This is a genomic window from Neorhizobium alkalisoli, assembly GCF_002968635.1.
GTDB lineage: Bacteria > Pseudomonadota > Alphaproteobacteria > Rhizobiales > Rhizobiaceae > Neorhizobium > Neorhizobium alkalisoli.
The window spans coordinates 109613-222420 of the sequence record NZ_PVBN01000008.1; the positions used below are offsets into that span (position 1 = coordinate 109613).

Annotated in this window: 105 protein-coding genes and 4 tRNA genes (2 of these 109 running past the window's edge); 69 read left to right on the top strand and 40 right to left on the bottom strand. The window is 60.6% G+C overall.

What is annotated here, in order from left to right; translation table 11 throughout:
- Both C5L13_RS18095 and C5L13_RS18100 read right to left on the bottom strand, forming a co-directional pair.
- On the bottom strand, window positions 1-648 hold the 5' portion of the coding sequence (locus C5L13_RS18095; RefSeq protein WP_105384667.1) for an electron transfer flavoprotein subunit beta/FixA family protein. The gene continues 99 nt to the left of window position 1, outside the view; the window shows 648 of its 747 coding nt (coding positions 1-648); it begins with the start codon at window positions 646-648; its stop codon lies off the left edge, out of view.
- Window positions 649-739: 91 nt separating this feature from the next.
- Window positions 740-2776, bottom strand: coding sequence for an NADH:flavin oxidoreductase (locus C5L13_RS18100; RefSeq protein WP_105384668.1), 2037 nt, complete (start codon window positions 2774-2776; stop codon window positions 740-742).
- Between the two features lie 144 nt (window positions 2777-2920).
- Between C5L13_RS18100 and C5L13_RS18105 the strand changes: the two genes are divergently transcribed.
- The 8 genes from C5L13_RS18105 to C5L13_RS18140 all read left to right on the top strand — a co-directional run bounded on the left by C5L13_RS18105 (window position 2921) and on the right by C5L13_RS18140 (window position 11803).
- Complete coding sequence (locus C5L13_RS18105; RefSeq protein ID WP_105384669.1) at window positions 2921-3550, top strand: TetR/AcrR family transcriptional regulator; 630 nt, start codon at window positions 2921-2923, stop codon at window positions 3548-3550.
- Between the two features lie 11 nt (window positions 3551-3561).
- On the top strand, window positions 3562-4386 hold the full coding sequence (locus tag C5L13_RS18110; RefSeq protein ID WP_105384670.1) for a pyrroline-5-carboxylate reductase family protein: 825 nt from the start codon (window positions 3562-3564) through the stop codon (window positions 4384-4386).
- 74 nt (window positions 4387-4460) lie between these two features.
- Window positions 4461-5348 (top strand): ABC transporter permease, encoded by an 888-nt coding sequence (locus C5L13_RS18115; RefSeq protein WP_105384671.1) that lies wholly within the window; start codon window positions 4461-4463, stop codon window positions 5346-5348.
- Window positions 5341-6378, top strand: a complete 1038-nt coding sequence (locus C5L13_RS18120) for a quaternary amine ABC transporter ATP-binding protein (RefSeq protein WP_105384672.1) — start codon at window positions 5341-5343, stop codon at window positions 6376-6378. Before C5L13_RS18115 ends, C5L13_RS18120 begins: the two co-directional genes overlap by 8 nt.
- A gap of 18 nt (window positions 6379-6396) precedes the next feature.
- Complete coding sequence (locus tag C5L13_RS18125) at window positions 6397-7644, top strand: DUF3422 domain-containing protein (protein ID WP_105384673.1); 1248 nt, start codon at window positions 6397-6399, stop codon at window positions 7642-7644.
- Window positions 7645-7688: 44 nt separating this feature from the next.
- Complete coding sequence (locus C5L13_RS18130; protein ID WP_105384674.1) at window positions 7689-9674, top strand: oxidoreductase; 1986 nt, start codon at window positions 7689-7691, stop codon at window positions 9672-9674.
- Between the two features lie 3 nt (window positions 9675-9677).
- Entirely contained in the window at window positions 9678-10670 is a 993-nt protein-coding gene (locus C5L13_RS18135) for an Ldh family oxidoreductase (protein ID WP_105384675.1), read from the top strand.
- A gap of 29 nt (window positions 10671-10699) precedes the next feature.
- A complete protein-coding gene (locus C5L13_RS18140; RefSeq protein ID WP_105384676.1) occupies window positions 10700-11803 on the top strand; it encodes a mandelate racemase/muconate lactonizing enzyme family protein in 1104 nt (367 codons plus the stop codon).
- 213 nt (window positions 11804-12016) lie between these two features.
- Here the strand turns inward: C5L13_RS18140 and C5L13_RS28775 are convergent, their stop codons facing one another.
- Together C5L13_RS28775 and putA are read right to left on the bottom strand one after the other, a co-directional pair.
- Window positions 12017-12202: a hypothetical protein gene (locus tag C5L13_RS28775; RefSeq protein ID WP_158693474.1), complete on the bottom strand. Its 186-nt coding sequence runs from the start codon at window positions 12200-12202 to the stop codon at window positions 12017-12019.
- A gap of 53 nt (window positions 12203-12255) precedes the next feature.
- Window positions 12256-15954, bottom strand: a complete 3699-nt coding sequence (gene putA, locus C5L13_RS18145) for a trifunctional transcriptional regulator/proline dehydrogenase/L-glutamate gamma-semialdehyde dehydrogenase (protein WP_105384677.1) — start codon at window positions 15952-15954, stop codon at window positions 12256-12258.
- Window positions 15955-16101: 147 nt separating this feature from the next.
- On the opposite strand from putA, the gene C5L13_RS18150 reads away from it, so the two are divergent.
- Window positions 16102-16602, top strand: coding sequence for an Lrp/AsnC family transcriptional regulator (locus C5L13_RS18150; RefSeq protein WP_105384678.1), 501 nt, complete (start codon window positions 16102-16104; stop codon window positions 16600-16602).
- A gap of 215 nt (window positions 16603-16817) precedes the next feature.
- On the opposite strand, the gene C5L13_RS18155 is transcribed toward C5L13_RS18150, so the two are convergent.
- The 6 genes from C5L13_RS18155 to C5L13_RS18180 form a co-directional block, all read right to left on the bottom strand.
- Window positions 16818-20639 carry a vitamin B12-dependent ribonucleotide reductase gene (locus C5L13_RS18155; protein ID WP_105384679.1) on the bottom strand — a complete coding sequence of 1274 codons (3822 nt, stop codon included), beginning with the start codon at window positions 20637-20639 and terminating at the stop codon, window positions 16818-16820.
- A gap of 800 nt (window positions 20640-21439) precedes the next feature.
- The gene (locus tag C5L13_RS18160; protein ID WP_105384680.1) at window positions 21440-22021 is read right to left on the bottom strand and encodes a hypothetical protein; all 582 of its coding nucleotides are present in this window, start codon (window positions 22019-22021) and stop codon (window positions 21440-21442) included.
- A 59-nt stretch (window positions 22022-22080) separates the two neighbouring features.
- The gene (locus tag C5L13_RS18165; protein ID WP_105384681.1) at window positions 22081-23901 is read right to left on the bottom strand and encodes a methyl-accepting chemotaxis protein; all 1821 of its coding nucleotides are present in this window, start codon (window positions 23899-23901) and stop codon (window positions 22081-22083) included.
- Window positions 23902-24228: 327 nt separating this feature from the next.
- A complete protein-coding gene (gene gpt, locus C5L13_RS18170) occupies window positions 24229-24726 on the bottom strand; it encodes a xanthine phosphoribosyltransferase (RefSeq protein WP_105384806.1) in 498 nt (165 codons plus the stop codon).
- Window positions 24727-24797: 71 nt separating this feature from the next.
- A complete protein-coding gene (locus C5L13_RS18175; RefSeq protein ID WP_105384682.1) occupies window positions 24798-25640 on the bottom strand; it encodes a universal stress protein in 843 nt (280 codons plus the stop codon).
- Between the two features lie 111 nt (window positions 25641-25751).
- Window positions 25752-26531, bottom strand: a complete 780-nt coding sequence (locus C5L13_RS18180) for a competence/damage-inducible protein A (protein ID WP_105384683.1) — start codon at window positions 26529-26531, stop codon at window positions 25752-25754.
- A gap of 250 nt (window positions 26532-26781) precedes the next feature.
- Here C5L13_RS18180 and wrbA point away from each other — a divergent pair, with 250 nt between their 5' ends.
- On the top strand, window positions 26782-27381 hold the full coding sequence (wrbA, locus tag C5L13_RS18185; RefSeq protein WP_105384684.1) for an NAD(P)H:quinone oxidoreductase type IV: 600 nt from the start codon (window positions 26782-26784) through the stop codon (window positions 27379-27381).
- A gap of 198 nt (window positions 27382-27579) precedes the next feature.
- Window positions 27580-28338, top strand: coding sequence for a TylF/MycF/NovP-related O-methyltransferase (locus C5L13_RS18190; RefSeq protein ID WP_105384685.1), 759 nt, complete (start codon window positions 27580-27582; stop codon window positions 28336-28338).
- A gap of 165 nt (window positions 28339-28503) precedes the next feature.
- Here the strand turns inward: C5L13_RS18190 and C5L13_RS18195 are convergent, their stop codons facing one another.
- Window positions 28504-28866, bottom strand: coding sequence for a hypothetical protein (locus tag C5L13_RS18195; protein ID WP_245571332.1), 363 nt, complete (start codon window positions 28864-28866; stop codon window positions 28504-28506).
- Between the two features lie 251 nt (window positions 28867-29117).
- Here C5L13_RS18195 and C5L13_RS18200 point away from each other — a divergent pair.
- Window positions 29118-29202, top strand: a tRNA-Leu gene (locus C5L13_RS18200).
- 55 nt (window positions 29203-29257) lie between these two features.
- Complete coding sequence (locus tag C5L13_RS18205) at window positions 29258-29905, top strand: metallophosphoesterase family protein (protein WP_105384686.1); 648 nt, start codon at window positions 29258-29260, stop codon at window positions 29903-29905.
- Here C5L13_RS18205 and C5L13_RS18210 read toward each other — a convergent pair.
- On the bottom strand, window positions 29902-31359 hold the full coding sequence (locus tag C5L13_RS18210; protein WP_105384687.1) for a TrkH family potassium uptake protein: 1458 nt from the start codon (window positions 31357-31359) through the stop codon (window positions 29902-29904). The genes C5L13_RS18205 and C5L13_RS18210 overlap by 4 nt on opposite strands.
- Before the next feature lie 153 nt (window positions 31360-31512).
- Here C5L13_RS18210 and ilvA point away from each other — a divergent pair, with 153 nt between their 5' ends.
- Window positions 31513-32727 (top strand): threonine ammonia-lyase, encoded by a 1215-nt coding sequence (ilvA, locus tag C5L13_RS18215; RefSeq protein ID WP_407070446.1) that lies wholly within the window; start codon window positions 31513-31515, stop codon window positions 32725-32727.
- On the opposite strand, the gene C5L13_RS18220 is transcribed toward ilvA, so the two are convergent.
- Together C5L13_RS18220 and C5L13_RS18225 are read right to left on the bottom strand one after the other, a co-directional pair.
- Window positions 32720-33640 (bottom strand): alpha/beta hydrolase, encoded by a 921-nt coding sequence (locus tag C5L13_RS18220; RefSeq protein ID WP_245571334.1) that lies wholly within the window; start codon window positions 33638-33640, stop codon window positions 32720-32722. The two genes, ilvA and C5L13_RS18220, sit on opposite strands and share 8 nt — an antisense overlap.
- A gap of 134 nt (window positions 33641-33774) precedes the next feature.
- Complete coding sequence (locus C5L13_RS18225) at window positions 33775-34791, bottom strand: glycerophosphodiester phosphodiesterase family protein (RefSeq protein WP_105384690.1); 1017 nt, start codon at window positions 34789-34791, stop codon at window positions 33775-33777.
- A gap of 110 nt (window positions 34792-34901) precedes the next feature.
- On the opposite strand from C5L13_RS18225, the gene C5L13_RS18230 reads away from it, so the two are divergent.
- The 3 genes from C5L13_RS18230 (at window position 34902) to C5L13_RS18240 (ending at window position 39913) form a co-directional block, all read left to right on the top strand.
- Window positions 34902-35225: an HlyU family transcriptional regulator gene (locus C5L13_RS18230; protein ID WP_105384691.1), complete on the top strand. Its 324-nt coding sequence runs from the start codon at window positions 34902-34904 to the stop codon at window positions 35223-35225.
- 127 nt (window positions 35226-35352) lie between these two features.
- Entirely contained in the window at window positions 35353-38598 is a 3246-nt protein-coding gene (amt, locus tag C5L13_RS18235; protein ID WP_245571336.1) for an ammonium transporter, read from the top strand.
- A gap of 28 nt (window positions 38599-38626) precedes the next feature.
- Window positions 38627-39913, top strand: coding sequence for a GGDEF domain-containing protein (locus C5L13_RS18240; RefSeq protein WP_105384692.1), 1287 nt, complete (start codon window positions 38627-38629; stop codon window positions 39911-39913).
- Here the strand turns inward: C5L13_RS18240 and C5L13_RS18245 are convergent.
- The gene (locus C5L13_RS18245) at window positions 39910-40521 is read right to left on the bottom strand and encodes an FMN-dependent NADH-azoreductase (protein ID WP_245571337.1); all 612 of its coding nucleotides are present in this window, start codon (window positions 40519-40521) and stop codon (window positions 39910-39912) included. The two genes, C5L13_RS18240 and C5L13_RS18245, sit on opposite strands and share 4 nt — an antisense overlap.
- Window positions 40522-40654: 133 nt before the next feature.
- Here C5L13_RS18245 and C5L13_RS18250 point away from each other — a divergent pair, with 133 nt between their 5' ends.
- Window positions 40655-41623 carry a LysR family transcriptional regulator gene (locus C5L13_RS18250; protein WP_105384694.1) on the top strand — a complete coding sequence of 323 codons (969 nt, stop codon included), beginning with the start codon at window positions 40655-40657 and terminating at the stop codon, window positions 41621-41623.
- 48 nt (window positions 41624-41671) lie between these two features.
- On the opposite strand, the gene C5L13_RS18255 is transcribed toward C5L13_RS18250, so the two are convergent.
- Window positions 41672-42700, bottom strand: coding sequence for a CorA family divalent cation transporter (locus C5L13_RS18255; RefSeq protein WP_105384695.1), 1029 nt, complete (start codon window positions 42698-42700; stop codon window positions 41672-41674).
- Between the two features lie 275 nt (window positions 42701-42975).
- On the opposite strand from C5L13_RS18255, the gene C5L13_RS18260 reads away from it, so the two are divergent.
- On the top strand, window positions 42976-43533 hold the full coding sequence (locus C5L13_RS18260; protein ID WP_105384696.1) for a DUF2087 domain-containing protein: 558 nt from the start codon (window positions 42976-42978) through the stop codon (window positions 43531-43533).
- A 21-nt stretch (window positions 43534-43554) separates the two neighbouring features.
- On the opposite strand, the gene C5L13_RS18265 is transcribed toward C5L13_RS18260, so the two are convergent.
- From C5L13_RS18265 to C5L13_RS18280, 4 genes are all read right to left on the bottom strand, one after another.
- Window positions 43555-44391 (bottom strand): PhzF family phenazine biosynthesis protein, encoded by an 837-nt coding sequence (locus C5L13_RS18265; RefSeq protein ID WP_105384697.1) that lies wholly within the window; start codon window positions 44389-44391, stop codon window positions 43555-43557.
- Window positions 44392-44489: 98 nt separating this feature from the next.
- Complete coding sequence (locus C5L13_RS18270; RefSeq protein ID WP_105384698.1) at window positions 44490-46478, bottom strand: bifunctional 2',3'-cyclic-nucleotide 2'-phosphodiesterase/3'-nucleotidase; 1989 nt, start codon at window positions 46476-46478, stop codon at window positions 44490-44492.
- 127 nt (window positions 46479-46605) lie between these two features.
- Window positions 46606-46944: a PilZ domain-containing protein gene (locus tag C5L13_RS18275; protein WP_245571338.1), complete on the bottom strand. Its 339-nt coding sequence runs from the start codon at window positions 46942-46944 to the stop codon at window positions 46606-46608.
- Window positions 46945-47036: 92 nt separating this feature from the next.
- Entirely contained in the window at window positions 47037-47498 is a 462-nt protein-coding gene (locus C5L13_RS18280; protein WP_105384699.1) for an Lrp/AsnC family transcriptional regulator, read from the bottom strand.
- 156 nt (window positions 47499-47654) lie between these two features.
- Between C5L13_RS18280 and ald the strand changes: the two genes are divergently transcribed.
- Window positions 47655-48773, top strand: a complete 1119-nt coding sequence (gene ald, locus C5L13_RS18285) for an alanine dehydrogenase (protein WP_105384700.1) — start codon at window positions 47655-47657, stop codon at window positions 48771-48773.
- 200 nt (window positions 48774-48973) lie between these two features.
- Entirely contained in the window at window positions 48974-49639 is a 666-nt protein-coding gene (locus C5L13_RS18290; RefSeq protein ID WP_105384701.1) for a PadR family transcriptional regulator, read from the top strand.
- A 68-nt stretch (window positions 49640-49707) separates the two neighbouring features.
- Here C5L13_RS18290 and C5L13_RS18295 read toward each other — a convergent pair whose 3' ends face one another.
- From C5L13_RS18295 to C5L13_RS18320, 6 genes are all read right to left on the bottom strand, one after another.
- Entirely contained in the window at window positions 49708-50127 is a 420-nt protein-coding gene (locus C5L13_RS18295) for a nuclear transport factor 2 family protein (protein ID WP_105384702.1), read from the bottom strand.
- Window positions 50128-50140: 13 nt separating this feature from the next.
- Window positions 50141-50644: a DUF1203 domain-containing protein gene (locus tag C5L13_RS18300; protein ID WP_105384703.1), complete on the bottom strand. Its 504-nt coding sequence runs from the start codon at window positions 50642-50644 to the stop codon at window positions 50141-50143.
- A 73-nt stretch (window positions 50645-50717) separates the two neighbouring features.
- Entirely contained in the window at window positions 50718-51275 is a 558-nt protein-coding gene (locus C5L13_RS18305) for a GNAT family N-acetyltransferase (RefSeq protein WP_105384704.1), read from the bottom strand.
- A 4-nt stretch (window positions 51276-51279) separates the two neighbouring features.
- The gene (gene sseA, locus C5L13_RS18310) at window positions 51280-52146 is read right to left on the bottom strand and encodes a 3-mercaptopyruvate sulfurtransferase (RefSeq protein ID WP_105384705.1); all 867 of its coding nucleotides are present in this window, start codon (window positions 52144-52146) and stop codon (window positions 51280-51282) included.
- A 22-nt stretch (window positions 52147-52168) separates the two neighbouring features.
- A complete protein-coding gene (locus C5L13_RS18315; RefSeq protein WP_105384706.1) occupies window positions 52169-52906 on the bottom strand; it encodes an alanyl-tRNA editing protein in 738 nt (245 codons plus the stop codon).
- 20 nt (window positions 52907-52926) lie between these two features.
- Window positions 52927-53964, bottom strand: a complete 1038-nt coding sequence (locus C5L13_RS18320; protein ID WP_105384707.1) for a cysteine synthase A — start codon at window positions 53962-53964, stop codon at window positions 52927-52929.
- Between the two features lie 327 nt (window positions 53965-54291).
- Here C5L13_RS18320 and C5L13_RS18325 point away from each other — a divergent pair, with 327 nt between their 5' ends.
- On the top strand, window positions 54292-54936 hold the full coding sequence (locus C5L13_RS18325; RefSeq protein ID WP_105384810.1) for a ChrR family anti-sigma-E factor: 645 nt from the start codon (window positions 54292-54294) through the stop codon (window positions 54934-54936).
- Window positions 54937-54974: 38 nt separating this feature from the next.
- Here the strand turns inward: C5L13_RS18325 and C5L13_RS18330 are convergent, their stop codons facing one another.
- Window positions 54975-55217, bottom strand: coding sequence for a DUF982 domain-containing protein (locus C5L13_RS18330; protein ID WP_105384708.1), 243 nt, complete (start codon window positions 55215-55217; stop codon window positions 54975-54977).
- A gap of 253 nt (window positions 55218-55470) precedes the next feature.
- On the opposite strand from C5L13_RS18330, the gene C5L13_RS18335 reads away from it, so the two are divergent.
- The 4 genes from C5L13_RS18335 to C5L13_RS28780 all read left to right on the top strand — a co-directional run bounded on the left by C5L13_RS18335 (window position 55471) and on the right by C5L13_RS28780 (window position 60380).
- Window positions 55471-56112: an alpha/beta hydrolase family protein gene (locus tag C5L13_RS18335; protein WP_105384709.1), complete on the top strand. Its 642-nt coding sequence runs from the start codon at window positions 55471-55473 to the stop codon at window positions 56110-56112.
- Window positions 56113-56320: 208 nt separating this feature from the next.
- Window positions 56321-58222: a bifunctional sugar phosphate isomerase/epimerase/4-hydroxyphenylpyruvate dioxygenase family protein gene (locus C5L13_RS18340; protein WP_105384710.1), complete on the top strand. Its 1902-nt coding sequence runs from the start codon at window positions 56321-56323 to the stop codon at window positions 58220-58222.
- Window positions 58223-58621: 399 nt separating this feature from the next.
- Window positions 58622-59968 (top strand): hypothetical protein, encoded by a 1347-nt coding sequence (locus C5L13_RS18345; protein WP_105384711.1) that lies wholly within the window; start codon window positions 58622-58624, stop codon window positions 59966-59968.
- A 274-nt stretch (window positions 59969-60242) separates the two neighbouring features.
- Complete coding sequence (locus C5L13_RS28780) at window positions 60243-60380, top strand: hypothetical protein (protein WP_158693475.1); 138 nt, start codon at window positions 60243-60245, stop codon at window positions 60378-60380.
- 353 nt (window positions 60381-60733) lie between these two features.
- Here C5L13_RS28780 and C5L13_RS18350 read toward each other — a convergent pair.
- Window positions 60734-60808 (bottom strand) — tRNA-Asn (locus C5L13_RS18350).
- Between the two features lie 188 nt (window positions 60809-60996).
- Here C5L13_RS18350 and C5L13_RS18355 point away from each other — a divergent pair.
- Window positions 60997-61248: a hypothetical protein gene (locus C5L13_RS18355; protein WP_105384712.1), complete on the top strand. Its 252-nt coding sequence runs from the start codon at window positions 60997-60999 to the stop codon at window positions 61246-61248.
- A 22-nt stretch (window positions 61249-61270) separates the two neighbouring features.
- On the opposite strand, the gene C5L13_RS18360 is transcribed toward C5L13_RS18355, so the two are convergent.
- Complete coding sequence (locus C5L13_RS18360) at window positions 61271-61912, bottom strand: exopolysaccharide biosynthesis protein (RefSeq protein ID WP_245571339.1); 642 nt, start codon at window positions 61910-61912, stop codon at window positions 61271-61273.
- Window positions 61913-62295: 383 nt separating this feature from the next.
- Between C5L13_RS18360 and C5L13_RS18365 the strand changes: the two genes are divergently transcribed.
- Complete coding sequence (locus C5L13_RS18365) at window positions 62296-62580, top strand: hypothetical protein (RefSeq protein ID WP_105384714.1); 285 nt, start codon at window positions 62296-62298, stop codon at window positions 62578-62580.
- A 316-nt stretch (window positions 62581-62896) separates the two neighbouring features.
- Here the strand turns inward: C5L13_RS18365 and C5L13_RS18370 are convergent, their stop codons facing one another.
- Entirely contained in the window at window positions 62897-63154 is a 258-nt protein-coding gene (locus tag C5L13_RS18370; RefSeq protein ID WP_158693476.1) for a DUF982 domain-containing protein, read from the bottom strand.
- A 100-nt stretch (window positions 63155-63254) separates the two neighbouring features.
- Window positions 63255-64178: a lytic transglycosylase domain-containing protein gene (locus C5L13_RS18375; protein WP_105384716.1), complete on the bottom strand. Its 924-nt coding sequence runs from the start codon at window positions 64176-64178 to the stop codon at window positions 63255-63257.
- Window positions 64179-64418: 240 nt separating this feature from the next.
- Between C5L13_RS18375 and C5L13_RS18380 the strand changes: the two genes are divergently transcribed.
- From C5L13_RS18380 to exoR, 7 genes are all read left to right on the top strand, one after another.
- Window positions 64419-64492, top strand: a tRNA-Cys gene (locus C5L13_RS18380).
- 162 nt (window positions 64493-64654) lie between these two features.
- Entirely contained in the window at window positions 64655-64852 is a 198-nt protein-coding gene (locus C5L13_RS18385) for a hypothetical protein (protein WP_105384717.1), read from the top strand.
- A gap of 146 nt (window positions 64853-64998) precedes the next feature.
- Window positions 64999-65652: a protein-L-isoaspartate O-methyltransferase family protein gene (locus C5L13_RS18390; protein WP_105384718.1), complete on the top strand. Its 654-nt coding sequence runs from the start codon at window positions 64999-65001 to the stop codon at window positions 65650-65652.
- Between the two features lie 250 nt (window positions 65653-65902).
- Window positions 65903-66757, top strand: coding sequence for a PopZ family protein (locus tag C5L13_RS18395; protein WP_105384811.1), 855 nt, complete (start codon window positions 65903-65905; stop codon window positions 66755-66757).
- 119 nt (window positions 66758-66876) lie between these two features.
- Window positions 66877-69708 (top strand): valine--tRNA ligase, encoded by a 2832-nt coding sequence (locus C5L13_RS18400; RefSeq protein ID WP_105384719.1) that lies wholly within the window; start codon window positions 66877-66879, stop codon window positions 69706-69708.
- A gap of 354 nt (window positions 69709-70062) precedes the next feature.
- On the top strand, window positions 70063-71292 hold the full coding sequence (locus tag C5L13_RS18405; RefSeq protein ID WP_105384720.1) for an OmpP1/FadL family transporter: 1230 nt from the start codon (window positions 70063-70065) through the stop codon (window positions 71290-71292).
- Between the two features lie 486 nt (window positions 71293-71778).
- Window positions 71779-72573, top strand: a complete 795-nt coding sequence (gene exoR, locus C5L13_RS18410; RefSeq protein ID WP_105374852.1) for an exopolysaccharide production regulator ExoR — start codon at window positions 71779-71781, stop codon at window positions 72571-72573.
- A 12-nt stretch (window positions 72574-72585) separates the two neighbouring features.
- Here exoR and xth read toward each other — a convergent pair whose 3' ends face one another.
- Window positions 72586-73374, bottom strand: coding sequence for an exodeoxyribonuclease III (gene xth / locus C5L13_RS18415; RefSeq protein WP_105384721.1), 789 nt, complete (start codon window positions 73372-73374; stop codon window positions 72586-72588).
- 71 nt (window positions 73375-73445) lie between these two features.
- Window positions 73446-73775 carry an iron-sulfur cluster insertion protein ErpA gene (gene erpA, locus C5L13_RS18420; RefSeq protein WP_105384722.1) on the bottom strand — a complete coding sequence of 110 codons (330 nt, stop codon included), beginning with the start codon at window positions 73773-73775 and terminating at the stop codon, window positions 73446-73448.
- 149 nt (window positions 73776-73924) lie between these two features.
- Between erpA and C5L13_RS18425 the strand changes: the two genes are divergently transcribed.
- The 14 genes from C5L13_RS18425 (at window position 73925) to C5L13_RS18490 (ending at window position 90265) form a co-directional block, all read left to right on the top strand.
- Window positions 73925-75142, top strand: coding sequence for a deoxyguanosinetriphosphate triphosphohydrolase (locus C5L13_RS18425; protein ID WP_105384723.1), 1218 nt, complete (start codon window positions 73925-73927; stop codon window positions 75140-75142).
- Window positions 75143-75204: 62 nt separating this feature from the next.
- On the top strand, window positions 75205-76962 hold the full coding sequence (gene argS / locus C5L13_RS18430; RefSeq protein WP_105384724.1) for an arginine--tRNA ligase: 1758 nt from the start codon (window positions 75205-75207) through the stop codon (window positions 76960-76962).
- 65 nt (window positions 76963-77027) lie between these two features.
- Window positions 77028-80090 (top strand): SPOR domain-containing protein, encoded by a 3063-nt coding sequence (locus C5L13_RS18435; protein ID WP_105384725.1) that lies wholly within the window; start codon window positions 77028-77030, stop codon window positions 80088-80090.
- A 77-nt stretch (window positions 80091-80167) separates the two neighbouring features.
- On the top strand, window positions 80168-81184 hold the full coding sequence (nagZ, locus tag C5L13_RS18440; RefSeq protein WP_105384726.1) for a beta-N-acetylhexosaminidase: 1017 nt from the start codon (window positions 80168-80170) through the stop codon (window positions 81182-81184).
- A 27-nt stretch (window positions 81185-81211) separates the two neighbouring features.
- The gene (locus tag C5L13_RS18445) at window positions 81212-82060 is read left to right on the top strand and encodes a segregation and condensation protein A (protein ID WP_105384727.1); all 849 of its coding nucleotides are present in this window, start codon (window positions 81212-81214) and stop codon (window positions 82058-82060) included.
- A 26-nt stretch (window positions 82061-82086) separates the two neighbouring features.
- Window positions 82087-82773 (top strand): SMC-Scp complex subunit ScpB, encoded by a 687-nt coding sequence (scpB, locus tag C5L13_RS18450; RefSeq protein WP_105384812.1) that lies wholly within the window; start codon window positions 82087-82089, stop codon window positions 82771-82773.
- A gap of 49 nt (window positions 82774-82822) precedes the next feature.
- Window positions 82823-83917 (top strand): ABC transporter ATP-binding protein, encoded by a 1095-nt coding sequence (locus tag C5L13_RS18455; protein ID WP_105384728.1) that lies wholly within the window; start codon window positions 82823-82825, stop codon window positions 83915-83917.
- Window positions 83918-83956: 39 nt separating this feature from the next.
- Window positions 83957-84178, top strand: coding sequence for a twin-arginine translocase TatA/TatE family subunit (locus C5L13_RS18460; protein ID WP_105384729.1), 222 nt, complete (start codon window positions 83957-83959; stop codon window positions 84176-84178).
- A gap of 33 nt (window positions 84179-84211) precedes the next feature.
- Window positions 84212-84922 carry a Sec-independent protein translocase protein TatB gene (gene tatB / locus C5L13_RS18465; protein WP_105384730.1) on the top strand — a complete coding sequence of 237 codons (711 nt, stop codon included), beginning with the start codon at window positions 84212-84214 and terminating at the stop codon, window positions 84920-84922.
- The gene (gene tatC, locus C5L13_RS18470; protein ID WP_105384731.1) at window positions 84919-85743 is read left to right on the top strand and encodes a twin-arginine translocase subunit TatC; all 825 of its coding nucleotides are present in this window, start codon (window positions 84919-84921) and stop codon (window positions 85741-85743) included. The genes tatB and tatC overlap by 4 nt, the downstream gene beginning before the upstream one ends.
- A 53-nt stretch (window positions 85744-85796) precedes the next feature.
- On the top strand, window positions 85797-87080 hold the full coding sequence (gene serS, locus C5L13_RS18475) for a serine--tRNA ligase (RefSeq protein WP_105384732.1): 1284 nt from the start codon (window positions 85797-85799) through the stop codon (window positions 87078-87080).
- Window positions 87080-87850 carry a 5'/3'-nucleotidase SurE gene (gene surE, locus C5L13_RS18480; protein ID WP_105384733.1) on the top strand — a complete coding sequence of 257 codons (771 nt, stop codon included), beginning with the start codon at window positions 87080-87082 and terminating at the stop codon, window positions 87848-87850. The genes serS and surE overlap by 1 nt, the downstream gene beginning before the upstream one ends.
- An 8-nt stretch (window positions 87851-87858) precedes the next feature.
- On the top strand, window positions 87859-88500 hold the full coding sequence (locus tag C5L13_RS18485; RefSeq protein ID WP_407070443.1) for a protein-L-isoaspartate(D-aspartate) O-methyltransferase: 642 nt from the start codon (window positions 87859-87861) through the stop codon (window positions 88498-88500).
- Window positions 88501-88660: 160 nt separating this feature from the next.
- The gene (locus tag C5L13_RS18490; RefSeq protein WP_105384735.1) at window positions 88661-90265 is read left to right on the top strand and encodes a LysM peptidoglycan-binding domain-containing M23 family metallopeptidase; all 1605 of its coding nucleotides are present in this window, start codon (window positions 88661-88663) and stop codon (window positions 90263-90265) included.
- A 102-nt stretch (window positions 90266-90367) separates the two neighbouring features.
- Here the strand turns inward: C5L13_RS18490 and C5L13_RS18495 are convergent, their stop codons facing one another.
- Window positions 90368-91240 carry an ATP-binding protein gene (locus C5L13_RS18495; protein WP_105384736.1) on the bottom strand — a complete coding sequence of 291 codons (873 nt, stop codon included), beginning with the start codon at window positions 91238-91240 and terminating at the stop codon, window positions 90368-90370.
- Between the two features lie 195 nt (window positions 91241-91435).
- Here C5L13_RS18495 and yajC point away from each other — a divergent pair, with 195 nt between their 5' ends.
- The 4 genes from yajC to C5L13_RS18515 all read left to right on the top strand — a co-directional run bounded on the left by yajC (window position 91436) and on the right by C5L13_RS18515 (window position 93694).
- Window positions 91436-91783 carry a preprotein translocase subunit YajC gene (yajC, locus tag C5L13_RS18500; RefSeq protein ID WP_105384737.1) on the top strand — a complete coding sequence of 116 codons (348 nt, stop codon included), beginning with the start codon at window positions 91436-91438 and terminating at the stop codon, window positions 91781-91783.
- Window positions 91784-91868: 85 nt separating this feature from the next.
- Complete coding sequence (locus C5L13_RS18505) at window positions 91869-92255, top strand: Mth938-like domain-containing protein (RefSeq protein WP_105384738.1); 387 nt, start codon at window positions 91869-91871, stop codon at window positions 92253-92255.
- Between the two features lies 1 nt (window position 92256).
- Complete coding sequence (locus C5L13_RS18510; RefSeq protein WP_105384739.1) at window positions 92257-93111, top strand: phytoene/squalene synthase family protein; 855 nt, start codon at window positions 92257-92259, stop codon at window positions 93109-93111.
- A 76-nt stretch (window positions 93112-93187) separates the two neighbouring features.
- A complete protein-coding gene (locus C5L13_RS18515; protein WP_407070444.1) occupies window positions 93188-93694 on the top strand; it encodes a hypothetical protein in 507 nt (168 codons plus the stop codon).
- Here C5L13_RS18515 and trmFO read toward each other — a convergent pair.
- The 3 genes from trmFO to C5L13_RS18530 all read right to left on the bottom strand — a co-directional run bounded on the left by trmFO (window position 93672) and on the right by C5L13_RS18530 (window position 95784).
- Window positions 93672-95081 (bottom strand): methylenetetrahydrofolate--tRNA-(uracil(54)-C(5))-methyltransferase (FADH(2)-oxidizing) TrmFO, encoded by a 1410-nt coding sequence (trmFO, locus tag C5L13_RS18520; protein WP_105384740.1) that lies wholly within the window; start codon window positions 95079-95081, stop codon window positions 93672-93674. The genes C5L13_RS18515 and trmFO overlap by 23 nt on opposite strands.
- Before the next feature lie 168 nt (window positions 95082-95249).
- Complete coding sequence (locus tag C5L13_RS18525) at window positions 95250-95393, bottom strand: DUF1127 domain-containing protein (RefSeq protein ID WP_105372447.1); 144 nt, start codon at window positions 95391-95393, stop codon at window positions 95250-95252.
- Between the two features lie 244 nt (window positions 95394-95637).
- The gene (locus C5L13_RS18530) at window positions 95638-95784 is read right to left on the bottom strand and encodes a DUF1127 domain-containing protein (RefSeq protein WP_105384741.1); all 147 of its coding nucleotides are present in this window, start codon (window positions 95782-95784) and stop codon (window positions 95638-95640) included.
- A gap of 729 nt (window positions 95785-96513) precedes the next feature.
- Here C5L13_RS18530 and C5L13_RS18535 point away from each other — a divergent pair.
- The 6 genes from C5L13_RS18535 to C5L13_RS18570 all read left to right on the top strand — a co-directional run bounded on the left by C5L13_RS18535 (window position 96514) and on the right by C5L13_RS18570 (window position 102612).
- A tRNA-Leu gene (locus C5L13_RS18535) sits at window positions 96514-96598 on the top strand.
- Window positions 96599-96745: 147 nt separating this feature from the next.
- On the top strand, window positions 96746-98236 hold the full coding sequence (tig, locus tag C5L13_RS18540) for a trigger factor (RefSeq protein WP_105384742.1): 1491 nt from the start codon (window positions 96746-96748) through the stop codon (window positions 98234-98236).
- Between the two features lie 80 nt (window positions 98237-98316).
- Window positions 98317-99939: an ABC-F family ATP-binding cassette domain-containing protein gene (locus tag C5L13_RS18545; RefSeq protein ID WP_105384743.1), complete on the top strand. Its 1623-nt coding sequence runs from the start codon at window positions 98317-98319 to the stop codon at window positions 99937-99939.
- Window positions 99940-100085: 146 nt separating this feature from the next.
- Entirely contained in the window at window positions 100086-101240 is a 1155-nt protein-coding gene (locus C5L13_RS29630; RefSeq protein WP_407070447.1) for a right-handed parallel beta-helix repeat-containing protein, read from the top strand.
- 537 nt (window positions 101241-101777) lie between these two features.
- The gene (locus C5L13_RS18565) at window positions 101778-102185 is read left to right on the top strand and encodes an OsmC family protein (RefSeq protein WP_105384747.1); all 408 of its coding nucleotides are present in this window, start codon (window positions 101778-101780) and stop codon (window positions 102183-102185) included.
- Window positions 102186-102387: 202 nt separating this feature from the next.
- Window positions 102388-102612, top strand: a complete 225-nt coding sequence (locus tag C5L13_RS18570) for a hypothetical protein (RefSeq protein ID WP_105384748.1) — start codon at window positions 102388-102390, stop codon at window positions 102610-102612.
- Between the two features lie 32 nt (window positions 102613-102644).
- Here the strand turns inward: C5L13_RS18570 and C5L13_RS18575 are convergent, their stop codons facing one another.
- The 3 genes from C5L13_RS18575 to C5L13_RS18585 all read right to left on the bottom strand — a co-directional run bounded on the left by C5L13_RS18575 (window position 102645) and on the right by C5L13_RS18585 (window position 105073).
- Window positions 102645-103274, bottom strand: a complete 630-nt coding sequence (locus C5L13_RS18575) for a glutathione S-transferase family protein (protein ID WP_105384749.1) — start codon at window positions 103272-103274, stop codon at window positions 102645-102647.
- 72 nt (window positions 103275-103346) lie between these two features.
- The gene (locus C5L13_RS18580; protein ID WP_105384750.1) at window positions 103347-103793 is read right to left on the bottom strand and encodes a GNAT family N-acetyltransferase; all 447 of its coding nucleotides are present in this window, start codon (window positions 103791-103793) and stop codon (window positions 103347-103349) included.
- A gap of 65 nt (window positions 103794-103858) precedes the next feature.
- The gene (locus tag C5L13_RS18585; protein WP_105384751.1) at window positions 103859-105073 is read right to left on the bottom strand and encodes an NADP-dependent isocitrate dehydrogenase; all 1215 of its coding nucleotides are present in this window, start codon (window positions 105071-105073) and stop codon (window positions 103859-103861) included.
- 226 nt (window positions 105074-105299) lie between these two features.
- On the opposite strand from C5L13_RS18585, the gene C5L13_RS18590 reads away from it, so the two are divergent.
- The 10 genes from C5L13_RS18590 to C5L13_RS18635 all read left to right on the top strand — a co-directional run.
- Entirely contained in the window at window positions 105300-105830 is a 531-nt protein-coding gene (locus tag C5L13_RS18590; RefSeq protein WP_105384752.1) for a hypothetical protein, read from the top strand.
- 85 nt (window positions 105831-105915) lie between these two features.
- Window positions 105916-107910, top strand: a complete 1995-nt coding sequence (locus C5L13_RS18595) for an FUSC family protein (protein ID WP_105384813.1) — start codon at window positions 105916-105918, stop codon at window positions 107908-107910.
- Window positions 107911-107971: 61 nt separating this feature from the next.
- Window positions 107972-108808 (top strand): RNA methyltransferase, encoded by an 837-nt coding sequence (locus C5L13_RS18600; protein ID WP_105384753.1) that lies wholly within the window; start codon window positions 107972-107974, stop codon window positions 108806-108808.
- Window positions 108792-109589, top strand: coding sequence for a glutamate racemase (gene murI, locus C5L13_RS18605; protein WP_105384754.1), 798 nt, complete (start codon window positions 108792-108794; stop codon window positions 109587-109589). Before C5L13_RS18600 ends, murI begins: the two co-directional genes overlap by 17 nt.
- A 384-nt stretch (window positions 109590-109973) precedes the next feature.
- Entirely contained in the window at window positions 109974-110210 is a 237-nt protein-coding gene (locus tag C5L13_RS18610; RefSeq protein WP_105384755.1) for a DUF1127 domain-containing protein, read from the top strand.
- Window positions 110211-110284: 74 nt separating this feature from the next.
- Window positions 110285-110737: a GNAT family N-acetyltransferase gene (locus tag C5L13_RS18615; protein WP_105384756.1), complete on the top strand. Its 453-nt coding sequence runs from the start codon at window positions 110285-110287 to the stop codon at window positions 110735-110737.
- 63 nt (window positions 110738-110800) lie between these two features.
- Window positions 110801-111439, top strand: a complete 639-nt coding sequence (locus C5L13_RS18620) for a LysE family translocator (protein WP_105384757.1) — start codon at window positions 110801-110803, stop codon at window positions 111437-111439.
- A gap of 22 nt (window positions 111440-111461) precedes the next feature.
- Window positions 111462-111833 (top strand): GFA family protein, encoded by a 372-nt coding sequence (locus tag C5L13_RS18625; protein WP_105384758.1) that lies wholly within the window; start codon window positions 111462-111464, stop codon window positions 111831-111833.
- Between the two features lie 9 nt (window positions 111834-111842).
- Window positions 111843-112475 carry a LysE family translocator gene (locus C5L13_RS18630; protein WP_105384759.1) on the top strand — a complete coding sequence of 211 codons (633 nt, stop codon included), beginning with the start codon at window positions 111843-111845 and terminating at the stop codon, window positions 112473-112475.
- Window positions 112476-112496: 21 nt separating this feature from the next.
- Window positions 112497-112808, top strand: the 5' portion of a protein-coding gene (locus C5L13_RS18635) for a VOC family protein (RefSeq protein WP_205836852.1). The gene runs 96 nt beyond the window's last position; 312 of the gene's 408 nt are visible here — the first part of the coding sequence; it begins with the start codon at window positions 112497-112499; its stop codon lies beyond the right edge, outside the window.

Consider the following 112808-nt stretch of genomic DNA (forward strand, 5'->3'; position numbering starts at 1 on the left):
CTTCAGGCGCGGTGCGGTGGAAACACCGAAATCGGCCGGGCCCTTCTTGTCGAGCGGCTTCTTCTTCGCCTTCATGATGTTCGGCAGCGAGGCATAGCGCGGCTCGTTCAAGCGCAGGTCGGTGGTCACCACCGCCGGAAGCTTGATCTCGATCGTCTGCAGCCCGCCGTCGACTTCGCGGGTCACCTTTGCCGAACCGTCCCCGATCTCGATCTTCGAGGCGAAGGTCGCCTGCGCCGAACCGAGCAGCGCCGCCAGCATCTGGCCGGTCTGGTTGCTGTCGTCGTCGATCGCCTGCTTGCCGACGATGATCAGTCCGGGCTGTTCGGCGTCTGCGATACCCTTCAGGATCTTGGCGACGGCGAGCGGTTCCACGATGTCGTCCGTCTCGACCAGGATCGCCCGGTCGGCCCCCATGGCAAGCGCGGTCCGGAGCGTCTCTTCCGCCTTGGCAGGCCCGATCGACACGACCACCACCTCGTCGGCCTTGCCCGCTTCCTTCAGACGCAGCGCTTCTTCGACGGAAATCTCGTCGAACGGGTTCATCGACATCTTCACATTCGCAAGCTCGACACCCGTGCCATCCGCCTTCACACGGATCTTCACGTTGTAATCAACCACTCGCTTAACAGGCACCAGGATCTTCATGGCAGTTTCCTTGTTTGGCTTGTCGCCGACCCCAGTGATGGGGTGTGTCAGGCAGCAAGGCCCAGAAGGCGAAGAGGGGTTTTGACCCCGACTAGATGTCTTTGACGAGACGCAGCGCGTCGTAGATGGCTGCGTGAGTGTTCCTGGCGGATACCGCGTCGCCGATACGATAGAGCTGGAATTTGCCTTCGTTGTTTCGGTTCACCGCCTGCGGATGCCCCTCCAGAAGCTGGTCGTAGGAAACTGCGCCCAGGTTCGAGGACCTGGGTTTGAGCTCGAAGTAGATTTCGTCCAGCGGGATGGTTCCGTGGTTGACGACGATCTGGTCGAACACCTGTTCCTTCGAAACGCCGCCGTAGTCGCTGCCGACCGTTGCGACGAGCTGATTGCCGCGCTTTTCGACTGACTCGAGCCTGTAGGTAACCGTAAACGTCGTATCGAGCTTCTGCAGCGAGCGCATGTAGGGGACCAGGTTCATCGCCATGACCTCCGGCGCGAACGACCGATCCGGGGTCATGATTTCAACCTTTGCGCCGGACTTGGCGATGAACTCGGCCGCCTGGAGGCCGGCATGGTCGCCGGCATCGTCGAAGACGAGGACGTTGGTACCAGGCTTCACGTCGCCCGAAATGATGTCCCAGGACGAGACGACGAGCTCGTTGCCCCTGGACAGAACGTCCGTGTGGGGCAGCCCGCCGGTAGCGATGATGACGACGTCGGCGTTTTCTGCTTCGATCGTCTCGGCCTCGGCCCAGGTATTGAACTCGAACTTTACACCGAGTTTCTCGCACTGCGCCATCCGCCAGTCGATGATGCTGATCATCTCGCGACGGCGTTCGCTCTGAGCCGTCAGACGGACCTGCCCGCCAGGATTGCTTGCTGCCTCGAAGACGGTGACATCGTGCCCGCGTTCGCCCGCCACTCGTGCTGCTTCGAGGCCTGCCGGACCTGCGCCCACGATCACGACCTTCTTGCGAACGTCCGCCTTTGAAATCCGGTGCGGCATCGTCAGCTCACGCCCGGTCGCGGCATTATGGATACAGTAGGCGGCACCACCTTGGTAAATGCGGTCGAGACAGTAATTGGCACCCACGCATGGACGGATGTCGTCTTCGCGCTTTTCCATAATCTTGCGGATGATGTGCGGGTCGGTCATGTGAGCACGCGTCATGCCCACCATGTCGACTTTGCCGGCCGCGATAGCATGGCGTGCCGTGGCGACGTCCGGAATCTTGGCTGCATGGAATGTCGGGAAGTTGGTGGCCGCGCGGATTTCCCCGGCGAAGTCCAGGTGCGGAGAGTTGGCCATACCCTGGATCGGGATGACGTCGGTCAAGCCAGGGTCGGTATCGATGTGGCCGCGAATGACGTTCAGGTAATCGATGAGACCGCTGTCTCTGAGACGCTTCGAAATCTCGACGCCAACCTCCTTGTCGGTGCCGCCAGGAAGCCGCTCGTCGGCCGTATAGCGCACGCCAAGAATGAAGTCGTCGCCGACCCTCTCTCGTATGGCCTTGAAGACATCAAGACAGAAGCGCATGCGGTTTTCGAGCGAGCCGCCATAGGGGCCATCGAGCTCGTTGGTAAGCGGCGAATTGAACTGGTCGATCAGGTGTCCATACGCTTCGAGTTCGACGCCGTCCATGCCGCCCGCCTTCATGCGCTCGGCGGCATCCGCGAAGTCCTTGATGATACGCTCGATGTCCCAGTCTTCAATCTTCTTGGGAAATGCGCGGTGGGATGCTTCGCGATGATGGGAGGGTGCGACGACCGGCAGCCAGTCACCCTTGTCCCAACGGGTTCGTCGTCCGAGGTGGGTCAGCTGGATCATGATGGCCGCGCCTTCCTCGTGCACGGCGTCGGTCATTTGACGAATCCATGGAACGATCTCGTCCTTATAAACCAGGAGATTGTTGAAGACCGGGGGACTGTCCTTGGAGACCGCTGCAGAGCCGGCCGTCATGGTAAGCGCGACGCCACCTTTGGCACGCTCGACGGTGTATGCGCGGTAGCGCTCCTTCGGCATGCCGTCCTCAGGGTAAGCCGGTTCGTGAGACGTAACGATGATCCGATTCCTCAGCGTAAGGTGTTTGAGTTTGTAGGGCTGAAGCAGAGGATCGTTCGACATCGGGAAGGCTCCGGTTTAGAGATCATGACGAGACGGTATTGAGAATGTACATCTGTGTCAATCAAGATTGCGGTTAAGTCTGTTTTTTTGACAGCTATGTACATTTCTCTTGTTTTCACTTTGACGATTTGTTAGGAGATGACCATGGAACAGGTTTTGAACGACAGCGGATGGCGGGGATCGCAGGAGGGTTGGCTCGAAGCAGCCTATGAATCACTGCTGGAATCGGGCGTCGACTCGGTCAAAATCCTCCCACTTGCAAAACGGCTGAACCTTTCACGGACCAGCTTCTACTGGTTCTTCAAAGACAGAGACGAGTTGCTCAATGCGCTGCTGGGCAAGTGGCGGGAGAAGAATACGGACAACCTCATCAAGCAGTCGGGCGCTTATGCGGAGACGGTGGTCGAGGCGATGTTGAACGTTTTCGACTGCTGGCTCGACAAGTCGCTCTTCGATTCGCAGTTCGAGTTCGCGGTCCGCAGCTGGGCGCTTCAGTCGGATGAGATTTTGGCCGAAGTGCAGAATGCGGACCAGGCACGCATCAGCGCGATCACCGAGATGTTCGTGAAGTTCGGCTACGACGCGGTCTCGGCGGACGTCCGCGCGCGTACGATTTATCTCGTCCAGATTGGCTACATCACCATGCAGGCGAAAGAAGATGTCGCCCTGCGGATGAAACGCATTCCGACCTACGTGGAAATCTACACGGGGACAAAGCCCGAGCAGCGCGAGCTGGACCGCTTTTTCGCGCGGCACGGCTACGTGCCAAAATAGGAGATGGACTGATGGGCAGTCTGGCGAGGATCGGGATCATAGGGGCGAGAGGCTGGCTGGGTAAGGCTTTCTCCCAATCCATCGTGGAAGCCGGGATCGCCGACGCCGAAGCCCTCACTCTTTCTTATCGGAGCACCATCCCTGATGTCCTTCCGTCCGCAACCTGGACGAAAGACAACCAACTCCTCGCCGAGCGATCAGACGTTGTCATCGTGTCTGTCCGACCGGAAGATTTCCCGGCGATCCGCGTCAACGCCCAAGGCAAATTCGTGATTTCGGTCATGGCCGGCGTCACCCTGGAATACCTCGCCCGCCATCTCCAAACAGACCGCATAGTGCGTTCGCTACCGAACGGTGCCGCGGAGGTGAGGAGGTCCTATACTCCGTGGGTCGCCTCTGAGGCGGTCGGCGAGGAGGACTGTCGCATCGCGCAGGCGATCTTCGAGTCCTGTGGAACGTCCGACCGACTGGCGACCGAAGCGGATATTGACTATTTCACCGGGCTCACCGGGTCCGGCCCGGCGTTTCCGGCTCTACTTGCCGCCGCGATGATGAATCACGCAATCGCCCGGGGAATAAATCGCGACGTCGCGCGCCGAAGCGTGAACGCGCTTATCGTAGGTGCGGGTCGTCTGGCAGAGCTCCGGGCTGATTGTCCCAACGACCTCGTCGAAACCTTCATGGCTTACCGCGGCACGACGGCGGCGGCAATGGATGCGATGCGCGCGGCAGGCCTCGACGACGCAGTGGGCCGCGGCCTCGACGCAGCCTTTCACAAGTCAATCGCGATGGGGCATGCGGACGGCAAGGCTCCGCATCGGACTGCTTCGGCATAGTTCAGACCGCTCCGGCATGGAGCGTCACCAAACAACAAAAAACAACAACCGCATTCGGCAATAAGGGGAACCAAATGGACTGGTTTAACGAGTTTCCGCATATGAACGATGAGTCATTGAGGCAGTTGAAGCTCTCGATTGACAACGCGTTCCGCACATTCACGCGCAACTACGGAGATTTCATCGAAGGATTGTTCACGCCACTTGCCAAGTTTCTCATCTGGGCAGAACGCCTGATGACCCAGACACAGTGGCCGATCATCCTTATCGCAATCGTGGCGATTGCCTGGTTTGCCAGCAGGAGCCTGAAGGTCGTCGTCGGGACGATGGTCACGCTGCTCCTCATCGGGTACTTCGACATGTGGATGGATGCCATGCGCACCATCTCGATGATCTTCGTTTGCACCGTCATCTCGATCGTCGTGGGACTACCTATCGGTATCGCAATGTCTCGTTCGGACCGCCTGCAGAAGATTGTCAGCCCTGTGCTCGACGTCATGCAGACGATGCCGAGCTTCGTCTACCTTATTCCGGTGGTGATGCTTTTGGGTATCGGGCGTGTTCCTGGCCTGATCGCCGTCGTCATTTATGCACTGCCTCCGATGATCCGTCTTACCGATCTCGGTATCCGCCTTGTCGATAGGGATGTGCTGGAGGCCGCCGATGCGTTCGGATCCTCGCGGTGGCAGAAACTCAAGAACATTCAGCTGCCGCTGGCGCTCCCGACGATCATGGCTGGCATCAACCAGACGATCATGATGGCACTTGCGATGGTGGTCATCGCGTCGATGATCGGGGTCCAGGGATTGGGTCAGCCCGTGCTCAAGGCTATCGCCAATCAGTATTTCACGCTGGGCATTTTCAACGGTCTCGCAATCGTAGGGATCGCAATCATCTTCGACCGCGTCAGCCAGGCCTATGGCGAGCGACTCCAGAAGCACAGGGAGATTGTCCATGGCTGACAACAATTTCGACGGAATAAAAATCCGTAACCTTTACAAAATCTTCGGGCCGGAAGCTCAGGTACATGTTGAGGCTGTTAAAAAGGGCCGCACAAAAACCGAACTGAATGAGCGGTTCGGCCATGTTCTGGGCCTCAAGGACATCAATCTGGATATGCCGTCGGGCAATATCCAGGTGATCATGGGCCTGTCCGGATCAGGCAAATCCACGCTGATCCGTCACATCAACAGGCTGATCGATCCGACGGCCGGCGAGGTCCTCGTCAATGGCGTCGATGTCGTCAAGATGAACGAGAGCGAGCTTCGTGAGTTTCGACGTCATCAGACCGCGATGGTGTTTCAGAAGTTCGCCCTTCTGCCGCACAGATGCGTCCTCGACAATACGCTGTTCGGCCTCGACGTGCAGGGTGTCTCCAGGAGCCACAGCATCGACGTTGCAATGCGGTGGATCGAGCGAGTGGGACTGAAAGGCTTCGAGGAGAAGTATCCGAACCAGCTTTCGGGCGGCATGCAGCAGCGCGTCGGCCTCGCGCGTGCTCTGGCCAACGACGCGCCCGTCCTCCTGATGGACGAAGCATATTCGGCCCTCGACCCGCTGATCCGGACGGATATGCAGACCGTCCTGCTTGATATCCAGAAGGAGATCAAGAAAACCATCGTGTTCATTACGCATGATTTGGACGAAGCTTTAAGACTGGGCGACAAGATCGCCATTCTCCGCGACGGCGAAGTCATCCAGCAGGGAACAAGCCAGGACATCGTCCTGCGCCCGGCGGACGATTACATCGCGAACTTCGTGCGGGAGGTGAATCGCGGGCGCGTCATCCACGTAGACGCAGTCATGCAGCCCGTGAGCGCAGGCCAGCCTGTCAACGGGGCGACGGTCCTTGCCGGCAGCTCGATCGAAGATGCCATCAAGATCATCGCCCGGGAAGATCATAAGGACCTGGTCGTAATCGATCCGGCGGGCGTGCCGCTTGGAACGGTCGACCTCAAAAGGCTCGCCTCGGCCGCCGTCAGCCTCCACTGAGCCGAGGTGGAGCACAAGATGACCCCGACCAAGCTTCCCGCCATCGGATGCGAGCATCCGATGCGACGGGAGTTGCACGGAGAACTTCACGCCCGACCTTCCCTCTATTTCGATGGGGAGGCGGACGTGTGGCACTGCGCGGTCGTTTTCGAGGATGGACGGCCCCGTGTCCCTTCCTCCTTGCTTGCGGAAGCAGGCCTTTCGGAAACCCAAAACGGGCGACACGGGATCACTCGCTTCGGAGACGGTCGCCTCAAATGGGAGCTCCATACGGAGTTTGCTACCTTCACGCTTGTAATGGATGCCCGTGCTGCTCCAACTCCGCCAAGCCGGCTGATAGCGCTGTGCGCCGAGGCGGGCGGCCTGATTGTATCCGCCGCGCGGGTGATCGTTCGAAGCGGCGATCAGAAACTCGTTGGAAAGCCGGGCGAAGACTTCGTGGCCTCGAAGGTGGGAGGCGGAGATGCCGAGGTCCACTCCACCTTCCGGCTGAACGATAGCGGGTTCGTAGAACTCTACCTCTTGAACCGAAATCTCAACGCGTATCGCGTCGGCCGAATGGTACGACGTCTGCTGGAGATTGAGACCTATCGAATGATGGCACTTCTTGCGACACCGATCGCCAGAGAGACCATCGAAAAGATCGCGACGTTCAACGGCAGGCTCGAGCTGATTACCGATCATATGCGCAGCTCGCCCAAGGTGGACAAGTCTCTCCTTGCCGATGTAACGCGGCTATCCTCCGAGGTCCTGAACTTCTCCGCCCGGGCCAGACATCGTTTCGGGGCAACGAGGGCATATTCCGAACTTGTGGTTAGCCGGATCGGTGAACTCCGTGAGGACCGGGTGGAGCAGCGGCAGCGACTTGGCACCTTCATCGACCGCCGTTTCCAGCCAGCGATCCGCTCGTTCAACGCGGCGGACCGAAGGCTGGGGGAACTTGAGGAAAGGGTGAGCCTCGCAGGCGATCTGCTCAGGACCACCGTGCAGGTCCAACTGGAAGATCAGAATGCGTCCCTTCTGACCTCGGTCGAGGAGAGAACCCGCGCTCAGGTGCAGATTCAGCAGGCGGTGGAAGGCTTCTCCGTGATCGCAATCACCTACTACGCGATCGGTTTGGCAAAGGTGTGCATTGAGAGCTTTGCGGCTCTCGGCATCGATGTTCATCTGGCGAAGCCCGCGCTTCTAGTCCTCGTGCCGGCCGTGATGCTGCTGGTCTGGAAGGCGGTTCACAGCATCCGGCGACGCGTGACCCCGCATGCGTGAGCCTTCGATTCCTCTCCGAACAGTTACAGGCGCGAGTTAAGGAAATGTCCAAGAAGTTCCCCCGGCTGTTCACTCCGCTTACGCTGCGATCCCGCATTCTGAGGAACCGTATCGTTTTCGGGGCTCATACGACCAATATGGCGGTCGAGGGCGTCCCGACGGAACGCCACATCGCCTACTATCGCGAACGCGCGATGGGTGGGGCAGCAATGGTCGTCGTAGAGCCGATGCCTGTGCACGGGGCCGCTGTCCTCACCCGGGGGAACTTCCGGCACTCGGACGACTCCGTCATTCCTCACTTCAGAAAGGTCGTGGACGCCATCAAGGAGAACGGCGCTGTCGCGATCCAGCAACTGTATCACGTCGGCGCGCATGGGGATTCCGACAACTCCTTCCATCCCCATTGGTCGCCATCGGGAATGCCGAGCTATCACGACAGCGACGGCTCGCATCCGATGACCGAGGCGGAAATCTGGGAAACCATCGATGGTTTCGTCGAAGCGGCAAGACGATGTCGGGAAGCCGGGTTCGACGGCGTCGAGGTTTGGGCTGCCTATCTCGGCTTGGTTGACCAATTCTGGACCCCATGGACGAACCGCCGCGAAGACCAGTGGGGCGGCTCGCTTGAAAACCGGACCCGGATGTCTCGCGAGATACTGAAACGGATACGAGACGTCTGTGGACCGGACTTCATCATCGGGCTGGCGATAAGCGACGAGCCCGATCACTCGGTCGCTTTGCAAAAGCCGGAACTCGCCGAGATCATCAAGCTCCATGACGACGAAAGCCTTATGGATTACGTGACCTGCGGCTCGGGCGGGTACCTCGATTTCTACAAGCTCATGCCGACATTCATCTATCCCGAAAAGCTCGGGGCGGACTTGGCGGCCACGCTCAAGAACGTGGTCCGGAACGCCGTGGTGATCGCCGAAAGCCACATCAGGACGCCGGAGAACGGAGAGACAGTTCTTGGGGAGGGCGCGGCTGATCTGGTGTCAATCGTCCGTGGCCAGATCGCGGACCCGCATCTCGCCACCAAGGCAGGCGAAGACCGACCGGAGGACATCCGCGGCTGCATCTCCTGCAACCAGATGTGCTGGGGGCGCCGATCGCGCGACTACTGGATCAGCTGTCTCATCAATCCGTCCGCGGGCAGGGAATTCGAGTGGGGAGGCGACAGGTTCACAAAGAGCGACGACCCTAAACGTGTTTTGGTCATCGGTGGCGGACCCGCTGGTCTTGAGGCGGCGAGAAGTTCCGCCGAACGCGGACATAGCGTTGTGCTCGCTGAAGCGTCGAGCCGCTTGGGTGGTAACTTCCTCCTTGCGGGAATGCAGCCGCGCCGGGCGCAAATCCTCGACCTCATCGAGTGGTACGAACGCCAGTTCGCCAAGCTCGGGGTCGAAGTCCGCTACAACACATATCTGGAGGCGGAGGACGTGGATGCCTCGGCCTTCGACGTCCTCGTCGTTGCGACCGGATCGTATTCCCCGGAGACCGTCTTCCAGAAGGCACTGCCTTCCGTCGAGATCCTGCCGGGCGTGGAAAACGGCGGCGTCTTCACCGTCGAGGCGGTGATGGCACGTCAGGTTCGCACCGGAAACCGCGTTCTGCTGCTCGACGAAGCGGGTGGTTGGAGAGCGTGCGGCACCGCCTGGAAGCTGGCGGAGGAGGGGCATCAGGTGACGATTGTCACTCCGGACCCTCTGGTCGGAAAGGAGCTGCAGCGAACCGCGGCCGACGTTCCGATGCGTCAGGCTCTTCGCAAGCTTGGAGTCCGCTGGATCACCGAAAGCAGCATTGCCGAATGGCACGGCAACGGAGCGACGCTCATCGATCACAATGCGGGCGAGCACAGCTTCGTCGAGGCCGACTGTCTGGTCACGGCGACCACCAACGCTCCGGCGGACTGGATCATGGAAGGTCTGTCCGGGCTCGGGGTCCGCACCTATCAGATCGGGGACTGCGCGGCTCCGCGTCAGGCTCCATACGCATTCTACGAAGGCAGAAAAACGGGGTTGGAGATTTAGAAAATGGCAGGTGAGGTAACACTCGAGGTTCGGGAGGCGGAGGATTTGGCGACACGGGCGTGCCGAGGCGCTGGTGCGTCGGAGGCGACTGCGCGTTCTCTCGTAGCCGCGACGATATCTGCGGCACTATTCGGTCCGCCTACGCTCGGGTTTCCGCATCTGGTGGACTACCTCAACAGCTTTCGCGAAGGACGCATCAGTACCAATCCCGAGCCGACGCTGAACCGCCCCTACACCGCTTATTTTGTTTCGGACGCGGATCGAGGGATTGCTCAGCTCGGTTTCGACCGCGCGTTCGATCAGCTGGTGGAAACCGTACGACATTTCGGCATTGCTATCTTTACTCAGACGAACAGCTATTCGGCGGGGGAGCTGGGCTACTTCGTTCGCCGATTGGCGGAGAAGGGGATCGTCGGGCTCGCCGCGACAAACGCCAACGCCATGGTGGTCTCCAAACCGGGTGGCCCGGCGGTCTATAGCACCAATCCCATGGCATTTGGCTTTCCGATGGGCGAGGGCGCGCTTCCTGTTATCATCGACCAGGCTTCCAGCGCCACAGCCTTCGTCAACATCGTGGCCGCCGCAGAAGAGGGACGGAGCATTCCGACGGGTTGGGCCGTCGACAGCGACGGTAACGACACGGAAGACCCCAAGCTTGCGATGAACGGCGCATTGCTGGCGTTCGGTGGCCGAAAGGGGGCGAATGTCGCACTGTTGGTCGAGATGATGTCGGCCGGGATTTCCGGAGGCAACTGGTCCCTGGATACGCCGGACTTTCGCTCGGGAAGTGCTTCCCCTGGAGTAGGGCTGACAGTGATTGCGATCATGCCTGGAGCGGATCAGACAGCACGGATCGCGCGTGCAAAAAAACAGGCCGATCGGCTGGCCAACCTTGGTGTTTTCATACCCGGTGTCACGGGCACCTCACGCCATGAGCGTGTCAGCATTCCCTTTGAAGTCCATCAACGCGTCGCTGAGTTTGCCGCGTCCGCTTAAGTTAAAGCTCAAGATTGGAGGAGAACCAAGTGAAGCTGGTGGGTATCAACGTCTACGAAGTCCCGTTGCCCGTCGTGGGACGCTACAAGATGGCGACGAGCGAGATGAAGCTGCTGAAAAGCACCATTGTCGAGCTTACCGCCGACAATGGCCTCAAGGGATACGGCGAATTCTGCGCCTTGGGCTCGGTTTACCAACCTCAGCACACACTCGGTGCACGCGCCGCGCTGGAGGAAATCGCACCCGCTTTGATCGGTCTCGATCCCAGGAATATCGGGCTCCTTCATTACAAGATGGAGGCGACGCTAGACGGCAGCAGATACGCCAAGGCGGCAGTCGACATAGCCGCGTGGGATATTGCGGGCAAGAGCTACGGCCGACGCGTTTGCGACCTTCTCGGGGGTGCTCATGGACCGACCGTCTCCACCTACTACGCAATCTCGGTGGACACTCCCGAAGAACAGGCAAGAGTGGCGAGGGAAAAGCAGCGGGAAGGCTTTACCAGAATCCAACTGAAGATCGGTGGACGTGACATCGAAGAGGACATCGAAGCGCTTCATCGGGTGAAGGAAGCGCTGCAACCCGGCATGCGTATCGCCGCCGACGCCAATCGAGGGCTTAACGGGCGCGATACCCTTCTCATCTCCCAGAGGTGCCGCGACGTACCGATGGTTCTCGAGCAGCCGTGCCGCACGATGGATGAGATGATTAATATTCACGGCCGCCTGTGCCATCCGGTGTATCTCGACGAAGTCACCGAGGACGTGAACGCCGTCGTCAGGGCGATCGGCGCTGGTGTGGCCGACGGCTTCGGTATGAAGCTGACCCGCGTCGGCGGTATCTCAGCGATACAAACGATCCGTGATATCTGCAACGCCCGTGGTCTGCCTCATACGACTGACGACAACTGGGGCGGCGACATCATCGCCGCTGCGTGTGTCCATGTCGGCGCGACCGTATCGCCGCGGCTCTTCGAGGGTGCCTGGATCGGTGAACCCTATATCGACGGTCACTACGACGAAGAGAACGGCCCTCGTATCGAGAACGGCAAGATCAAGGTTCCGACCGGACCCGGTCTGGGCATCGTCCCGGATCTGTCGAAGTTTGGATCCCCTGTATTGAGCTTCGGCTGACCGACGGCAATGGCGTCTCCGGCGTAACCACTCTGGCCGGAGACCGCTGTTGAGTTCGCCCCGTCAACAGCTGCTCCGATTGCGTTTATGAGTTAAAGAGCGATCTCACTGCTCGCGCGTCCGAAGAGCCGTCCGCTATGTAAGCCATCGTCGGTATTAGTCGGCGAGAACGAGCCCCGGACATCGACCTTTGGTTTGTCCGCCGATCGAGTGTCAATCCAGCTCGATCGGCATGTGAAATCCTTCCGGGAGCCGTCCATAGACCGGCTCCGCCGGCGGGACGACCGGGTCGGATTTCACTTTAATTTCGTGCGCCGCGACCACGGCCTTGAGCCCTAGAGGCTTGTAGTTCTGAAGCAGTTCGTCCTCCGGCTTCTGCGGAATTTTCGATGGTGCCATCTTCTCTCTCCAAAGTGACGCTGCCCGGCGGTTTTCACCGGGCAGCCAACGCGTCATCCGATTGTCATCAGGCTCGCATTACCACCGGCGGCGGCAGTGTTGATCGAGGTCGAGACCTCCTCGAGCAGCCAGTTGAGGCAGTATGCGCCTGTGTCCTTGGACAATTCCTCGGAGGTGGCGGCCTGGACGAGCACCAATGGTCCAGCCAACGCAGCGATCTGCTTGTTCACTTCCTGAACGCGTGCGACGTCACCCTCGACAAGTGCGCCCGCGAAAGGACCGGCCGCATTCCAGTCCGCGCTCCACGAAAGCCTTGCCGCTATCGAGGCGGGAACCGAGTTCAACGCGTTCTCAAGATTGGAAGCCTTGTCGATGACCACTTCGTTCCCCGTCGCCAGGGCGGCCGCGAGTTGGCGGAAGAGACCGCGTTGCGTCTGGGGGACGAGAAGGATACGGCCGCGGGGATGCAGCGCGTAGAGGTTCCGCTCTCCAACGGGCCCGGTGAGCTCCTGGTTGAGGCCCAGGGCGGAGATGTCGGCCAGATCGCGGGCGGCATCCGCATCCGCGTTATGGCCGCGCCGGCCCAGCCATGAGGCGAATTCACGCAGTGCCGGATCGGTATGAACCGAGCCGTGGCGCGGGGGCACGGGAGCCCGCTGTACAAGGCGACCGATATAGAGTGGACCACCAGCCTTGGGACCTGTGCCCGAGAGTCCGCGCCCGCCGAACGGTTGAACGCCGACCACGGCCCCGATGATGTTACGGTTGACGTAGAGATTGCCCGCCTTGATCTTGCTCGTCACGTGTTCAATGGTTTCGTCGAGGCGCGTATGAAGGCCGAAGGTCAAGCCGTAACCGGAGTCGTTAACCTCGTCTATCAGCCGGTCTAGGTCCTCACGACGATAACGAATGACGTGAAGGACAGGCCCGAATACCTCTCGGGTCAGGTCGGACATTTTCTTCAGTTCGATGATCGTCGGAGGGACAAAGGTTCCGAGTTCGGCAGCACGTGGAAGCGGGAGCTGTTCGACCTTGCAGCCGAGAGAGCGCATCCGCTCGATGTGGTTTTCGATCTCCTCCTTGGCACCTGTGTTGATGACAGGGCCGATGTCGATGCTGAGCTTATCGGTCCGGCCGATCGCAAGCTCCTTCAATGCGCCCTTGAGCATCGCCAGCGTGCGGTCGGCGACATCTTCCTGAAGGCAAAGAACGCGCAGCGCCGAGCAACGCTGACCGGCGCTATCGAAGGCAGAGGCGATAACGTCGAACACCACCTGTTCGGCAAGCGCGGACGAGTCCACGATCATGCCGTTCTGACCGCCCGTTTCGGCGATCAAGGGAATCGGTTTCCCGGTGGCAGACAGCCGTTCAGCGAGCTGCGCCTGGATTTGGCGGGCGACCTCAGTCGAACCCGTGAACATGACACCGGCGGTTTCAGGGGCCGCGACCAGCGCCGCACCCAGCCTTCCGCTACCTGTGACGAGCTGCAGCGCCCCGCGCGGCACGCCTGCCTGGTGCAGGATTTTCACGCTCTCGGATGCGATGATCGGCGTCACGCCAGCGGGCTTCGCCATGACCGAGTTGCCGGCCACGAGCGCGGCAGCGACCTGACCAGTGAAGATCGCGAGCGGGAAGTTCCATGGGCTGATGCAGAGAACCGCTCCCAGTGGAGCATGCGACGGACCGAGCGTTTTTCGAGCCTGCACGGCGTAATAGCGGAGGAAATCGATAGCCTCGCGCACTTCGCCGACCGCGTTCGCCGCTGACTTTCCGGCTTCGCGCATGGCGATCGCCATCAGGACTTCCAGCCGTTCCTGCATGAGATCGGCTGCGCGTTCCAGGCAATCGGCGCGTTCTGCGGGCGTCGTCGCTGCCCACTGAGCGGCCCCTTCAGCGGCCATACGCGCGATGCGCGGAGCGTCTTCGACAGCGATCTCCGTTACCGATCCCACGACATCGTTGTGGTCTGCCGGGTTCACGACAGGACGCGTCTTGCCTTCAAGCGAGCCGTCAGCCAGCAACGGGGTGGCGTGCCACTGTTGCGGGACCGTGGCTTGCAGCTTTGAGGCGAGGTCGGCCAGAGTGTCCTCGTTGGAGAGGTCGAGACCCTTCGAATTGGTCCGCTCCTTGCCGTAAAGATCAGCGGGCAAGGCGATCTGGTCGTGGGGCATGCCGACGACAGGCATCGCTTCCACGACGTCGACCGGATCCGTGACAAGTTCGTCGACCGAGACGTTTTCGTCGGAGATGCGGTTCACGAACGAGGAGTTCGCTCCGTTTTCCAGGAGGCGTCGAACAAGGTAGGCCAGCAGCGTCTCGTGAGTGCCGACGGGAGCATAAATGCGGCAGGGACGGTCGAGCTTGGCTTTGCCGACGACCTCGTCATAGAGGGGTTCGCCCATTCCATGCAGGCACTGGAACTCGTACTTGCCGACTTCGAAGTCCGGGCCTGCAAGCTCGTAAATCGTCGCGAGCGATTGTGCGTTGTGGGTGGCGAACTGAGGGAACACAGCGTCGGGAGCCGCGAGAAGCTTGTGGGCGCAGGCGATGTAAGCGACGTCCGTGTGGACCTTGCGCGTGTAAACGGGGAACCCTTCGAGGCCGTCCAGCTGGGCGCGCTTGATCTCGGCGTCCCAGTAGGCACCTTTCACCAGACGGATCATGATGCGGCGACCCGACCGACGGGCGAGGTCGATGACGTAGTCTAGCACGAACGGGCAACGCTTGCCGTAAGCCTGGACTACAAAGCCGAGACCGTCCCAGCCACCGAGGTCCTTGTCGAGGCTGAGCTCCTCCAGCAGGTCGAGCGAAAGCTCGAGCCTGTCAGCTTCTTCGGCGTCGATGTTCAGGCCGATGTCGTATCGCTTCGCCAGGAGAGCAAGCTGCTTCACCTTGGGCAGCAGTTCGTTGACGACGCGCTCCGTCTGCGTGCGGCTGTAGCGAGGGTGCAGCGCGGAGAGCTTGATCGAAATCCCCGGGCCTTCGTAGACGCCGCGGCCGGCCGAGGCCTTGCCAATTGCATGAATGGCGTTCTCGTAGTCACGGAAGTACCGAGTGGCATCGGCTGCGGTCGTCGCGGCTTCGCCGAGCATGTCATAGGAATAGCGGAATCCGCGGGCTTCGAGCAGCTTCGACCGCTTGATCGCCTCCTCGATGGTCTCGCCCGTTACGAACTGCTCGCCCATCATGCGCATGGCCATATCCACGCCACGGCGGATTACAGGTTCGCCGGCGCGGGCAATCAGGCGGGTGAGGGCGGCAGCGAGGCTTCGGTCGTTGACTGTCGAGGTTAGCTTGCCGGTGACGACGAGACCCCAGGTGGCCGCGTTGACAAACATCGATTTGGTGCCCCCCAGGTGCGACTTCCAATCCCCCTCAGCGATCTTGTCGCGGATCAGGGCGTCGCGCGTCTCCGTGTCCGGAATTCGGAGAAGCGCTTCCGCAAGGCACATCAGCGCCACGCCTTCTTGGCTCGACAGCGCGTATTCATGGACCAGACCTTCGACGCCGGTTCCCTTATGCTTGGCGCGCAGTGCCTCGATGAGCTTGCGGGCGGTCCCGGCGACCTTCCCCTTCGTCGCGTTGGTCAGCCGGGCGGCTTCCACAAGCGGAGGGAGGCATTCCGTTTCTGGCCTGCGGTAGGCCGCGGTGATTGCCTGCCGAAGGGGTGACTGCTGGCGGATGGGCGGAGCGAAAGCGGCGAATGGTCGGGCGGAGTCGAGTTCGGAATGGGAGAGGGGCAGCGTAGACATTGGTGACCTTTTCGACGGTTCGGCCGAGGAAGCCTTGCGCTCCCGGCATCATCCCGATGAAATTACCACACCATCTCTAGTCTTTCCGACTTCGTTGTGTCCTAATGGCCGCGAATTCGACTTTTTTTAACGTACTGGAGAGAGATTATGCCCGGAGATGGCGGCCAGAACAGTGAAATCGACCAATTCGATCAAAGGATTCTCGAGGTTCTCTCCGCCGATGGAAGGATTTCTGTCACCGATCTGGCCGTCAAGATCGGGCTTTCGAAGACGCCTTGTCAGATGCGAATGAAACGGTTGATCTCCGAAGGCTACATTCAGGGCTTCACCGCGATCATCAATCCGTCCAAACTTCAACTCGAACACATAGCTTTTGCCGAAGTCAAATTGTCGAACACGCAAGAGGAGGCGCTGCAAAAGTTCAATGCGGCGGTCCGGAAAATCAAGGAAGTCGAAGAGTGCCATATGATCGCAGGAAGGTTCGATTACCTGCTCAAGATCAGAACCAGGGACATACGCAGATACCGTGAAGTGTTGGGGGAACGGATATCAAACCTCCCCTATGTCGCCAACACTTCGACCAATGTGGCAATGCAGACTGTCAAGGAAAACGGAGGCGGCATCGCAGGACGCATTTCCGGGGACTGATCGCCTTCTGTTGCTTCATTGCCCGAGCTTCCAATTGTGCTGATCCCCCGTGACGCCGAATCGGCGCAGACGGCCATCACCTGCCCGAATTTCCGTTCTCAAACACAAAGGCACCCGAAGATCATTCGGGTGCCTTTCTGCCGGATACATTTCTAAGGGTGCCTCAGACGCAAATCTTCAGGCATGCATGCACGGGACATTAGCCCCTGTGTTTATCAAGAGCATCCGCTCGTGGCGCCGCATGTGTCGCACTTCTCGCAGGTGCCGTTGCGGACCATCGTGAAGTTCTGGCACTCGGAGCACATGTTGCCCGTGTAGCCTTGGGCGATCGAGCGCATGCGGCGTTCGTTTTCGACCTTCTTGGCTTCCGTCTTGGCGGCGGCGGCGTCGGCCTCGGCCTTGTCGGAGAAGAGGGCGGTTGCGACCTGCTGGCTTTCGTTGACGACCTCGTCCAACACCTCCTCGGCGATCTCTTCTGCCAGTTCCTTGGCGCGCTCTTCGTAGTCACGCTTGAAGGCGACGATTTCGGAGGTTGAGATCGCCGTCGTCGGCTCCAGCTTGCGGGCGGCAGAGCCTGCAAACGAGGTGACGGTCGCCGATGCCCGGGCAGGGGCGGCGGTTGCTGCACCCTTGGGTTCGCCGGCGGCCCGGTCGGAGCCGTTGTTCGACACCAGCGTCGGCTTGTAGCCGCGGGTCCAGCCGGTGGAGATCAGGTTGGTCTTGCCTTCCTGGATGCCCTTGCCGAGTGCGGTGTTGGAAAAGTCCGACGTATCCACATGGGCGAGGTCGTGGCGGCCGAGATAGGAGACGGCGAGCTCGCGGAACACGTAGTCGAGGATCGAGGTCGCGTTCTTGATCGCGTCGTTTCCGGTGACGATGCCGGCCGGCTCGAACTTGGTGAAGGTGAAGGCCTCCACATATTCTTCCAGCGGCACGCCGTACTGAAGGCCGAGCGAGATGGCGATGGCGAAGTTGTTCATCATCGCACGGAAGGCCGCACCTTCCTTGTGCATGTCGATGAAGATCTCGCCGATGCGGCCGTCGCCGAATTCGCCGGTGCGGAGATACACCTTGTGGCCGCCGACATTGGCCTTCTGGGTATAACCCTGGCGGCGGTTCGGAAGCTTTTCCCGCTCGCGGGTGACGCGTTCGATGACCCGCTCGACGATCTTTTCGGTGATCTGCACGGCCTGGGCCGCAACCGGGCTCTGCATCAGTTCCTCGAGCGCGTCTTCGGCGTCGTCCTCATCGATCAGCGAGGCGTTGAGCGGCTGGCTGAGCTTGGAACCGTCGCGGTAAAGCGCGTTCGCCTTGAGGCCGAGCTTCCAGGAGAGCATGTAGGCCGAACCGCAATCTTCGACGGTCGCGTCGTTCGGCATGTTGATCGTCTTGGAGATCGCACCCGAAATAAACGGTTGGGCGGCCGCCATCATGCGGATATGGCTCTCGACCGAGAGATAACGCTTGCCGATCTTGCCGCAGGGATTGGCGCAATCGAAGACCGGCAGATGCTCGGCCTTGAGGAAGGGCGCGCCTTCGAGCGTCATCGCACCGCAGACATGGATGTTGGCGGCTTCGATGTCCTTCTTCGAGAACCCGAGGTGCTCGAGCAGGTTGAAGCTCATGTCGGCGAGCTGCTCGTCCGAAACCTTCAGCGTGTTCTTCAGGAAGTCGGCGCCGAGCGTCCACTGGTTGAAGACGAACTTGATGTCGAAGGCAGCCTTGGTGGCGCCGTTGATCGCGGCGATCTTCTCGTCGGTAAAGCCCTTGGCGCGCAGCGAGCCGGGGTTGACGCCCGGAGCCTGGTTGATATTGCCGTGACCGACGGCATAGGCCTCGATCTCGGCGATCTGGCTCTCCGTGTAGCCGAGCGTGCGAAGCGCTTCCGGAACCGCGCCGTTGATGATCTTGAAGTAGCCGCCGCCGGCGAGCTTCTTGAACTTGACGAGCGCGAAATCGGGCTCGATGCCGGTCGTGTCGCAATCCATGACGAGGCCGATCGTGCCGGTCGGCGCGATCACGGTCGTCTGGGCGTTGCGGTAGCCGTGCTTCTCGCCGAGTTCCAGCGCCTTGTCCCAGGCGGCTTTGGCGTGCACTGCGAGATCCTGGTCCGGGTTTTCCGAATGGATGAGCGCGACCGGGTTGACGGCCAGCGCCTCATAACCGGAGGTCTCGCCGTAAGCGGCGCGGCGATGGTTGCGCATGACGCGCAGCATGCTCTCGCGGTTCGGCTCGAAGTTCGGGAAGGGACCGAGCTCGGATGCCATTTCGGCTGACGTCGCATAGGCGATGCCGGTCATGATCGCGGTCAGCGAACCGGCAATCGCACGGCCTTCGGCCGAGTCGTAAGGAATGCCGGTCGACATCAGCAGGCCGCCGATATTGGCGTAGCCGAGGCCGAGCGTGCGGTATTCGTAGGAGAGTTCGGCAATCCGCTTCGACGGGAACTGCGCCATCATGACCGAGACTTCGAGCACCACGGTCCAGAGGCGGACGGCATGTTCGTAATCGGCGATATTGATGTTCTTCGTCGCCTTGTCCTTGAACTGCAGGAGGTTGAGCGAAGCGAGGTTGCAGGCGGTGTCGTCGAGGAACATGTATTCCGAGCACGGGTTCGAGCCGCGGATCGGGCCGCCGGCGGGCGACGTGTGCCAGTCGTTCATCGTCGTGTTGAAGTGGATGCCCGGATCGGCGGACGCCCAAGCGGCATAGGAGATCTGCTCCCAGAGGTCGCGGGCCTTCAAGGTCTTCATGACGCGGCCGTCCTTGCGGGCGGTCAGGTTCCAGTCCCCGTCATTTTCCACCGCACGCAGAAAATCGTCCTTCAGCGAGACGGAGTTGTTGGAGTTCTGGCCGGAGACGGTGAGATAGGCTTCCGAATCCCAGTCCGTGTCATAGGTCTTGAACTCAAGATCCTTGTAGCCCTGGCGGGCGAACTGGATGACACGCTGAACGTAGTTTTCCGGAACCTGGTCCTTCTTGGCGGCGCGGATTTCGCGCTTCAGGGCAGGGTTCTTGGCCGGATCGAAGCAGTCTTCGTCACTACCGCCATCGCAGTTGACGCAAGCCTTCATGATCGCCTTGAGGTGGCGATTGACGATCTTCGAGCCGGTGACGAGGGCGGCGACCTTCTGCTCTTCCTTGACCTTCCAGTTGATGTATTCCTCGATATCCGGATGGTCGATGTCGACGACGACCATCTTGGCGGCGCGGCGCGTGGTGCCGCCCGACTTGATCGCGCCGGCGGCCCGGTCGCCGATCTTGAGGAAGCTCATGAGGCCGGAGGACTTGCCGCCGCCGGAAAGCTTTTCGCCTTCGCCGCGCAGCATCGAGAAGTTGGAGCCGGTGCCGGAGCCGTATTTGAAGAGGCGGGCTTCGCGAACCCAGAGGTCCATGATGCCGCCTTCGTTGACGAGATCGTCCTCGACCGACTGGATGAAGCAGGCATGCGGCTGCGGATGCTCATAGGCAGACTTCGACTTGGTCAGCTTGCCGGTGAACGGATCCATGTAGAAGTGGCCCTGGCCGGGGCCGTCGATGCCATAGGCCCAGTGCAGGCCGGTGTTGAACCACTGCGGGCTATTCGGGGCGACGCGCTGGGTGGCGAGCATATAGGCAAGCTCGTCCATGAAGGCGCTCGCGTCTTCTTCCGACGTAAAGTAGCCGCCCTTCCAACCCCAGTAGGTCCAGGTGCCGGCAAGGCGGGAAAAGACCTGGCGCGCATCGGTTTCCGAACCGTACTGCTCGTCCTTCGGCAGGGCCTTCATCGCTTCCGTGTCAGCTACAGAGCGCCACAGGAAGGAGGGGACATCGTTTTCTTCGACCTTTTTCAGGATCTTCGGAACGCCGGCCTTGCGGAAATACTTCTGCGCCAGAACGTCGGTCGCGACCTGGGAGAACTGCGCCGGCACATCGATATCGGCAAGCCGGAAGACGACCGAGCCGTCCGGATTGCGGATTTCGCTGACCGCCTTGCGGAATTCGATCTCCCCATAGGCGCCTGTAGCAGGCTTGGTGAAACGACGTTCGATGCGCATGGTCCCTTACCTCATTTTTTGATGCGCCCGGCCTCGTGCACGAGGCGCAAAAGTTCTCATCCGGCGGCGCGGGTGTTCGCACAGCCAGTCCGATCGTTCCATTCTGACAGGAGTCATCCGGAGATGTTATTTCCTGTATCTTGTGGCGATCGTGGCTGCAAACACTAAATATAGTATTAACAGCTTATTATCACCAGCCCCGGATGTCGCTTTTTTGGGAGGGAAAAATCGCGCAACTAGCCCTCGAGGCAGAGCCTCGTCATGAGGCGCAGTACCCTGATTCTACAGTCGATTTTCGTGAGGAACCGGCCTCGTTATGTCCGGTCCAGTCGCCGCCGCAACATCGGGGCCCATTAAGTTTGAATTGAGCGATTCCGTCAAGGGGTGGTTTTTGACAGATTTTTAACCACAACATCTTGTGTATGCGGGCTGTGGAAAATGGGGAAACATCAACAATGCCTGTAATACAGGGGCTTTGGCGCGAAAAGCGGTGTCGCCGCTGCAAGGGCGGCGGTCGAAATCCGTCAAAAGGGAGCTGATTTCAGGAAGCTCGGCAAAATATAACCTGCTGCCCGTTGCGAAACGCCAGCACGCGTGAATGGCAACTGATTCTCTGCCGTCGGCGTCGCGTTTGCAGCGTGGATCGCCGCTTGAGCGGGAGCGCTGATGCCCCGGCCGGGACCACCGTCTTCCGACGGAGCAAAGAGAAAGATCCGGATATGGAGGCCATTGGCGAACCTCAAGGCCTCCCCCGCTGCGTGGCTTGAAGGCCGCAGCGGGGAAGGATCCTAATGCATGGTTCAAAGAGAATCGATGTTGATGCCGACGGTGACGGCGCCGATCGGGGCGCCGCTCTCATCGGAGATCGTCACGCTCGCCTGGGATTGAAGCGTCTGGGATGATTCGTCCTTCTCCACCTCATCGACGAACAGGGCTTCCTTGCCCGCGCCGAAGGACTTCTTGAACTTGGCTTCGTCACCCTGCCAGTAGTCGGAGGTCACGTCGCTCTGGCCGACGTTGAGGCCCTTGGCATCCATCACGAAGATTTCCGTGATCGTGCCGTCCGACTTTTCCTTCTTTTCCAGCAGGAATTTGGAGAGAGCGTTGTTGAGCACGCCGTCGATCGTCGCATGATCGGAGCCGTCAACCTCTGCCCGCCATTTCTTGTCGAGCGCCAGGATGTCGGCTTCGCCGAGCTTCGCATTGGCGGCATTCTGCGCCTTGATGGCGGAAATCACGACCGGGTCGCTGAGCCAGGGCTTCACCTTGCCGGTGACGTAATCCGTGACCGGAGCGACATGGGCCTCTTCGGCCTGGGCGCTGAAAACGGGCGCGGCTGCGATCGTGCTGCCGAGGACGAGCGCGAGGATGATCTTCTGCATGAGTATTCCCTTCCGTGGATTGTTGACGGTTGCTGGGGATGCTGCTGACGCGGCGCCGTTCAGGACGCTCGTCTGGTTTGGCCGGCGGGGCCGGTATTTCCGCCGGCGAAGGACCGGAAATCGCTTCCGGCCGGTTCGGCGACTGTAAACCTGCTTGCCGAACTCAACAGGAGACGGCCCTGAGCGAGCAGCTCCTGGCAGGCGGCATTCGTTTCTTCCACCATCGCCGCGTTCTGCTGCGTGGTCTGATCCATCTGGTTGATCGCACCGTTGATCTCCTGCAGGCCGGTGGCCTGTTCGCGAGAGGACTGGACGATCGAGACGATGCTGTCGCTGATGCGGTTGATCTGGTCGCCGATCTTCAGAAGCGCGTCGCCCGTGTCGTTGACGAGCCCGACGCCGGCGGCAACCTCTTGATTGGAGGCGTTGACCAGTCCCTTGATTTCCTTGGCCGCGGTTGCCGATCGTTGCGCCAGTTCGCGCACTTCCTGCGCGACGACGGCAAAACCTTTGCCGGCCTCACCGGCGCGCGCCGCCTCGACACCGGCGTTGAGCGCCAGGAGATTGGTCTGGAATGCGATCTCGTCGATGACGCTGATGATGTGGCCGATCTGGCTGGACGACGTCTGGATCCGATCCATGGCGCCGATCGCGTTGCGGACGACTGTCGCGGAAGAATGGGCGCCTTGCTTGGCTTCCTCGACCAGCTGTCCGGCGTTCTCGGCTTTCTGGGAAGAGGCCCTGACGGTTGTGGTCACTTCATCAAGGGCTGCGGCGGTCTCTTCGAGCGCAGCGGCCTGCTGCTCTGTGCGCTTCGCAAGCTGATCGGCGGCGTTGGCAAGCTCGCTGGAACGATCTTCGACAGCGTGCGATGCCTCCTTGATCTCGGTCAGCGCGGCGGCCACCGCTTCGACCATGTTGTTGAAGTCCCTCTGTAACTTTTCAAAATCCGGCCCCAGACCGCTGAGCTTGCTGGAGAAATCGCCGCCCGCGAGCTTTTCCAGCGCCTGGCCGAGCTGAGCCATGACCGTTCGTTGAACGCTGCTGGTTTCTTCCGTTATCCGGGTGTTGCGGGCGCGCTCCTCATCAAGCGACTGGCGCTGCTCGGCAGCAACCCGATCCTTTTCCACCTTGGTGATCGCTTCGTTGCGGAAAACCTCCAAAGCACGCGCGAGAACGCCGATTTCGTCGCCGTTGTGCTGATAATCGACCGGAGATGCCAGATCTCCCGCCTGCAGATCGCTGATGCGCGCGCTCAAGGTTCTGATCGGGCGGCCGACCAGTCGTCTCATTGCGAAAAGGAAGGCAAGGATCGCTACGGTGATGACCAGTAGCTGAATGAGCAATGATTTCAGAACTTCGTTCTGCGCCTCGGCTGTAATTTCAGCGATCGACCAGGCCGTGAAGAGATAGCCGGTGATCTTGCCGGACTTGTCCGGCGGGAGGGGGGCGACGATCGTGATCAAACCGTCCGACGACCGGGCCTCATCGACAATCGCACTCTGCGCCTTCTGGCCGATAACCTGGGCTATCTCGGCGGAGGAGAGGCCGCCCGCCAGGCCGTCCTGCGTCCAGGTGTCGACAGTCGCAAGTTCGGCGTTGAAGGCCGCAAACTGAACGAGGCCCAGTTCCGGCTTTTCGCGCTGCAGGGCATAGGCCTCCCGAACCGCTGCGGCCTTGCCCCATTTCACACCGCCGGAGACCAGCGAGGCGAGCTGCTCGGTGTCGTTCAGCCAGTGGGTGGTGGCGGTTTTGGTCAGCAGGCGCGTCTCGGATATCCAGGTATAGGTCGCCAACACGGAGATGCCACAGATGTTCACGGCAACGATCAGCGCCGCGAGCTTCGCGGTCAGCGGCATCTTCTTCAAAAAGTTACGCATTCCTGGCCTCGACGCAATCCATTGCTGCCGGATGGGCCGGCCCGCTGATATCACTGGGGCATCGTATGCTGATTGTTGGTGGGGCAGGCGTCATACCCGCGTGGCCGTTGCAGGGCCAAGCATACGGGGACAGTGTTCCTTCATTATGTGAAGAAACAATAAAGTAAGCGTGGCCTAATGAAAAATAGGGGCGCAGGCAGATGCGGCCGGTCGCTCGCTGCGATAGCGCGCCTGGATATTGTTGACGAATGCGGTTCGTCTTCGCGCTGGCCTGTCGGCACAGGCGGGCTCCCGCGAGGCTATGCTTCACGGGTGCCGTATCGGAATCTAGGCGCGCGGCCCCTTGGCGATCGGCTCCTGATAGGTGAAGCCCATGTCCCAGGGGAAATAGATCCAGGTGTCCTGGCTGACTTCCGTAACGAAAGTGTCCACCGTCGGAACGCCCTTCGGCTTGGCATAGACACAGGCGAAATGGGCCTTGGGCAGCATGACGCGCACTTCCGATGCCGTCTTGCCGGTGTCGGTCAGGTCGTCGACCACCAGCACGCCCGATCCGCCATCGGTGACGAGCTCGGGAGCAATTCCCTTGAGAAGGTTCATTTCGCCCTGGTTCACGTAGTCGTGGTAGGAGGCGATGCAGACCGTCTCGATGAGCCGGATATTGAGTTCGCGCGAAATGATCGCCGCCGGAACGAGCCCGCCGCGGGTGATGCAGACGATGGCGCGGAAATCCTGATTGAGGCCGGCGAGCCGCCAGGCAAGTGCACGGGCGTCGCGGTGGAACTGATCCCAGGAAACGGGAAATGCTTTTTCGGGAAGGGACATGTTTTCTGCCATTAGCGAGAGCTGCGTTGGCTCTCGCTAATAGCGGCATTCCACCCCGGAAGGCAAGATTGTCAGCGCGACAGCAGCGTCAGCGCCGTCATCGAGTCGAGCATGCTGCGCGTAACGCCGCCGAACAGGAATTCCCACCAGCGGGCGTGCCCGTAGCCGCCCATGACGAGGAGATCGATGCTGTTGTCCGCCAGGCGATTTTCGATTGCGGCTGCTGTGCGCACTCCGCCGCCGGTTTCCTGCGTCGTCAGCGTCACGTTGATCCCGTGGCGTGCGAGCGTCGCCGCGATCTGGCTTCCGGCGAGTTCGTGCGTGTGATGGCCGCGCTCCGGCGGATCGATCACCAGGACCTCGACGCTTTCCGCCGCTTGCAGGAAGGGCAGCGAATCGAAGGTCGCTCGCGCAGCCTCCCGCGAGCCGTTCCAGGCGACCAGCACACGGCGGATCGGCGGGGGTTCGCTTATCGTATAGGGGACGAACAGCATCGGTCGGCCGCTCTCGAAAAGGAAGGTTTCCAGATCGGCGCGATGATCGGCATGAGCCGGGTCGCTTTGGCTGGCGACGATCAGATCGACGGCGCGCGCCGTTTCCAAAACCGATGTGGAGCTGTATCCGGCCGTCGAGATAAAACTGCGGCATTCGGTCGACAGCCCCTCGCGCGCCGTCCGCTCCTTGAAGATCCGCTCGACTTCGGCGGTTTCCTTCTGCGCCACTTCCTGCAACACCTGCACGGCAGCGGGATCGGGAATTTCCATCGGAGCAATCAGCGGAACAGCGGCGAGCGTTTCGGCATGCACGCCGATGATATGAGCCGAGAACTGCTCAGCGAGGGCCATCGCGAAACCCGTTATTTGAGGAGCATTCTGCGGAGTGTCGAGAACGGCGAGAATGGTCTTGTAGGCCATGGCTGTTACCTCCTCATCGGCTGGTTTCCGTGCGTTGGAGCCAGTCTTCAATAATAAGGTGGTGCCCTCATTGACCTTGGTCAAGCATCTGTCGAACGAAGAGAAACCGGATCAGGCGTCCGCCGTCGGGTTGGTCGGAATTTTTGCCCGCCCGATTGCGGCGATCATCGCTGATACGGCCTCGGAGGCGGCATCGAGGGCCTGCGTCTCACGCGCACGCACGACGATCTCCGTCGAAAAGCGCTGCCCGTCATATTTCGGATAGGAGCCGATACTGGTCTCGGGATGTGCCTTCTGAACGGCTGCGAGAAGCGTCCCGATATCGCCCTCGCCATAGGGGCAGGGGATGGCCCGGGACAGCATTTTCGAGCCCGTACGGAGCATCGGCAGTACGTTGTCGACCATGGCCTGGAAGACCTGCGGCACGCCGGCCATCACATAGACGTTGCCGATGATGAAGCCGGGTGCCGTCGACACGGGATTGGGAATGTGCGTTGCCCCTTCCGGCATGCGTGCCATGCGCTGGCGGGCCTCGGTGAACTCCATTTCGCGCCGCTCGTACATGTCGGCGAGTAGTTTCATCGCGTCGGGATCATGGATGCAAGGGACGCCGAACGCCGCCGAGACCGCGTCCGCGGTGATATCGTCATGGGTCGGCCCGATACCGCCCGAGGTGAAGACATAGTCGTACCGGCGGCGCAGAGCATCGAGCGCCTCGACGATCGCATCCTCTTCATCGGCGACGATTCGCACTTCCTTCAGGTCGATGCCCGACAGCGTCAGCAGATCGGCGAGGTGGCCGATATTCTTGTCCTTGGTCCGGCCGGACAGCAGTTCGTCGCCAATGGCGAGCATGGCGGCGGTAACGATCGAGGGCGAATTTTCAGACATGGAATTCCTCCGGAGGTGCCGAAACTCCTAAGCCCAAAACCTCGAAGTCAGAAGCAAATTGTTGGAGACATCGAGGAGAAATGCCGACCGTTACGGATTTATGACCCCCAAGCGAAAAAGCGTCTCCGGATGCTGAACAGTGCGTTCTCCCGCTCGGGGCTGGGCGGAAGTGCGTCGGGACCGCTAGTTGTCCATTCGGTTTGGGCCGAATCCCGCCCTGTTCAGATAAACAAGTCGATTGGAGAAGATCGTGCCGAAGGTTCTTGTTCTTTATTATTCCGCCTATGGTCATATCGAGAAGATGGCTTACGCCGTGGCCGAGGGTGCGAGGTCCGCAGGTGCAGACGTGACGGTCAAACGCGTGCCGGAACTCGTGCCGGAAGAGGTCGCCAAGGCCTCCTACTACAAGGTGGACCAGGACGCGCCGGTCGCGACTGTCGACGAACTTGCAGATTACGACGCGATCATCGTCGGTTCGGGCACCCGTTTCGGGACTGTCACGTCGCAGATGCGCAATTTCTGGGACCAGACCGGCGGTCTGTGGGCCCAGGGCAAGCTTGTCGGCAAACTCGGCTCCGTCTTTACGTCTTCGGCGACCCAGCATGGCGGGCAGGAGTCGACCATCCTCGGCTTCATCCCGACGCTGCTTCACCATGGCATGGCGGTCGCGGGCCTGCCCTATGCGTTCGCCGGACAGACGGGCGTCGATGAAATCAAGGGCGGCTCGCCGTATGGCGCAAGCACGATCACCGGCGGCGACGGCTCCCGCCAACCCTCCGCAATCGAACTCGACGGCGCCAGGTACCAAGGCGCGCATGTCGCGAAGCTGGCGGCCAAGCTCGCCGGCTGATCGCCGCGCGGATAGGATAAAACAAAGCGCGGTGAGCGATCACCGCGCTTTTCCTGTTCCTGGCGAAAGCGAAACGGGCAGCGAAGGGCTGCCGACATTGGGCAGGCACCTCAGCCCATAGAAGGGCAAGCGGGTCGATTGAAATCGAGAAGCTTCGCGATAGGTATCCCCGATATTCAGGTAGGGGTTGTCTATCCCATGCGTGCACGCGAGCTTCGTCGCCGGATGAAATATCTCCTCAACGGAGACAGGGCACTGCCGGGTTACGCCGCGGACGGGTTTCGGACCTACAACAAGAATACCGACTTCAAGGACGAACCGCGCTTTGCGGCGGCATGGTCGTTTGCAGAGCAGGGAAACCGAGAAGCCTGGAAAAAGCGGGGAAGGGTGCCCGACGTCAGATGGCGGGCTCATACCTGTTGTTGGGGGGCGTCTCGAGCATTGAAGCTGGAAGGCGACTTCGTTGAATTCGGGGTCAATGCAGGCCTTCTGTCGATGACGGTCTGCCGATATATCGACTTCGGCACCATCGATCGGAAGTTCTGGCTTTTCGACACCTTCGAAGGAATACCGGCTGGCGAAATGACCTCGGATGAGGAGCATCTCTGCAAGCAGCGAAACAAGGGCATCTATTTCGACGTTTTCGAGATAGCCAAGCGCAACTTCGCTCCATTTCCGAACGCGGTTCTTGTTCGGGGGGCATTACCCGCCAGTCTCGACGGTGTGCCGATCGGCAGGATTGCCTATCTCTCAGTGGATCTGAATGCCGCGAGCTACGAAAAGGCAAGCATCGAGAGGGTCTGGGACCACGTCGTTCCTGGTGCCACGATCGTTCTGGATGATTACGCATTCGAAGGGCATGAAGAGCAGAACCGGATGTGGGACGCATTTGCGGCCCACCACGGCCAGGTCGTTCTCACACTTCCGACCGGGCAAGGCCTGATCGTCAAGCAGTAGGTTGCTGGGACCGCAGCGTCGCCAATTGTGAAGTCGATCGAGCTGTATCGATTTCTCGTCCATGGCGAAACCAGATGTGCTGACCGACAGCCTTAGACAGGTCTTTCAAACTTAGCCCCCTCGGCCTCCGTGGCTGAGGGGGCTTCTTGTCATGATTCTCGCCGCTTATCCGATGCGGGGGCAGCCTGGCCGGTTCGCAAAGATGACCCGGTTCCGCTCGCCTCTGCTGCCGTAGCCTCGGATTTCGATGGAACGGTTCGAGGTCTTTCCCGGTTGCGGATCGTCAAGGTAGCGGCTCGCTCTTCGCATAGCCTCACCAACCGAGCATCCCGAACGTTCGGAGCGCGGCCGGTAGTATCTCCGATCGCGATAGTCATCGTCGTAGCCCCGCCGCGGCCGGTATTCCTCCCGGTAGCGAGGTCCGTCGCGATCGATGTAAAGCTCGAAGTCCTGGGCCGACGCCGGTGCACCGCTCAATAGCGTTACAAGTGCCGCGAAGAGCCCGATAGTTCTCACTGGTGTTTTCATGTTCACTCTCCTCAGTGTTTCCTTCCTGTAATGGAACATAGAACGCCGAGGATGAATGAAAACAGAATGATTTTTAACAGGCGGGAGAAATGACGGTTTGCCGGTCTCAGCGGAACGCCGGCAGGCCTTTCGGAACACCATCCCGCGCACTAGCGGTGAAGGAACGCCTTGCGAACAGTGGTCGCACAACATTTTTTACGTTGTGCGAGCCTTCCAATTCTCCTCCTCCGAAGATATTGAAATCGCTCACCGCGGACGTGGCGAAACTGGTAGACGCAAGGGACTTAAAATCCCTCGACTTCGGTCATACGGGTTCGATCCCCGTCGTCCGCACCAAACGCCTATTTCCGATCGTGATTCGCCCTCTATATCCGGCTCCAGGGAGCGAGCCTTGGGTTACACCTTTGCCATCGGCGATATTCATGGCTGCTTTGCGCAGCTTGAGGAGATGCTCGGCCATATCGAGGCACAAGCATCCTCCGGACATGTGGTTTTCATCGGCGACTATATCGACCGTGGCCCGGACAGCAAAAAGGTGGTCGATCTCGTCATGGCCGGGCCGAGGAGGCCGGGCTGGCGCTGGACCACGCTGAAGGGCAACCACGAGGATATGCTGGTTCGCGCCTATCACCACCGCGGTGACGATGGGGCGCTCTGGATCGACAACGGGGGGCGGGAAACGCTGGAATCGTTCGGCGGCGTCGTTCCGGAGGAGGTGATCCGATGGTGCGCCGAGCTGCCTGTTATCCATATCGATGAACATCGTATCTTCGTCCATGCCGGTGTCGACGAGGCCCTGCCGCTCGAGGGGCAGCACGAGCGTGAGCTGATCTGGAAACGCTATTCCAGCGACTACAGCTCCGATTTCTGGGGACGGCATCTCTGCCATGGGCACACGCCCTTTCCCGGAAATCCGGCGACCATCGGCAACCGCACGAATATCGACAGCGGCTGCGTGTTCGGCGATTCGCTCTCTTGTGCCGTGTTCGACGACGACGAGCCGGGCGGTCCTATCCGCTTCCTGCGCGTTCCCGCTTAGTGGCGCCAGAACACCGGCGTGAGCAGGACGAGCATCGTCAGGATTTCCAGGCGGCCGAGCAGCATCATCAGAGAAAGAAGGTAGAGTGCAGGGTCGCTGATGGTGGAGAAATTGCCGACGGGCCCGATGATCGGGCCGATGCCGGGGCCGACATTCGAGAGCGCCGTGATGACCGAAGAGGTGGCCGTCAGGATGTCGTAACCGAGCAGCGTCATGCCGATGCTGCCGACGACCCAGAGAAAGATATAAAGGCTGACGAACAGGAAGACGCCGCGTTGGGTCTCCGCGTCCACGGTGAGCGAGCCGTAGCGGACCGGATAGATGGCATTCGGATAGATGAGTTTGTTCAAGCCCGCCCGTGCAACGTTGAACATGATGACGAATCGATAGGCCTTGATGCCGCCGGCGGTCGAGCCGGAACAGCCGCCCATGAACGTTGCAAATAAAACGACCACCACGACGAACGGCCCCCAGAGCGTATAGTCGCCGCTCGCAAAGCCGCCCGTTGAAAGAATGGAGGCTATGTTGAAGAAGGCATGGATCAAGGCATAATCCAGTTCGACACCGTTTTTGACGTGGTGATAGACGGCGACCGCAATGGAAATGCCTGCCAGATAGCCCAGAAAAACCGGGATCTGCGGGTCGCGCGCCGCGTTCAGCCTACCTCTTACGGCGAGCAGGATGATGACCGAAAACGGAAGGCTGCAGATGGTCAGAAAGATCGTCCCGATGATGAGCAGTGATTCGCTGTCCTTGTAATAGCCAAAGGACAGGTCATGGGTTGAAAAGCCTGCGGTCGCGATCGTCGACATGGCATGGTTCAGCGCATCGAAATGCGTCATCCCCGCCATGTCGTATCCGATAGCGCAGACGAGGGTCAGGAGCACGTAGACGATCAGAAAGGCGCGCGTGAAACTCGCCAGCCGCGCAAACGGCTTGTCGTTCGTCTCCGAGGACTCCAGTTTGAAGATCGAAGCGCCGCCGACCCTCAGGAAGGGCAGGACGAAAAGGCCGAGGCCGACGATCCCGATGCCGCCGAGCCAGGTGAGTAGCGACCGCCAGAGCAGGATCCCGGGAGGTAGGTCGTCGAGCCCGACGATCGCCGTCGAACCCGTGGTGGTAATGCCGGATATGGATTCGAAGATCGCCTGGGCGAACGAAAGTTCATGCTCCGCCAGGAAAAGCGGGATCGCCCCCACCAGCGAAAACATCACCCACAGGACGTTGACCAGCAGGAAGCCCAGCCGTTTGGTGAAGGCCGGTGGAGGGCCTCGGGTGGCGAGCGCTGCCGCAGCCGCAAGACCGCCGACCATGAAGCCCGACATCGCGAAGACCTGCCAGTCGCTGTGACCGTAATAGAGATCGACCAGCGCAGGCAGGAACATGGCGATCGACAGATAGAGCGCACTAAGCGCGGTGACATAGATGACGGACCGGAAAAGACTGGCGTTCAAGAAAGGGTTGTCCCTGTTTTCGGAGCCACGGAAAGATGCTTTGTCACAGCCGTAAGCCTATGGCATAGCGAGGCCGATCTCGAATTTCAATGGATGGCCGATGTGACCAAGGCAGGTGTGACGAAAGCGGGTGTGGACGAGGCCAAGGCGGCGATGCGGGCGATCTTTCCCGAAACGCCGCTGCAACTGAACGAACATCTGAGCCGGCGCTACGGCGCCGACATCTGGCTGAAGCGCGAGGATCTGTCGCCGGTCCGGTCCTACAAGATCCGCGGCGCCTTCAACTTCCTCCGAAAGGCCATCGCGGCCGGGGCGAGCGACAAGACGTTCGTCTGTGCGTCTGCAGGCAATCATGCGCAGGGATTTGCATTCGTCTGCCGTCATTTCAATGTTCCCGGCGTGGTTTTTATGCCGGTGACGACGCCACAGCAGAAGATCGACAAGACCCGCATGTTCGGCGGCGAGTTCATCACCATCCGCCTGATCGGCGATATCTTCGACCAGTGCTATGCGGCGGCGCGTGCGTATGTGGAAGAAACTGCCGGGGTGATGGTGCCTCCCTTCGACGATGCCGACATCATCGAAGGGCAAGCGACGGTCGCCTCCGAGATTGTCGAGCAACTGCCGGAGGGCGTGACGGCCGATCTTATCGTCCTGCCGGTTGGCGGCGGCGGGCTGTCTTCCGGCGTGACCGGCTATCTTGCCGACCGCACCACGCCGGAAAGTTTCGTCTTCACCGAACCTGCAGGAGCGCCAAGCCTGAAACGGAGCCTCGAGGCAGGCCAGCCCATCACGCTTGCCAAGCTCGACAATTTTGTCGACGGCGCGGCGGTTGCCCGGATCGGTGATCTGAACTTCGAAGCGCTGAAGCATTTTTCACCCGATCAGGTGCTGCTCCTGCCGGAAAATGCGATCTGTGTCACCATCACCGATATGCTGAATGTCGAGGGCGTCGTCCTCGAACCCGCCGGTGCCCTGTCGATCACCGCTCTGGAGGTGCTGGGGTGCGAGACGCTGGCCGGCAAGACGGTGATCTGCGTCGTATCTGGCGGCAATTTCGATTTCGAGCGCTTGCCCGACGTCAAGGAACGGGCCATGCGCCATTCCGGCCGGAAGAAATACTTTGTCCTGAGGCTCGCCCAGCGCCCGGGGGCCCTGCGGGATTTCCTCAACCTTCTCGGTCCGGAGGACGATATTGCCCGCTTTGAATACCTGAAGAAGTCCGCCCGCAATTTCGGCTCCATCCTGATCGGCATCGAAACGACGAGACCGGAGAATTTCAGCCAGCTGGTCGAGCGGTTCGAGGCAGCCGGCATGGGCTATCAGGACATAACCGAGAACGACATTCTGGCGAGCCTCATCATCTGACGTCGAGGCTATGTTTCAGCCAGGCGATGATCCGCTCGGCAATCGGTACGGTCGTTGCCGGTGAGAGAATATCCCCGGCGATCACGTGATTGTCGGGATCGCCGGTGCTGCCGACGTCGACGATCTCATGCGGCCCGCCCCAGCGGCCGGCGATATCGTGCACCTTGTCGGGCCGGATAACCTGATCGAGCGATGAATGGACGAACAGGACGGGCGTCCTGATTTTCTCGATCGGAGCATTGACCGAGAGTTTCACCAGTGCAGCCATCGGCAGCAGTGCGTGCGTCGGATATTTGACCGTCCAATGCGCCGCATGCTTTTCGTTGTGAGGTGTGAAGCTGCGAGTGGGACCGAGCAGCAATCGCGACAGCTGCGGCGCGATCGGGGTCGTGAGCAGAAAGGCGCCCGGGCTGTTGACGCCATAATTCGGCGACAGGAAGATTGCGGCCGCGACTCGGGGGCCGATCTTCGGATCGGCAAGTGCCAGAGTGGCCAGCGAGGCACCTGTGGAAGTGGCGACGACGATGACCCGATCGCCGATTGCCTCGCCGATGGCCAATGCTTCGGAAAAGTCCGAAAGCCAGTGTTCCAGTGCCGCTTCGCCCATGGCCTCGCCGCTTCGCCCGTGCCCTGCAAGCCGGGTAAAGAAGAGGTTGGCGCCCACGGCTGCCGCGACGCGGTCGGGCAAGGGACGGACCTCTTCTGCCGACGCTGAAAAGCCGTGGACATAGACGACGGCAAGAGGCGTCTTCGCTTTCGTTGCCGGATCGACCCATTGGACGTGTTTGGCAGCACCTGGCCGAAGATCACCGAACCGGCTTTCCTCGGTTGCCAGATAGGCATCGATATCGCTGCCGAGGCGGGCGCTATCAAAAACCGGAAAGCCGTCAGCGGGCATGCGCGGTTCGACCATCAGCAGAGCTCCGGATGCAATCGTCAGGATGACTAAGGCACAAGCAAGTATTTGCCATGCCGGAAAACTCCTTCCCATCCGGTGCACCCTCCATGCCGGAGGAATGATAGGCCTGCTTTGTAACGGCGGTAAATCTATTTTCCGCAGATTTTCGGCTTTGCGGGCAGGGCGCAGAAGCCTCGACGGTCTGCCTCGACCCGCGTCTTTTCGATGACATTCGTCCAGACGAGGCCGGGGAAGCCATCCGGCACCATGTCCCAGGCCTCCCGGTCGTCGATGCCGGATGAGCCGGCGTCGCCCGCATCGAGCGGCCCGAGGAGCACGACATCCGAACCGGCGGCACGCATGCGGTTGTAGAAGCGCTCCGGCCAGCCCCAGAGTAGCGGGGCGAAGTTGGCAGGCACCGGCACGAGGCCGCCGCGGCAGGCTTCCGGCACATGGCCGCTCCAGCCGGTGGCGAGATAGGTGACGAGGCAGGATTTGGCCGTTCGGGCGGAATAGCCAGGCAGCGCCACCAGCGCCATGCTCCTTTCGGTCGGTTCGTTGCCGCCATAGACGCCGAAGGTGGCGTGGCGAAAGGCGGGCTGCGATGCGAGCAGGCCCGCCAGTGCCTCGCCTTCCTCGGTGCGGCGGCTCTTGAAATTGACGAGGAAGCGACCCTCTGGAAAAGTCTGGAAGACTTCTGGAAGGGTGGGCATCAGGCCGCCTCCCTTGCCACGGAACGGATATGTCTTGCCGCCATCGGCAGTGTAGCCGTAGCCGATGTCGAGCGTCTTCAGCACGCTCATCGGGGTCTGCTCGGTGATGCCTTTGCCATTGGTTCGGCAGTCGAGCGTCCAGTCGTGAAAGACAGCGAACTGCTTGTCCGGCGTCAGGTGGACGTCGAGCTCCACGACGTCGGCACCGGCATTGAAGGCTGCCTTCATGCTCGGCAGGGTGTTTTCGAGAAACTCATGGGTAGGAGGCAGCATGAGGCTCGCCGTGCAGGTGTCGTTCTGCAGATTGCTCGATTCGAAAAGCTGATGTTGGCCGCGATGGGCGATGATGCGCAGGGGAGCATCTTGCGGAAAGCTCGAAAAGAGCGAGGTGTTGCCGATCCAGAGCGCAGCGGCGATGGCGAGAGGCACGGCAGCGACGATTTTCCATTTCATGAAGCTCACTCCGACTCGATGCGGTGGATGTGAGCCTTGTTCAGATTCGATTGCGACATTTCCGAGATGGGCCGCTTCCGGCGGCCGGAGGAATGTGCTAGGCAGCCGCCATGGCTTCGTTTCTGTCCAATATCCTCTCGCTCTTCTCCGGTAGCGGAAAGTCCGCTGAACCGTCCGCTCCCGCCGCCGAACCGGTGGAGCATAACGGTTGCATGATCTATCCTGCGCCGATCCGCGAAGGCTCGCAGTTCAGGTTGGCAGGACGGATCGAAAAGGACATGGGCGGCGAAGTGCTGGTGCGGACGTTCGTTCGCGCCGATATGTTTACTTCGATGGATGACGCCGTCGAGTACACGATCAAGAAGGCACAGCAGATCATAGACCAGAACGGTCCGTCTCTGTTCGCCGATGGCGAGAAATCCCGCTCGGCCTGATAGCATTCGGCTACACGAATAGCGGATACGTAATCACGTAAAATTAAACGATTGGCGGTAGACAGGACGTCTGTTCAGATTGTCTTTTCTGCGGTCGTTTTTGATGCGGTTTCACCGTTCATATTTGATGCGTATCGGCAGTTGCGGGCTTTTTGCCTGCCTTTCTCCAAGCATCGGCTTTGGCGATGATGGAATATCGCAGGCAACTCCGCTGGACCTTACCTGGCTTCTGGTCGCCGCCGCCCTGGTCATGATGATGCAGGTGGGCTTCCTTCTGCTCGAAGCCGGCATGGTCCGGTCGAAAAATTCGATCAACGTCGCGCAGAAGAACCTCCTTGATTTCGTCTTCGGCGTCGTCGCATTCGCCGCCGTCGGCTTCATGATCGCTTTCGGGCGCTCGGACGGCTTTGTCTTCGGCATGCAGAGCGAGTTCTATTTCCTGCGCGAGGTCGATCCCGGGCAGGCGGCCTTCTTCGTCTTCCAGGTCATGTTCTGCGGCACCGCGGCCACGATCGTCTCGGGCGCGGTTGCGGAACGGATGAAGCTTTCGGCGTATGTCTTCGGCTCGCTTCTGATGTCGGGCCTGATCTATCCGGTCTTCGTCCACTGGGCCTGGGGCGCGGCGCTCTTTCCCAATCCCTCCGCCTTTCTGCGCGAAATGGGTTTCGTCGATTTTGCCGGTTCCACCGTCGTGCACTCGACCGGCGGCTGGGTGGCGCTCGCCGCCTGCATGGTGATCGGCCCGCGGATCGGCAAGTTCAATGCCGATGGCTCCGTGACCCGCATCGCCGGCCACAGCCCGGTCCTGTCCACGACCGGTGCCTTGCTGCTCTTCATCGGTTGGATCGGCTTCAATGGCGGCTCGACCCTTGCGGCTTCGCAAGATGTCGCACCGATCATCATGAACACGATACTGGCAGGCGCAATGGGAGCCTGCGTCGGATATGTCATCGGCTTTTATCAGGACGGGGTCATTTTGCCGGAAAAGTCCAATTCCGGCATGCTCGGCGGGCTGGTGGCGGTGACCGCGGGCTGCCACATTCTCGATCCCGCAGGCGCCCTGATGATCGGCGCGGCGGGCGGCGCGGTCGCAATCCTCGGCAATGCCTTTATCGAGACCAGGCTCAAGATCGATGACGCCGTCGGGGCGATCGGCGTCCATGCCTTTGCCGGTGTCGCCGGGACGCTGCTTCTTGCGCTTCTGGCCCCGGTGGATCAGTTGCCGGCCGGAAGCAGGCTGGCGCAACTCCACGTGCAACTCGTCGGCGTCGGCCTGAACTTCTACTGGTCGTTCGGGATCGGCTACGCCTTCTTCTGGCTTGCTGATCGCTTGATGCGCATCCGTGTCAGCAGAACGAATGAGGAGGACGGCCTCAACATTGCCGAACATGCCACTCGCCTGGGCGTGGGGCATGTGGAGGAGGCGATCACCGACCTTCTCGGGGGAAATGCCGACCTTGCCAAGCGCCTGCCGGTGATGAAAGGCGACGAGGCGGAAAAGCTGACGGGCCTCTTCAACAGGCTTATGGACAACATGGAGGAAGAGGAGCGCAATCGCGGCGAGCTGATCCGGCTCAAGCGGGACCACGAGGAGGCCGAGCGCGTCGCCGCAATCGCCAACGCGACCTTCGAGGCGATCGTGATGCACAGGGACGGTCTCATCGTCGACGGCAACGACCAGCTCGCCAAGCTTGTCGGCTCACCAATCGAGGACCTGATTGGCCGACCGATCTTTGATTTCCTGAACGAGGGCGACAGGCGCCTCATCCAGATGATGATGGAGAAGGATGACGGGCGCTCCTACGAAATCCGGCTGAAGCTCGCAAGCGGCGAGGAGATACCGGTTCAGGCGCGTGGGCGTTACATGCGCTATCGCGGAGAAATGGTACGTGTCGGCTGCCTCGTCGACCTGCGCGAACGGAAAGAAGCCGAGAAGCGCATGCGCCATCTGGCGCTCCATGATCCGCTGACCGGGTTGCCCAATCGCGTGCTTTTCTCGGAACGGCTTGCCGATCTGGTAGGGCAGGCGGGCGAGGGAGCCGGTTGTGCCGTCTTGATGGTCGATATCGACCGTTTCAAGGACATCAACGACATTCATGGGCATCAGGCGGGGGACGCCGTCATTCGCGAAACGGCAGCGCGTCTTTCCAACCAAGCCGGGCCGGAAGCCATCGTCGCTCGCTTGGGCGGCGACGAATTCGCGGTCATCCTAACGGACGTGCCGACCGAAAGCCGGATGGAACGGTTCGGCAATCAGCTGCTTGCCGCGATGGCTGCCCCTGTCGACATCGGCTACGGGGAAGAGGTCAATATCAGCGTCAGCATCGGATGTGCGCTCTGCCCGGAGCACGCACGGGATACGGATGCCCTGATCGGTTGCGCAGACGTCGCGCTCTACCACGCGAAGAATGCCGGCCGGAATGCATGCCACGTCTTCAAGCCCGGCATGAACGAGCTGATCGAAAAGCGGCGCGCGCTGGAGGCGGACCTCGATCTTGCCCTGCAGCAGGGCGAGTTCGAACTCTATCTGCAGCCGCGTGTCCAGGCGGGATCAGGCGAAATCACGGGCTATGAGGCGCTGCTGCGCTGGCATCACCCCGGACGGGGCATGATCAGCCCCGGTGACTTCATCCCGGTCGCCGAGGCTTCGGGCAAGATCATCCGGTTGGGCGAGTGGGTGCTCGCCGAAGCCTGCCGGTTGCTCGACCACGTCGAGGGCCATATCAGCGTGAACGTCAGCCCGTTGCAATTCCGTCATGCCGATTTCGTCACGGATCTTACTGCGCTTCTGCACAGGACCGGAGCCGATCCGCGGCGCATCGAGCTTGAGATCACCGAAAGCGTCCTCATCGAGGACGACAGGCGCGCCGTCCAGATCCTCAACGACCTGAAGCACATTGGCTTCCATATCGCGCTCGACGATTTCGGCACCGGTTATTCGTCTCTCAGCTATCTTAGCCGGTATCCTTTCGATACGATCAAGATCGACCGCAGCTTCGTCAGCAATCTGGCGGTCGTTTCCAATGCCCAGGTCATCGTACGCACCATCATCGATCTGGGCGCGGGACTCGGGATGAAGATCGTCGCGGAAGGCGTAGAGACGATGGAAGAGGCGCTCTTCCTGGCTCACGCCGGCTGCGACGAACTGCAGGGCTATCTTCTCGGCAGGCCCGCAAGTCTGGATGCCATCGCGCGGGAAATCGACCCGGCCGTTGCTGTCCAGCTGCGCAACATGCCGAGGAAGCTACCTGAGATCAAGGATTTCGGGGCTTTTGAGACTGAAACGTTTCAGCCTTTGTTGCTTCATCATGCGCAGCCGCCTGATTCGCACCGGGCAGCGGACACGGGAAAAGCAGCCGTTGCAACGGCTTGAAATCTGCAGAGGTTAATACAGGTCGAATATGCAAGTTTTCAATCTGGCATTATTCCTGGCGGAAGCGGTCATCTACTTCACCTTGATGACCGCCTTCCTTCATTATCGGCGTCCGCTCGGCCTCGGCGTGTTTCTGACGGCGCTCGGCGTCATGCATTTCATGGAGACCTATCTCGCGGCGGTCTTCTATGTCGAGCTTCCCTTCGGCACGGTTTCGCCGGGCTCTTCGGTCTTCTTTGCCGGCAAGCTGATGATGATCCTGCTCCTTTATCTGAAGGAGGATGCGGCGATCGTGCGCCAGCCGATATACGGGCTTTTTCTCGGCAATCTCCTGACGGTCGGCATTGCCCAGTTTGTGCAGCTCCATGACGTCACGACCCTGCCTGCCGGCCGATCGGTCGACGTCGGCTTTTTAAACGAGATGGGCTGGTTGATGGTCTGGGGCACCGGCCTGCTTTATCTCGACGCCATCGGCATCATCCTGCTTTACGAGCGGCTGGGACGGTTCCTCCGCAACTACGTTGTCCTGAGGTTCGCAATCAGCGGTGCAGCCCTGCTGACGTTTGACCAATTCGGATTCTATGCCGCCCTCCACATGCTTTTCGATGCGCCGCTCTCCGTCCTTCTGGGAGGCTGGTATGCCAAGCTCATTGCGGTGGTCGTCTATTCGCTGCTTTTTGCGATCTACCTCAAGATCGACCAGATACCCCGGCCGGCTCGGGCAACCCGGGAGATCTCCGACATCTTCAACGATCTGACCTTCCGCGAACGTTACCAGGCGCTGCTCGCCAAGAGCGGCGTTGACGGATTGACCGGCGTCCTGGACCGCGGCCGCTTGGAGGCGGATGCACCGCGGCTGATCCGCAACTGCCTCGACGCCGGTCGAGCGCTGAGCCTCGTGATTGTCGACGTTGACAGGTTCAAGGACGTGAATGACCGCTTCGGCCATCTGAAGGGCGACGAAATTCTGAAGGAAGTGGCGGGCCGGTTGCAGATCGGCTCGCGGCCGACCGATCATCTGTCGCGCTTCGGAGGCGAAGAATTCGTGCTGATCCTTCCCGATACCGACCACAGCGGCGCCCTGGTGCTTGCCGAACGCCTGCGTATCGAAATCGGCCGGACGGTGAAGCGGCCGGATGGGCAGCCGGTAACTGCATCTTTCGGTGTTGCCACCGCGCCGGAAGACGGCTTCATCCTTGAGGCGCTCCTGTCCTGCGCGGACGAGCGGCTTTATCGGGCAAAAAATGACGGCCGGAACAATGTTCACGGCCGTCTTGGCAGACTTGCGCCGTCAGGGGTAGTGACGGGAGCTTAAGCGGCGAGAGCGAGTTCGGAGGTCTTTGCCGTAGCGTCGGAAATGGCTTTGTCGAAGGCTTCCGGGCCGAAGGCCGTACCTTCCACATAGATCACTTCGACGTCGGTCATGCCGAGGAAGCCCAGGACGGTCTTCAGATAGGGTACGGCATGATTCATGCCGACCGCAGGACCTTCGGAATAGACCCCGGCGGCGGACAGGACGATATAGACCTTCTTGCCGGTTGCGAGCCCGATCGGGCCGCTTTCCGTATAACGGAAGGTCTGGCCGGCGCGGGCAACGTTGTCGATCCAGGATTTCAGCGTCGAGTAGATGTTGAAGTTGATGAGACCGGTGGCGAGCACGACGGTATCAGCGGCAAGCAGTTCCTCGACGAGCTTGTCGGAGTAATCGGCAGCGGCGGCTTCTTCGGGCGTGCGGTCCTGCGGGGCCTTGCGGATCGCTGCGGTCGAGACGATATCAAGGTGCGGAATGGGATCGGTGCCGAGGTCGCGGTGAACGACGGATGCGTCCGGCTTGCGGGCCTGCAGCTTTTCAACGAACTCCGAGGCAATCTTGGTGGAAAGCGACTCGGCGCGCGGGCTTGAGGTGACGAGAAGAATGGTCATGAGGCATTCCTTATGCTCTGGGAGGTCTGTTTCGAGGTGGATCTCGTTTTCGACCCAGAAGATAGGCATGGACGGCTATCGATAAAACGGAGATAATATCGAAGCTATCTATCGAAGATTTGGATGACGACTCATGGATGCCAATCCTACTCTGGACCAGTTGCAGGTGTTTTTGGCGGTTGCCGAAACTGGAAGCTTTTCGGCGGCCTCGCGGGCGCTGAACCGCGCCCAATCGGTGGTGAGCTATACGATCGCCAATCTGGAGGCTCAGCTGGAGATGCCGCTTTTCGAGCGGAGTGGCGCCCGCCAGCCGAAGCTGACGGAAGCCGGGAAAGCCATGCTCACGGATGCACGGCGCATCGTGGCCGATCTTCAGGTCATGCGGGCGCGCGCCAAGAGCATGAAGCAGGGGCTTGAAGCGGAGGTCTCGCTGGCGATCAGCGTCATGGTGCCTTCAAACGCGGTGGTGGACGAGCTGCGCGAGTTCCGTGAGCGGTTTCCGAGCGTCGCCCTCAACCTGAATGTCGGCGAGCTCGGCATGGTGATGGATATGGTGATGAGCGGTCGCGCCGATATCGGGCTGGGTGGGGCGCTTCTCAAGCAGGACGACACGATCGTTGCAGAAAAGATCGGCTATTCCTTCCTGATCCCGGTCGCGTCGTCGGATCATCCGCTGGTAAGGCTGAACCGGCCGCTGACGCTCTCCGATGTGCGCGAAGAAGTGCAGTTGGTCGTCACCGACGCGTCGGAACTGACCAAAGGCCGCGACTTCAATGTGCTTTCCTACAAGATCTGGCGGGTCAGCGATATCGCGACGAAACATCAGCTCATCAGGGGAGGTCTCGGCTGGGGCGGTTTGCCGGCCTCGGTTGCTGCCAAGGATATCATGGACGGCAAACTCGTAGCGCTGAAGCTCGATGCATACGAGCAGGGAGAATATCCGCTCTATGCCATGCGAAAAACCTCCCGTCCGCCTGGTCCCGCAGGTCAGTGGTTGATCGACGCCTTCCACCGTCGGCTTTCCTCCTGCCCCAGTCACGAGGAGTTTGCGGAAAAGCTGGGGCTGGACGCGCCCCATGAGGTCCGCGAAGCGGCGGAATAAGTCGCGAGCCAGGCTGACCGGAGATCGGATCTCAAGTCTTTCGCAGATTCAAAGCCACTCGATGCGCTTGAGTATCCACAGCGTGCCCGCAGAGATGGCTGCAATGAAAACGACGATGATCAGGAATGCCCAGGCTTCGTCAACGCCGGGAATACCTCCGACATTCATGCCGAAGAGGCCCGCAACGACGCTGGGCGGAAGCAGAAGTGCTGCCAGTGCTGCGAGCCGGTTGGAACTGCGCGCGATCCGCTCCCCGATGACGGTCGACAGGTCGTCATGAAGAATGCTGGTGCGGTCACGGATCGCATCGAGATATTCGATGAACCGCATCAGCTTGTCGATCACCTCGCGGAAGCGGAGCTTGTCACGTTCCGTAAGCCAGGGTGCATCGTCGTGTTCTATGCGGTTGAGTGCATCCCGTTGCGGCGCCAGATAGCGGCGTAGCTGCACGGAGCGGCGACGCAACAGCTTCAGCCTTTGACGGACTTCGCTCGCTTCGCCTTGGAAGATCAGATCGTCGAGTTCGTCGACCTCCTCATCCATACCGTCCAGCACGGGTTCCAGGTCGCGAACCAGCTTGTCGCTGACGAGTGCGAGAAGCTCGCCCGCCTGCCGCGGCCCTTTGCCTTTTTCAAGCGCTTGGCGGATGTCGCGCAAGGCTGTGATGTAATGGCCGCTGTCGCGCAATGTCACCAGCCGGTGTTCGTCGACCCAGATATGCAGCGGCACGAGGTCGATCTCCGGAGTGGGCTCGCGGGCTTCTTCCGGAGGAGCGGCACAGACCCCGCGCAGGATGATCAGCAGGCCGTCGTCCACCGGCTCCACGCGCGGGCGGGAATCTTCCGCAAGAAGCGCCTCGGCCACCAGCAGGTCGAAATCGCCTTTGGTATTCACCCATTCCGCCGCCGCAGGATGATCGCGTTCGAAATGCAGCCACACCAGGCCGTCACCCGGTTTCCAGGTACAGGCCTGAGCGATATTCAGCGTCCTGCAGCCGCCGCGCCCATCGAGCATGACTGCAAAACGCAGCCCCGGTTCCTCTCCGTAGCCCACCGCCGTCTTTACCTGTTCCAGCATCAACGGTGCTCCCTCCCATGCGGTTTCCGAAGATTCTATCAGCAAATGTTGCGCCGGCGAAGAGGCGGGTTGGGCCGGCGGGTGTGGCCGAATTGACGGGGTTTCAGGCTCTGCTATAACGGCGTCACGGTCTGCAGTTCACCGAGGCGTTGCCGTTCCGCAAGGAAAGCTAAACCTGCCAACATCAGAGATGATCAGCACTTATCCCGTGCCGAAGTCGACAAGCCGGCGACCAGTGACAGCTTTTCAAGAGACGGCACGTTTAAGGATAAGACATGCCGAGATCCATCTTTCCGATGCAAATCGCCGACCTTTCGGCCTTTGCCAAATCCATCCGCGAGCAGATCGGCGAGCTTGATCGCAAGCCGAGCCATGTGGAGATGCTCAACCTCCTGAGCCGTGCCGCCGGTTTCCGCAACTATCAGCATTTTCGCACGGTTGCGCAGATGGCTGATGTCATTGAACATTGGCGCCCGACATTGGATGACGAGCCTGCAGCCGATGAAGACCGGGTGTTGAAGACCGCGCGGCATTTCGATGACGAAGGCCGGCTGGTCCGCTGGCCGGGAAGGCGAGGGCAGCAGGAGATCTGCCTCTGGTTCCTGTGGTCGAAGATACCGGCCGGTCAGGACTTCACCGAGCGTCAGATCAGCGAACTCCTCAACGGTTTGCATCTCTTCGGCGACGCTGCGCTCCTGCGCCGCGATCTCTTCGATTCCGGCCTGGTGCAGCGGACGCGGGACGGCCGCGAATATCGCCGGATCGAGCGGAAGCCGCCGCCGGAGTTGAAACTGTTGCTGTCCCGGGTCGGGCAAAGGGCCGAGGCGGCCTGAAAAGCAAAGCCGCCGGTTGCGTCAGAGAGTGACCGTGCCCTCGATGCAACTGGCGACTTCCCCGCCGATCCAGATGTCCGCGCCGGCCTGAACCACATGCACGCGTCCCGCGCGTCCAAGCGCGGTGCCTTGGGCTGCGATATACCGTGACGGTGCAATGCCGCTGCCAATCAGCCATTGGGCAAGTCCGGCATTGAGGCTGCCGGTGACGGGATCCTCGAACCCGGCGGCCGTGAAGGCGCGGACCTCGAATTGAGCCTCCGTGCCGTCCTGTGCAGCGTCGAAAGGACCGACGAGACCGACCCGAAGCCCGGCGAGTATCGCAAAGTCAGGCTGCACCGCCAGCACGTCCCGGCGGGAGTTCAGAAGTACGCCCATCCAGCCCGGACCGTTGTCGACCCAGCTCGTCGCCTTGATAGCTGTCTGCGCAATGCCGAGCCCGCGGGCAACCCGTTCGATGATCTCCGGCTCGACCGGCCCGCTGCGCCTCAACGGCGGCGCAACGAAGGAGAGTTGTTTGCCGTCGCGACGGATGCGGATCAGCCCCGCTTCGCATTCCTGCACGACCTCGTCGGTTTCCACCTCGCCGGACTGGGAAAGCCAGACATGGCAGCTGCCGAGCGTCGGGTGGCCGGCAAAGGGCAATTCCTGTTTCGGCGTGAAGATACGGACCCGATAATGCGCTTTCGGATCGCGCGGCGTGAGCAGAAAGGTCGTTTCGCTGAGGTTGGTCCAGTTGGCGAAGGCCTGCATCTGAGCTTCGGTAAGGGTGTCGGCAGCGGCGACCACGGCGAGCGGATTGCCGCGTAGGGGCCGGCTGGAAAAGACATCGACCTGCTGGAAGGAAAACCTGGGCATTCGTTCTTGTCACTCTCCGGAGACATGCTTGCCAAGCAAGACGGCAGCCCTGGGGCTGCCGTCTTGCTTTCGTGAAAGGCGTGCCGTTTCTTCGGCGCTTACAGCACCAGCCGGAACTTGGCGAAGCCGTTCGCACCGTCGCCAGCGTCCTCGATCTTGGCGCCCTTGACCGCTGAGGCAAACTGGCGGGCCTTGGGGCCGGTCTCGAAGATCGCCGATGTGCCCGGCAGCGGCTTGAACGACCAGTTGGCATCGGCAGACGGATTGATCGTCCCCTGCTCGATGATATAGCGGACGATCACGTCGCGGTTGGTGTCCGGGGCCACGAAGATCACCTTGTCGCCGGCGATCTCCGGGAACTTGCCGCCGCCGCCCGCACGATAGTTGTTGGTCGCGACGACGAACTTCTGGGCCGGATCGATCGGCTTGCCGTCGAACTTGAGATCGACGATGCGATTGGCATTCGGGTTCACGAGCTTGCCGTCCTTATCGAAACGGGTCGGCTGCGACAGGTCGATCTGGTAGGTCACGCCGTCGATGACGTCGTAGTTGTAGGACGGGAAGCTGTCGTTGAGCAGCGGCGCGTCCTTGGAGCCGGCCGAAACCTGGTTGAACATGCCGGCCGACATTTCCAGCCAGTTCTTGACCTGCTCGCCCGATATCACCACCGCCTGGACAGTATTGGGATAGAGATAGAGGTCGGCAACGTTCTTGATGGCGATATCGCCTGCCGGCACGTCGGTGAAATATTCCGCGCCGCCGCGGCCGCCGGCCTTGAAAGGCGCTGCTGCCGAAAGAACCGGAAGATCCTTGTACTGGCCGTCCTTCAGCATGTCCTTGATGTACCAGGTCTGGGCGTTGGAGACGATCTGGATGGACGGATCGTCGGCGACCAGCGCGAAATAGGAATAGAGAGGCGCAGAAGTCTTGCCGACCGGGCGGCGGATATAGGCGAGCGTCGCCTCATGCTCTTCCTTGACGGCGGCGGTGACCTCCGGCTTGTCCTTGGCGTCGGCGACGATCTTGCGGTTTTCGTCACGATGGTAGATCGGCCGGGCTTCGGAGGTGGAATCGACGATCTTCCAGTTCTTGCCGTCTTTCTCCAGCAAGAGGTCGATCAAGCCCAGATGCGAGCCCCAGAAGCCGCCCATGACCGCTGGCTTGCCCATCAGCGTGCCCTTTTTGGCATCGGCGCCGGCAATGCCTTCGAAATCCTTCGGACCGGGGAAGACGAGATGCTGGTGGCCGGTGAAGACCGCATCGATGCCCTGAACGCCGGCGAGATAGAGGGACGCGTTTTCCATGCGTTCGCTCTGGCCGGTGCCGTCGATGCCGGAGTGGGAGAGCGCGATGACGATATCGGCGCCTTCTTCCTTCATGACCGGCACCCAGGCCTTGGCGGCATCCACGATATCGCGCGTCTGTGCCTTGCCTTCGAGGTTCTTGGCGTCCCAGACCATGATCTGCGGCGGTACGAAGCCGATGAAGCCGACCTTGATCGGGCTCGTGGCGCCCGACCCGTCACGGATCTGCTTTTCGACGATCACATAGGGTTTCAGGAAAAGCTCGTCCTTCTTCGGGTCGGAGGCGAGCTGGCCTTTGGTCAGGTTGGCGCAGACATAAGGGAAGCCGGCGCCGGCGAGCACCTTGAACATGAAGTCCAGGCCGTAGTTGAATTCGTGATTGCCGAGCGTGCCGGCATCGTAGCCGAGCACGTTCATCGCCTTGACGACCGGATGCTTGTCGCCTTCCTTCATGCCGCGCTCGTAGGCGATGTAGTCGCCCATCGGATTGCCCTGCAGGAAATCGCCGTTGTCGATGAGCATGGAGTTCCCGGCCTCGGCACGGATCGCGTCGATAATGGAAGCGGTGCGGGCAAGGCCCATCGTGTCGTTCGGCTTGTCGCCATAGTAGTCATAAGGGAAGACGTGGACGTGGATGTCGGTCGTTTCCATGATGCGCAAATGCGCCTGGTTGCCCGCCGCGCGGGCGGCGAACGGATGCAGCATCACGAGCGCCGACGACGCGGCGATGCCGCCAAGAAGCGAGCGGCGGGTCACGGGTTGAAAGCCGGCTAAAAACGACATGGACATCTCCCTCTGGTTTTTTGACTGAAACCAGATTAGCGAAATCGCACGCGCTTGCATCAGTAAAATGACAGGGGGAAACGCATCATTGGCGGCAGAGCGGGCTATGCCATTTGCGTGTCGGTTGTCACCGGCTGATGACCGGTTTCACCTCTCTGTGGAAGAAGCGGAAATAGGAAGAGATTTGAGCGACGGCATTCGAGTTCGGCCGGAACTGGATGCCGAGCCGGCCCCGGTGATTCCATTTCACGATGCCTTCGAGGATGCCGAGCTCCTCGCTCTCGATCTTGACCGTGCTGCCATTGGCTGCATGGAACGGCCCGCCGAGATCGAGCGCCATGCCGGTCGCGGAAAGATCGACGACCCGCCCCTTGGCCTCCTGATTGTAATATTTCACGGTGCCGAAGATGCGGGTCTTCTGGCGTGCGGCGCTGCGGGTCTTCATTCCGATGGTCTTGCTGAGCATGACATCCCCAATTGGTTATCCCTTGCAGGCGGAATAGCAGAGAAAAGTTGAGGTCGGTTTAGGCAGAATCGTAAAAGTCGACCGAACGGGGCTCAGAGTCCCACATTGGGGCGGTCGATGATCTCGCGCAGCGCAAAGCTTGAATTGATCTTCACCACATGAGGGAGCGCCGACAGCCAGTCGCGGTGAATGCGCTCGTAGTCTTCGAGGTCTTTTGCCGCGACCCTCAGGATATAATCGTATTCGCCGGACATCAGGTAGCAGACGAGCACATTGGGGCAGAGCCTGACCGCCGATTCGAACTCGGTGAGCGTCTTGGCGAACTGGCCGGATAGCGAGATGTGGACGATCACCATCATCTTGTACTCGAGCGCCTTGTTCGAGAGACGCGCATGGTAGCCGCTGATGGTGCCGCTCTTTTCGAGCATGTCGAGCCGCCGTGAGCACGCCGATGGTGACAGGCCAACCCGCTCCGCAAGTTCCGCATTGGATATGCGGCCGTTCTCCTGAAGAGTCCGCATTATCGCAAGATCAATGGCATCCAATGCACCCATTCGAAGATCCTTCGAAATTTTCCTCTATTTCGCAATAATCTCCGAAAAACTGCTCTTGCGCAATTCGTCTTCGCAAGGACATTCCGCAGATTCTCTGGTTTGCTCTCGAACTGGGAACATTAACAGGCGAAAGCCGCCAACAGAGAGGAACGCTGCATGCGTGTCGGGTGCCCGAAGGAAATCAAAAACCATGAATATCGTGTGGGCCTGACGCCCGGCGCGGTGCGCGAATACGTGGCCCATGGACATGAAGTCTTCATTGAAACCAAGGCGGGCGCTGGCATTGGCGCGGACGATGCCTCCTATATCGCAGCCGGTGCCAAGATCGTCGGCACGGCAAAAGAGATCTTCGAAAAGTCCGACATGGTCGTGAAGGTCAAGGAGCCCCAGCCGACGGAATGGGTGCAGCTCCGCGACGGCCAGATCCTCTATACCTATCTCCATCTCGCTCCCGATCCGGAACAGACCAAAGGTCTGCTCGCCTCCGGTGTGACGGCCGTCGCTTACGAGACGGTGACCGACGAGCGCGGCGGCCTTCCGCTGCTGGCGCCGATGTCGGAAGTCGCAGGACGACTGGCGATCCAGGCGGGCGCGACCGCGCTGCAGAAGGCCCATGGTGGCCGCGGCATCCTTCTTGGCGGCGTACCGGGCGTATTGCCGGCCAAGGTCGCCGTCATCGGCGGCGGCGTCGTCGGCCTGCATGCCGCAAGGATGGCCGCAGGCCTTGGCGCCGATGTCTCGATCATCGATCGCTCGCTGCCGAGGCTTCGCCAGCTCGACGATATCTTCAACGGCCGCGTCCACACCCGCTATTCGACGATCGATGCGGTGGAGGAAGAAGTCTTTTCGGCAGACATGGTTATCGGCGCGGTGCTTATCCCCGGCGCCGCGGCACCAAAACTCGTCAGCCGCGAAATGCTCTCCGGCATGAAGCAGGGTGCGGTCATGGTCGATGTTGCGATCGACCAGGGCGGCTGCTTCGAGACTTCGCATGCGACGACCCATTCGGAGCCGACCTACGAGGTCGATGGCATCGTCCACTATTGCGTTGCGAACATGCCGGGCGCCGTGCCCGTCACCTCGGCGCATGCCTTGAACAACGCGACCCTGCAGCACGGGCTTGCCCTTGCCGACCGCGGACTGCGGGCGATCGCCGAAGACCGGCATCTGCGCAACGGCCTCAACGTTCACAAAGGCAGAGTGACCAACAAACCGGTTGCTGAAGCCCTGGGTTACGAGGCCGTCGCACCGGAGAGTCTGCTCAACGTAGCATGAGTATCGCGTGTCTTAGATATATCTGACTAACTGGCATCCAGGCAGTTGAGATCGCAGGAGAGAAAGCGTCGGATTTCCGGGTCCGGCGTTTTTTTGACCGCATTGGTGAAAAGATATGATTTAGATATATCGGACTCCTTGACGCCGGCGATGGTCTGTCCTAGTTTTAGATATATCGAAGACAGTCTAAGGAAACTAAAATGTTCAAGCACAGGTTTGACGGGCGAAACGGCTGCGGCGAACGCGGGGGCCGCCGGGGTTTCGAGGAGATGTTTGCGGCGCGAGCCTTTGGCGGCGGATTTGGCCGCGGTCCCGGCGGCCGCGGCGGCCCCGGTGGAGGTCGCGGTTTCGGCGACGAGGGTGATGGCCGCATCGGCCGCTTTCTGATGCAGGGCGATCTGCGTCTGGTGGTCCTGGCGCTGATCGAAAAGGAACCGCGCCATGGCTACGAGATTATCAAGCACATCGAGGATCTCACCTATGGCTTCTATGTGCCGAGCCCCGGCGTGATCTATCCGACGCTGACATATCTAGAGGAAGCGGGTTACGTCCTGGCCGAGGCCGACGGCAACAAGAAGCGCTACGTGATCACCGAGGATGGCCGCAAGTATCTGGATGAGAACCGCAGTTTTGCGGCCATGATCCTCGACCGGCTCTCCCAGCTCGCCGAGCGCATCAAGCAGCGCCAGGAACGGCAGGAGCGGGGCAGGGACAACGGTCCGACTTTGCCGCGCAGCGTCGATGCGGCCATGCTGAACCTGCGGGAAGTGATCGCCCGCAAGCTCGAAGGAGACGAGCGGAAGGCCGGCGAAATCGTCAAGCTCCTGCTGCAGATCGCGGAAGATCTGGAGCAGAAGGACGATTGAACGCTTCTTGGCTCATGGCGCGCCGTCGTTCGCCGCGCCATGAGCCGGCATCGTTTCGGATGGCGGCGTCAGCCGGGCGCGATCAGGTCAATCAGCGCCTGCGTATCGTGGTAGAACGGGATGCCCTCGACGAGGCGCCCGTCCCTGAAATCCAGCCGCTCGCAGAACGGCTGGATTGTGGTCTTCCCGCTCACCCGCGAGACCATCGTAAGCTCGCAGGACAGATATACGCGCTCGGGCGATCCAGTGACCTCGAGATCGTCGATCCTCATATCGCTCCAGACATCGCTCATTCTGGTGATGAGCGCTGAGATACCGTCGAGGCCGATCCAGTTGCCTCCATATGGCAGCGAGTGAGGTTCGCGGACGACCACGTCCTCCGCGAAAGCGTCCGCGAGTTGACCCACATCCCTATGCTTCGATCCCATGAAGGCCATTTCAACGGCGAACATGCGCTCTACGAGTGTTCTGGCGATGTTGTCTTTCATATCGCCGATCCGCTCAGATAGTCTGGGCGGTATTCACGAATGCCCCTGCTTCGGTCTTTTCGATCCGGCATTGATAGCAATTGTTGCGGGCCGAACGGACATGCACATAGGCGATATCCTCCCGGGCGAGCAGTTCCGCGGCCCGCGACGCGATCTTTTCCGTCGGCGTGACCGCACCGCTTCCGTAGACGATGCGGTCTTCGTGGCTGTAGCCGCGCACGATATAGTCGGTGCTCGACAGGATGGGCGGAATGATCTCTTCGGCGGCATAACGTTGGCACGGCCGCTTGTGCAGGAAGATCGGTCCGGTTTCCGCATAAGGCTGCAGCGCGGGGAAGGGGCGGTAGGCGAGGACGAAAAGTTCCTCGCCCGCATCGATATTCTTCAGGCAATGGCGGCACGGGTGACCCGGGCCGTCGGAGACCATTGTTTCGGGCTGGCGCCCGTAGGCGTCAATGCCGCCATTCCAAAGCTGGGCGGCATCCTCGGCAGGCATGGCTATGAAGGCGATGGTCATGGCAAACTCCTTTTGGATTTGCCTTGAAATGCGCCTGAATGAACCGGGAAACCACCCGTTTCTTGCGTGAATGTCAGGCGTCCAGCGCCTTCAGCAATTCCGCATCCGTCATCGGCATCACCAGCGCCTCATAGGTGGAAACCGGCGAGAAGCCCATCATCTGGTAGAGTTGCAGGGCGCGCGGGTGGTCGAGCGTGTTGGTGGTGACCGTCACCTTCTGCGGATTGTCCTGCCAGGCGACGTAGAGCGCCTGCAGCAGAAACCACTTTCCGATGCCGAGCCCGATCGCCCGTTCGAACAGGCCGAAATAGGAGAGTTCGACGATCTCGTCGCTTTCCTTGGTGAGTTCGAAGAAACCTGCCGGCGCCCCATGCACGTAGAGCACGGTGACCGAGACGCGCGGATCGTGGATCGCCGCGGCAAGCTCCTCGTCGCTCATCTTCAGCCGATTGTACCAGTGCCAGCGTTTTCCCACCTGCCGGTAGAGATAACGATAGTAGTGCAGTGGAATATCCGAGGCGCGGATGATCGCTGTCTGGAGATTGACAGGTACCGGCAGGCTGGCCTTCGGCGGTGCGGTCATTTCCAGTTGCGTGACATGGGCCTTGAGTGGAGTTGGCTTCCTGGCCATCGCCTTACGCCACTTTGGAGTCAGGCGGTCCGCCGACGACAGGCGCGTCCTCGCGGCTGCCCCATTCCGTCCAGGAGCCGTCATAAAGCGCGTTGTCCTCATGGCCGAGAGATTCCAGCGCAAGTGTGATGATGGCCGCGGTGATGCCCGAACCGCAGCTCGTCACCACCGGTTGGCCGAAATCGATGCCTGCATCCTCGATCGCCTTTCTGAGCTCCGGCAATGAACGCAGCTTGCCGTTCGCCGAGAATGTACCGGCAGGAAGGCTGCGGGCGCCGGGCATATGACCGGAGCGCAACCCCGCCCGGGGTTCGGGCTCGGTTCCGGCGAAGCGGCCGGACGAACGGGCGTCGGCGATCTGCCGCGAGCCGTCGCTGACGATCGACAGCATCGTCTGGAAATCGATCACCTTGTCCACCCGGAAATTGGTATTGAACGTCACCGCTTCGGGCTGGGGAACGGCCGTGTCGAGAGGTCGGCCTTCAGCCTTCCAGCCGTCCAGGCCGCCATCGAGGATAAAGACGTTCTGGGCGCCCATGGTGCGGAAGAGCCACCAGCCGCGGGGCGCCGAAAAGATGCCGGGGCCGTCGTAAATCACGATCCGGTCCGTCTCGCGGATTCCCATCTTGCCGACGGTCTCGGCAAAGAGGTCGGGCGAGGGCACCATATGGGGAAGTCCGGTCGAGTGATCGGCCACCTTGTCGTGGTCGAACCGCACGGCGCCTGGAATGTGGCCGCTAGCATATTCTGCATCAGCGTTGCGGTTTTGCGCGGCAAGATAAAAGGAGGTGTCGACGATCTTCAGGTCGGGGCTGCCAAGCTGGCTCTGAAGCCATTCGGACGAAACGACGAAACGGCTGGTTCCGCTCATGTAACTCTCCCTTGGGGCTGGGTCAGCCCTCTGTGCCGGGCTCGCCGAACCGGATGCGGAAACGGCGGTTCTCCTTGCCCTTCTTTTCGATCTTGGCGATGTGAATCGCGCCGACCTCCTGCGTTTCGGAGACATGTGTGCCGCCGCAAGGCTGGCTGTCAATGCTGGAGTTTTCGCCGATGCAGACCAGGCTGACGCGGCCCATCCCCATCGGCGGCCGGACATTCTTGGATTTCACGATGCCGGGATTGGCAGCGAGCTCCTCGTCGGTGATCCATTGAACATAGACCGGATGGTTCTGCCTGACGAGGTCCATCAGTCGCGCCGTCACCTCGTCCTTGTCGATCGTCTCGCTCATGTCAAAATCGACGCGCGATTCCTCCTCGCCGACCGCGGCACCGGTAATCGGATATTGGCAGACGACGGACAGCAGATGGCAGGCGGTGTGCATGCGCATCAGCCTGTAGCGGCGCGGCCAGTCGACATGAAGCGTCAGCTTCTCGCCGACGAGCGGCTGCGGCTCGCCTGCGAGCGGCACATGGATCACAGTCTCCTTGGTGGCGCCGTGCTTCGTCTGGCCGAGCTGGATTTTCGCCCCGTCGGCCCGTTCTAAAAAGCCGGTATCGCCGGGCTGGCCTCCCGACGTGGCATAGAAACAGGTCCGGTCGAGTTCTATGCCGCCATCCTCGTGAATGGCCGTCACTACCGCTTCGGTCGTCGAAAGGTAGAAGTCGTCGCGGTAGAGGATTTCAACGGGCATAGATCACTCGATTATCTGTATCAGGCGGTCTGGAAGGGGACGGGAACGTGCCGCTTCTGGGTAAGCCAAGCCGGGACCGGCAAGCCCTTCGATTTGAGGAACTCGGGATTGAAGAGCTTCGATTGATAGCGGTTGCCGTAATCGCAGAGGATCGTCACGATCGTGTGGCCGGGGCCGAGGTCCCTGGCGAGCCGGATGGCGCCGGCAATGTTGATGCCAGTCGATCCGCCGAGGCAGAGGCCTTCCTTCTCGACGAGGTCGAAGATCAGCGGCAGGGCTTCGGCATCGGGAATGCGGTAGGAAAAATCGGGCGTGAAGCCTTCGAGATTGGCGGTGATGCGGCCCTGGCCGATACCTTCGGTGATGGACGAGCCTTCCGCTTTCAGCTCGCCGTGGGCGTAGTATTCATAGAGAGCTGCCCCCTCGGGGTCGGCAATGCCGATCTTGACGTTCGGATTCCTTGCCTTGAGACCTGCGGCCACGCCGGCAAGCGTGCCCCCGGAGCCAACGGAGCAGATGAAGCCGTCGACCTTGCCACCGGTCTGATCCCAGATTTCCGGTGCCGTCGTCTGAATGTGAGCCTCGCGGTTTGCCACATTGTCGAACTGATTGGCCCAGATGGCGCCAGCAGGCTCGCTTTTGGCAAGTTCTTCCGCGAGGCGCCCGGAAATCTTCACGTAGTTGTTGGGGTTCTTGTAGGGGACGGCAGGCACTTCCACGAGTTCGGCGCCGAAAAGCTTCAGCGCGTCCTTCTTTTCCTGGCTCTGGGTTTCCGGAATGACGATGACGGTGCGGTAACCGAGCGCCTTGGCGACCAGCGTCAGGCCGATCCCCGTATTGCCAGCGGTACCCTCGACGATCACGCCGCCGGGCCGCAGCAGTCCCTTCTTCTCCGCTTCGCGGATGATGTAGAGCGCCGCGCGATCCTTGACCGACTGTCCGGGATTAAGGAATTCGGCCTTTCCGAAAATCTCACAGCCGGTCGCTTCGGAAGCACCTTTGAGTCGGAGAAGGGGCGTGTTGCCGATCACGTCGAGGACAGAGGAGTGGGAGGTCATCGGGCTACCTTGTTGTTCCATGCTGATTTAAGACCGGTCTTTTCGGCGGGCAAGCGCCGGAGAGCAAGAAATTATGTTTCCGGAAAGAGTGGGCGCCGGTAAAATCCATCTTCGATCGGCGATTGGCCGAGCGGAGGCGGTTATGGGGGCTATCGCAAGGTCAGCTCCCGTGTCTGCGGTCCGATGAAATTTCGGATTTTAATATCGCGGAAACAGTAATCCAAAACCGTTGCCGTACGTATATCAATTCAATTGAAGCTCATACTAAACCGTGTCATTCATGATTTTCGCGCAGCGTGAATTTCACTTACGAACTGGCCTTTGGACATGCTGCTGAACCTGGAAAGGTTAGACCTTCTTCTCGCCCACTACGTGGCCGGCGCTCTTCCCAGACCGGCCGATGTGCTTGTCGGCTCTTATCTGGAAATGCAACCTGCGGCAGCGCGCCTTGCAGATGTGCTGGAGGAGTTTGCGGGGAGGGCTTTGGCCGACAGCGAACCATTGGCAATGTCGCATCGGGATCAAAGCCTCAAAGAGATCTTTACTTCACGCCTGCCGGTGGTCGAACGCGAAAAGCCTGGACATCCCCAATCCGGTCTTCCCATTCTCCTGCGATCCTATTTGGGGGGCGATCTTGCTGAGATCCCATGGAAAACAAGGCTGCCCGGCTTCAGGCAGCATGTCATCGAAAAGTCCAAGGACGTGGAAGCCAGCCTTCTCTGGCTGCGCCCGGGCAGAGCGCTTCCCCACCATGGTCACAAGGGATTGGAGCTGACGCTGGTGATCGAGGGCGAATTCAACGACCATCGCGGCCGTTTTGCAGCGGGAGATGTCTCGGTTGCCGATGAAACGCTGGACCATCGGCCGGTCGCGGCAAGCCACGCGCCGTGTATCTGCTTTTCCATCCTGTTCGCGCCGATTTCTCTTTCCGGCCCGATACCGAGATTAGTGGGTGACATCCTCGGCATATGAGCGGCAAAAGAAAAGCCGGTGGATCACCGGCTTGGCGTCTAGTTCAGGTGAAGCTGCGCTTCACTGACTGCCTGCTCGAATTGCTGGCGCGCTTCTTCCGGTGATCTGCGACCGTCGAGCGCGGCCCGGCAGACGCTGCGTGCCTTGACGAAATGCGGCCCGCGCATATCCGGCCACCGATCGGTCAATAAAACCAGCGCCTCGAAAGGTCCGTTGATGACCTCTGTGCCGAGATGGCCGAATGCAACGCGAACCGGTTTTTGCCAGCTTGTCTGCGGCATGTGTGTCTCCTCCCTGGATACCAACCGTAATAAACGCGCAATGCGTCAAACGGTTCCCCGCCTACGCATGAAAATTTGCACCCGCTGATCGCGATTGTCTATCCGAAAATGGCAGCAAGCCAGTGGAACGGGACGAAGATGTGGTTGGAGATTGCGCGCGTCTTCGGGCGGCGCCGTCAGGCTTGATGATTCCCTTGCCGCCGGCGAATCATGATTGCTATGGGTTCCGGAAATCAGTTGCGGAAGAGGCGCCATGCAGGAACGATTTCTCATTCAGGGACCGAGCGATTCCGTTGTCACGATCCTTTTGGCGCACGGCGCGGGCGCGCCGATGGATTCAGTCTCCATGACTGCGGCGGCAGGCGCTCTCGCATCCAAAGGTTTTCGCGTCGTCCGCTTCGAGTTCGGCTACATGGGAGCCCGCCGGACGTCCGGCGACCGAAAGCCGCCGCCGAAAGCCGAAATCCTCAATCCGGAATACCGGGCCGTGATCGATGAGATCGGCAACACGGAGGTGCTGATTATCGGCGGAAAGTCCATGGGCGGCCGGGTCGCGAGCATGGTTGCCGACGATCTTCATGCCCAGGGCAAGGTGGCCGGTCTCCTATGCCTCGGTTATCCCTTTCACCCGCCCGGCAAGCCGGATCAGCTTCGCACGCAGCATCTCAAGGCTCTGAAGACGCCTGCGCTGATATGCCAGGGGACACGCGACGAATTCGGCACAAGGGAAGAGGTGTCCGATTATCAACTGTCGGACAGCATCGAAATCCTCTGGCTGGAGGATGGGGATCACGACCTCAAGCCGCGCAAGACGATCTCCGGTTTCTCGACCGCCGATCATCTCGCCAAAATGGCGGAAACGGTTCGGGCATGGGCCGACCGTCTGACGTTTTAGCTTCAGGCAATCAGCGGCGGTCAGGCCGCGATCCGAACCTTGGCTGCAGTCGGTCACCAGGCGGTGATGCGGCCCTCAGCGGACTTCGTTTTCTTCTCGTTTGATGTTACGTACTATTTAGTACAAAATGCGTTTGATGTGGATGCGGGCCTGAATGCTTGGGCTGTGCTGGGTCTACGGCTTGTGGATTTGGAGGAGTGGGAGAGCGATGAAGACCTCGATAGCGACGGTTTCGATCAGCGGGGAATTGCCGGAGAAGCTGGAGGCGATTGCCAAGGCCGGGTTCGACGGGGTGGAGATCTTCGAGAACGATTTTCTGGCCTTTGACGGCAGTCCGGCGGATGTCGGCAGGATGGTGCGCGATTTCGGGCTCGAGATCACGCTGTTCCAGCCGTTCCGCGATTTCGAGGGCATGCCTGAGCCGCTTCGCTCCCGCACGTTCGACCGCGCCGAACGCAAGTTCGACGTCATGCAGGAGCTCGGCACCGATCTGGTGCTGGTTTGCTCCAACGTCTCGCCCGTTTCGCTTGGCGGCATCGACCGGGCGGCGGCCGATTTCCACGAGCTCGGCGAGCGGGCGGCCAGACGCGGGCTGAGGGTCGGCTACGAGGCGCTCGCCTGGGGCCGGCATATCAACGACCACCGCGATGCCTGGGAGATCGTCCGGCGTGCCGACCACGACAATATCGGCCTGATCCTCGACAGCTTTCACACGCTGTCGAGGAGGATCGACATCAATTCGATCCGCTCCATCCCCAAGGACAAGATCTTCATCGTCCAGCTCGCCGATGCGCCGCTGATCGACATGGACCTGCTCTACTGGTCCCGGCATTTCCGCAATATGCCGGGCGAGGGTGATCTGCCGGTGACGGCGTTTACCACCGCCATCGCCGAAACCGGTTATGACGGTTATTTCTCGCTGGAAATCTTCAACGACCAGTTCCGCGGCGGGCAGCCCCGGGCGATCGCCGCCGATGGCTACCGCTCGCTGATCCATCTCGGCGACCGGGTACGCCGCAGCCCGAATGCGGCCAGCCTGACGGTGCCGGCCATGCCGGACCGGGCCGCGGTCAAGGGCGTCGGCTTCGTGGAATTTTCCGCCGACGAGAAGGACGCGGCCGATCTTGCCGCCATCTTGAAGACACTCGGCTTTCGCAGGACCGGCGTCCACAAGACGAAGAAGGTCAGCCTGTTCAGCCAAGGCGACATCCGGCTGCTCGTCAATACCGAGGACAGAGGTTTTGCCAACGCCTCCTTTGCGGTGCATGGCACCTCGGCCTATGCGACGGCGCTCGTCGTCGACGATGCGCAAGCCGCACTCGCGCGTGCGGTGGTGCTCGGCGCCGAACGGTTCGAGCAGCCGGTCGGCCCGGGCGAAGTCGAGATCCCGGCGATCCGCGGCGTCGGCGGCGGGTTGATCTACCTGCTCGACGACAAAAGCGAGCTCGGCCGCTTTTCCGAGATCGATTTTACCCCCGTCAGCGACGAGGCAGCGACAGGAACCGAGGTGGTGCCGGCGCATCTGTCGCATGTCGATCATATCGCCCAGACGGTCGCCTACGAGGAAATGCTGACCTGGCTGTTGTTCTACACCTCGATCTTCGACACCCAGAAGACCCCGATGGTCGACATCATCGACCCGGCCGGGGTGGTGCGCAGCCAGGTGGTGGAAAATGCCTCCGGAACGCTCAGGATCACCCTGAACGGGGCGGAGAACCGCCGCACGCTCGCCGGTCACTTCATCGCCGAAAAGTTCGGCTCTGGCATTCAGCACCTGGCCTTTTCCACCGACGACATCTTTGCAACTGCCGAGGCGCTCAAACAGAACGGCTTCCGGCCGCTGGTCATCTCCCCCAACTACTACGGTGACGCAGAAGCCCGCTTCGGGCTCGATCCGGCGCTCACCGAGAAGCTGAAGGCCGACAACATCCTCTACGACCGCGACGAGCAGGGCGAATATTTCCAGCTCTACAGCATGACCTATGGCGAGGGCTTCTTCTTCGAGATCGTCGAACGGCGCGGCTACAAAGGCTACGGTGCCCCAAACGCCATCTTCCGCATCGCCGCACTCAAAAAGGCGCTGAGACCCGAAGGTATGCCGAAAACCTGAGGAAACCGCCGATAAGGCGGAAAGCGGCTAAAACGACAAAAGCGCGCCGTCGGGCGCGCTTTTGTTCAGAAACTGGCTCCTGGAGAGGGATCCATCCTCACCTCCGCTTCGGCGGAGAACACGCGCCCTGCCACATCCTCGGCGGCTCAACCCGGCGGCCGTTCATCTGCGGATAACAAAGCCTTCTGCTGTGCCGTGGGCTCAGGCCGTAATCGATAACGTCGGACAGTGAAGGCAATTGAAGGCGGCGAACGTCTCAGCGTTTTGTCGCAGCGTCGCACACACCCAGGGTTCTCAGGCGTTGTTTTTCGGTCAATTCATCCGTATGCCTGAAGCGAGCTCGACTTGGTGCCTGCTAGTTAGGCACGCAGACGAACAGGCAAGTGGACAAGGCGGCATATGAAAAACAGACGCGCTTTTTTGAAGTTCGCCGGCGCGGGATTTCTGGCGATGAATGTCAAAGATTCTACGGCTGCGCCGACTGTTCGCGGAGCTGGGCTTAACCAGGGTTCTCGTCTTTGGCATGTGGATGCCTTCGGCGTCGGGAAAAGCCGCGTCGGGTCGGGAAGCGATGATACGGTCGCGCTTCAGTCGGCGATGAGCAGTGGTGAGATGATCGATGTTACTGGCGCACTTCTCCGTGTCAGTGATACCATCAATGTGGATTATTCCGGCGCCAACATATCTTCGGTTATGGCTTCGCGCGTCGGTGACCGGGCAAGCAGCAAGATCACCGTGGTGGATGACGAAATGCCACTCCTGTTCAATATCTGTGGCTCGAACTTCGAAGCCTCCGGCTTCTTCTGCGAATGCGGTGGCGGAAACAAAGCCACCACGCTTTTCCATTTTGAAAGACCGGCTGGATCCGCGGTCGACATCGATGCCGACCTGGAGGGCATCGGTCACGAAGGGGGCGCAAGGTTCTTCTACCACAGCGGCCGAGGCCTCAAGCTGCGCAACATCACAAGCGGTAACGTCAAAGTATCTTTCGGCGATCTGGATTTCCCGGTGTCTTGGGTTGAGAGCGGGCAATCCAATGATACTCCAGTTACCGCAATGAGGGCGTACCAGTTCCACGAAATCCGAATGCACGGTGCGGCCGCGGGCATCCGGAATATTGGAGCAAACGCGCTGAACTGCGGGCCAATTCTTGCGAGCGATTGGCTTTCCGACATCGGAGGAGGTCCGTTGTTTATAGGTGTTTCGCCGGGCGGGTCGAAGTTCTCAAACCTGATCAGCAGCATCGGGGCGACACTTGCTGGCGGCCTTCTGGATCTTCATGCTGGATCGCGACAAACCACCTTCGCGAATATTTCTGCAGTCGGTATCAAGAAGGGGGCCGACCTCCGCCTGAACCGCAACGCGATCATGATTCGGCCCACCGCGGCGAACCCAATCTATGATATCGTCTTCAACGGAGGCAGTATCGGCCCGTGTAATCGGAATGGCATCTACATCCTTGGTGACGGCGCGTGCTACATTACCTGCGTTGGGGTAGGTTTCGATCGAACGAACATCGAAGGTGCCATCTACTCCCCGATTCGGGTTGAAGAAAGCGGTGGCACTTTATCCGACGTATGGGTCAAGTTTTCAGCGTGTAACTTCCGTTTCGGCGGCGAGACGGCTCCAGCCTACTTGGTCGGAGGGCTAGATTCCGCGAACGTTCACATTCGCCGGGACTACACGACGACGAAGCCTTCGGTACTTCCGTGGGCACAGGCATCTGTGGACGATGACGGCCCTTAATGTTGGAGATGTGGCTCGCTGGGCCTAACCTACAAGCGACTAGCCCCGGCGCGCCGGCGGATAACACCGCCCAATTGAAATCAGATAGTCCATGGTTTCCTCAAAAAAGGTGATCCCGCTCCCCGTAGCGCTCGCAGATCTTCTGCAGCGCCTGCTGGACCCGCGGTTCACTTCATTGACGGCACGTCAGCATTGCCGATGACGTAGCCCATGTCGACGAGGGCGGTAGGCTGCATCCAAGATCGACGACATCTTGAATACCGAGAGAATAATCATGAACATGCAGATTGATGCGCGGGGTGCCGCTGAACTGCCCTACAAGTTTGAACTTGAGAAATTCGTCGACCATATCGGCGGTGGCATCCAGGCCCCGAATGATATCTCGAAGCCGAACCGCCCCCGGGGAACGTAGTTACGCGGAGCACATCGCAGAGGACGACAGGCCTCTGTGCAAACCCTACCTAATGGCAATCGAGTGAACACTTGCGTGCGCTGAGATCGACGCGATTGCTGCCGAAGCCGGAACGGATGGCCGGGGAAGTTATCCGCGAAGGGAAACATTTGATTTCCGATTTCCGATTTGCCGATCGAACGATTCGCCAGGTTCTTGCCGCGACGCCGTCGAATCCATCGGCACCACGCAACGAGTCGACATGGTTGAAGCGACAGCTAAGGCGAGGGCATGTGAGAAAACGGGGGAGACTTGGGGGAAGTAAGTGCCCGCTATCGGGGAATACAGCGACAACAGGCACTTATTTCAGAAACTGGCTCCCCGGGCCGGATTCGAACCGGCGACCTGTCGATTAACAGTCGAATGCTCTACCGCTGAGCTACCAGGGATCAACCGCTCGGTGGCGGTGTGAGCGGGGTAATACAAATGCTTTGCCGTTTTGCCAAGCGCTTTTTGCAAAAAAATCGAACTTGGTTGTTTTATCCCCGTTTAAGCCCCATCTGCTCGGAAACGCAGCCTTTGGAAATAAGGAGAATGAGCTCTGGTGACTGAGGAGCGGAAGTCGACGAGATTCGGAATGGACCCACAAAGCGGCAAACTGGCGCTGGGCGGCTGGCAGATTCCCATGCCTCGCTCTCGCATCGGCCGCGTCATTATCGGCCTGACGCTGATCGTGGGAGGTACGCTCGGCTTTTTGCCGATCCTCGGTTTCTGGATGCTGCCGCTCGGTTTTCTGGTTCTCTCGCACGACCTGCCGATTGTTCGGCGTCAACGCCGCCGCATCGCCGTCTGGTGGGCGAGGCGGCAGGCCCGCAAGGCCGACAGATGAGGAGCGGGCGACCGCCTCAATTTCAGCTGAGCAGAGTCGCGAGCCCTTGGCCGGCGCTGAAAGCTGCATAGGCAAGCACGCCGAAATAGATCACGGTGATCACGTTGAAGAGGTAGCCGCCCAGCACGATCAGGCCGTCGCGCTGGATCATCCCGGTTGCCAGCAGGAGGATCGCGATCCCCGGCAGCGTGTTCGAGAACGGGATAAGGCCGAGCGGGAACATCAGCAATACGCCTGCCAGGGTGATCGCAAGCCCGTTCAGCCGGTTGACGAACTTGCCGGTCGTGAGCGCCGAAAGGCGAGGTTTCAGGAACCGGTCGAGCCGTGAAACGATATTGACGCCCTTTTCCAGCGCAGGCACGAGCTTCTTGGTGTCGAGCTGGCGGTCGAGGATCTTCTTCGGCAGCCAGGGCAGGCGGTTTGCGGTAATCGCAAGGCTGATGAGGATGATCGCCGCGCCGAAAACGGTGCTGACCCCTGGTATCGAAACAGGAATGAGGAAGGGCAGCGAGGCAACGGCACAGATGAGCAGCAGGCCCTGTTCACCGACGGCATCCATCAGTTCGCGCAGCGTCACCGACTGCCCTCTGATGCCGTTGATGAGCTGGCGCAAGGTGCCGCTCAAGGAGGTCGAGTTATCCTGGAATTCGATGCTTCCGTCCAAGCTGGTGCTCCGCGCAATCTCTACCGGGCCGGATGCATAGCAGCATTCGGTTTGCGAGCAAAGGCCGCTCACCCGCATCGGCGGTTATCGGGTAGCGAGAATCCTGGTTTCGGCGCGGCAGCCCTTTATTTCGGCGCCAGCCAATGGTCATAGGCGCCGCAGACCAGGACGATGGCGAGGATCGCCACCACCACGGGATTCAGCGATGTCATGAATTCCAGATATTGCATGTCGGTCTCCTCTACCGCATGTCCGCCCGACGTCTCCCAACGGGGCCATATGGGAATTCTAACACCCTTTTAGTCGTCTCGCTACTTTAGGGATCTCGCAAGGAAAGCGGCACATTCTCAGAGGAATCGCGGGATAGAAGACGTGGGGCGAAGATGATGTTCAGAGTGATCGAGGGCGGGATGGGCGCCGGTCCGTCGCCGGCTGCCTATGCGGTCGAAGACGAGGCGCCGACGCGAGACGCTGTATTGCGGGAAGCCGAGAGGCGACGCAAGGCAACGGGTTATGACAGGTGGCGCAACCGGGAGCAGCTCACGGGCATCCCGATCCCCCGCGAGATCAGGTATCTCGCGATGCAAATCGGTTACGCAGCGGACGCCATCGGCAGATTGGGCGAGATTCCCGCAGATTTCCGCGCGGATTTCTATTGGCCGGCGTAGTCGTCGCCGCGGGTATCAGAACAACGTCATGAAGAGATGAACGACATACAGGATGCCGACAAGCGACGCTATGGTCGCGCACGCCGCCAAGGCGTCGGAGACAGTGAGCTTCATACTGATCATCGCCGTCATGGCGACCCTTCTCATAAGGATATTGATGGCAACATCGCCATCGCTCACCGAATTTAAGGAAAACCTTTAAAGAAGCCCTTGATGACCATGGTTAACGACCGCTTCGGCGCAAGACATCCGTAACCTTTGGCTGGTGCCTTCGTCGGTTTTGCCGAAGCGGATCGTTTTTGCAGGCCTTTGCCGATCAGCTCAGCATCTTGGCCTCGATGCTCGCAAGGACGAAGGTTTCCCGAACTCTTTCAAGCGGGATCTTTCGCTGCAGCGCGGCTGCACATTCCTTGAGAGCCTTGAGATAATAAGTGCCTTCCCGGATGGGCCAGCGCCAGTTGAGATAATCAAGCGCTTCCCTGGGGCCTCGGATCATTTCGGGAAATCCGTATCCGACACGCACTCTGACGGGAGCACTCCACAGAACTTCGTCGACTTCTGTTGCCTTACTCATCATTCCACACCTTGCATTGCGGCGCGGAAACTCCTTGGGTGAGGATTGGTTCCCCTGCTGCGACAAATTTCAACGGTCTCTGGCAAACTGTCCGAAACCGTCAATTTTTGAAGACAGTGCAGGGGACACCGGCCGATCTGACGCGCATGCAGAGATCGGTGGCCTCCGCTCTGGTCGTTTTCCCGATCCTGGCGGCATATCGAGGGCGGTAGCCGAAATTTCCGCCTTTTTGCCGAACGATGAGAGGGCGTTCGTCGCTGAGGGAGGGCGGGAGTTTCGCCATCGCATTGACGAAGAGCCGGTTGGCGACGTGCGGATTATAGTGCGCGGACAGTTGCACTCCCCACGGTGCCCAGTCGGCGCCGCTCAGCAGAACGGGCTCATTGAGGTTTCTCGTCTCGGCGAGAGTGACGCAGCCGTCCATGAAGGATTTTTCCGCTGCAAGGGGAGGGGCCGGCTTATCGGGAGGAGAATCTCTCCAGGTCTCGGCGGTATGTCCCGTTATCGCAAACACGTAGTCGCGCGTTTCGATCGGCAGACGATCACGCTTCAGGAATGTCTCCAATCCGGTCTCGCCTGCGTTGTAGGCCGCTGCCGCCAGGCCGAGGTTTCCGAACCGGTGCCGCAGGTCGTCGAGATAGCGGGAGGATGCCGTCAGCGCCTCGATCACGTCGAAGCTGTTTTGCAGTCCTCGCAACCTGGCGGCTCCCGGCATGAACTGGGCAATGCCCTCGGCGCCCTTGTGGCTGACGGCGCCGGGCCTGAACAGGCTTTCGCGCCAGATCAGCCGCGCGAAGAACTCGGGAGGTATATTGCTGGCTGCCGCCGTATGCTCCAGGACCCTGCAAAGGTCACGATTGAAGCTTTTGGCACGGATGCATAGCGCGAGCCCTCCGTCTTCCGCGCCTCGTTCGTAAAGGCAACGGTCCTCCGCTGCTTCCTCGGCCGCAGCATCGCCATAGCCCGGAAGCGGCACTACGCTCAGCGCCAACGCGCAGATGCTCCACAGAACACGAGAGCTCATAACCAACCTCAGTGGACCGCCGTCCGACGTGACTGCGTGGCGATAATGCCAAAAGGGCGAATGAAGAGAAACACCTTATCCGCGGGGCTGCTTTCGCTTGATCTGGAGGGTGCTACGGGAAACAGAAAGCGAACCGCGATCCGGAATGGAAAAAACGGCGATATTCGGAATGAACCCGCTTGCGCCATCATTCGATTCGTTCTAAACGCCCGACACCACTCGCTCTTTATGCGTACGGACGGCCTCGTGGCGGAGTGGTGACGCAGAGGACTGCAAATCCTTGCACCCGAGTTCGATTCTCGGCGAGGCCTCCATTCTCCCCCCAATGGCAACAATCCGATCTTTCTTTTCGATCAAGCATTTACCATGCCGTTTTGTGTGCGCTGCAATATGGTTAATTTTTTAACTTTCTCCTCCTAGTCTCGGAACAGAACGGCCTGTTCATTGCTTTATGCGCCGAACGGAGGGAAAGCGACATGATCACCAGAATTATCACCGTCCATCGTCAGCCGGCCAACGAGGCCGAAGGCACGGGTACCTTCGCCGACGGTATCTTTCCGCTGACCTCGGCCGAACAGTCGGCCTTCGACAAGGATCACGGTCTGCGCACGTCCTACACCCGGGATTACGTCGTCGTTCGTCGTCTGGATGAGGCGCCGCGCGCCTACGCGTGATCAGTCGGCCTTAGTCGATGCCCCGCGCTCCGCGGTCGACTGCGCTTTTTTGCCTCGAAGACCCGCAATGTCTTGAAAGCGGACCGCGCCGTCAGTAAGACGGGACATGAACCGGCCCTCATGCCGGATGTTTTGGGACGACTGAGATGATGGATTTCGAAGCAGCACGTACGAAGATGGTCGAGAACCAGATCCGCACCACCGATGTTACGTCGCATTCGGTTCTGCGGGCGTTTTACAGCGTTCCCCGCGAGGCATTCGTGCCCGCCAAGGCCAAGTCGCTCGCCTATATCGATACCGACATCGAAGTGGCTCCCGGACGCTATCTGATGGAGGCTTCGCCGCTTGCCAAGCTGCTGCAGCTTGCCGCGATCACCAAAAGCGATGTCGTGCTGGAAGTGGGAACGGGTAGCGGATACGCCGCCGCGATCCTGTCGCAACTGGCGGGGTCGGTGATTTCGGTCGAGGTTGACGGGGCGCTGGCGGAGCAGGCGACCGAGAGCCTGTCGTCGCTCGGCCACGACAACGTCGCTGTGGTGACGGGCGAATTGCAGAATGGTTATGCGAGTGAAGCGCCCTACGATTTGGTCTTTGTCAACGGCGCCGTCGAGGAGGTGCCGGCCGCACTTCTCGAGCAGCTTCGTGACGGGGGGCGTCTGGTGGCCGTCGTCGGTTATGGTAATGCAGCCCAGGCGAAGGTTCTCGTGAAGGAGCAGGGTGCGATCTCCGAAAGCACCTATTTCAACGCCTCCGTGAAACCGCTGCCGGGCTTTGGCAAGATCAAGGAATTCGTTTTCTGATCGACGTGATGATCCTGTCGTGAAAAGCAGAGCCGCGGAAGCGGCTCTTTTGCTGTTTGAGGCATGGTTCCTTGGGCTTGCTTTAGAAGAGTGTGACATACGGGATTCACATCCCCAACAAAACTGTGTATCGGTAGAGCGCCTGGGGCACTTGTCATTGTTTCCAGCCCCCCCAACACCTTAAGCTGACTGCGATTCGATCCCTTTTGTCCGGGGAGCGAATCGGTTGCCGGTAACAGCGGGGATGAAAATGGCTCAGCCAAATGTAGCGCGTGAACCCTCCATGGAAGAAATCTTGGCGTCGATCCGTCGGATCATTGAAAGCAATGAACCGACAGCCGAGAATGCGCTCTCCCGTTCGCTTCCTCCGACCTATGGCGACGACGAACTGGAAGGTTCCGAAGACGAGGGTTTTGCTCCGGATATCGCCGCGAACGATCGCGGCATGCCGTCCCGCGGCGGGTCGCCGATTGAGGCGTCCGCCTCGTCGAGTCAGCCGGAGCGCACCCTGTCGCTGGCAGACGTCGCTGCACGGGTTCGCGCCGCCTCCTCGCGCCAGCCGGAGCCGGCCCCCGCGCGGGTTGCTCCGACACCACAGGCGGGCGGAGCGCCCGCTCAGTCAGCTCGCCAGGATGAGCCGTCTTCGCTTCGTCCCCTGACGCCGCGTATGCCCGAATTCCGCGAACCGCGTCCCGAGCCCGCACCTGCCGCACAAGCCGCTCCGACACCGATGCAGCCCGCGCCCGCACCGGCGCAGCCCGAGCCGGTTCAGCGTGTGATGCCGGTTTTCGATCCGCCTCAGCCGGCCCCGATGCGGCTCGATGTGGCTGAGCCGCAGGTGCCGAAGCCGGCGCCACAGAGCCTGCCGGCCAAGATCGAGGAAACCGCCAATCTCCTCTCCATCGAGGCCGGCGCCCAGGTTGCCAAGTCCTTCGGCGAACTCGCGGCCGTCTTCAACGGCATCGAGCGGCGCTCGCTGGAAGACATGGCCGGCGACATGCTGCGGCCGATGCTGCAGGAATGGCTGGACGACAACCTGCCGACATTGGTCGAACGCCTCGTGCGCGAGGAGATCGAACGCGTGGCGCGCGGCCCACGCCGCTGATCCGTAACCGAGACCGATGATGCGGCCGCTCCGGTGACGGGGCGGCTTTTTTATTGACTTGGAACACCCCATCCTATTTACACCGCGATACCTCTCAAAGAACAGAACCGGGTCAGGAAATGCTCGAAAAGACCTATGATTCCGCAGCCGTAGAACCGAAAATCGCGCAAGCCTGGGACGAGGCGGATGCCTTCCGCGCCGGTGCGAACGCAAAACCGGGGGCGGAACCCTTCACGATCGTGATCCCGCCGCCGAATGTGACCGGTTCGCTGCATATGGGCCATGCGCTCAACAACACGCTGCAGGACATCATGGTCCGCTTCGAGCGTATGCGCGGCAAGGACGTGCTGTGGCAGCCGGGCATGGACCATGCCGGCATCGCCACCCAGATGGTCGTGGAGCGGCAGTTGATGGAGCGCCAGCTTCCCGGGCGGCGCGAAATGGGCCGGGAAGCCTTTGTCGACAAGGTTTGGGAATGGAAGGCCGAATCCGGCGGGTTGATCTTCAACCAGCTGAAGCGGCTCGGCGCCTCCTGCGACTGGTCGCGCGAACGCTTCACCATGGACGAAGGTCTGTCCGAGGCCGTTCTTGAAGTCTTCGTGACGCTCTACAAGGAAGGCCTGATCTACAAGGACAAGCGCCTCGTCAACTGGGATCCCAAATTGCTCACCGCGATTTCCGACCTCGAAGTCGAACAGATCGAGATCAAGGGCAATCTCTGGCATCTGCGCTACCCGCTCGAGCCGGGCGTCACCTACCAGTATCCGGTCACTTTCGACGAAGACGGCAAGGCCACCGAATACGAGACGCGCGACTATCTGGTCGTCGCGACAACGCGGCCCGAAACCATGTTGGGCGATACCGGCATTGCCGTGAACCCCGAGGACGAGCGGTACAGGGCGATCATCGGCAAACATGTCATCCTGCCGATCGTTGGTCGCCGCATCCCGATCGTCGCCGACGACTACGCCGATCCGACCGCCGGTACCGGCGCCGTCAAGATCACCCCTGCCCACGACTTCAACGACTTCGAAGTCGGCAGGCGGGCGGGGCTCAGCGCCATCAACATCATGAACATCGATGGCACGATCTCCATCAAGGAAAACGAGGACTTCCTCGAAGGCCTCGATCATCCGGCCGCACTTCATGGTGCCTGGGATCGCCTCGAAGGTCAGGATCGTTTCACCGCGCGCAAGATCATCGTCGAGATATTCGAAGAGGCCGGCCTGCTCGACAAGATCGAGCCGCACAAGCACATGGTGCCGCATGGCGACCGTGGCGGCGTGCCGATCGAACCTCGCCTGACCGAGCAGTGGTATGTCGATGCCCATACGCTGGCTCAGCCGGCGATCGCTTCGGTTCGCGAAGGCCGCACCAAATTCGTCCCCAAGAATTGGGAAAAGACCTATTTCGAATGGATGGAGAACATCCAGCCCTGGTGCATTTCGCGCCAGCTCTGGTGGGGACACCAGATCCCGGCCTGGTATGGTCCGGACGGCCAGGTCTTCGTCGAGAAGACCGAAGAGGAGGCGCTCCAGGCGGCCATCCAGCACTATCTTGCGCATGAGGGGCCGATGAAGGCTTTCGTCCAGGATAAGCTTGAGAATTTCAAGCCGGGCGAAATCCTCACGCGTGACGAAGACGTGCTCGATACCTGGTTCTCCTCGGCACTATGGCCGTTCTCCACCCTCGGCTGGCCGGACCAGACCAGGGAGCTTGAGAAATACTACCCGACCAGCGTCCTCGTCACCGGCTTCGATATCATCTTCTTCTGGGTCGCCCGCATGATGATGATGGGCCTTCATTTCATGAAGGACGAGGAGGGCAATCCGGTCGAGCCCTTCCATACGGTCTACGTCCATGCGCTGGTGCGGGACAAGAACGGCCAGAAAATGTCGAAGTCCAAGGGCAACGTCATCGACCCGCTGGAACTGATCGACGAATATGGCGCTGACGCCTTGCGCTTTACGCTGGCCATCATGGCGGCTCAGGGCCGCGACGTTAAACTCGATCCGGCACGTATTGCTGGCTATCGCAACTTCGGCACCAAGCTCTGGAACGCCACCCGCTTTGCCGAGATGAATGGCGTCAAGGGCGATCCGGCCTTCAGCCCGGAAACGACGACGCTCACCATCAACCGCTGGATTCTCACGGAGCTCTCCGCGACGATCCGCGATGTGACCGAGGCGATCGAGAGCCAACGCTTCAACGAGGCGGCCGGCGCACTCTACCGTTTCGTCTGGAACCAGGTCTGCGACTGGTATCTCGAACTCCTGAAGCCGGTCTTCGCGAGCGAGGACGAGAAAGCCAAGGCGGAAGCCCAGGCCTGTGCGGCATACGTTCTGGAAGAGACCTACAAGCTCCTTCACCCCTTCATGCCCTTCATGACGGAAGAGCTCTGGGTCCATACCGATACCCGCCAAGGCCTGCTCTGCCACGCCGATTGGCCGGCGCCGGAATTTTCCGACAGAGCGGCGGCCGAAGAGATCAATTGGCTGATCGATCTCGTGACCGGGCTTCGTTCGGCCCGCGCCGAGATGAACGTGCCGCCTTCGGCGGTGGCGCCGTTGATCGTGGTGGGTGCCAACCAGTCCAGCCAGGCGCGCCTCAGGCGTCATGACGCTGCGATCCGCCGTCTCGCTCGCGTCGAAAACATCGACCTTGCGGATATTGCGCCCAAGGGAGCGGCTCAGATCGTCGTCGGAGAGGCGACGGCCTGCCTGCCGCTTGGTAACCTGATCGATCTGGTTGCTGAAAAGGCGCGCATCGAGAAGGCGATGGGCAAAACCGACGGCGAAATGGACCGCATCGGCAAGAAACTGGCGAACGAGAAATTCGTCGCCAATGCCGACCCGGACGTTGTCGCGGCCGAACGGGAGCGCTTTGCGGAACTTGAGGTGCAGATGACCAATCTGAAGACGGCGCTGCTTAGAATCACCGAAGCAGGCTGATTCGCCCCGCGATCGTTTTTGAGCGAGTGCCGCGTCGAAACAGGCGCGGCATTTTCTTTTTCCGGGCTTCGTCAATCTGTCGCAAAAATATGCAGCTGCTTGCTCCCGAGAAAGCCGCAATGTTGCCACATCGACACAGAATCCGCCGGAAAAGTAATACAGTTCTAATGTTCCCGCCTTATACTGCTGCAAGACGGAAAAATTTTGCGACATATGGTCGCTTCAGCAGGTTCCTGAGTTTGTTACGTAAACCATTGCCGTCCAATGCCGGAAAGTGGTGGACAGCTGAAAGTTGTCAATCAGAGCGAAACATTTAGAGTGATTCCGGTCACTTACCAGGGAGTGGGAGCAATTATGGTAAGCAAAATAATATCGAGGGGTCTTTTGGTTGTTGCCGCAGGTTGCGGGTTGCAGTCGACGGCCCTAGCGGGAGGACTTGAGCGCGGCGGTTACAATATCGACCTGCTTTTCGATCCTTCTCGGTTCGCGGTGGAATCGAGCGCTACCTTCGTCATGCCTCAGCGCAAGGTGAAGAACGTCACCGATATCAATCCGGCGAACGGCAACCTGAACGCGATTCCCGGTTATTCGGACTCGGCAGATGATAGCGAGAGCTACTGGTCTCCGCGCATCGGTGCAAAGGCCGCGATTGGCGATGCGGCTGACTGCATGTTCGACTATTCGCAGCCCTATGGCGCCCACACCAAGCCGGGTGCCCGCTGGGCAGGCGCCAGCGACAACGTGGAAACGAAAGTCAACAGCGACAACTATGCTCTGACTTGCTCTTATCGTTTTGACGTGGGGCCGGGACAGCTTCGCGTCATCGGTGGTGCCAACTATCTCGAGATGGATGGCTTCAAGGAGCGCCTTCTGGTGCCGCCGGAGGCCATCGGCTTCGCCGCGACAGGCATCGGTCGTCTCGATCTTGAAGCAGACGGATGGGGTTGGCGCGCCGGCCTGGCCTACGAAATTCCGGAATATGCCTTCCGCGCAAGTCTCATGTACTACAGCGAAGTGAAGCTGAAGGACATCACGGGCACGGTCGATCTTACGCAGGTACCTGCCGTGGTCAGCCCTCTGGGCGGGTTGATATTGCCGGTAGAGGGATCGGCGTCCATGCCGGACGCTGTTGAACTCAAGGTTCAGTCGGGCATTGCCCCCGGTTGGCTCGCATTCGGTTCGGTGAAGTGGACTGACTGGAGCCAGCTGCAGCGCATTTCTTTCTACAATAGCGGTGTCGAAATCACGTCTCTCGATCTTGGCTATCAAGACGGCTGGACGGTTACCGGCGGCATCGGCCACAAGTTCAATGATCAGTGGAGCGGCGCTCTCAGCGTTACCTGGGATCGCGGGACGTCCCAGGAGTTCGGCACCCAGACCGACAGCTGGTTGTTCGGTGCAGGCGTTGCCTATTCGCCAAATCAGAATGTCGAAATCCGTCTGGGCGGTGTTATCGGCATTCTCACCAGCGGCGACTCGGGTCCGACCGTGATCGACGGTGTTGGTGTAGGCGACGAGGCGACCTACGAGTTCGACAACGATCTGGTTGCGGCTCTCTCGACCTCCCTCAAGATCAAGTTCTGATCTGACCATCATCAAGAAAAAGCCCGGTTGCGACCGGGCTTTTTTGTGGCCGCAGGCAAAGAGCCGACAGATAAAGTCGTTGTTCCACTTGTGACGATTTGGCAACACTTTTTTGGGACGATTGTCAGGCGCACCGAGAGGGTGCGTTCTGTCCATTTCCCGCCACAAACGAAGCGCAGCGATAAATGGACAGCAGGGGCGGACCGCGGGGGCGGGGCGCAAGTTTGGAGTATCATGGGCGGGTTTCCCAAAGAAATGCCGGGACTCTGGCACAACGGCTGCGGTGTATCGGCGCCGATATGCTTCGCCGTACTTCTACCGGCAATGGGTCCAAGTGTTGCCGAAAACGGCGCATACAGTTTCAGACGCCTGTCAGGAGGAGTGGCCGGCGGACATGCCCGTCAAAGCCTCTCTGCAAAGACACGGAGTGCTCGAGCTGCGGCCGCCTGCCGCGTAGCTTCGCAGCGGAGTGAAAGAAACTGAAACATGCCGAAGTCTGACATCGGATCCATGAGAGTATTGCTTCTTGGAATGTCGCTCGCCTCGCTTTTGGCGGGTTCGGCCTCGGCCTTTGACATCAAGTCCGGCGTGACCAAGGAGTCAGGCCCGTTCGACCTCTTCAAGTTCGGCTTCAAGGCCTACAAGAACGGCCAGAAGGAAGACGCGGTCGAGGCCTATCGTTATGCGGCCGAGAAGGGTCATACCGGCTCACGCTGGGCGCTTGCCAATATGTATGCCTATGGCGACGGCGTGGCGAAGGATGATTTCGAAGCCTTCAAGATCTATAACGAGATCGCGGCTCAAGGCGTGGAACCGGGCTCGGAAGATACGAGCTTTTTCATCAACGCGCTGTTGTCGCTTGCAAACTACTATCGTCGCGGCATCCCCGGCAGCCCCGTGAAGCCAGACCTGTCGCAGGCGCGCCAGCTCTATTTCCAGGCGGCCTCGACTTTTGGCGTGGCAGAAGCTCAGTTCCAGCTCGCCAAGATGATCCTCGCAGGCGAGGGCGGCACCGCCAATATCCAGCAGGCCAAGAAATGGCTGAACCAGGCACGCAAGAATGGCCACGCGGGCGCAATGTCCGTCTTCGGCAACGTGCTCTTCCAGGAGGGTCAGACCGTCCGTGGTCTGGCTTTCATGACGGCCGCACTCGACAAGTGTTCCGCCAAGGAGTGCAACTGGATGCAGCAGTTGCAGGAGCAGGCTTTCTCCGTCGCCGGTGAGGAGGACCGCCGCGGTGCGGTTGCGCTCTCCCAGCAATTTGCCCAGGGCGCCGACTGAGCCGGCGCTCGTTTAGCCGAAATCGAAGATACCGATGACGGGCACGTGGTCCGACGGCTTTTCCCAGGCCCGCACATGCTTTTCGATCGCGGTGGACTTCAGCCTGTCGGCCGCTTCCGCCGAGAGGAGCAGGTGGTCGATGCGGATGCCGTTGTTCTTCTGCCACGCGCCGGCCTGGTAATCCCAGAAGGAATAAAGCTTCGTCGCATCCGTCGTCGCGCGCACGGCATCGACAAGGCCGAGATTTTCCAGACGCCGGAACGCTGAGCGGGTTTCGGGCAGGAAGAGCGCGTCGGTCGCCCATACGGCCGGATCGAAACAATCATGCGGTTCGGGAATGACGTTGTAGTCTCCAGCCAGAATCAGCGGTTCCTCGAGAGCAAGGCACTCCTGAGCGTGCCGCCGCAGCCGCTCCATCCAGGCAAGCTTATAGGGGTATTTTACCGGGTCGTCGGCCGGATTGCCGTTCGGCAGGTAGATGGACGCCACGCGGATCGCCCCGCCTGCCACCGAGAACACACCCTCGATATAACGGGACTGCTCGTCGCCGTCACCGCCCGGCAGGCCGCGAAGCACCTCGTCCGGGCGGGTCTTCGACAGCAGGGCGACGCCGTTGAAGCCTTTCTGCCCATGCGTTTCGACGTGATAACCGAGCGCCTCGATTTCCAGCCGCGGAAAGTTCTCGTCCACGGATTTGATTTCCTGAAGGCAGACGATGTCGGGTTGGGAATCGGCAAGCCACTGACGCAAATTATCGATGCGCGCCTTTACGCCATTGATGTTCCAGGTGGCTATTTTCATCGGACCGTCCCTTCCTCTTTCGCTTCCTCTTTTAGCGAAAGAGGAAGCCTTGGGAAGGACAAAGATCGGTCTCAGACCGAGAAGCTCGTACCGCAGCCGCAGCTTGCGACGGCGTTCGGGTTCTTGATCTGGAAGGACTGGCCGAGCAGGTTGTCGACGAAGTCGATCTCGGAACCAGCCATGTAGACGAGCGAAAGACTGTCGATCAGCACCTTGGCTTCGCCATTGGCGACGACGACATCGTCGGCTTCCGGCGCGTCGGCGAGGTCGAACTTGTAGGAAAAGCCGGAACACCCGCCGCCTTCGACGGAAACACGTAGCGCCTGCTTGCCCGCTTCGCTGGCGACGATTTCCGTGATGCGCTTTGCCGCGGCATCCGAAAGAGTTACATTTATGTCCATATCCGTCTCCTGCCGGGTTCAAGGCCCGGTGAGTTCCGGGCAAAATCCCGGAGATTCCTGTCACCGGCGTTGCGCACGGCTTTACTATAGGTATGAAGGCTTGAACGGCGCGTCAATGGCCGGCTTGGAACGAAGAGACAGGTGAGCGAATGACGATTGATACCGGTGCCCTCGGTTTCGGCAGCGGCGAGCGGGCGGTCTATGCCGCCAATCCCTGGGCCTCGCGCGGCCGGCTCTTCCCGGAGCCCAGCAGTCTGACGCGTTCGGAGTTCCAGCGCGACCGCGATCGTATCGTCCACACGACCGCATTCCGCCGGTTGAAGCACAAGACGCAGGTCTTCATCAGCCCCGACGGCGATCACTACCGCACGCGGCTCACCCACACCATCGAGGTTGCTCAGATCGCCCGCGCCCTGGCGCGTGCCTTGAAGCTCGATGAGGATCTCGCCGAAGGCGTGGCACTGGTTCACGATTTCGGCCACACACCTTTCGGCCACACGGGCGAAGACGCGCTTCACGATATGCTGGCGCCTTACGGCGGCTTCGACCACAATGCCCAATCGCTCCGGATCGTCACCAAGCTGGAACGCCGCTATGCGGAGTTCGACGGCCTCAATCTCACCTGGGAAAGCCTGGAGGGGCTCGTCAAGCACAACGGGCCGCTCCTGACCAAAACGGGTGAGGGCACCCGTGGACTGGTTCCGCAGCCGATCCGTGACTATTGCGAACTGCATGATCTGGAATTGGCGAGCTATGCGAGCCTTGAAGCCCAGGTCGCCGCGATTTCAGACGATATCGCCTACAATACCCACGATATCGACGACGGGCTGCGTTCGGGCCTTTTGACCTTCGAGATGCTGGAGGACGTCCCGTTCCTCGCAAAAGTCATGATGGACGTAAGGCAGCGTTATCCGCACCTCGAGCCGAGCCGCTTCACCTACGAAATCACCCGCCGGCAGATCACCCACATGGTGGAGGACGTGATCGGCGTCACCCAGGACAATTTGCGGAAGCTGCAGCCGGAAAGCGCCGACGACGTCAGAGGCGCCAACCAGGTGATGGCGACGTTTTCCGACGAAGTTGCCGAGACCGACCGCTGCATCAAGCAGCTTCTGTTCTCGCGGATCTACCGGCATCCGGAGATCATGCGCATTCGTGCCGGCGCGGCGCAGATCCTGTCGGATCTCTTCAACGCCTACATGAACGATCCAACTCTGATGCGAAGCCACTACTGGGTGAACCACATCGCCGGTCTGAACGAAGCGGCAAAGGCCCGTCATGTGGCCGATTATCTGGCCGGCATGACCGACACCTATGCTGTCCGGGCGCATGGCGAGCTGTTTGACCAGACTCCCGATTTGCGATAGGCAGCCGCCAACAACAACGGCTTTTCAAGGGCCCGCGCGGCAGTCTTGCGCGGATGAGTGATATGAATCTGTTTGCCGACTTCGAAACTAGAATTAAGAACGCTTTGGAAACACTTGATATCATCAAGGAAAAGCGAAGCGAAGTCGATTTCGGACGTGTCGCGATTGAGCCTCCGCGCGACCAGAGCCATGGCGACGTGGCAACCAATGCAGCCATGGTATTGGCCAAGCCGCTGGGCACGAATCCTCGTGCGCTTGCCGATATTATCGCGGTAGTGCTGCGTGATGATCCCGATGTCAGCGAGGTATCCGTTGCCGGCCCCGGGTTCATCAACATCCGTCTTTCCACCGGCTATTGGCAACGCCTGCTGGCTTCGATGATCAAGCAAGGCACCAGTTATGGCCGTTCCACCGTCGGCGAGTCGAAAAAGGCAAATGTCGAATATGTCTCGGCCAATCCGACCGGCCCGATGCATGTCGGTCATTGCCGTGGCGCGGTGGTGGGCGACGCGCTCGCAAACCTGCTGCAGTTTGCGGGCTACGACGTTACCAAGGAATACTACATCAACGACGCGGGCAGCCAGATCGACGTGCTGGCGCGTTCGGTCTTCCTGCGCTACCGCGAAGCTCTTGGAGAGACGATCGGCGAAATCCCTTCGGGCCTCTATCCGGGAGACTATCTGGTTCCCGTCGGCCAGGCGCTCGCCAGCGAATATGGCCCGCGGCTGCATAACATGCCGGAAGAGGATTGGCTGCCGATCGTCAAGGACAAGGCCATCGACGCCATGATGGCGATGATCCGCGAGGATCTCGACGCGCTCAACGTTCACCACGACGTCTTCTTTTCCGAGCGTACGCTGCATGCCGGTGGCGCGCAGCGTATTCGCACCGCCATCAATGACCTGACCTTCAAGGGGCATGTCTACCGCGGCACCTTGCCGCCGCCGAAGGGGCAATTGCCCGAAGACTGGGAAGACCGCGAGCAGACGCTGTTCCGCTCCACAGAAGTAGGCGACGACATCGATCGGCCGCTGATCAAGTCCGATGGCAGCTATACCTATTTTGCAGCCGACGTTGCCTATTTCAAAGACAAGTTCGACCGCGGCTACGACGAGATGATCTATGTGCTCGGCGCCGACCATGGCGGATATGTGAAGCGCCTGGAAGCGCTGGCGCGTGCCGTTTCCGGCGGCAAGGCCAAGCTGACGGTGCTTTTGTGCCAGCTCGTCAAGCTGTTCCGCAACGGCGAGCCGGTGAAGATGTCGAAACGTTCCGGCAATTTCGTGACACTGCGCGAAGTGGTCGACGAAGTCGGCCGTGACGCGGTTCGGTTCATGATGCTCTACCGGAAGAGTTCCGAACCGCTCGACTTCGACTTTGCCAAGGTAACGGAACAATCCAAGGACAATCCGGTCTTCTACGTGCAATACGCCCATGCCCGCTGCGCCTCGGTGTTCCGGCAGGCGCAGAAGGCGTTTCCAGACCTCGATATCGAATCACTCGATCTGGCGGCACATGCCGGCCTGATCTCGGACGAGAACGAGTTGAGGTTGATTGCCAAGCTTGCGGAATATCCCCGAATTGTTGAGGCCGCAGCCCTTGCGCAGGAGCCGCATCGACTTGCATTTTACCTTTATGATCTGGCAAGTTCCTTCCATGGCCATTGGAGCAAAGGCTCCGAAAATGCCGACTTACGCTTTGTTAACGATAAGAACCGACAATTGAGCGTCGCCAGGCTTGGGCTGGTGCACGCTGTCGCCTCTGTCCTGAAGTCGGGACTTGCTATAACAGGCACAGCAGCACCAGAAGAAATGCGCTAGAATCGCCACCATTTCCCCACATTGCACTGGCATATACGTTGTAATGTAGGTGAGTGGACGAGTTAATGGCAGACAACAATCTTGCGCGTAGCCGGAATGATTTGCCGGATTTCTTTGCCGATGATGACCCGCTGGCAGAACTCGCCCGCATTGTAGGTTATGAAGATCGGCCCATCACTAAATCGGCGGCGCCGTTGGCCGACGATGCTTATTCGCCTGGTCGCGAACCTGCGTTTAATCTGGAGGACGAACTCCTGCAGGAGTTCGAGCGCTACGACGCGCCGCGTCTTGACCCGATTCATGACATCAGCATCGACGACGTGCCGCATGCCGCTCCTGTCGCGGCTTCGTTTGCCGAGCCGGATTTCGGTCCGGAAATCGACGATGTCATCGACACGGCGGAATTTTCTCCGGCTTTGCTGCCGGACGATCACGATGCCTTAAGTGGTGAAACGTTCTCGGTCCGCGACGAGGAGCCTTCGTTCCCGGCCAAAAGCTACGCCGAGAGCTATCTTGATGTGTCCGCCCCCGAACCTGTTGCTGCCGAGGTTTCGGACGACGATCGCGTCGAACCGGTATTCGATCTGCCCGACCTGCCGGCTGTAGCGGCCGTTTCGGAAGTGCAGCAAGCGTACGCGGCTGACGAGACCGCCGATCAGTTCGATGATGAATTCGATCTTGCTGCCGAGCTGGAGAGCTCGATCGGCGCCGAATCCGCCGTTGAAGGCGAGCCGGAAGTAAAGCCGGAGCCGAAAGCGAAGACCGGCTACGTTCCGGGTTTCCGCATGCCGCTTGCGAATTTCAACGTCGCGCGTGCAGCCGAGCCAGTTCCGCGTCCTCAGTCTCCGGCACCCGAACCGGCAGAAGAAGCCCTGGACCTGCCGGTGCTCGAGGATCTTCCGATTCTGGGCGCCACAACACCCGTCCACGATGTGCCGGTCGCGGCTGCTCAGACGGCAAAATTCGAGGTGGCTGAAGCCCCGGCTTCCGCTGCCGAGGTGGCTGAGCCTCTTCCTACGGTTTCGGTCGAACCTTCGGCTGCCGCAACATCTCCGGCCGCGGTTCAGTCGGCATCGAAGGACCGGTTTTCCGAACTTGACGAGCTGATTTACGACGTTCAGCGGTATTCGTTTGCCGCTAACGGCGAGAAGCCGGTGTCGCCTCCCGTTGTCGAGGAGACAGCAGCTATTGCCTCAACGCCTGTCGCGAAGCCTGTTGCGGAAGCGGTCGCACCGGTTGCCGTTGCCCCAGTCGCCGTTGCGCCGGCTGTAGAGGCACGGGCCGCCGAGGATGCGGCGGTCGACGAGTTCGATCCCTTCTCCGACGACGAATTCGAGATCGCGCTCGATGATCTTGAACTCGATCTTGCCGAGCTGGTCGTTGAAGATACCGAAAAACAATATGAACAAACGGTTCGAACCGCTCTGGAAATAGAGACCGCGCCATACAAGCCGGAAATTCCGGTGGCGCGTGCCACACCGTCTGCTGCGGCAACGCCGGTGGTGGAAGCAGAGGTGGTGGAGGAGGCGGATCTTGTCGCCGAGCTCCCCTTCGATCCCGCCCAGATTGCCGATGCCGAAGACCATGTCGAGGCGATAGCCGAGCTCGATGTACCGTCACTGCCGGCTGAAGAGCCGGAGCAGACGCCGGCTTATCGTCCGGACTACGATCTCGATATCGACGCTGAATTGGCGACGCTTCTGATGACGCCGGAAAAGGCGCAGCCGACGCCCGCGCGTAAGCCGGAAATCGATATTGCTTCCCTGGCGCCGGCGACGGCCAATCGTCCTGCCCAGGCGAGCCAGCCGCCAAGCTATTCCGACCTCGACGACTTCGAGCGGGCGCTGGAAGAGGATTTCCGCCGTAGCCTTACGGCTCCGTTGATGGCGGCCGAACACGAAGAACTGCACTATGGCGAGGCCGATTATCTGGCGACCGTGGAAAATGCGCGTCGCTCCGCGGTCAGTCGCTGGGCTGTCCCGCTGGCCATGGTTGGTGTCGTTATTCTCGGCGGCGCCGGTATCTATGCATGGTTGGGCAGCAGCGTGCCCGGTAACGTCGCGAGCGGCGAGCCGGTCGTCATTGCCGCTGACATGGACCCGATAAAGGTCGCCCCGGCGAACCCGGGCGGCAAGACGGTTCCGAACCAGGACAAGGCGGTCTATGACCGTGTTGCAGGCGTTTCGGCTCAGGATCCGAAGCAGCCGACCTTGATCTCCTCCAGCGAGGAACCGGTCGATGTGGTCCAGAAGACCCTGATGCCCGATTCGCTGCCGCTTGAAGGTGAAGACGAGATTGAGCCGACAGAGGTGGCTGACACCAAGGATGCGCGCCTGCTGCCGCAGGATGAACCTCAGCAGACCGCTGCGGCCGAGCAGCCGCCGGTGACCATCATGCCGCGCAAGGTCAAGACGATGATCGTGCGGCCCGACGGCAAACTTGTCGAGCAGGAAGTTCCTGCTCCTGCGCTTGCCGCCCCGGAGACCACCGAAAAGCTACCGGCAGCCGGCGCAAAGCCGGTGGAGGTCGCCGCCGTTCCTGCACATCCTCCGGTTTCGGCTCCAGCGACACCCGTTCAAACTCAGCCCGTTGCCGCTCCGCCTGCGCCCGAGCCGGTGAACGCTGCCAAGCCGGCTCCGGTAACGCCGGCCGCTGCGCCGGCTGCCACCCCGGCGATTGCACCGTCTGCCGTGCCCCCCGTCGAGACTCCAGTTGAGGCGTCGGCTCCGGCGATCAAGGCACCGGTTCCGAGGGCTCGTCCGGCGGAACAACCGGTCAACGTGGTTGCGGCGGTCACCGACCAGGGCAATGTCCGCGCCCCTGGCCAGCCTGCTGCGTCCCAACAGGTTGCCTCGGCGCCTGCCCAGGCGGCACCGGTTGGCGAAGGTGGTTACGTGATCCAGATCGCCTCGCTGCCGTCGCAAGCCGAAGCCCAGAAATCCTATCAGAGCCTGTCGGCGAAATTCGGCAGCGTGATCGGCGGCCGTGGCGTCGACATCAAGGCGGCGGAAGTTGCCGGCAAGGGCACGTTCTATCGCGTCCGCATCCCCGCGGGCGGCAAGAGCGATGCAGTGGCGCTCTGCGAAAAATATCGTGCTGCCGGAGGCAGCTGCCTGGTCGCCAGGTAGGTAACGGCAATGAATGGCAAGGCGGGGCGCATGGCGCCCCGTTTTTCGTTTCGGCTTCCATCAACTAAGATCGCACCATGACCGAATCAAAAGCCATGATCCTGGGCTCCAGTGGCCCGAACCTCACTGCCGACGAGATCGCGCTTTATAGGAATGAACGTCCTTGGGGCTTCATCCTCTTTGCGCGCAACTGCCTTGAGCCGTCGCAGATTTCCGATCTCGTTGCAGCCATGCGCGATGCCGTCGGGCGGCCCGATGCGCCCGTGCTGATCGATCAGGAGGGTGGACGCGTGCAGCGCATCCGCCCGCCGATGATCGAGCGTTATCCGTCTGCCGCCGCTCTCGGTGAACTCTACAGACGGGACCGGGACCAGGGACTGCGTGCCGCGTGGCTGATGTCGCGTCTGCACGCTTTCGACCTCATCAAGCTCGGCATCAACGTAGACTGCCTGCCGGTACTCGATGTGCCGATCGAGGGTGCGAGCAACGTGATCGGCGATCGCGCCTATGGCTTCGATCCGAAGACCGTGTCAGACATGGGCCGGGCTGCCGCCGCGGGGCTGAAGGCCGGTGGTGTGCTGCCGGTCATGAAGCATATCCCGGGCCATGGGCGCGGCATGGCGGATTCCCACCATGAGTTGCCGGTCGTCGCCGCCTCCCGGGCCGAGCTCGAAGCGCACGATTTCCAGCCCTTCATCGCCCTCAAGGACGAGCTGATGGCGATGAGCGCCCATATAGTCTTTACGGCGATCGATCCGGATGAGCCGGCGACCATTTCCCGAAAGGTGATCGAGGAAATCATCCGCGGCCATATCGGCTTCGACGGCCTTCTGATGTCAGACGACACCTCGATGAACGCCCTGAAGGGTACGATCGGAGAGCGTGCGGCCAGAATCGTTGGGGGCGGCTGCGATATTGTCTTGCATTGCAACGGCGTCATGGAAGAAATGAAGGCCGTGGTGAAGGAGGCGATCCCGCTCGCCGGCGAGGCGCTCAGGCGCGCCGAAGCGGTCGAGAGAGCCTTCGGGCCAGGTGACGGGGCTGACGAATCGGCTCTGCGTGCCGAGTTTCATGGGCTGCTTGCCGTCTCCTGACGGCGACGGACAGGGTGAGGTTGAGGAATGGCCGTGACGACATCGCAGAATGCCATTCCGATGGACAAGTTGTGGCAGGAGCCGGAACGGGCTGCGGACGATCCGGCCCTGGTGATCGATGTCGGCGGGTTTGAAGGTCCGCTCGACCTGCTGCTACATCTCGCCCGCAATCAGAAGGTCGATCTGGCCCGCATTTCCGTGCTGGCGCTGGCAGAGCAATATCTCCAGTTCGTCGAGAGTGCCAGGCGGGTGCGCATAGAGCTGGCGGCCGATTACCTCGTGATGGCGGCCTGGCTGGCATATCTGAAATCCAAGCTCCTGATACCGCAGCAGGCACGGGGCGATGACGGTCCGAGCGGCGAGGAGATGGCTGCAACACTCGCTTTCCGCCTGAAGCGGCTGGAGGCGATGCGGGAAGCGGCGACGCGGCTCGTCAATCGCAACCGGCTGGGGCGCGACGTATTTGCCCGCGGGGCGCCGGAGCATATTCCGCATCGCGTGCAGTCTGCCTATGATGCCTCGCTCTACGACCTGCTCTCGGCCTACGCCAATCTGCGGCAACGCGGCGCCGTCACGCAGGTGACGATCGAGAAGCGCAAGGTCTGGTCGCTGGCCGATGCCCGCAACCTGTTGACCCGGATGCTTGGCGAAATCGCCGACTGGACAGCACTCCAGCACTATCTGTTGCCCTATCTGCCGCCGGAGGACCGGATTACTGCAACTGCGAGCGCCTTTGCCGCCTCGCTGGAACTGGTGCGCGAGGGCAAGCTTGAAATGCGCCAGGACGGAGCGTTTCAGCCGATCTACCTGCGCAAAGGGCAACTGTCGGGGACGATGAAGCCCGTGCTGCAAGCCGTCGCGGGAGAGGTCGATTGACGCCCGACCAGGATGACGATTTGCCGATGCTGGAAGCCGAAGAAGGCGAAATCGAGCGGATGTCGCTGATCGAGGTCGAGCGGATAGCGGAAGCGTTGGTCTTTGCCTCTGCCGAGCCGGTTTCAGAAGCCTTTCTTTCCGAACGCCTGCCGCGCGGCACGGATGTCGGCGCGGTGATGCGCCGGCTGATGGAGGTCTATGCGCCCCGTGGCGTCAATCTCATCAGGACCGGCGAACGTTGGGCCTTCCGCACGGCAGCAGACCTCTCCTTCGTCATCCGCAAGGATGAGAACGAGGCGAAGAAACTATCGCGGGCGGCGCTCGAAGTGCTTGCCATCATCGCCTATCACCAGCCCGTCACACGCGCCGAGATCGAGGAGATCCGCGGCGTTCAGACGTCCAAGGGCACGCTCGACGTGTTGATGGAAGCCGGCTGGGTGCGTTTCCGCGGTCGCCGCCGGACGCCGGGGCGCCCGGTGACGCTCGGCACGACGGTGGAATTCCTCGACCATTTCGGCCTGGAGGAGCTGCGCGACCTGCCGGGTCTCGAAGAATTGAAGGGAGCGGGACTTCTCTCCGGCCGGATCCCGCCGGGCTTTGCCATACCGATCCCGCAGAATGTCGACGATCTCGCCGAGGATGAAGATCCGATCACGCAACTCGATCTCGAGGAGCTTGGACTCTTGACACCCGGCGGAGAAGCGGACGAATAGCGTCGAACTGTAAAAACAGCCCGGACTGCGGGTGCGAACGGGCATTGTCATGACTATTCAGGCGGCCAGCGGGGAGACCAGACGAAAGACCGGCGTTACGTTCGCCTCCCGCCTGGCCTTCGAGGACATCCGGCATTCCTACCATGGTAAGGAAACGATTCGGGGCATCTCGCTTGCGGCCGAGCCCGGCGAAGTCCTGTGCCTGCTTGGGCCGTCCGGTTCGGGCAAGACGACCTTGCTGCGGATTGCCGCCGGTTTGGAAGCGCAAAGCCATGGCCGGATCGTCATCGATGGCCGGGAAATGGCCGGCCCTCAAGATTTTCTGCCTCCGGAAAAACGTGGCGTCGGGCTGATGTTCCAGGACTTCGCGCTCTTTCCGCATATGACTGTGCTGGAAAACGTCCGCTTCGGATTGACGGCGCTGTCCGCGAAAGAGGCAGTCGCGGAAGCCGGAGCGGCATTGGAGCGTGTCGGCTTGTGGCATCATGCGACAAAATATCCCCACGCTCTCTCGGGCGGGGAGCAGCAGCGCGTCGCGCTGGCGCGTGCGCTCGCTCCGCGGCCGGGCGTCCTTCTTATGGACGAGCCCTTTTCCGGCCTCGATTCCAGGTTAAAGGATACCATCCGGACTGACACTTTGACGATCCTGAAGGAGAGCCGCGCAACAGCGATCGTTGTCACGCATGATGCCGAGGAGGCGATGCGGATGGCAGACCGGATTGCGCTTCTGAAGGACGGATGTCTTGTGCAACTGGGCGCGCCGGCTGATCTCTACAGCAGCCCTTGCAGCTTGTTTGCGGCAGCTTTCTTCTCGGAAATCAACGAGTTGTCGGGTATCGTGAGGAATGGCGCGGTGGAGACGCCGCTAGGGACTGCGCCGGCAGAAGGGTTGGCTGAAGGCAGTACGGTCTCCGTAGCGGTAAGACTGTCCGACGTCGATGTTGCCGCTGAAGGGGGCGCTATCGAGGCCCGTATCCTGTCGCGCAGGTTCCTCGGCGTCGTGGAGTTGCTCACTCTCGCGGTTGCCGGAGCAGACGATCCGATCCGCGCCCGGGTTCGCGCCGGACGGCTTGCGCCGGGGGTAAACGATGTCGTTGTAACGGTCGCCCCCCGAGACATTTTGGTGTTTGAAAAAGCACCATAAAGAGCTTACATCGATAATACGTTTCTTATGGAGTAGACTATGGGTTCTTTTAGTGTGTGGCACTGGCTGATCGTTCTGGTCATCGTGCTCGTTCTCTTCGGACGCGGCAAGATTCCGGAATTGATGGGCGACGTCGCAAAAGGCATCAAGAGCTTCAAGAAGGGCATCACCGACGACGATGCTTCCGAAGCAAATGGTACGACGACTGCAAAGACGGTCGATCACAAGCCGGACGAGGCCAAGGAAACGACCCGGTCCTGATAACGGTGACCGGGCTCCAGGAGCCTCATTAGCATGCTTGATATCGGCTGGACCGAGCTACTTGTCATTGCGATCGTTCTTATCGTCGTCGTAGGTCCCAAGGACTTGCCGCCCATGCTGAGGGCGTTTGGCAAGATGACGGCTAATTTGCGCAAGATGGCGGGTGATTTTCGAACGCAATTCGACGAGGCATTGCGCGAATCGGAACTTGACGACGTCCGCAAGACGATCTCCGATGCACAACGGCTGAACCCGACCAACGCACTACGGGATGCCATCAATCCGCTGCGGCAGATGGGCGAGGAGATCAGGGCCGACCTGCAGAAGACGACCCATGTGGCGACGCCTGCTGCTGTTCCGACCGACATCGAGGCTCGGCAGGCGGTAGAGGGCGTAGCGACCGGCGAGCCGGCAGCCGAAGCGGAAACCGCGGCAAGTTTTCCGGCACCGTCCATGACCCTGCCGTCGACCGCGCCGCCGATCTCTGCGCCAGCCTCGGCGCCTGTCCAGCCGGCGGTTGCGACCACCGAAGCTCCGGCCGAAAAGCCGAAGCCGTCCCGCAGGAATACCGCCAAGGCCAAGCCTGCTGCGGCTGAACCGGCAACCACGGAAGTCGCGGCTCCAAAGCCGCCGCGCAGCCGCGCTGCAAGGCCGGCCCCGCAGGCTGTCGAGGAGATTGCCATCAAAGCGCCGACTCGCAAGCGCGCGACGAAGAAGACCGATACGCCGAAGGGTGACGCATGAGCGGTGACTATCAGGACAAACCGCAGCCGCTCATCGAGCATCTGATGGAGCTGCGCACCCGATTGATGTGGTCGATCGGGGCGTTTTTCGTCGCTTTCGTGGCCTGCTTCTTCTTCGCCAAGCAGCTCTTCAACCTGCTTGTCGTCCCGTACAAATGGGCGGTCGTGTGGGCGGGACTCGATCTGGCGAAGTCCGAACTGATCTATACTGCACCGCAGGAGTTCTTCTTCACCCAGGTGAAGGTGGCAATGTTCGGCGCATTGGTGATCGCATTTCCGGTTATCGCCTCGCAGCTTTACAAGTTCGTGGCGCCCGGGCTCTACAAGAACGAGCGGGCGGCCTTTCTGCCGTTCCTCGTCGCGTCCCCGATCCTTTTCTTGATGGGCGGCGCGCTGGTTTATTTCTTCTTTACGCCGATGGTCATGTGGTTCTTCCTCGCCATGCAGCAGGCGCCAGGGGAGGGTGATGTCGCCATCTCGCTGCTGCCGCGGGTGTCTGAGTATCTGAGCCTGATCATGACGCTGGTCCTGTCCTTCGGCCTGGTTTTCCAGCTTCCGGTCGTCACGACGCTGCTCGCGCGTGTCGGGCTGCTGACCAGCCAGTGGCTCCGGGAAAAGCGCAAATTCGCGATCGTCCTCGCCTTTGTGGTTGCCGCCGTGCTCACGCCACCGGACCCGATGTCTCAGATCGGTCTTGCGCTGCCAACCATCCTTCTCTACGAGATTTCCATCTACGCCGCACGACTCGTCGAGCGCAAACGTGCTGACCAAGCCCTTGCTGAGCAAGCCTCTTCGGACGTTGCGGAGACGGAAAAGGCTTAGCCTCCCGGTCCTGCTTGCGAGTTGGCGGCATCACGCTTCAAAGGCAAGGAACGATGCTCGATATCAAGTGGATCCGGGAAAACGAGGCGGCTCTGGACGAAGCGCTGAAGAAGCGCGGAGCAGAGCCCATGGCGGCAACGCTTCTGGCGCTCGACGACAAGCGCCGTTCTGTCATCCAGAAGCTGCAGGACATGCAGTCCCGCCGCAATGCCGCCTCCAAGGAGATCGGGATGGCGCTCGGACAGAAGAATTCCGAGCTTGCCGAGAAGCTGAAGGCCGAAGTCGCCCAGATCAAGGACACGATGCCCGCCGCCGAACAGGAGGAGCGGGAGGCCGTTGCCGCACTCGACGATGCTTTGTCGCGCGTCCCCAACATTCCGTTCGATGACGTGCCGGTCGGCAAGGACGAGCACGATAACGTCGTGAAGCACGTGGTCGGCGAGAAACCGCGCTGGAACCACGCCGCCAAGGAGCATTTCGAGATCGGAGAAGCGCTCGGCTACATGGATTTCGAACGTGCAGCCAAGCTTTCCGGTTCACGCTTCACGGTCCTCACGGGTCAGCTCGCCAGGCTGGAGCGCGCGCTCGGCCAATTCATGCTCGACATGCACACGACCGAGCATGGCTATACGGAGGTTTCATCGCCGCTGATGGTGCGTGACGAGGCCATGTATGGGACCGGGCAGCTGCCGAAATTTGCCGAGGATCTGTTCAGGACGACCGATGGTCGCTGGCTCATTCCGACCGCCGAAGTGACGCTCACCAACCTGGTGTCGGGGGAGACGCTGGAGCAGGAAAAGCTGCCCCTCCGCTTCACCGCACTGACGCCGTCGTTCCGCTCGGAGGCGGGTTCGGCCGGCCGCGACACGCGCGGCATGCTGCGCCAGCATCAGTTCTGGAAATGCGAGCTGGTGTCGATCACCGATGCCGACAGCTCGATCGCCGAGCATGAACGGATGACGGAATGCGCAGAGAATGTCCTGAAGCGGCTCGGACTGCATTTCCGCACGATGACGCTTTGCACCGGCGACATGGGTTTCGGTTCGCGCAAGACCTACGATATCGAGGTCTGGCTGCCGGGCCAGGATACCTATCGCGAAATCTCTTCCTGCTCCGTCTGCGGCGATTTCCAGGGCCGGCGGATGAACGCCCGCTATCGGGTCAAGGACGACAAGAACCTCAAGTTCGTGCACACGCTGAACGGTTCCGGCGTTGCCGTCGGGCGTTGCCTGATCGCGGTTATGGAGAACTACCTCAATGAAGACGGTTCCGTCACCGTTCCGGACGCCCTCCTGCCTTACATGGGCGGCATCACGAAGATCGAGCGGGTCGGCTGATGCGTATCCTGTTGACCAATGACGACGGCATCCATGCGGAAGGTCTTGCGGTACTGGAGCGCATTGCGAGACAGCTTTCCGACGATGTCTGGATCGTCGCACCGGAAACCGATCAGAGTGGCCTTGCCCATTCGCTGACGCTTTCCGAGCCGTTGCGTCTCCGCAAGATCGGCGAGAAGCACTTTGCCTTGCGCGGCACGCCGACCGATTGCGTCATCATGGGCATCCGCGAGATCCTGCCGGAAAAACCGGACCTCGTGCTTTCCGGCGTTAACGACGGCGCCAACATGGCCGACGACGTGACCTATTCGGGAACCATCGCCGGCGCGATCGAAGGCACGCTCCAGGGTGTGCGTTCCTTTGCTCTGAGCCAGGCCGTGCGCCGTGATAACGGTCGCTTCGCACCATGGGAGGTAGCGGAGTCCTTTGCGCCGGACCTGATCCGGAAGCTGAGCGACGTGGAACTGCCGGACGGCACGTTCCTCAACCTGAATTTCCCGAATTGCGAACCGAAGGATGTCCAGGGCGTCGAGGTGACGTCCCAGGGCAAGCTCGATTTCGGCCTGACGATCGACGCCCGCAACGACGGCCGAGGCCTGCCTTATTACTGGCTGCGTTTCGGCGAGCGGAAGGGCCATTTCCGCGACGGCACCGATATTCAGGCCCTCAAGGAAAACAAGATCTCTGTGACGCCGCTTAAGCTGGACCTGACCGATCATTCGGTTCAGGATCGTGTGGCCAAGGCATTGGGATTTGGAGCGACCGATTGAAATCGGGGATGGTCGAAAAGGAAGGTTTCGCGGCGCTGGTGCTGCGTCTCAGGTCGGAAGGAATTTCCGACCTCGATCTTCTGACGGCCGTCGAGCAGACGCCACGTTCGCAATTCGTGCCGGCGCCCCTGGCGGACGACGCCTATTCCAGCCGCACCGTCCCGATTGACTGCGGATCCTTCATGGAAGGCGCCGATCTCGCCGTCAGGCTTCTGCATCGCCTGCAGGTCAAGCCTGGCCACCGGGTGCTCGAAATCGGCACGGGCAGCGGTTTTACCGCAGCGGTCATGGGCCGCATCGCGGAGCGGGTTCTGAGCGTCGAGCGTTACCGCACTTTGGTCGCCGCCGCGCAGGAGCGCATGGATGCCCTGGATCTGCGAAATGTCGTCGTGCGCCAGGCCGACGGCAGCAACGGCATGCCGGGCGAGGGCACTTTCGATCGCATCTTCGTGACGGCCGCGTTTCCCTCGCTGCCGCGCTTTTATGCCGAGCAGCTTACCCATGGCGGCTCGATGGTGGCGCCGCTGATGATCGATGAAGAGACCTGCATGATGACGCGCCTTACCAAGACGGGCAGCCGATTCGAGCGGGAGGATCTGTTCACGGCGCCGTATCTGCCGATCATTCCGCACGTGGCCGCGGCTCTCTGAAGGGCGCGAGCTGTCTGTTGTTCCATGGCCCGGATCGCCTTCGGCGGTCATGGTTATCAATTTGACAAAAAAATCGATGCAAGGTCGCCGCCTTAACCGGGCGGTAAGACTAACGCGCTTTAATGACTCACACGATGGTTGCGTATCTGTAGGTCGAGTCATGCGTCATAAGAGTTCTCCGAAATTCGGTAAGTCAGTTGCTAAGTTCGCCGTGGCGGGGCTCCTCGCCAGTGTGGCGACGGGGTGCAGCTCGGATGCGACGCGCTTCTCGGGCCTCTTCTCCAAGTCCGACAATATTACCACGGCATCAATCCCTCAGCGTCAGGGTGGTGGAGCTTACGGTCAGGCGCCGACGCCGCGCGCCGACCTTGCCGGTGGACAGGCTCTGCCTCCGGTTCCGCAAAGCGACTACGGCTCGCGGAGCGCGGCCGTGAATCAGCCTTATCCGGCAAGTTCAGGCGGTTATTCTTCGCCCGCCCGTGCAGCTTCCGCCCCGGTCGCCGTTCAGCGTTCCGAGCTTGCAGCTCCAGGCGGTTCTGCTCCGAGCTCGGCGCCCGCAGCGCGTGATCCGGTCAATCGCCAGCAGGCCCTTGCGCAGCCATTCCCGAACGGCCAGGCCACGCCCAAGCTTGCGGCCCCGGCCGCTGCGTCAGCCAAGGCCGACAGCCTGACGACCGGTACCGTAAAGCCGATGTCCGGCTGGTCTACGGTCAATGCGCCGAAAGTGACGTTGAAGCCCGGCGAGACGGTGGCGACGCTCTCCAAGCGTTATGGCGTACCGGAAAAGGAAATCCTGAAGGCCAATGGCGGAGCGGTGGCGCCCGGCCAGAGCGTCGTGATCCCGACCTTCGGACCGGCGCGCAATTCGGCCAAGGTCGCCGCCGGCGACATCGACATTCAGAACAAGGCGCCTGCGCCGGCCCAGCAGCCGGAGCAGAAGGTGGCCGTGCTTCCGTCGCAGGCTCGAGACAAGGTGCTTGCAGAACCTGCCAAGCTCACGCCGCCGGGCGGCAAGCCGATGGGCGGTACCTATACGGTCAAGCCGGGCGACACGCTTACCAAGATCGCCAGAGAAACCGGTACCTCCGTCGACCAGCTCAAGGCGGCCAACGAACTCTCCGCCGGCGGTATCCGCGTGGGTCAGACGCTGAAGGTCGCCAAAGGCTCCGCAGCCCCAGTCGCCGATCCGGTCAAGACGGCATCCATTCCCCAGCAGCCGGCTGAAGAACCAGCCGCCTCGCCGAAGCCTGCCGTAGCTGCAGCGCCCGCTGCCGCGCAGCCGGCAACGCCTGCTTCGGCACCGGCCGCCAAGGCTCCCGTTGAAACCGCGTCGGTCTCCGATGTCGAGAAGAAGTCGGACGTTGCCGCCGCTGCACCGCAGTCCACGGGCATCAGCAAGTATCGCTGGCCGGTGAATGGCGCCGTCGTCGCCGGTTACGGCCAGAATGTCGACGGAAACCGCAATGACGGCATCGATATCTCGGTCCCGGAAGGTACGCCGATCAAGGCTGCCGAAAACGGCGTGGTGATCTATGCCGGCAACGGCCTGAAACAGCTCGGCAACACGGTTCTCGTGCGCCACGATGACGGTAAGGTCACCGTTTACGGTCATGCGGGCAACATCAACGTGACGCGCGGCCAGAAGATTACCCGCGGCCAGACGCTCGCCGCCTCCGGCATGAGCGGCGACGCCAAGCGCCCGCAGGTCCATTTCGAGGTCCGAAAGGACGCGACCCCGGTCAACCCGATTACCTTCCTTGAATAATGTAGTGCGTTTCAAGGGGACGGCGGAAAAGCCCGGCATTGCCGGGCTTTTCTGCGTTTAGGCGATTGTTCATCGAGAGCGGTGCTTTAACGGGGCTGGTTTTCAGTCGCGGTTGATCGGCTTGCGCAGCCGGCCGGCGAGATCCTGGATGTATTGCCATGCGACCCGCCCGGAGCGCCCACCGCGCGTCGTTGCCCATTCGAGCGCTTGCGCGTGCAATAGTCCACGATCCAGGCCAAGGTCGAAATGGTCGGCATAGCCGTCGATCATCGTCAGATAATCGTCCTGGCTGCATTTATGGAAGCCGAGCCACAGGCCGAAGCGGTCGGAGAGCGACACCTTTTCTTCGACGGCCTCGGAGGGATTGATGGCCGTCGACTGCTCGTTCTCGATCATGTTGCGCGGCAGCAGGTGGCGTCGGTTTGAAGTCGCGTAGAAGAGCACATTGTCGGGACGTCCCTCGATTCCGCCGTCGAGTGCGGCTTTCAGCGACTTATAGGCCGTGTCGTCGTGATCGAAGGAAAGGTCGTCACAGAAGATGATGACCCGATGGTCGGATGCTTTCAGAATGTCCAGGAGATCGGGCAACGAGGAAATGTCCTCCCGATGCACCTCGACGAGCTTGAGGGAGACGCCGGCCGTCGAGCGGACATCCTCGTGAACGGCCTTGACGAGGGAGGATTTGCCCATGCCGCGTGCGCCCCAGAGCAGCACGTTGTTGGCTGGAAATCCCTCGGCAAAGCGTTGGGTGTTTTCATGCAGGATGTCGCGGACGTGATCGACGCCGCGGATCAGCTTCAGGGCGACGCGGTTCGGGCGCGGCACGGGCGAAAGACGCCGGTTGGTCGGCACCCAGACGAAGCAGTCGGCGGCGTTCCAATCGTTGATTGCCGGCGCCGGCCCGGCGAGCCGCTCAAGGGCATCCGCGAGCCTGCGAACTTCGGTCAGGATCAGGGTATTGATGTCGTCGCTCATCGTATTCCTCCGCTCGTTCAGACGGCTTCGATGCTCTGGTTGCTGCGGTATCATGGCAGTTGATGCGTCAAAAGGCTGCGAGTAGTGGATTCGGTACTGTTCACAACCTGTTTCTGTTGCATTCCCGCCCATCACAACTATATTCCGGCGGCTTGTAACGGGGGCTAGGGTCTCCGGTAATCTTAGGAGTTCTCGATGTTCATTACCGAAGCGTTCGCCCAGGCCGAAGGCGCCGCACCCGGAGCCTCCGCATTTGGCTCCGGCCTTGAAATGCTGTTCCTTTTCGCCCCTTTGATGGTGGTCTGGTATTTCTTTCTGATCCGCCCGCAGCGTGCCGCTCAGAAGAAGCGTCAGGAGACGCTGTCGTCGATCCGGCGCGGTGATCAGGTCGTCCTCGGCGGCGGCATCACCGGCAAGGTGAGCAAGGTCATCGACGATTCCGAAGTCGAAGTTGAAATCGCGGAAGGCGTGAAGATCCGTGCCATGCGGGCCTATATCGCGGAAGTCCGGGTCAAGGGCGAGCCGGTGAAGACCGAAGCCTGATTGAGGCTGGCGCGCCCGAGGCGAGCTGTAGAAATCGGAAGGGCCGGATTGTCCGGCCCGAAACTTTTTAAGGTATGTGCGCGCCATGGCGAAAGGCATCGAAATCCGCGAAGCCCATTTTCCCGGTCGCGCTCCGATCGACGCCTATGGCAACGGTGGTTTCCGTTTTGCCGACATGTCGCATCGCGGCTCCTTGCTCTGCCTTCCGTCCGGCATTCACGGCTGGGATCTGCAGGAAGGCGATCCGCTGACCGTCGAGGCCTTCGCCAGGGTGTTGGCGGAAGCGGAAGGTATCGAAGTGGTGCTTGTCGGTACGGGTGCGAACCTGAAACCGCTTCCCGCCGATTTGAAGGCCGCCCTCAAAGCGAAGAGCATTGCTTCCGATCCGATGAGCACGGGCGCGGCGGTCCGGACCTTCAATATCATGCTGGCCGAATCGCGCGCCGTGGCGGCCGCCTTGATTGCAGTCTGATATGAGTGATTTTCCAAAAGAGACCGGCGACCTGTGTCTCTCGACGCTGCGGGATACGGACCGCGATCGTTACCTTGCCTGCCTCCTCTCGCCGGTGGACAAGCGCGGCGCGCTTGCCGCGCTCTATGCCTTCAACGCCGAGATTGCCCGCGTGCGCGATGTGGTGCGCGAACCAATGCCGGGAGAAATCCGCCTGCAATGGTGGCGTGACCTTCTCGAAGGCAATGCGCATGGCGACAGCGGCGGAAACCCCATCGCCGCGGGCCTGATCGCCGCCATAGAGATCCATCGTCTGCCTCGGCAGACGCTCGTCGACATGGTCGAGGCACGGATATTCGACCTCTATGACGACCCGATTACCGACCGGAACGCGCTCGAGGGATATGCTGGTGAAACGGCCTCGGCGCTGATCCAGCTTGCGAGCCTGATCCTCTCCGCCGAGGACGCCGCCCGATCCGCCGAAGCGGCAGGCCATGCGGGCGTGGCGCAGGCGATCGCCGGCTTCCTGCTGCTGATGCCGGTTCACAGGCAACGCCATCAACTCTATCTGCCGCTCGACATTTTGGCTGCTACCGGGCTTGATCGAGACGCTTTCCTACGCGGCGAGGACAAGCCGCGTATTTCCGCAGCGATCGATGCCTTTGCCGGCCTTGGCCTCGAGCATCTTGCCAAGGCGCGGAAAGCCGGCCGGGTGCCAGCCCCCGTCTTCCCGGCCTTTCTGCCGGTGGCGCTTGCCGAACCTGTCTTGCGCCGCGCGGCGCGAGCCGGGCCCGCTGCGCTCGACCTCTCCCTGCAATCGCCGCAATGGCGGCGCCAAATCAGATTGCTGAAGGCAGGTATCAACCGCCGGTTTTGAACGGACGCCAAATTCGCACAAGGCTCGTCGTTTAAAGCGGCCAAGGCATAGGCAGGCGCATCAAAGGAGAAGCGGCGTGAGTCCCGTCATTGTCTGGTTGATCATCTTCGTGCTCTTGATGGCGCTCGCCTACTACGTGACCCGTCTGATCGGCAAGGATCAGGAGGGCAACCGTCACGATACCGGCCTTGCCATCCTGGAATTCGGTCGCGCCTTTCCGAACGAGGCGATCCGTAGCTTGCACGTAACCGCCGATGCTGAGGCGATCTTCGTCCGGCTGTACGGCAGCAAAGCCGGCTTTATGCGCAGCCGCCGCAGCCACTACGCCTGCCACTTGATCGCTCCCGGCCGGGTGCGTGTCTTTCCGCTGCCGAACGCGAAGGGATTCAGTGTCGAATTCCTCGACGCGCCGACACAGAACGGAACCTTCGTCTTCTCTTCGGAAAAAGAGGCGGCTGAAGTCTCGCTCTGGCTGCTCGACAACTATGTCAATATTCCCGATCGCGGAGCCGACGAAACGTCGGAAGCGCCCGCTGAACCTGACGCCTCCGGCGGAAGCGTCAGTCCCGATCGAGCCAATTAGAGCAGTCCTGCAAGGCACGAGCCGCCAGCAACTGCCGTTTCATCACCGTCTTGTCCTTGCCGCGAAAACGCTTGACGCCTTCCGGTTTGACGATCGAGCCGGGCTCCAGCTCCGGAAACAATCCGAAATTGACGTTCATCGGCTGGAAGGAGCGTTTTCCCGGTTCGTCTTCCGAAACCAGATGGCCGCCGGTGATATGGCCGAGCAGCGAACCGAAGGCGGTCGTTGCCGGCGGGCTGACCAGTGGCTCACCCTTGCGCTCGGCGGCGGCGAAACGACCTGCCAGAAGGCCGATTGCGGCACTTTCCACATATCCTTCGCAGCCGGTGATCTGACCCGCGAAACGCAGACCCGCCCTGCTTTTGAGAGTCAGCGTCTTGTCCAAGAGCACGGGCGAGTGGATATAGGTGTTGCGGTGCAGGCCTCCGAGGCGTGCAAATTCCGCATTCTGCAGGCCCGGAATCATCCGGAAAATCTCCGCCTGCGCGCCATATTTGAGCTTCGTCTGGAAACCCACCATGTTGTAGAGCGTGCCGAGCGCGTTGTCCTGGCGAAGCTGCACGACGGCATAGGCCTTCACGGTCGGATTGTGGGCATTGGTCAGCCCCATCGGCTTCATCGGTCCATGACGCAGCGTCTCCCGGCCGCGCTCCGCCATTACCTCGATCGGCAGACAGCCGTCGAAGTAAGGTGTGCCTTCCCATTCCTTGAAGCCGACCGTATCGCCGGCGATGAGCGCGTCGACGAAGGCATTATACTGCGCTTCATCCAAGGGGCAGTTGATATAGTCCTTGCCTGTGCCGCCCGGGCCGACCTTGTCGTAACGCGACTGGTACCAGCAGATGTCCATGTCGATCGAATCGCGATGGACGATCGGCGCGATGGCATCGAAAAAGGCGAGCGAATCTTCGCCGGTCTCCGCCTGAATGGCGGTCGCGAGTGCCGATGAGGTGAGGGGGCCGGTGGCGATGATCGCCAGATCCCATTCCTTCGGCGGCAGCCCCTGGATTTCCTCGCGAACCACGGTGATCAGCGGATGCCTTTCGATCGCCTCGGTAACCGCTTCGGAAAAGCCGTCACGGTCGACGGCGAGCGCGCCGCCCGCAGGTACCTGGTTCCTGTCGGCCGAGGCGATGATCAAGGAATTGGCAAGCCGCATTTCCGCGTGGATGACGCCGACCGCATTGGCTGTCGCATCGTCGGAGCGGAAGGAATTGGAGCATACGAGTTCGGCCAGACCATCGGTCTTGTGGGCGTCGGTGCCGCGCACGCCGCGCATTTCATGGAGAATCACCGGCACGCCAGCCTGAGCGATTTGCCAGGAGGCTTCCGATCCGGCGAGGCCGCCGCCGATGACATGGATGGGAGAAAGGGAATTGTTGGTCATGGCCGGCTCAATATCATGACGTTTGCCTAACCCAAATCAAAAATGGGGCGGAATCAAAAAGGCACCTGATCAGGTGCCTTTGATACGTCCTTGGATGTTCTGCCTGGCATGCCGTTGGCTTTTCGCCGCTGCGGCGTCGCGCGGCGCAAATCCGGCTTGCTGGGCGGCTTAGCGGAAGGAGCGCGATGCGATGTTACGGATATCGTAACGGGTCAGACCGATGTCGTTGAGCGCCTGGTTGGAAAGGTTGCCAAGCTCGTTCATCGTGCGGCGGTAGCTGATCCAGTTCTTAGCGATGCGGATCGGGTTCATGGTCGTTTCCTCAAGATTTGTCCTGATGCTCTGTCGTCATCAGCGATGTCAGTCTTATACAACCGCATAATAAGAAAGTGCAGTGCAAAAAATATGCGACTGCCATGCAAATGTGCATGAGGTTGATGAATTTTACAGCTGAGCCTGAAAATCCGGCACGGAATGCAAAGGGCTGAAAATAAAAGAAAAGCGCCTCCCCGGAGGGAGGCGCTTTTAAAAGTCGGTGGTACCGGGCTTGGTCGGCTTAGAAGCCGACTGCAGTCCGTGCAACGCGGCGGATGTCTGCGCGGCCGATGCCGAGGTCGTTGAGTTCACGGTCGCTCATGCGGCCGAGCTCGTTGACGGTTTCGCGGTACTTGCGCCAGCTGGTGAGCTTCTGTGCGATGTTCATGATCTTGTCCCTTTCAAGGCCCTTGCCAGCAGCCCCTTCGGCGCTGACTTCAATCTCATGACCACTAATATATGTTGCGTTGCAAAAAGTAACAGCGCCTATTCGGTATGCCACCTATGCAGCCAGCGCATTACGAAACGATTAACCAATGCGCGGGGTGGGTAAACAATGGGCATTTTTGCACGGCTCTCCGGAAAATTGTCCTTTGCGGTGCAAAAAAATAACGCCCACCGGGGGAGGAGATCCGGTGGGCGTCATTTGTAACGACCGGCGATTTGGGAGGAGGAGGATCGCCAGTCCCATCGGGCTCACGCTGGGAGGAGGAGTGCGTCGCCCGAATTTCTGTCACGGGATCAGATCCCGAGGGCACCTTTCATTCCGAAACGGTTGCCAAGCCGTCCGAACCAGAGAGACTGGAGAACGTTCCAATCAATCTCTGTGTCTGCATATTACGAAGCCGTACGCTCATTGTGCAGTGCAATATGGGAATGGATGACATGCAATCCCCGCATGCCTTCATTCCAGTTGATTCCAATCTACACATTAGAATTTAATAAAAAGTTAAGCATCCGCGACGGCCGGATGGCAGGCCGCCGGGAGCATGTTTTCCGGGCTTTTGCGGAAGTGCCAAAAAACCGTCATTTTCCCTTTGCGCGCGCTGAAACGGGTGATATAGAGACGCGCGCTCCGGAAGGCCTCAGGCCACGAGGATTTTCGACGCGGTGGGGCGCGGGTATGGTGAAATTGGTAGACACGCCAGATTTAGGTTCTGGTGCCGCAAGGCGTGGGAGTTCAAGTCTCTCTACCCGCACCAGCACCGCCGGGAGTGCGGTCCGAGCCGGGTCTGGCGAGCAGGACCGGCGCTCCTTGAAGCCGCGGCCGGTCTCACAAGGTTCCGGCGATGTGCTCATGAAAACGAACGGCTGTCTGGGCACCGCCGCCACGATATGAAGGTTTAAAAATGCAGGTTACCGAAACGCTCGCTGAAGGGCTGAAGCGCGAAATCAAGGTCGTTATCCCGAAGAAGGATATGGAGGCCGAACTGAACGTTCGCCTCGCCGACGCCAAGGACAAGGTCCGCATCAACGGTTTCCGTCCGGGCAAGGTGCCGCTTCCGCATCTCAAGAAGATGTACGGCAAGTCGATCATGGCCGACCTCGTCAACGAGATCGTTCGCGAACGCCCGACCAAGATCCTCTCGGAGCGCGGCGAAAAGTCGGCGACGCAGCCGTCGGTCGCCATGACCGAGGATGAGGCCGAAGCCGAAAAGATCCTGAATGCTCAGGCCGATTTCGAGTTCACGCTCTCCTATGAAGTCATTCCGCCGATCGAGCTGAAGCCGACCAGCGGTCTGTCCGTCGTGCGCGAGGTGGTGGAAGTCACCGAAGAGGAAGTCACCGAGCAGATCGAAAAGATCGCCGAAAGCGCCCGCACCTTCGAAGCCAAGAAGGGCAAGGCCGCCGATGGCGACCGCGTCACCATGAACTATCTCGGCAAGGTCGACGGCGAAGCCTTTGATGGCGGCGCTGCCGAGGACGCCGAGCTGGTTCTCGGTTCGGGCCGCTTCATTCCGGGCTTCGAAGATCAGCTCGTCGGTGTCAAGGCCGGCGACGAAAAGCAGATCACCGTGACCTTCCCGGCTGACTATCCGGCCGCCAACCTGGCCGGCAAGGACGCCACCTTCGACATCACTGTCAAGGAGGTCGCCGCACCGGCACCCATCGAAATCAACGACGAACTTGCCTCCAAGCTCGGCATCGAATCCGTCGACCGTCTCAAGGAGATCGTCCGCGGCCAGATCGAAAGCCAGTACGGCAGCGTCACCCGCCAGAAGGTGAAGCGTCAGATCCTCGACCAGCTCGACGAACTCTACAAGTTCGACACCCCGCAGGGCCTCGTCGATGCCGAGTTCGAAAATATCTGGCGTCAGATCAACACCGATCTGCAGCAGTCCGGCAAGACCTTCGCGGATGAAGACACCACCGAGGAAGATGCTCGCACCGAATACCGCAAGCTCGCCGAGCGTCGCGTTCGCCTGGGTCTCGTTCTCTCCGAAATCGGCGAAAAGGCTGGCGTCGAAGTGACCGAGGAAGAGATGCAGCGTGCCCTTTACGCTCAGCTTCAGCAGTTCCCAGGCCAGCAGAAGGAAATCCTCGATTTCTTCCGCAACACCCCCGGCGCTTCCGCTTCGCTCCGCGCTCCGATCTTCGAAGAGAAGGTCGTGGACAAGCTGCTCTCCGAAATCAAGGTCACCGACAAGACCGTGACGAAGGAAGAGCTGATGGCCGAAGAAGAGGCCGAGTCCGCTGAAAAGCCGGCCAAGAAGAAGGCTGCTCCGAAGAAGGCTGCCAAGGCCGAAGCGGCTGACGAAGCCGGCGAAGGTGAGGAAGCTGCCGCTCCGAAGAAGAAGGCTGCTCCGAAGAAGAAGGCCGCTGAAGACAGCGCCGAATAAGCTTCGCATTGAATGTGTAGAAAAGCCGGGTCGGCGACGATCCGGCTTTTTTGTTGCGACAACCTCCAAAGTTCTCCGCCATGATCCGCATCGAAAACATCAGCAAATCGAATAGCCATCGCATTCTCTTTATCGAAGCCTCGGCTGCGTTGAACCGGGGTGAAAAGATCGGACTCGTCGGCCCGAACGGTGCCGGCAAGACCACGCTTTTCCGAATGATCACCGGTCAGGAAGTCCCCGACGAGGGACAGGTCACGGTCGAAAAGCACGTCACCATCGGCTATTTCAGCCAGGATGTCGGCGAAATGTCCGGCCGCAGCGCCGCGACCGAGGTGATGGACGGGGCAGGGCCTGTGAGCGAGGTCGCTGCCGAACTCCGCGAACTCGAAGCCGCCATGGTTGATCCGGACCGCATGGACGAGATGGATCAGATCATCGAACGTTATGGCGAAGTCCAGGCGCGCTACGAGGAACTAGACGGATACGGACTCGAGGGTCGCGCTCGCGAGGTGCTCGCCGGATTGAGCTTTACGCAGGAAATGATGGACGGCGATGTCGGCAAGCTTTCGGGCGGCTGGAAGATGCGCGTGGCGCTCGCCCGCATCCTGCTCATGCGCCCTGATGTCATGCTGCTCGACGAGCCGAGCAACCATCTCGATCTCGAGAGCCTGATTTGGCTCGAGTCCTTCCTCAAGGGCTACGACGGTGCGCTGCTGATGACCTCGCACGACCGGGAGTTCATGAACCGCATCGTCACCAAGATCATCGAGATCGATGCCGGATCCTTGACCACCTATTCCGGCGATTACGCCTTTTATGAACAGCAGCGGGCGCAGAACGAAAAGCAGCAGCAGGCGCAGTTCGAGCGCCAGCAGGCCATGCTTGCCAAGGAAATCAAGTTCATCGAGCGCTTCAAGGCTCGTGCATCCCATGCCGCGCAAGTGCAAAGCCGCGTCAAAAAACTGGACAAGATCGAGCGCGTCGAACCGCCGAAACGCCGGCAGGCGGTGGCATTCGAATTCCAGCCAGCGCCGCGTTCCGGCGAAGACGTCGTAAACCTCAAGGGCGTTCACAAGAAGTACGGCAGCCGCTCGATCTACGAAGGGCTGGATTTCATGGTCCGCCGCAAGGAGCGCTGGTGCATCATGGGCATCAATGGTGCCGGCAAGTCGACCCTCTTGAAGCTGGTGGCCGGTACGGCGGAGCCTGATGACGGCAATGTCACCGTGGGTGCCAGCGTCAAGATGGGTTATTTCGCCCAGCATGCCATGGATGTCCTCGACGGAGAGCTGACGGTCTTCGAATGGCTGGAGGCCGAGTTTCCGCGGGCCGGGCAGGGGGCGCTGCGGACGCTGGCCGGCTGCTTCGGCTTTTCCGGCGACGACGTGGAAAAGAAGTGTCGGGTGCTTTCGGGCGGCGAAAAGGCACGGCTGGTGATGGCCGCCATGCTCTTCGATCCGCCGAATTTCCTGGTCCTCGACGAGCCCACCAACCACCTCGACCTCGATACAAAGGAAATGCTGATCAAGGCGCTGTCCGATTATGAGGGCACGATGCTCTTCGTTTCGCACGACCGGCATTTCCTTGCCGAGCTTTCAAACCGTGTTCTCGAACTCACACCCGAGGGTATCCATCGCTATGACGGCGGATACACGGAATATGTCGAACGGACCGGTTACGAAGCGCCTGGCCTGAGGTCCTGACGGGATCAGAGAACCAGGTGGCGAACGGCATATCGGAGTTGCTCTCATTTGCAGCGGGCGGCCGGTCATGAATGGTTAACGTCCGGTTGCTAGGTTCCGCGGCGCCACGAGGGGACGATATGCGAAACTCCTATCCGCTATACCTGATGACCGCCATCGTCACTCCTTGGTTGGCCGCTTGCCAGGGGGATCTCAGTCCCCTGACGTCGAGCATTCGCTTGGACGGATTGCAATCCGGGATTATTTCGCCGGTGACGAATGCCGGGAGCCAGTCACCGCCACCACCCCCGCCTGTTGCGCCCACGGCGGTAGCTTCCGTTGCTCCGGCCTCGCAGTGCGCGCCGGATGTCGTCCAAAAGCTGCTGACGCCCGCATCCACGGATTCTTCCGCTGTCAAGCTGAACTGCAGCGTCCAATTATCTGCCAATGCTGCGGTGACACGACAGGTCGTCTTCGAGGGCAGCACCGCAAGCGGGGCCATCCTTGATTGCGCTGGCGGCACTCTCGGAGGGCGAGGCGAAAAGGGTGATCGGGAATCGCTCATTGTCAAATCGAATAGGACCGGGGACAGCTGGGGTCGGCCGGTGGGCGTGACCATCAAGAACTGCAGGATAACCGGCGGCATACGTGTCTATGGCCTCGGAAGAAACGGTGAAGCAGGCCCTGTCAAACAGTCGTCAATGAACGCTGATCATACGAAATTTGCGCAACTTGCAGCTCCCAGCAAGGTCGCTTTCGATCGCGTCCATATCGTCGGATCAGGCGGAGTGCCATTCTACATCAGTCCGGGGGTGACCAATGTTACCTTGTCGAATTCAACGATCGAAGGAACGTCGACGAGCGCGGCGATCTATCTCGATGCCGAATCTGCTGGCGCCAAAATCGTCGACAATGTCTTCAATATCAAAACCGAAGGTCGCGAGCTTATTGCCGTGGACGGCTCCGCTTACAACGAAATTTCCGGGAACAAGTTCGGCAACGTGAGGAACGGCGGCATCTTCGCCTACAGGAATTGCGGCGAGGGTGGTACGATCAGGCATCAAACTCCCCAGTTCAACAGGATCCAGGGCAATACCTTCACCTTCTCGGGGCGCGCAAATGCTCCTGCTGTCTGGCTGAATTCCAGAAACGGCAACAGGTCCTATTGTTTCTCCGATCCTGGTCACCCGTTCGGCAGCAGCTTGAGCCCGATGGATTTTGCACAAAACAACGTGGTTGAAGGAAACGTCGCCACGAGCGCGGGAAGCGAAGCCTTCAGGAACAGCGATCCGACAAATCGCATTTCCGGCAACAGCGAATGAGGGTCTGAGGTGAGGGAGCCCATCCTCAGGTTCTCGAATATCGTGACCCCAAGCCCCAGCTTCGACGTTTGCAACATGCCCGCTGGTTGGTTTGGGCAGAGTTTTAGGATTCTGGCGTGCCCGCGATGCAGGGCTAACCGCGACTGCCGTTTGGCTTCATCGCTGGACTTACCTCCAGCTGTTGCCGGGGTTGATTTTGCGCCGTCTCGCTGTCTTGGCTGCTTATCTTGAGCAAGGCTCCGAATCCGACAATCGTCGCCAGAATAAGGGAGCCAATGATCTCATATCGAGGCATTCCGAACCGGTTGGCCATGGTTGTAACTCCTGATGAAGTTACTTACGCGCGTATTTGAAAAATGTTCCCGATCCAACCCGCCGGACTGCTCCGGCGATCCGGCGGTGCGCACCCTTCCTGACGATCTTTCTTGATAACCGACCGCAGCGCATCCATGCTGCGCGTGAGCGTTAAACGCTGCTCCAGCCGGCGCAGCTGTTGATGTGCAGCCGGCACGCCCCTGGCGTGGATGGGAGGACAAAATGGTTACTTCTACCGTCGAGTTGCGCAATGTCGCCGGGACGGAAGCGGCGTTGGGATGGGCAGGCGATCATACGGTGGTCGTTGACCGTCCGGAGGGAAAAGCCGGCGGCAAGGGTCTCGGCTTCAACGGCGCCCAGCTTTTGGGTCTCGCAATCGGCGGCTGTTATTGCAATGACCTCCGCTATGCGGCGCATGAAATGGGTGTTGCACTGGGTGATATCGAAGTGACGGTGACCGTTGCGCTGGATGGCGTGCCGTTTTTGGCAACAGGCGCCGAGCTCGCCGTCCGCTGCGAAACCGCGGATGGATCGGATGCGCGCCTCGTCATAGATAGGGCGTGGCAAGTCTGTACCGTCGCCAACTCGCTCCGGCTCGGCATCCCGGTCAATATCGTCTCCCCTGCGTAGCACGAGACTGCGCTGCCGCGAGGCTAGGGTCGACATCTGGCATCACACCTTGCTCCGGCAGCTCGCCTCGGCCGAATCGACAGGCCCCGCACGACCCGCAACCACCTCGCCCAAATAGGCCTATGACCGCCCCTCGGCACCTAACGGAACCTCTTGCCGGGCAATCCTGTTATTGCGGTCAGGGCATGCAGGAGGCCAGAAGATGCCGCTGCTGATCAGCTATATCATTATCCGGGTTTCGATCGGTTTTGCCTTGGGCGCTGCCACGGCAATCGCGATCCTCCTCCAATGGTTCTTAACCGATGCGACGTCTCTGGGGCCGCTTGAGATGTGGCTCGTGATTTACGGATTCGGTTCCGTTTTCGGGCTCGGCTATCTGGCGACCTCGCTGGCGCTGGATGCCGACGACGACGACGACGGCGCGTGAAGCCGCTTGCGCCGTCGCCGACTGATGCAGCCCTAACCGGCCTGCTGCATTTCAGCGGCCGCGGCATTGTCTTTTTCCGATGCGCGCTGATAGGCCTGCCGTGTCGAAAGTCTTCCAAAGTATTGCTCGAAAGCCGGCCGCTTCTCGATCGAGCCGAACTGCAGACCCCAACCGATCTGGGCGCCGACATATACATCCGCGGCGGTGAACGTCTCGCCGGCGATATACGTATGGGCGCCGACGGCCATCTCCAGCGTGTCCATCACGTCCCGGAAGCTGCCGTAACCGACCATTCGCTCCCGCTCCGGCGGAACTTCAAAACCAAGCGCTCTATTGCTGACGGCGGCTTCCAGCGGACCGGCGGCGAAGAACATCCAGCGGTAGTAGTCGGCGCGTTCTGCCGGAGAGGGTGCCAGGCCCGCCTGTGGAAAAGCATCGGCGAGATAGGCGCAGATTGCAGCACACTCCGTCACGACGGTTTTTCCATGCACAATCGTTGGCACCTTGCCCATGGGATTGACCGCCTTGTAGGCCTCACCCTTCATCGTCGTGCCGAAGTGAAGGATTTCGACCCGATAGGGCGCGCCCACTTCTTCCAGCATCCAGCGGGCGATGCGGCCGCGAGACATCGGGTTGGTGTAGAATACCAGTTCTTCCGTCATGACGTCCTCCTCTTGGTTTCGCGAGTGCTACGGCGACCGCCTTGCGGAATCAAGCCCGGCAACAGCAGAACTTCAGAGTGGTTTGCGATACTGAATGAAGCCGGAAGCCTGGGCTACGCGATCGTAGAGCCGCCGGGCGGTCGCATTGCCCTCGTGGGTAAGCCAATAAAGACGTCCGGCCTTTTTCTGCCGCGCCAGCTCGGCGACGGCTTCGATCAGCGCTTCGCCCGTGCCTCGGCCGCGTTGACCGGCGTCGACATAAAGATCCTGCAGATAGCACGTCCACTCAGGCAGCCAGCACGAACGGTGAAATATGACATGCGCAATGCCCACCATCCGGCCGCGCTCGTCGAAGGCGCCGAGTGCATGCATCGGCTCGTCTGGATCGTTGAGGCGGCTCCAGGTGAGATCGTACTGCTCTTTCGAGAGCACGGTTTCATAAAAATAGAGATAGGCCTCCCAGAGCGGCTCCCAGGAGGCACGGTCGGAAGGTTCGAGAGGTCGAACGGCAGTCGTCATGGCTCACTTCCTCAAAAAGAAACGGCGGGAATTGCTTCCCGCCGTTTTTACCGGATTTTGAAGGTTCAGGCAGCCATGGCCTTCTTGAGATTGTCATCGATCTTGTCGAGGAAAGCGGTGGTGGAGAGCCACGGCTGGTCCGGGCCGATCAGGAGGGCGAGGTCCTTCGTCATGAAGCCGGATTCGACGGTGTCGACGCAGACCTTTTCGAGCGTCGAGGCGAACTTCGCGAGTTCGGCATTGTCGTCGAGTTTCGCGCGGTGCGCGAGGCCGCGGGTCCAGGCGAAGATCGAGGCGATCGAGTTCGTCGAGGTCTCCTGGCCCTTCTGATGCTGGCGGTAGTGGCGGGTGACCGTGCCGTGGGCGGCTTCGGCTTCCACCGTCTTGCCATCAGGGGTGAGCAGGACCGAGGTCATCAGGCCGAGCGAGCCGAAGCCTTGGGCAACCGTGTCGGACTGCACGTCGCCATCGTAGTTCTTGCAGGCCCAGACGTAGCCGCCGGACCACTTCAGGGCCGAGGCGACCATGTCGTCAATCAGGCGGTGTTCGTAGGTGATGCCGATTTCGTCGAACTGCGCCTTGAATTCGTTCTGGTAGACTTCTTCGAAGATATCCTTGAAGCGGCCGTCATAGGCCTTGAGGATGGTGTTCTTGGTCGACAGATAGACCGGCCACTTACGCATCAGGCCGTACATCATCGAAGCGCGGGCGAATTCGCGGATCGACTCGTCGAGGTTGTACATGGCCATCGCCACGCCGGCACCGGGCGCATCGAACACTTCCTTTTCGATCACCTGGCCGTCCTCGCCGACGAACTTGATCGTCAGCTTGCCCTTGCCGGGGAACTTGAAGTCGGTGGCGCGGTACTGATCGCCGAAGGCATGGCGGCCGACGACGATCGGCTTGGTCCAACCGGGAACGAGGCGGGGCACGTTCTTGCAGATGATCGGCTCGCGGAAGATGACGCCGCCGAGAATGTTGCGGATCGTGCCGTTCGGGCTCTTCCACATCTGCTTGAGGCCGAATTCCGTCACGCGGGCTTCGTCCGGCGTGATGGTGGCGCACTTGATGCCGACGCCGTGCTTCTTGATGGCGTTTGCCGCGTCGACGGTGACCTGATCGTTGGTGGCGTCGCGGTTTTCGACCGAAAGGTCATAATATTCGATGTCGAGATCGAGATAGGGAAGGATCAGCTTGTCCTTGATGAGCTGCCAGATGATGCGGGTCATCTCGTCGCCGTCGAGATCGACGACCGGGTTTGCTACCTTGATCTTTTGCATGGAATTCCTCTTGGACGTAGGAGGGATATTTGATCCCCAAAGGTGGACACCAGTGGTGTGCGCTATAGCACCGCCGGACCGGAACGCAAAGGCATTCAGCCCGCGTCATGCGGCTTTTCGCGCCAGAAATCGTCTCGCATTCCGATTGGCGGACAATTGTCCTTGCCAAACCACAAACCGGGTTTAATGTCCCGAAAAATCCCACTCGAACAACTGGATTCCTCCCATGCGGATCTTGCCGCTCGCTATCGCTTTTTCGCTGACCTCCACCTTGGCCGTGGCGGCTGACGCCACCGATCCGGTCAAGGAAGTCATGAAGGTCACTGAGGACAACTGGAATACGGTCGATAGCGAGTGGAAATATATCTTCGACGCAGACTCGCTGAAGCGGCTGTTCAGCAAGAGGTTCCAGACGGCTTACGCGGAAGCGGCGAAGCATCCGGCCTACGAAACTGAAAACAACCAGCCGGGCGATCCCTTCGGTTATGACGTCGTGACCGCCTCCCAGGACGGCTGTCCGCTGCAGGATATCAAGATGACGACGGCGCCCGGCGCCAACGGGGTCACCGACGTGACGGTGACGTTCAAGCAATGGACCTGCGTCGATGACGCCCAGATCAAGGACAGCATCAGCGAAGTCCATTTCGATGTGATCGGCGAGGACGGCAAGTCGGTCATCGACGATATCCACCGCGTGGCGGAAGGCGAAAAGGACTCCGTCGTCGAGGAAATGCAGTCGATCGCCAAGGGCGAGTAACCCCCGGCGGGTTCGACAGTTTGAACCACTGCAATATATGAACCTTCGCAGGTCTGCTCTGCTTTTGCGGCGCGAAGGGGTGCTGATGAGATTTCCTTCAAGATTGGCCGATCGGCTGCTGGCTCATGACCCGGCGCTGTCGAGAGTGCGCATGGGCGCGCGCGTGACGCTGACCATTCTCGGCTCGGTCGCCTGTCTGGCGGCGTTTCATGCCGCAATCATGCCGTTGCCTCCGATCGCGTACGGACTGGCGATCATCCTGTCGATCGAGGGCGGGGTTGCCGTGCGGGACCGGTTGCCGGGCGACCAGTTGAAGACCCGGCTGCTCGGCTGCCTCGCAAGTCTGGCATCCGTCGCGACGGCTGCCTTGCTGGAGGACTACCGGATAGTCTCGGACGTCGTATTCCTCTGCGTGATTCTGGCCGCGACCCTTGCGCGTATCTATGGGCCGAGGGGCTTTGCGATCGGCATGTTCGCCTTCACGTCCTATTTCATCGGCGCCTATCTCAGGCCGCAGCTCGCGGAGCTGCCGCTTGCGGCGGTCGGCCCTCTGGTCGCCGTCATCATGGGGCACGTCATTCGAACCTACGTCCTGCGGGACGATCGCAAGCGCGACCTCCTCCACGCGCTCGTGGCGGTTCAGGGTCGGTCCGATGATGTTCTGGCAAAGCTCGAACTGCTTGCCGCGGCCGGACGGTGGACGGAGGCCGACAGGACGGAGCTGCGGAGGCGTGAGGAGCGGCTGAAGGACGTGGTCCTGATGGCCGAAAGTTATCTGCCGGTCTCGCAGGAGGAGCGGGAAGGCAAGGGGGCTGACGACGATGTCGCGACGCCTGTCGCCATGGCGATCTTCGACGTCCATCTCGCCGCTGAAAGCGCTCTTGTGCTTTCGCTGGAAAGCCTGCCGCCCGCAGGCCTGGTGGAGGCGGTGCTGAACGGGGACGATGCGCGGGTCAGATACTACACTGGCGAACCGGGCGACGAGGACCATCCGCCGCAGTCGGAAAGCCTTCGCGCCTTCGCCTGGCTTCACGAAGCGCGCAGGTCGCTCGTCAAAGAGGTCGAAAAGGCGCGGCAGGAGGGTTTTGCTTTTCTCGCTTCGCTGCCACAGCCCCCAAAACCTGCCGCAATCGACTTTTCCTTCAAGAACCCCCAGGTCCGCGCCGCCCTTCAGATCACGCTGGCGTCCGGCATCGCAATGGTGTTTGGCCTGATGCTTTCGCGCGACCGCTGGTTCTGGTCGGTGCTCACCGCCTTCCTGATCTTCACGAATACCAAGTCGCGCGGCGATACGGCGATAAGGGCAATCCAGCGATCGATCGGGACGTTGCTCGGAATTACGATCGGCCTCGGCCTTGCGACACTGCTGGCGGGGCATCCGCTGCCGGCCATGGGTCTGGCGGCTACGGGAGTCTTCCTGGCCTTCTATTACCTGCAGGCTTCCTACGCGATGATGAGCTTCTTCATCTCGATCGTGCTTTGCCTGATCTATGGACTTATCGGGCAGCTCACCTTCGATCTTCTGCGGCTGCGCATCGAGGAAACGCTGATCGGCGCGGCAGCAGGCACCGCGGTGGCGTTCCTCATCTTTTCTGCGCCAACGCGGTCGACGGTCGATCTGGCACTGGCGCGCTGGTACGGTTCCCTGCGTGAACTGCTTGAAGCCGGCAGGGCGGGCGGGGGCGGGATGCAGGCGATCGAACTCTCCCGTAAGCTCGACGCCGCCTATCGAGAGCTCACGGTCGCTGCCCGCCCGCTCGGCAGCAGCTGGTCGCTTGTCACCAAGCCTGGCCGCATCCGCCAGACACTGGCGATTTTTCTCGCCTCCACCTATTGGGCGCGGGTGTTCGCCCGCAATCTGGCTTTAACCGGAAAGACACCGGAGCCTGAGGTACTGGAGGCTATCGAGACCACGCTCAAAACGGCGGAACGTGCCGCTGGTCGTGGATCGGAGTGCTTTTCGATGCCAAGGCAGGCGAGGCGAGCCGGAGGGCGGCATCTGCCGATCTTCCGGCATGGCTCGCGGCTTGGCGTCGAAATGGTCGGTAATCTGCTCGATCGCCTTTATCCGCAGCCATAACGCCCTTGCCGATCACCGTGCAGCTGGTTTATTCCCCGCCAATGATCATCGGAAGGGCATCATGTCAGGTACCAATAGCGAGCGAGAACTGATTGCCGAAGGACCGGCGATCGTGCTGGTGGAGCCGCAGCTTGGCGAGAACATCGGGATGGTTGCCCGCGCCATGGCGAATTTCGGCCTGGCGGAGCTGCGCATTGTCAATCCTCGCGATGGCTGGCCGAGCGAAAAGGCGCGCTCCGCAGCCGCCAAGGCCGATCATGTGATCGACGGAACCAAGGTTTACGAGACGCTGGAAGAGGCGATCAAGGATCTCAATTTCGTCTATGCGACGACGGCCCGCGAGCGGTACGGTTTCAAGCCCGTGCGTTCTCCGGTGGTGGCGGCTGAGACATTGCGCACCAGGTTCAGGGCAGGGGAAAAGACCGGCGTTCTCTTCGGTCGCGAGCGCTGGGGGTTGACCAATGAGGAAGTCGCGCTTGCCGATGAGATCGTCACCTTTCCCGTCAACCCGGCCTTCGCATCGCTCAATATCGCCCAGGCGGTGCTGCTGATGTCCTACGAATGGATGAAATCCGGACTGGACGACCTCAGCGAGACAATCTTCCAGCCTGTCGAGCAGCGGCCCTCTACGAAGGAACAGGTTTTCGGCCTGTTCGAGCATCTGGAGGAGGCTCTCGATGCCCGCGGATATTTTCATCCGCCCGCGAAAAAGCCCAAAATGATCGACAATCTCCGCGCCGTCATCTCGCGGAGGGGATTTACGGAACAGGAGATCAGCGTGTTCCGGGGCGTCATCAATTCGCTCGACCGTTTTCCGCGCCGATGGCCGAAGCAGAACAAGGTGGGCGAGCCGGGAGAGGCTCCAGGGGAGACGGCAGGGAATGACGCAGACGAATGAGTTGAAGCCGGTGCTGATGTTCGATTCGGGCATCGGCGGGCTGACGGTGCTGCGCGAGGCGCGCGTGCTGATGCCGGAGCGCGGCTTCATCTACGTGGCGGACGATGCCGGTTTTCCCTATGGCGATTGGGAGGAAGCCGCGCTGAAGGAGCGGGTTATCGCGCTCTTTGCCAAGCTTCTCCAGGAATACGATCCCGAAGTTTGCGTGATCTCCTGCAACACCGCCTTCACGCTTGCTGGTGCGGACCTCCGCTCGACCTTTCCGAATATGACCTTTGTCGGGACGGTGCCGGCGATCAAGCCGGCGGCGGAGCGCACGCGCTCCGGTCTCGTTTCCGTTCTCGCCACCCCCGGCACGGTGAAGCGCGCCTATACCCGCGATCTCATCCAGTCGTTTGCCACGCAATGCCACGTGCGTCTGGTCGGCTCCCAGAATCTTGCCCGCATGGCCGAGGCCTATATCCGGGGCGAGACGATATCAGACGAGGCGGTGATGGCGGAGATTGCTCCCTGTTTCGTGGAGAAGGACGGCGGCAAGACCGACATCGTCGTTCTTGCCTGCACGCACTACCCGTTTATGGCCAATGTGTTCCGGCGCTTGTCGCCTTGGCCAGTCGATTGGCTTGATCCGGCCGAGGCGATCGCAAGGCAGGCCCGTCGGAAGGTGCCCCTGGTCGATGGCGCCGAGCATCCCGACAGCTATGATTTCGCGGTCTTCACCTCGGGCAATCCTGATTTCGCCACGAGGCGGCTGATGCAAGGATTTGGCCTGAAGGCCTGAGCGCCATCGAGCGATGTGACTTTTTTATCACGTTTTCTTTGTGATGATTGCAATTCGCGATTGTGCGCTTGCTCATCGGGAGATCTCGTGTATTATCTACCTATTCCGCAAAACGAACACAGGAGGCGTGAAATGAAGTCTATTCCCATGTTTATGCGCCTTTCTGGCGGAACGGCTATTGTGGCCTCGGTGTATCGCACATCGACGCCGGCCGGCATGTGCTCCCAGGCCGTATAAGTCTGGATTTCCGCCGTTTTGGCACTTTCTCCTATTGATCTGACGTGACCGGCTGACGAAGCGATTTATCGCGTTTCCTCGTCCGCATCCGCACGTCTTTCTTCATCTCAGAGGACCTGGTTGCGACATGCGCCGGGACGGAAAATCATGCGTGAATCACAATTTTTGGTTGCTGATACCCTTTCGGCTGCGGTTCATGACCTCTGCCGCGAACATGGCGTCTGGAAGACTGCCCGTGCACTGCTCCTGGCAGCCTGGAGACGTCGCCAAGAAGAAAACCGGATCTCCGATCTCTCCAATCGGATGCGCCGCGATGTCGGTTTCCCCGAACTCGAGGACGACCGCGGAAATGTGCGGTTCATCCTTTGGGATATCCGGCTGTGAAAGGGCTGAGATGGGTCTCCGGCGGGCTTTCCGCCGGGGATCCACGCGAGGATTCTGTGTCTGGAACTGAACGAATGACGGCCGTCTTCCGCAAACTTTGCCGTGACGATATGCCGGCTGCTGCGCGCGTCCACCGTGCTTCCTTCGACGAGCGGCTGCCCTGGCTGGCTCAGCGTCACACGCCGGGGGAGGATCGAGGATACTGGAGCGGGCACCTCTTCGCGACTTGCGACATCTGGGGTGCCGAAAGGGATGGAGCCTTGCTTGGCGTTGTCGCCTTCCGCGAGGACTGGATCGACCAGCTCTATATCCTGCCGGGAGCGCAGGGGCAGGGGATCGGCTCCCGGTTGCTGGATCTGGCCAAAGAAACCCATCCGCAGCTTTTTCTTTGGACCTTCCAGCGCAACACCGCAGCGCGCGATTTTTATGAAACGCGCGGCTTTGTGGCAATCAGGCAGACCGATGGCGCGGCCAACGAGGAAAAGGAGCCGGACGTGCTCTATCGCTGGCGTTCCGAAACTCGATAAAACACCGCTTGCAAAGCGAAAAAATCGGTGGCTTGCTCGGCTCCTTCCATGGAGGAGTTTCGTATGTCGCTTGAACACTGGCTCGCTTTCGTGGCCGCTTCGTCCATCCTGCTCGCCATTCCAGGGCCGACGATCCTGCTTGTCATCTCCTATGCGCTGAGCCATGGCCGCAAAGTTGCGACCGCGACGGTCGCAGGCGTCGCGCTCGGTGACTTCACCGCAATGACGGCTTCGATGCTGGGCCTCGGCGCCGTGCTTGCGACATCGGCAACGCTCTTCACCGTTCTGAAATGGGTGGGCGCTGCCTATCTCATCTATCTCGGTATCAAGCTCTGGCGAGCGCCGGTTTCCGACCGTGCAGCCGAGGTCGACGAGGCGGAGGCGGCATCCGCAAAACCCGTCAGGATCTTCCTTCATACCTATGTCGTAACGGCGCTGAACCCGAAGAGCATCGTCTTCTTCGTCGCCTTTTTGCCGCAGTTCCTCGACCTGAGCCGGCCGCTCTTCTTTCAGATGGCTGTCTTCGAGGTCACCTTCCTGGTTCTCGCAACGCTCAACGCAGCGCTCTATGGCCTGCTCGCTGCCATGGCCCGCAACACGATCCGCAAGCCGAAAGTCCAGCGAATCGTCAATCGCACCGGCGGCTCGCTGATGATCGGCGCGGGCCTGCTTTCGGCCAGCTTCAAGCGCGCCACGGCATGAGCATCTCAAGGGAGGACAACGAATGCTGACTGGACGTTGCCATTGCGGCGAGACCGTCTTCGAGATCGATGGTGAATTGCCCCAGGCGTTGACGCGCTGCACCTGTACTTTCTGCTCCCGGCGCGGCACGCTCTATGCCTATTACGAGCCGAAGCAACTGCGTGTCACGGCCGATCCCGGGAGCGACAGAATCTATCGCTGGAATTCGAAGCTGGTGGCGCATCATTTTTGCGGCACCTGCGGCTGCGGGACCTATAGCGACAGTCCGGATTTCCAGCTCGACGGCACCTGGGACGGCAAGACGCGCCGCATCGGTGTGAATGCCAGGCTGTTCGACGATTTCGATGCCGAGGAATGGCCACACACGGTGATCGACGGCAGAAACCTCTGGTAGGAGAGCGACATGAGCGAAATGACCATTCTAGCCTTTGCGATCGTCGCCTTCATCGGCATCGCGACGCCAGGGCCGACAGTGCTTCTCGCGCTGACCAACGGTTCCCGTTACGGGTTGCGCCGGGCTTTGCCCGGCATGGCCGGCGCCATGCTCTCCGATTTCGTTCTGATCGGCGCCGTGGCACTGGGATTGGGCGCGCTGCTTGCGGCCTCCGAATTCTGGTTCACGGTCGTCAAGTGGTTGGGCGCGGGATATCTGACTTTTCTAGGCATCATGCTTCTCCGTTCCAAGGGGTCACTTGACGTTACGGAAGCTGCTGTCGCGTCAGGTGCCGGCTCTTCCGCCTCGATCTTCCTCAAGAGTCTCCTTGTCGCGGTGACGAACCCCAAGGGTTACCTCTTCTTCTCGGCCTTCCTGCCGCAATTCATCGTGTCCGATGCGCCGCAGGTGCCGCAATATGCCTTGCTCGCCGTGGTATTCGCGTCGATCGATTTTGCCGTGATGTTTGCCTATGCGCTGCTCGGTTCGAAGGCCGTGCATCTACTCAAGAAGAAAGGCGCGCTCTGGCTCGACCGGGCTTGCGGCGGCGCGCTTCTGGCGCTCGCGGGATCGCTCGCGCTTTATCGGCGCGCGGCTTCATAAGCTTCGTAAAGGGAGAAGGTAATGACGAGACCGATCAAATCCGTCCGGCCGTTCCTGATGTTTCAAGGCAATACCTGCGAGGAGGCGATAACCTTTTATACGTCGGTTCTGCCCGAAAGCCGGATCGTCGATATCAAGCGTTATGGACCGGGAGAGATGGGCGCGGAAGGCAGCGTGTATCGCGCCACCTTCGAGCTTGCCGGCCAGCTGGTGGACTGCATCGACAGTCCCGCCAAGCACGCTTTCGAGTTCACGCCGTCCTTTTCCTTCTTCGTGGAATGCGCAAAGGCAGAAGAACTCGACCGGTTGGCTGCGGCACTCAGCGAGGGCGGA

Bases quoted from the DNA above. Each gene is read 5' to 3' on its own strand.
- C5L13_RS18305 (WP_105384704.1), bottom strand. From the start codon at position 51,275: ATGGCCAGGAAGCCAACTCCACTCAAGGCCCATGTCACGCAACTGGAA.
- C5L13_RS18570 (WP_105384748.1), top strand. From the start codon at position 102,388: ATGCCGCTGCTGATCAGCTATATCATTATCCGGGTTTCGATCGGTTTT.
- xth (WP_105384721.1), bottom strand. From the start codon at position 73,374: ATGAAAATAGCCACCTGGAACATCAATGGCGTAAAGGCGCGCATCGAT.
- C5L13_RS18405 (WP_105384720.1), top strand. From the start codon at position 70,063: ATGGTAAGCAAAATAATATCGAGGGGTCTTTTGGTTGTTGCCGCAGGT.
- C5L13_RS18240 (WP_105384692.1), top strand. From the start codon at position 38,627: ATGCAAGTTTTCAATCTGGCATTATTCCTGGCGGAAGCGGTCATCTAC.
- C5L13_RS18335 (WP_105384709.1), top strand. From the start codon at position 55,471: ATGCAGGAACGATTTCTCATTCAGGGACCGAGCGATTCCGTTGTCACG.
- surE (WP_105384733.1), top strand. From the start codon at position 87,080: ATGCGTATCCTGTTGACCAATGACGACGGCATCCATGCGGAAGGTCTT.
- C5L13_RS18130 (WP_105384674.1), top strand. From the start codon at position 7,689: ATGTCCAAGAAGTTCCCCCGGCTGTTCACTCCGCTTACGCTGCGATCC.
- erpA (WP_105384722.1), bottom strand. From the start codon at position 73,775: ATGGACATAAATGTAACTCTTTCGGATGCCGCGGCAAAGCGCATCACG.
- C5L13_RS18490 (WP_105384735.1), top strand. From the start codon at position 88,661: ATGCGTCATAAGAGTTCTCCGAAATTCGGTAAGTCAGTTGCTAAGTTC.
- yajC (WP_105384737.1), top strand. From the start codon at position 91,436: ATGTTCATTACCGAAGCGTTCGCCCAGGCCGAAGGCGCCGCACCCGGA.
- C5L13_RS18400 (WP_105384719.1), top strand. From the start codon at position 66,877: ATGCTCGAAAAGACCTATGATTCCGCAGCCGTAGAACCGAAAATCGCG.
- C5L13_RS18255 (WP_105384695.1), bottom strand. From the start codon at position 42,700: ATGCTGGAACAGGTAAAGACGGCGGTGGGCTACGGAGAGGAACCGGGG.
- C5L13_RS18300 (WP_105384703.1), bottom strand. From the start codon at position 50,644: ATGACCATCGCCTTCATAGCCATGCCTGCCGAGGATGCCGCCCAGCTT.
- C5L13_RS18355 (WP_105384712.1), top strand. From the start codon at position 60,997: ATGGACCCACAAAGCGGCAAACTGGCGCTGGGCGGCTGGCAGATTCCC.
- C5L13_RS18530 (WP_105384741.1), bottom strand. From the start codon at position 95,784: ATGAACATCGCACAGAAGCTCACCAGCTGGCGCAAGTACCGCGAAACC.
- putA (WP_105384677.1), bottom strand. From the start codon at position 15,954: ATGTCTACGCTGCCCCTCTCCCATTCCGAACTCGACTCCGCCCGACCA.
- C5L13_RS18180 (WP_105384683.1), bottom strand. From the start codon at position 26,531: ATGTCTGAAAATTCGCCCTCGATCGTTACCGCCGCCATGCTCGCCATT.
- C5L13_RS18190 (WP_105384685.1), top strand. From the start codon at position 27,580: ATGCGTGCACGCGAGCTTCGTCGCCGGATGAAATATCTCCTCAACGGA.
- C5L13_RS18445 (WP_105384727.1), top strand. From the start codon at position 81,212: ATGGCCGTGACGACATCGCAGAATGCCATTCCGATGGACAAGTTGTGG.
- C5L13_RS18290 (WP_105384701.1), top strand. From the start codon at position 48,974: ATGTTCAAGCACAGGTTTGACGGGCGAAACGGCTGCGGCGAACGCGGG.
- C5L13_RS18625 (WP_105384758.1), top strand. From the start codon at position 111,462: ATGCTGACTGGACGTTGCCATTGCGGCGAGACCGTCTTCGAGATCGAT.
- C5L13_RS18595 (WP_105384813.1), top strand. From the start codon at position 105,916: ATGAGATTTCCTTCAAGATTGGCCGATCGGCTGCTGGCTCATGACCCG.
- C5L13_RS18325 (WP_105384810.1), top strand. From the start codon at position 54,292: ATGCTGCTGAACCTGGAAAGGTTAGACCTTCTTCTCGCCCACTACGTG.
- C5L13_RS18425 (WP_105384723.1), top strand. From the start codon at position 73,925: ATGACGATTGATACCGGTGCCCTCGGTTTCGGCAGCGGCGAGCGGGCG.
- C5L13_RS18175 (WP_105384682.1), bottom strand. From the start codon at position 25,640: ATGGCCTACAAGACCATTCTCGCCGTTCTCGACACTCCGCAGAATGCT.
- C5L13_RS18270 (WP_105384698.1), bottom strand. From the start codon at position 46,478: ATGTCGTTTTTAGCCGGCTTTCAACCCGTGACCCGCCGCTCGCTTCTT.
- C5L13_RS18155 (WP_105384679.1), bottom strand. From the start codon at position 20,639: ATGCGCATCGAACGTCGTTTCACCAAGCCTGCTACAGGCGCCTATGGG.
- C5L13_RS18485 (WP_407070443.1), top strand. From the start codon at position 87,859: ATGGTCGAAAAGGAAGGTTTCGCGGCGCTGGTGCTGCGTCTCAGGTCG.
- C5L13_RS18565 (WP_105384747.1), top strand. From the start codon at position 101,778: ATGGTTACTTCTACCGTCGAGTTGCGCAATGTCGCCGGGACGGAAGCG.
- C5L13_RS18505 (WP_105384738.1), top strand. From the start codon at position 91,869: ATGGCGAAAGGCATCGAAATCCGCGAAGCCCATTTTCCCGGTCGCGCT.
- C5L13_RS18220 (WP_245571334.1), bottom strand. From the start codon at position 33,640: ATGGTCGAACCGCGCATGCCCGCTGACGGCTTTCCGGTTTTTGATAGC.
- murI (WP_105384754.1), top strand. From the start codon at position 108,792: ATGACGCAGACGAATGAGTTGAAGCCGGTGCTGATGTTCGATTCGGGC.
- C5L13_RS28775 (WP_158693474.1), bottom strand. From the start codon at position 12,202: ATGGCACCATCGAAAATTCCGCAGAAGCCGGAGGACGAACTGCTTCAG.
- tatB (WP_105384730.1), top strand. From the start codon at position 84,212: ATGCTTGATATCGGCTGGACCGAGCTACTTGTCATTGCGATCGTTCTT.
- C5L13_RS18575 (WP_105384749.1), bottom strand. From the start codon at position 103,274: ATGACGGAAGAACTGGTATTCTACACCAACCCGATGTCTCGCGGCCGC.
- C5L13_RS18455 (WP_105384728.1), top strand. From the start codon at position 82,823: ATGACTATTCAGGCGGCCAGCGGGGAGACCAGACGAAAGACCGGCGTT.
- C5L13_RS18115 (WP_105384671.1), top strand. From the start codon at position 4,461: ATGGACTGGTTTAACGAGTTTCCGCATATGAACGATGAGTCATTGAGG.
- C5L13_RS18435 (WP_105384725.1), top strand. From the start codon at position 77,028: ATGGCAGACAACAATCTTGCGCGTAGCCGGAATGATTTGCCGGATTTC.
- C5L13_RS18600 (WP_105384753.1), top strand. From the start codon at position 107,972: ATGTCAGGTACCAATAGCGAGCGAGAACTGATTGCCGAAGGACCGGCG.
- C5L13_RS18265 (WP_105384697.1), bottom strand. From the start codon at position 44,391: ATGCCCAGGTTTTCCTTCCAGCAGGTCGATGTCTTTTCCAGCCGGCCC.
- C5L13_RS18365 (WP_105384714.1), top strand. From the start codon at position 62,296: ATGATGTTCAGAGTGATCGAGGGCGGGATGGGCGCCGGTCCGTCGCCG.
- C5L13_RS18390 (WP_105384718.1), top strand. From the start codon at position 64,999: ATGATGGATTTCGAAGCAGCACGTACGAAGATGGTCGAGAACCAGATC.
- C5L13_RS18545 (WP_105384743.1), top strand. From the start codon at position 98,317: ATGATCCGCATCGAAAACATCAGCAAATCGAATAGCCATCGCATTCTC.
- C5L13_RS18105 (WP_105384669.1), top strand. From the start codon at position 2,921: ATGGAACAGGTTTTGAACGACAGCGGATGGCGGGGATCGCAGGAGGGT.
- C5L13_RS18230 (WP_105384691.1), top strand. From the start codon at position 34,902: ATGGCTTCGTTTCTGTCCAATATCCTCTCGCTCTTCTCCGGTAGCGGA.
- C5L13_RS18460 (WP_105384729.1), top strand. From the start codon at position 83,957: ATGGGTTCTTTTAGTGTGTGGCACTGGCTGATCGTTCTGGTCATCGTG.
- C5L13_RS18345 (WP_105384711.1), top strand. From the start codon at position 58,622: ATGAAAAACAGACGCGCTTTTTTGAAGTTCGCCGGCGCGGGATTTCTG.
- exoR (WP_105374852.1), top strand. From the start codon at position 71,779: ATGCCGAAGTCTGACATCGGATCCATGAGAGTATTGCTTCTTGGAATG.
- C5L13_RS18275 (WP_245571338.1), bottom strand. From the start codon at position 46,944: ATGCTCAGCAAGACCATCGGAATGAAGACCCGCAGCGCCGCACGCCAG.
- C5L13_RS18295 (WP_105384702.1), bottom strand. From the start codon at position 50,127: ATGAAAGACAACATCGCCAGAACACTCGTAGAGCGCATGTTCGCCGTT.
- C5L13_RS18100 (WP_105384668.1), bottom strand. From the start codon at position 2,776: ATGTCGAACGATCCTCTGCTTCAGCCCTACAAACTCAAACACCTTACG.
- tatC (WP_105384731.1), top strand. From the start codon at position 84,919: ATGAGCGGTGACTATCAGGACAAACCGCAGCCGCTCATCGAGCATCTG.
- C5L13_RS18585 (WP_105384751.1), bottom strand. From the start codon at position 105,073: ATGCAAAAGATCAAGGTAGCAAACCCGGTCGTCGATCTCGACGGCGAC.
- C5L13_RS18630 (WP_105384759.1), top strand. From the start codon at position 111,843: ATGAGCGAAATGACCATTCTAGCCTTTGCGATCGTCGCCTTCATCGGC.
- C5L13_RS18260 (WP_105384696.1), top strand. From the start codon at position 42,976: ATGCCGAGATCCATCTTTCCGATGCAAATCGCCGACCTTTCGGCCTTT.
- C5L13_RS28780 (WP_158693475.1), top strand. From the start codon at position 60,243: ATGAACATGCAGATTGATGCGCGGGGTGCCGCTGAACTGCCCTACAAG.
- C5L13_RS18195 (WP_245571332.1), bottom strand. From the start codon at position 28,866: ATGAAAACACCAGTGAGAACTATCGGGCTCTTCGCGGCACTTGTAACG.
- C5L13_RS18620 (WP_105384757.1), top strand. From the start codon at position 110,801: ATGTCGCTTGAACACTGGCTCGCTTTCGTGGCCGCTTCGTCCATCCTG.
- nagZ (WP_105384726.1), top strand. From the start codon at position 80,168: ATGACCGAATCAAAAGCCATGATCCTGGGCTCCAGTGGCCCGAACCTC.
- C5L13_RS18590 (WP_105384752.1), top strand. From the start codon at position 105,300: ATGCGGATCTTGCCGCTCGCTATCGCTTTTTCGCTGACCTCCACCTTG.
- C5L13_RS18385 (WP_105384717.1), top strand. From the start codon at position 64,655: ATGATCACCAGAATTATCACCGTCCATCGTCAGCCGGCCAACGAGGCC.
- C5L13_RS18125 (WP_105384673.1), top strand. From the start codon at position 6,397: ATGACCCCGACCAAGCTTCCCGCCATCGGATGCGAGCATCCGATGCGA.
- C5L13_RS18370 (WP_158693476.1), bottom strand. From the start codon at position 63,154: ATGAGTAAGGCAACAGAAGTCGACGAAGTTCTGTGGAGTGCTCCCGTC.
- C5L13_RS18375 (WP_105384716.1), bottom strand. From the start codon at position 64,178: ATGAGCTCTCGTGTTCTGTGGAGCATCTGCGCGTTGGCGCTGAGCGTA.
- C5L13_RS29630 (WP_407070447.1), top strand. From the start codon at position 100,086: ATGACCGCCATCGTCACTCCTTGGTTGGCCGCTTGCCAGGGGGATCTC.
- C5L13_RS18510 (WP_105384739.1), top strand. From the start codon at position 92,257: ATGAGTGATTTTCCAAAAGAGACCGGCGACCTGTGTCTCTCGACGCTG.
- C5L13_RS18150 (WP_105384678.1), top strand. From the start codon at position 16,102: ATGCCCGGAGATGGCGGCCAGAACAGTGAAATCGACCAATTCGATCAA.
- C5L13_RS18280 (WP_105384699.1), bottom strand. From the start codon at position 47,498: ATGGGTGCATTGGATGCCATTGATCTTGCGATAATGCGGACTCTTCAG.
- sseA (WP_105384705.1), bottom strand. From the start codon at position 52,146: ATGAGCGGAACCAGCCGTTTCGTCGTTTCGTCCGAATGGCTTCAGAGC.
- C5L13_RS18580 (WP_105384750.1), bottom strand. From the start codon at position 103,793: ATGACGACTGCCGTTCGACCTCTCGAACCTTCCGACCGTGCCTCCTGG.
- tig (WP_105384742.1), top strand. From the start codon at position 96,746: ATGCAGGTTACCGAAACGCTCGCTGAAGGGCTGAAGCGCGAAATCAAG.
- C5L13_RS18160 (WP_105384680.1), bottom strand. From the start codon at position 22,021: ATGCAGAAGATCATCCTCGCGCTCGTCCTCGGCAGCACGATCGCAGCC.
- C5L13_RS18245 (WP_245571337.1), bottom strand. From the start codon at position 40,521: ATGACCATTCTTCTCGTCACCTCAAGCCCGCGCGCCGAGTCGCTTTCC.
- C5L13_RS18120 (WP_105384672.1), top strand. From the start codon at position 5,341: ATGGCTGACAACAATTTCGACGGAATAAAAATCCGTAACCTTTACAAA.
- C5L13_RS18495 (WP_105384736.1), bottom strand. From the start codon at position 91,240: ATGAGCGACGACATCAATACCCTGATCCTGACCGAAGTTCGCAGGCTC.
- C5L13_RS18320 (WP_105384707.1), bottom strand. From the start codon at position 53,964: ATGACCTCCCACTCCTCTGTCCTCGACGTGATCGGCAACACGCCCCTT.
- ald (WP_105384700.1), top strand. From the start codon at position 47,655: ATGCGTGTCGGGTGCCCGAAGGAAATCAAAAACCATGAATATCGTGTG.
- C5L13_RS18525 (WP_105372447.1), bottom strand. From the start codon at position 95,393: ATGAACCCGATCCGCATCGCTAAGAACTGGATCAGCTACCGCCGCACG.
- C5L13_RS18135 (WP_105384675.1), top strand. From the start codon at position 9,678: ATGGCAGGTGAGGTAACACTCGAGGTTCGGGAGGCGGAGGATTTGGCG.
- ilvA (WP_407070446.1), top strand. From the start codon at position 31,513: ATGCGGGCGATCTTTCCCGAAACGCCGCTGCAACTGAACGAACATCTG.
- C5L13_RS18110 (WP_105384670.1), top strand. From the start codon at position 3,562: ATGGGCAGTCTGGCGAGGATCGGGATCATAGGGGCGAGAGGCTGGCTG.
- C5L13_RS18250 (WP_105384694.1), top strand. From the start codon at position 40,655: ATGGATGCCAATCCTACTCTGGACCAGTTGCAGGTGTTTTTGGCGGTT.
- C5L13_RS18340 (WP_105384710.1), top strand. From the start codon at position 56,321: ATGAAGACCTCGATAGCGACGGTTTCGATCAGCGGGGAATTGCCGGAG.
- amt (WP_245571336.1), top strand. From the start codon at position 35,353: ATGCGTATCGGCAGTTGCGGGCTTTTTGCCTGCCTTTCTCCAAGCATC.
- scpB (WP_105384812.1), top strand. From the start codon at position 82,087: ATGCTGGAAGCCGAAGAAGGCGAAATCGAGCGGATGTCGCTGATCGAG.
- C5L13_RS18610 (WP_105384755.1), top strand. From the start codon at position 109,974: ATGCGTGAATCACAATTTTTGGTTGCTGATACCCTTTCGGCTGCGGTT.
- C5L13_RS18225 (WP_105384690.1), bottom strand. From the start codon at position 34,791: ATGAAATGGAAAATCGTCGCTGCCGTGCCTCTCGCCATCGCCGCTGCG.
- C5L13_RS18395 (WP_105384811.1), top strand. From the start codon at position 65,903: ATGGCTCAGCCAAATGTAGCGCGTGAACCCTCCATGGAAGAAATCTTG.
- C5L13_RS18615 (WP_105384756.1), top strand. From the start codon at position 110,285: ATGACGGCCGTCTTCCGCAAACTTTGCCGTGACGATATGCCGGCTGCT.
- argS (WP_105384724.1), top strand. From the start codon at position 75,205: ATGAATCTGTTTGCCGACTTCGAAACTAGAATTAAGAACGCTTTGGAA.
- C5L13_RS18330 (WP_105384708.1), bottom strand. From the start codon at position 55,217: ATGCCGCAGACAAGCTGGCAAAAACCGGTTCGCGTTGCATTCGGCCAT.
- C5L13_RS18315 (WP_105384706.1), bottom strand. From the start codon at position 52,906: ATGCCCGTTGAAATCCTCTACCGCGACGACTTCTACCTTTCGACGACC.
- serS (WP_105384732.1), top strand. From the start codon at position 85,797: ATGCTCGATATCAAGTGGATCCGGGAAAACGAGGCGGCTCTGGACGAA.
- trmFO (WP_105384740.1), bottom strand. From the start codon at position 95,081: ATGACCAACAATTCCCTTTCTCCCATCCATGTCATCGGCGGCGGCCTC.
- gpt (WP_105384806.1), bottom strand. From the start codon at position 24,726: ATGTCCCTTCCCGAAAAAGCATTTCCCGTTTCCTGGGATCAGTTCCAC.
- C5L13_RS18165 (WP_105384681.1), bottom strand. From the start codon at position 23,901: ATGCGTAACTTTTTGAAGAAGATGCCGCTGACCGCGAAGCTCGCGGCG.